This is a genomic window from Pseudomonas sp. MIL9, from assembly GCF_016887925.1.
Taxonomy (GTDB): Bacteria; Pseudomonadota; Gammaproteobacteria; order Pseudomonadales; family Pseudomonadaceae; genus Aquipseudomonas; species Aquipseudomonas mohnii.
In genome coordinates this window covers 228,648-311,677 of record NZ_JAFEHE010000011.1, presented here as the reverse complement: position 1 = coordinate 311,677, position 83,030 = coordinate 228,648, and the positions used below count along the sequence as shown (strand labels likewise).

At 60.0% G+C, this 83,030-nt stretch carries 61 protein-coding genes, 1 tRNA gene and 5 pseudogenes (1 of these 67 only partly in view); 33 read left to right on the top strand and 34 right to left on the bottom strand.

Annotated features, from left to right (window positions below; genetic code table 11):
* Positions 1 to 72 precede the first annotated feature (72 nt).
* From JQF37_RS14940 to JQF37_RS14920, 5 genes are all read right to left on the bottom strand, one after another.
* Complete coding sequence (locus JQF37_RS14940) at positions 73 to 1,239, bottom strand: putative zinc-binding metallopeptidase (protein WP_130203615.1); 1,167 nt, start codon at positions 1,237 to 1,239, stop codon at positions 73 to 75.
* Positions 1,240 to 1,394: 155 nt separating this feature from the next.
* Entirely contained in the window at positions 1,395 to 3,752 is a 2,358-nt protein-coding gene (ligA, locus tag JQF37_RS14935; RefSeq protein ID WP_130203616.1) for an NAD-dependent DNA ligase LigA, read from the bottom strand.
* Positions 3,753 to 3,898: 146 nt separating this feature from the next.
* Entirely contained in the window at positions 3,899 to 4,753 is an 855-nt protein-coding gene (gene zipA / locus JQF37_RS14930; RefSeq protein ID WP_047531450.1) for a cell division protein ZipA, read from the bottom strand.
* 238 nt (positions 4,754 to 4,991) lie between these two features.
* Positions 4,992 to 8,480, bottom strand: coding sequence for a chromosome segregation protein SMC (gene smc / locus JQF37_RS14925; protein ID WP_130203617.1), 3,489 nt, complete (start codon positions 8,478 to 8,480; stop codon positions 4,992 to 4,994).
* A gap of 2 nt (positions 8,481 to 8,482) precedes the next feature.
* Entirely contained in the window at positions 8,483 to 9,142 is a 660-nt protein-coding gene (locus JQF37_RS14920) for a GntR family transcriptional regulator (RefSeq protein ID WP_130203835.1), read from the bottom strand.
* Positions 9,143 to 9,410: 268 nt separating this feature from the next.
* Between JQF37_RS14920 and xdhA the strand changes: the two genes are divergently transcribed.
* The 4 genes from xdhA to guaD all read left to right on the top strand — a co-directional run bounded on the left by xdhA (position 9,411) and on the right by guaD (position 15,567).
* Positions 9,411 to 10,865 (top strand): xanthine dehydrogenase small subunit, encoded by a 1,455-nt coding sequence (gene xdhA / locus JQF37_RS14915; protein WP_130203618.1) that lies wholly within the window; start codon positions 9,411 to 9,413, stop codon positions 10,863 to 10,865.
* Entirely contained in the window at positions 10,858 to 13,257 is a 2,400-nt protein-coding gene (xdhB, locus tag JQF37_RS14910) for a xanthine dehydrogenase molybdopterin binding subunit (protein WP_130203619.1), read from the top strand. Before xdhA ends, xdhB begins: the two co-directional genes overlap by 8 nt.
* A gap of 139 nt (positions 13,258 to 13,396) precedes the next feature.
* Entirely contained in the window at positions 13,397 to 14,260 is an 864-nt protein-coding gene (gene xdhC / locus JQF37_RS14905; protein WP_130203620.1) for a xanthine dehydrogenase accessory protein XdhC, read from the top strand.
* Between the two features lie 2 nt (positions 14,261 to 14,262).
* Positions 14,263 to 15,567 (top strand): guanine deaminase, encoded by a 1,305-nt coding sequence (guaD, locus tag JQF37_RS14900; protein WP_130203621.1) that lies wholly within the window; start codon positions 14,263 to 14,265, stop codon positions 15,565 to 15,567.
* A gap of 180 nt (positions 15,568 to 15,747) precedes the next feature.
* Here guaD and JQF37_RS14895 read toward each other — a convergent pair whose 3' ends face one another.
* Entirely contained in the window at positions 15,748 to 16,512 is a 765-nt protein-coding gene (locus JQF37_RS14895; protein ID WP_047531465.1) for a GntR family transcriptional regulator, read from the bottom strand.
* A gap of 397 nt (positions 16,513 to 16,909) precedes the next feature.
* Between JQF37_RS14895 and JQF37_RS14890 the strand changes: the two genes are divergently transcribed.
* Positions 16,910 to 18,103, top strand: coding sequence for a benzoate/H(+) symporter BenE family transporter (locus JQF37_RS14890; protein ID WP_130203622.1), 1,194 nt, complete (start codon positions 16,910 to 16,912; stop codon positions 18,101 to 18,103).
* 125 nt (positions 18,104 to 18,228) lie between these two features.
* Here JQF37_RS14890 and JQF37_RS14885 read toward each other — a convergent pair whose 3' ends face one another.
* Positions 18,229 to 18,573, bottom strand: coding sequence for a YggL family protein (locus tag JQF37_RS14885; RefSeq protein ID WP_007896965.1), 345 nt, complete (start codon positions 18,571 to 18,573; stop codon positions 18,229 to 18,231).
* A 233-nt stretch (positions 18,574 to 18,806) separates the two neighbouring features.
* On the opposite strand from JQF37_RS14885, the gene dacB reads away from it, so the two are divergent.
* Positions 18,807 to 20,267 carry a D-alanyl-D-alanine carboxypeptidase/D-alanyl-D-alanine-endopeptidase gene (dacB, locus tag JQF37_RS14880; protein WP_130203623.1) on the top strand — a complete coding sequence of 487 codons (1,461 nt, stop codon included), beginning with the start codon at positions 18,807 to 18,809 and terminating at the stop codon, positions 20,265 to 20,267.
* Between the two features lie 175 nt (positions 20,268 to 20,442).
* Here dacB and JQF37_RS14875 read toward each other — a convergent pair whose 3' ends face one another.
* The gene (locus JQF37_RS14875) at positions 20,443 to 22,854 is read right to left on the bottom strand and encodes a diguanylate cyclase (protein WP_130203624.1); all 2,412 of its coding nucleotides are present in this window, start codon (positions 22,852 to 22,854) and stop codon (positions 20,443 to 20,445) included.
* A 140-nt stretch (positions 22,855 to 22,994) separates the two neighbouring features.
* Positions 22,995 to 25,265: a bifunctional 23S rRNA (guanine(2069)-N(7))-methyltransferase RlmK/23S rRNA (guanine(2445)-N(2))-methyltransferase RlmL gene (gene rlmKL, locus JQF37_RS14870; protein WP_130203625.1), complete on the bottom strand. Its 2,271-nt coding sequence runs from the start codon at positions 25,263 to 25,265 to the stop codon at positions 22,995 to 22,997.
* 530 nt (positions 25,266 to 25,795) lie between these two features.
* On the opposite strand from rlmKL, the gene JQF37_RS14865 reads away from it, so the two are divergent.
* Complete coding sequence (locus JQF37_RS14865) at positions 25,796 to 26,011, top strand: ribosome modulation factor (protein WP_003223300.1); 216 nt, start codon at positions 25,796 to 25,798, stop codon at positions 26,009 to 26,011.
* Between the two features lie 147 nt (positions 26,012 to 26,158).
* Here the strand turns inward: JQF37_RS14865 and JQF37_RS14860 are convergent, their stop codons facing one another.
* Complete coding sequence (locus JQF37_RS14860; protein WP_130203626.1) at positions 26,159 to 27,178, bottom strand: quinone-dependent dihydroorotate dehydrogenase; 1,020 nt, start codon at positions 27,176 to 27,178, stop codon at positions 26,159 to 26,161.
* A 229-nt stretch (positions 27,179 to 27,407) separates the two neighbouring features.
* On the opposite strand from JQF37_RS14860, the gene JQF37_RS14855 reads away from it, so the two are divergent.
* From JQF37_RS14855 to cobA, 7 genes and pseudogenes are all read left to right on the top strand, one after another.
* Positions 27,408 to 28,619 (top strand): CmpA/NrtA family ABC transporter substrate-binding protein, encoded by a 1,212-nt coding sequence (locus tag JQF37_RS14855; protein ID WP_130203627.1) that lies wholly within the window; start codon positions 27,408 to 27,410, stop codon positions 28,617 to 28,619.
* A gap of 15 nt (positions 28,620 to 28,634) precedes the next feature.
* Complete coding sequence (locus JQF37_RS14850) at positions 28,635 to 29,210, top strand: ANTAR domain-containing protein (protein ID WP_047531484.1); 576 nt, start codon at positions 28,635 to 28,637, stop codon at positions 29,208 to 29,210.
* 313 nt (positions 29,211 to 29,523) lie between these two features.
* On the top strand, positions 29,524 to 30,735 hold the full coding sequence (locus JQF37_RS14845; protein WP_103402625.1) for a nitrate/nitrite transporter: 1,212 nt from the start codon (positions 29,524 to 29,526) through the stop codon (positions 30,733 to 30,735).
* A 7-nt stretch (positions 30,736 to 30,742) separates the two neighbouring features.
* Positions 30,743 to 32,410, top strand: coding sequence for a bifunctional protein-serine/threonine kinase/phosphatase (locus JQF37_RS14840; RefSeq protein WP_130203628.1), 1,668 nt, complete (start codon positions 30,743 to 30,745; stop codon positions 32,408 to 32,410).
* A gap of 290 nt (positions 32,411 to 32,700) precedes the next feature.
* Positions 32,701 to 33,897 (top strand): annotated as a pseudogene (locus JQF37_RS14835) (FAD-dependent oxidoreductase); the annotation flags it as partial.
* A gap of 59 nt (positions 33,898 to 33,956) precedes the next feature.
* A complete protein-coding gene (locus JQF37_RS14830; protein WP_130203629.1) occupies positions 33,957 to 36,674 on the top strand; it encodes a nitrate reductase in 2,718 nt (905 codons plus the stop codon).
* 10 nt (positions 36,675 to 36,684) lie between these two features.
* Positions 36,685 to 37,449 (top strand): uroporphyrinogen-III C-methyltransferase, encoded by a 765-nt coding sequence (gene cobA / locus JQF37_RS14825; RefSeq protein ID WP_130203630.1) that lies wholly within the window; start codon positions 36,685 to 36,687, stop codon positions 37,447 to 37,449.
* 85 nt (positions 37,450 to 37,534) lie between these two features.
* On the opposite strand, the gene JQF37_RS14820 is transcribed toward cobA, so the two are convergent.
* From JQF37_RS14820 to ppsA, 8 genes are all read right to left on the bottom strand, one after another.
* Positions 37,535 to 38,584 (bottom strand): OmpA family protein, encoded by a 1,050-nt coding sequence (locus tag JQF37_RS14820; protein WP_130203631.1) that lies wholly within the window; start codon positions 38,582 to 38,584, stop codon positions 37,535 to 37,537.
* Positions 38,585 to 38,691: 107 nt separating this feature from the next.
* Positions 38,692 to 39,282 (bottom strand): RNA polymerase sigma factor SigX, encoded by a 591-nt coding sequence (gene sigX / locus JQF37_RS14815; RefSeq protein ID WP_017337463.1) that lies wholly within the window; start codon positions 39,280 to 39,282, stop codon positions 38,692 to 38,694.
* Between the two features lie 90 nt (positions 39,283 to 39,372).
* Complete coding sequence (locus JQF37_RS14810; protein ID WP_008048604.1) at positions 39,373 to 40,197, bottom strand: mechanosensitive ion channel domain-containing protein; 825 nt, start codon at positions 40,195 to 40,197, stop codon at positions 39,373 to 39,375.
* Positions 40,198 to 40,199: 2 nt separating this feature from the next.
* Positions 40,200 to 40,448 (bottom strand): CrfX protein, encoded by a 249-nt coding sequence (locus tag JQF37_RS14805; RefSeq protein WP_130203632.1) that lies wholly within the window; start codon positions 40,446 to 40,448, stop codon positions 40,200 to 40,202.
* A 63-nt stretch (positions 40,449 to 40,511) separates the two neighbouring features.
* Entirely contained in the window at positions 40,512 to 41,507 is a 996-nt protein-coding gene (locus JQF37_RS14800) for a zinc transporter ZntB (protein WP_130203633.1), read from the bottom strand.
* Positions 41,508 to 41,542: 35 nt separating this feature from the next.
* On the bottom strand, positions 41,543 to 42,034 hold the full coding sequence (rraA, locus tag JQF37_RS14795; RefSeq protein ID WP_130203634.1) for a ribonuclease E activity regulator RraA: 492 nt from the start codon (positions 42,032 to 42,034) through the stop codon (positions 41,543 to 41,545).
* 137 nt (positions 42,035 to 42,171) lie between these two features.
* Entirely contained in the window at positions 42,172 to 43,161 is a 990-nt protein-coding gene (locus JQF37_RS14790) for an alpha/beta fold hydrolase (protein WP_130203635.1), read from the bottom strand.
* A gap of 193 nt (positions 43,162 to 43,354) precedes the next feature.
* The gene (gene ppsA, locus JQF37_RS14785) at positions 43,355 to 45,730 is read right to left on the bottom strand and encodes a phosphoenolpyruvate synthase (protein ID WP_047531510.1); all 2,376 of its coding nucleotides are present in this window, start codon (positions 45,728 to 45,730) and stop codon (positions 43,355 to 43,357) included.
* Between the two features lie 175 nt (positions 45,731 to 45,905).
* Between ppsA and JQF37_RS14780 the strand changes: the two genes are divergently transcribed.
* Positions 45,906 to 46,724 (top strand): pyruvate, water dikinase regulatory protein, encoded by an 819-nt coding sequence (locus JQF37_RS14780; protein ID WP_130203636.1) that lies wholly within the window; start codon positions 45,906 to 45,908, stop codon positions 46,722 to 46,724.
* A 135-nt stretch (positions 46,725 to 46,859) separates the two neighbouring features.
* Here the strand turns inward: JQF37_RS14780 and prpD are convergent, their stop codons facing one another.
* From prpD to JQF37_RS14750, 6 genes are all read right to left on the bottom strand, one after another.
* Positions 46,860 to 48,344 (bottom strand): 2-methylcitrate dehydratase, encoded by a 1,485-nt coding sequence (gene prpD, locus JQF37_RS14775; RefSeq protein WP_130203637.1) that lies wholly within the window; start codon positions 48,342 to 48,344, stop codon positions 46,860 to 46,862.
* Positions 48,345 to 48,486: 142 nt separating this feature from the next.
* Positions 48,487 to 49,677: a 2-methylaconitate cis-trans isomerase PrpF gene (prpF, locus tag JQF37_RS14770; protein WP_130203638.1), complete on the bottom strand. Its 1,191-nt coding sequence runs from the start codon at positions 49,675 to 49,677 to the stop codon at positions 48,487 to 48,489.
* Positions 49,678 to 49,743: 66 nt separating this feature from the next.
* Positions 49,744 to 52,338 (bottom strand): Fe/S-dependent 2-methylisocitrate dehydratase AcnD, encoded by a 2,595-nt coding sequence (gene acnD / locus JQF37_RS14765; protein WP_204149691.1) that lies wholly within the window; start codon positions 52,336 to 52,338, stop codon positions 49,744 to 49,746.
* Between the two features lie 196 nt (positions 52,339 to 52,534).
* Complete coding sequence (prpC, locus tag JQF37_RS14760; protein ID WP_130203640.1) at positions 52,535 to 53,662, bottom strand: 2-methylcitrate synthase; 1,128 nt, start codon at positions 53,660 to 53,662, stop codon at positions 52,535 to 52,537.
* Between the two features lie 237 nt (positions 53,663 to 53,899).
* The gene (gene prpB / locus JQF37_RS14755) at positions 53,900 to 54,790 is read right to left on the bottom strand and encodes a methylisocitrate lyase (RefSeq protein ID WP_090323977.1); all 891 of its coding nucleotides are present in this window, start codon (positions 54,788 to 54,790) and stop codon (positions 53,900 to 53,902) included.
* A complete protein-coding gene (locus JQF37_RS14750; protein WP_189340169.1) occupies positions 54,787 to 55,503 on the bottom strand; it encodes a GntR family transcriptional regulator in 717 nt (238 codons plus the stop codon). Before JQF37_RS14750 ends, prpB begins: the two co-directional genes overlap by 4 nt.
* A gap of 303 nt (positions 55,504 to 55,806) precedes the next feature.
* On the opposite strand from JQF37_RS14750, the gene JQF37_RS14745 reads away from it, so the two are divergent.
* From JQF37_RS14745 to pabB, 4 genes are all read left to right on the top strand, one after another.
* A complete protein-coding gene (locus JQF37_RS14745) occupies positions 55,807 to 56,343 on the top strand; it encodes an ATP-dependent zinc protease (protein WP_047531528.1) in 537 nt (178 codons plus the stop codon).
* 5 nt (positions 56,344 to 56,348) lie between these two features.
* Positions 56,349 to 57,884: an inactive transglutaminase family protein gene (locus tag JQF37_RS14740; RefSeq protein WP_047531531.1), complete on the top strand. Its 1,536-nt coding sequence runs from the start codon at positions 56,349 to 56,351 to the stop codon at positions 57,882 to 57,884.
* A complete protein-coding gene (locus JQF37_RS14735) occupies positions 57,884 to 58,870 on the top strand; it encodes an alpha-L-glutamate ligase-like protein (RefSeq protein WP_130203642.1) in 987 nt (328 codons plus the stop codon). The genes JQF37_RS14740 and JQF37_RS14735 overlap by 1 nt, the downstream gene beginning before the upstream one ends.
* A gap of 199 nt (positions 58,871 to 59,069) precedes the next feature.
* Positions 59,070 to 60,413, top strand: a complete 1,344-nt coding sequence (gene pabB / locus JQF37_RS14730; RefSeq protein ID WP_130203643.1) for an aminodeoxychorismate synthase component I — start codon at positions 59,070 to 59,072, stop codon at positions 60,411 to 60,413.
* Positions 60,414 to 60,537: 124 nt separating this feature from the next.
* Here pabB and thrH read toward each other — a convergent pair whose 3' ends face one another.
* Entirely contained in the window at positions 60,538 to 61,155 is a 618-nt protein-coding gene (gene thrH / locus JQF37_RS14725) for a bifunctional phosphoserine phosphatase/homoserine phosphotransferase ThrH (RefSeq protein WP_130203644.1), read from the bottom strand.
* A gap of 162 nt (positions 61,156 to 61,317) precedes the next feature.
* On the opposite strand from thrH, the gene JQF37_RS14720 reads away from it, so the two are divergent.
* The 3 genes from JQF37_RS14720 (at position 61,318) to JQF37_RS14710 (ending at position 64,951) form a co-directional block, all read left to right on the top strand.
* A complete protein-coding gene (locus tag JQF37_RS14720; protein WP_103402608.1) occupies positions 61,318 to 62,058 on the top strand; it encodes a phosphoadenylyl-sulfate reductase in 741 nt (246 codons plus the stop codon).
* Between the two features lie 565 nt (positions 62,059 to 62,623).
* A complete protein-coding gene (locus JQF37_RS14715) occupies positions 62,624 to 64,165 on the top strand; it encodes an NCS1 family nucleobase:cation symporter-1 (RefSeq protein ID WP_130203645.1) in 1,542 nt (513 codons plus the stop codon).
* Positions 64,166 to 64,222: 57 nt separating this feature from the next.
* Positions 64,223 to 64,951: an aspartate/glutamate racemase family protein gene (locus JQF37_RS14710; protein WP_130203646.1), complete on the top strand. Its 729-nt coding sequence runs from the start codon at positions 64,223 to 64,225 to the stop codon at positions 64,949 to 64,951.
* Between the two features lie 279 nt (positions 64,952 to 65,230).
* Here the strand turns inward: JQF37_RS14710 and JQF37_RS14705 are convergent, their stop codons facing one another.
* Positions 65,231 to 67,393 carry a methyl-accepting chemotaxis protein gene (locus JQF37_RS14705; protein ID WP_130203647.1) on the bottom strand — a complete coding sequence of 721 codons (2,163 nt, stop codon included), beginning with the start codon at positions 67,391 to 67,393 and terminating at the stop codon, positions 65,231 to 65,233.
* Positions 67,394 to 67,757: 364 nt separating this feature from the next.
* Here JQF37_RS14705 and JQF37_RS31395 point away from each other — a divergent pair.
* From JQF37_RS31395 to JQF37_RS14680, 6 genes and pseudogenes are all read left to right on the top strand, one after another.
* Positions 67,758 to 67,871 (top strand): annotated as a pseudogene (locus JQF37_RS31395) (hypothetical protein); the annotation flags it as partial.
* 301 nt (positions 67,872 to 68,172) lie between these two features.
* Positions 68,173 to 68,775, top strand: coding sequence for an OmpW family outer membrane protein (locus JQF37_RS14695; protein ID WP_223272602.1), 603 nt, complete (start codon positions 68,173 to 68,175; stop codon positions 68,773 to 68,775).
* Positions 68,776 to 68,786: 11 nt separating this feature from the next.
* A complete protein-coding gene (locus JQF37_RS14690; RefSeq protein WP_130203649.1) occupies positions 68,787 to 70,034 on the top strand; it encodes an SfnB family sulfur acquisition oxidoreductase in 1,248 nt (415 codons plus the stop codon).
* A gap of 234 nt (positions 70,035 to 70,268) precedes the next feature.
* Positions 70,269 to 70,379: pseudogene (locus tag JQF37_RS31835) on the top strand (helix-turn-helix domain-containing protein); the annotation flags it as partial.
* Between the two features lie 179 nt (positions 70,380 to 70,558).
* Positions 70,559 to 71,836: an O-acetylhomoserine aminocarboxypropyltransferase/cysteine synthase family protein gene (locus JQF37_RS14685; protein WP_130203651.1), complete on the top strand. Its 1,278-nt coding sequence runs from the start codon at positions 70,559 to 70,561 to the stop codon at positions 71,834 to 71,836.
* A gap of 552 nt (positions 71,837 to 72,388) precedes the next feature.
* Complete coding sequence (locus tag JQF37_RS14680) at positions 72,389 to 73,135, top strand: 3-oxoacyl-ACP reductase family protein (RefSeq protein WP_090463902.1); 747 nt, start codon at positions 72,389 to 72,391, stop codon at positions 73,133 to 73,135.
* Between the two features lie 50 nt (positions 73,136 to 73,185).
* On the opposite strand, the gene JQF37_RS14675 is transcribed toward JQF37_RS14680, so the two are convergent.
* From JQF37_RS14675 to JQF37_RS14650, 6 genes and pseudogenes are all read right to left on the bottom strand, one after another.
* Positions 73,186 to 73,881, bottom strand: coding sequence for an HAD-IA family hydrolase (locus tag JQF37_RS14675; RefSeq protein WP_130203652.1), 696 nt, complete (start codon positions 73,879 to 73,881; stop codon positions 73,186 to 73,188).
* Between the two features lie 320 nt (positions 73,882 to 74,201).
* Entirely contained in the window at positions 74,202 to 74,654 is a 453-nt protein-coding gene (locus tag JQF37_RS14670) for a glycine zipper domain-containing protein (RefSeq protein WP_223272605.1), read from the bottom strand.
* A gap of 120 nt (positions 74,655 to 74,774) precedes the next feature.
* Positions 74,775 to 75,143 (bottom strand): bacteriocin, encoded by a 369-nt coding sequence (locus JQF37_RS14665; protein ID WP_130203653.1) that lies wholly within the window; start codon positions 75,141 to 75,143, stop codon positions 74,775 to 74,777.
* 311 nt (positions 75,144 to 75,454) lie between these two features.
* Complete coding sequence (locus JQF37_RS14660; RefSeq protein WP_130203654.1) at positions 75,455 to 75,643, bottom strand: hypothetical protein; 189 nt, start codon at positions 75,641 to 75,643, stop codon at positions 75,455 to 75,457.
* A gap of 140 nt (positions 75,644 to 75,783) precedes the next feature.
* A pseudogene (locus JQF37_RS14655) lies at positions 75,784 to 76,002 on the bottom strand (heavy metal-binding domain-containing protein); the annotation flags it as partial.
* Positions 76,003 to 76,017: 15 nt separating this feature from the next.
* Positions 76,018 to 77,268: a benzoate/H(+) symporter BenE family transporter gene (locus tag JQF37_RS14650; protein ID WP_130203655.1), complete on the bottom strand. Its 1,251-nt coding sequence runs from the start codon at positions 77,266 to 77,268 to the stop codon at positions 76,018 to 76,020.
* Between the two features lie 232 nt (positions 77,269 to 77,500).
* Between JQF37_RS14650 and JQF37_RS14645 the strand changes: the two genes are divergently transcribed.
* Together JQF37_RS14645 and JQF37_RS14640 are read left to right on the top strand one after the other, a co-directional pair.
* On the top strand, positions 77,501 to 79,000 hold the full coding sequence (locus JQF37_RS14645; RefSeq protein WP_130203656.1) for a PLP-dependent aminotransferase family protein: 1,500 nt from the start codon (positions 77,501 to 77,503) through the stop codon (positions 78,998 to 79,000).
* Between the two features lie 66 nt (positions 79,001 to 79,066).
* A pseudogene (locus JQF37_RS14640) lies at positions 79,067 to 79,396 on the top strand (tyrosine-type recombinase/integrase); the annotation flags it as partial.
* Positions 79,397 to 79,463: 67 nt separating this feature from the next.
* Here the strand turns inward: JQF37_RS14640 and JQF37_RS14635 are convergent.
* Together JQF37_RS14635 and JQF37_RS14630 are read right to left on the bottom strand one after the other, a co-directional pair.
* Positions 79,464 to 79,673 carry a hypothetical protein gene (locus JQF37_RS14635; protein ID WP_130203657.1) on the bottom strand — a complete coding sequence of 70 codons (210 nt, stop codon included), beginning with the start codon at positions 79,671 to 79,673 and terminating at the stop codon, positions 79,464 to 79,466.
* A gap of 502 nt (positions 79,674 to 80,175) precedes the next feature.
* Positions 80,176 to 80,265, bottom strand: a tRNA-Ser gene (locus JQF37_RS14630).
* Positions 80,266 to 80,573: 308 nt separating this feature from the next.
* Here JQF37_RS14630 and JQF37_RS14625 point away from each other — a divergent pair.
* The 3 genes from JQF37_RS14625 to JQF37_RS14615 form a co-directional block, all read left to right on the top strand.
* Complete coding sequence (locus JQF37_RS14625) at positions 80,574 to 81,263, top strand: crotonase/enoyl-CoA hydratase family protein (protein ID WP_090463920.1); 690 nt, start codon at positions 80,574 to 80,576, stop codon at positions 81,261 to 81,263.
* A 212-nt stretch (positions 81,264 to 81,475) separates the two neighbouring features.
* Positions 81,476 to 82,198 (top strand): 1-acylglycerol-3-phosphate O-acyltransferase, encoded by a 723-nt coding sequence (locus JQF37_RS14620; protein ID WP_130203658.1) that lies wholly within the window; start codon positions 81,476 to 81,478, stop codon positions 82,196 to 82,198.
* A 160-nt stretch (positions 82,199 to 82,358) separates the two neighbouring features.
* Positions 82,359 to 83,030 carry the 5' portion of a magnesium and cobalt transport protein CorA gene (locus tag JQF37_RS14615; RefSeq protein WP_130203659.1) on the top strand. It continues 300 nt past the right edge of the window, so only the first 672 of its 972 coding nucleotides appear in the window; it begins with the start codon at positions 82,359 to 82,361; its stop codon lies off the right edge, out of view.

Sequence of the window (83,030 nt, the reverse complement as noted above, 5' to 3'; positions counted from 1 at the left end):
CTCGCTGTCGTTGGCTTCTATAAGAATGCCACCGTGGCGCACAGACGCCTCGGCTTGGGCGAGTCCATTCAATTACAGGTCCTGTAGCACCTCGTCCGCCCTGCCGCCCTCCCGCTGGATGACCAGGTGAATGAAGTGCAGCTTGGTAATCACCGCCGACGGCAATACAAAAGGGTAAAAATCCGGCTGACCCATGCTGCGCGACAGCTCATTGAGCATGCCGGCCAGTTCGATCCATGCGTTGACGAAGGACAGGAACGCCTCGGCACCGGGATGCTGAGGGTCATAAAGGGTGCCGGGAGGGAACGGCTTATAGTCGAAATCCATTTCCCGGGCACTCATGCCAAACCCCAGCGCCGTGTCCACCGCGTCCATCATGTGCAAGTAGTGAGCCCAGGTTTCCGCCCAGTCTTCCCAGGGGTGCATGGTGGCGTAGGCGCTGACGTAATGCTGCTGCCAGTCGAGCGATGCACCCTGCTGATAATGCCGCTCCAGGGCTTCGGCATAGCTGGCGCGCTCGTCACCGAACAGACCGCGAAAGGCTTCGAGCCAATCGCTGCCGGCGATCAACCGGTCCCAGTAGTAATGCCCGACTTCGTGACGAAAATGCCCGAGCAAGGTGCGATAGGGTTCGTGCATTTGTACGCGCACCCGTTCGCGATGGGCGTCGTCGGCCTCATTGATATCCAGCGTGATCAAGCCGTTGGCATGACCAGTGGTCGGTGGCTTGCCCTCGAGGTCCACGCCGATAAAGTCAAAGGCCAGGCCAGTGTCCTCGTCGACGGTTTTCGGGATGACCTGCAACCCGAGGCTGACCAACTGCGCGATCAGACGGCGCTTGGCCGTTTCGACTTTGCACCAGAGCTCATGGTTTTCGGCCAATGACAGATCAGGGATGGTGCGATTCAGGCTACAGGCCATGCACAAGGCATCGTGATCATTGGCGGGCAGCAGCCAATTACAGGCCGCCGGGGAGTCGAGATTGGCACACCGGCGAAACACGCCGGAGGCAGGGTCGGCGTCCAGCAACCAGGTGTCGGTTTGCGCGCCCGGCTGCAATGACGAGACACGACTGAGCTCCGGGTGATAACCCAATGCTGCCGAACAGGCCAGGCACTGGCTGTTGCGAAAGAACAATGACTGCCCGCAACGGCACGGCCAGACCTTGCTATTGCGTGAGCTTTCGCCGATGACAGGCGCAGCGATGCGCGAGCTGAGCTGGTCGAAGTAGCGGTACATGGCGATCTCTCCCTGGGGCTTGCCAAGACTAGATCATGATTGGCCGTCGATCGTTCCCGCGACTTTCAAAGGGGCTGATACCAATTGCGCTGGCAAGCCGGCTCCTGCAGTGAGTTGCGTCACCCTTGCAGGCACTGGCTGGCCAGCGAATGACGTCAGACCGAAATACCGTGCCCGCTCAGAAACCCGACAAACGCCTCTTCATCCAGCACCTTCAGCCCCAGCTCATTGGCCTTGGTCAATTTCGACCCGGCGCCCGGCCCGGCAACCACGCAATGGGTCTTGGCCGACACTGAACCCGCCACCTTGGCGCCAAGGCTCTCGAGCTTGTCCTTGGCCACGTCGCGACTCATCAGCTCCAGCGCCCCCGTCAATACCCAGGTCTGACCGGCCAGCGGCAAGCCTTCGACGACTTTTTTCTCGCTGTGCCAGTGCATGCCGAACTCAGCCAGCTGTTTTTCGGCAGCCTCGGCCAATTGACGATGTTCCTCGATCGCAAAAAACTCGCGGACCGAGCTGGCCTGTTTCTCCGGCAACGCCTGACGCATGTCCAGCCAGTCGGCGCTGATGACCGCTTGCAGCGAACCGAACTTGTCAGCGAGTTTCTGTGCCCCGCCCGGCCCGACCGAAGGAATGTTCAGCTTGTCGAGAAAACCGCCCAATGTCGTGCTGGCGGCAAATTCGGCGCCCAACTCACCCTGATCCTGAATCTGCAAACCGTGCTTGAGCAGATTGGCGATCACCTGCCGGTTATGCGCATCTTCGAAGAAGCTGTGGATCTCGTGGGCGACTTCCAGCCCGACATCCGGCAAGTACGTCAGCACTTGCGGCAGGGCCTGCTGTACCCGCTCCAGTGAGCCCAGGGAGCGCGCCAGGACCTTGGCTGTCTCCTCGCCGACATCGGGAATCCCCAGGGCATAAATGAAACGTGCCAGCCCCGGCTTCTTGCTGTCCTCGATGGCGCCGAGCAGATTCCGGCTCGATAGCTCGGCAAAGCCTTCCAGATCCACGATCTGCTCGAACGTCAGGGCGTACAGATCGGCCGGCGAACTCACCAGGCCTTCATCCACCAGTTGCTCGACACTCTTCTCGCCCAGACCTTCGATATCCATCGCGCGACGGGAAACGAAGTGAATGATCGCTTGTTTGAGTTGCGCGCCGCAGGCCAGTCGACCGACACAGCGATACACCGCACCTTCGCTGACAGTCTCGCGGCCCTTGCTGCGCTTGATCAGTTGCGTGCGCTCGACGTGGGAGCCGCAGACCGGGCATTGCTGGGGGATATGCACCGGCCGCGCATCGTCCGGACGACGCTCGAGCACGACCTGAACCACTTGCGGAATCACGTCGCCAGCACGGCGGATGATCACCGTGTCGCCGATCATCAATCCCAGGCGCGCCACTTCGTCCATGTTGTGCAACGTCGCGTTGGCCACGGTGACACCCGCCACCTTGACCGGCCTCAGGCGGGCCACGGGCGTGACGGCGCCGGTGCGCCCGACCTGGAATTCGACGTCGAGCAGCTCGGTCAACTCTTCCATGGCCGGGAACTTGTGGGCGATGGCCCAACGCGGTTCGCGAGCGCGGAAACCCAGTTCGCGCTGGGAGGCAATGCTGTTAACCTTGAACACCACGCCGTCGATTTCGTAAGGCAGCGCGCTGCGCCTTTCACCGATGTCACGGTAGTAATCCAGGCACTCGGCGATGCCGTTCGCCAGCTTGAGCTCGTGGCTGATCGGCAGGCCCCAGGTCTTGAGCTGTTGCAGGTTGCCGAAGTGCGTATCGGCGATATCGGCGGACACCTGGCCGATGCCGTAGCAGCAGAATTCCAGCGGCCGATTGGCAGTGATCTTCGAATCCAGCTGACGCAAGCTGCCCGCCGCGGCGTTGCGCGGGTTGGCGAAGGTCTTGCCGCCGACCTCCAGTTGCGTGGCATTGAGCCGCTCGAAACCGGCCTTGGACATGAACACTTCGCCGCGCACTTCCAGGGTGGCCGGCCAGCCGGTGCCGTGCAACTTGAGCGGAATGTTGCGCACGGTGCGCACGTTGACGCTGATGTCTTCGCCGGTGGTGCCGTCGCCGCGCGTTGCACCGCGCACCAGCATGCCGTCCTGATACAGCAAACTGACCGCCAGGCCATCGAGCTTTGGTTCGCAACTGTACTCGACCGTCGCACCGCCACCGAACAGATCACCGGCCGGCAGATCCAGCCCTTCGGTCACCCGGCGGTCGAACTCATGCATGTCGGTTTCTTCGAAGGCGTTGCCGAGGCTAAGCATCGGCACTTCGTGGCGCACCTGAGTGAACGCCGACAGGGCCGCGCTGCCGACTCGCTGGGTTGGCGAGTCACTGGTGATCAGTTCCGGGTTGGCAGCTTCGAGCGCCTTGAGCTCGTTGAACAACCGGTCGTATTCGGCGTCCGGAATGCTCGGCTCGTCCAGCACGTGATAGCGATAGTTGTGCTGATCCAGCTCGGCGCGCAGCTCTAGAATGCGGTTTTGGACGGCAGTCATGGGTGTTCTCTCATAAAGCAAAAGAGCAGCCGAGGCTGCTCAATTTTCTGAATACAGTAGCTCAAGGCTATGGACAGCGTGGCGAGGGAGCTTGCTCACTTGCCACGGCAAGCCCCTGTGCCACAGAAGCCTGCCCAGCCATTGGATTAGCGCTTCTGGGTCAGGGCGCGACGTTCGAACTCGACGATACGCTGACGGTAGTGCTCGATGGTCTGGGCCGTCAGCACGCTGCGCTGGTCATCCTTCAGTTCGCCGTTCAGCTCCTGGGACAGTTTGCGCGCCGCCGCCACCATCACGTCGAAGGCTTGCTTCGGATGGCGCGGGCCAGGCAGGCCCAGGAAGAAACTCACCGCCGGCGTGCTGAAGTGGTCGATGTCATCCAGATCGAAGACACCCGGCTTCACCGCGTTGGCCATGGAGAACAGGACTTCGCCATTGCCCGCCATGCTTTCGTGACGGTGGAAGATGTCCATTTCGCCAAAACGCAGACCGCTTTCCAGAATGTTCTGCAACAGGGCCGGGCCCTTGAAGCCAGCGGCGTCGCGGCAGATCACGCTGATCACCAGCACTTCTTCGGCTTGCGGATGATCCTTGTCGCTGACCGCAGGGGCTGCCTTGATGTCTTCGGCGAAATCGTCGTCGCGAGTGCTGAAGCTCGGGCCACCGTCCAGATCCAGGCTGAGGTTCATGTCGCCTTGCGAAGGTTCGCCATGACCGCGCTTGCCGCGCTTGGAGCCCGACTCACGCGGTTCGCGGGCCGGCATGCTCACCGACGGCAGATCGTGCTCGTCCAGTTGCGGTTCCTTGTGAGTGTCCAATACACGAGGCGGGCCCAACAGTTCGGCACTGGTGTCTTCATCCGGCAGATTGGACAGACTTCGATCAAGACGGAATTTCAGTTTTCCCTTGCCGCCGCGCATACGGCGCCAGCCATCAAAAAGAATACCGGCAATGACAATAATGCCGATGACGATCAGCCACTCGCGCAGACCGATTTCCATGTAATCCCGTGCCTCTATAAAAAATGCTGAAAAATAAGGGGTTTACAACCTGTAAACCGCTTTAAAACGTGGCGCCAACTCTATGTTCTGACAGGCGTTTTGCCCACGTACACGAAAAATTGACATTAAACTAGCACGACCAAAGGCAACTTTATAGGGCCGCGCAATCACAAGCATCAAGCTTCAAGCTGCAAGCCGCCTCGCTTGCAGCTTGAAACCTGCAACTTGCAGCCGGCCCTCAGGCATCGACCATCGCCATCGCCTCCTCGACATCGACAGCCACCAGACGCGAGCAACCAGGCTCGTGCATCGTCACCCCCATCAGTTGATCGGCCATTTCCATGGCGATCTTGTTGTGGGTGATATAGATGAACTGCACGGTCTGCGACATCTCTTTGACCAGCCGTGCGTAGCGTCCAACGTTAGCGTCATCCAGTGGTGCGTCAACTTCATCGAGCATGCAGAACGGTGCCGGGTTCAACTTGAAGATCGCAAAAACCAGGGCCAGTGCGGTCAGGGCCTTTTCGCCACCAGAGAGCAAATGGATGGTGCTGTTCTTCTTTCCTGGCGGCTGCGCCATGATCGTCACCCCTGTATCGAGTAGATCTTCGCCCGTCAGTTCCAAATACGCGCGGCCTCCACCGAAAACTTTCGGGAAAAGTGCCTGTAAACCGCCATTGATCTGATCAAAGGTATCTTTAAAGCGATTACGGGTTTCCTTGTCGATCTTGCGAATCACGTTCTCCAGCGTGTCGAGCGCTTCGACCAGATCGTCGTTCTGCGCATCCAGATAACGTTTACGCTCCGATTGTTGCTGGTATTCGTCGATGGCCGCGAGGTTGATCGCACCCAGGCGTTGAATCCGCGCGGCTATGCGTTCGAGTTCTTCCTCCGCGTTCTTCTCACTGGCGTCGGGCGTCAGCGTGGCGAGTACGCCGTGCAAGTCATAACCGTCTTCCAGCAACTGGTCTTGCAAGGCCTTGCGGCGCACGGTCAGGGCTTGCCATTCCATACGCTGGGTCTCGAGCTGACTGCGAATCAGCTGGGACTGTTGTTCGGCCTGGGTACGGCGCTTCTCGGCTTCGCGCAGTTCACGGTCGGCATCTTCCAGGGCGATCTGCGCGGTCTTGAGTTCTTCGTCGACGGTCATGCGCTTGTCGAGCAGCTCTTCAAGCTTCAGGCGCAGCTCTTCCAGCGGCGCCTCGCCCTCCTCCAGATTGAGGCTCAACTGCTCGCGTTTTTCCGTCAGGCGCTCGGACTGCATTTCCAGACGCTCCAGCGCCTGACGCGTCGAATCGTGCTGGGCCTTGAGCGAACCCAATCTCACCGCCAGTTGATGGGCGTGATCCTTGTGCTGGCGCGCTTCCTGCCGCACCCGGTCAAGGCGTTCACGCAAGCTGTCGCGCTGGGCCAGCAGCAACTCGCGCTGCTCGGTGTCCAGCGCCATGGCGTCGAGAGCTTCCTGCAATTGCAGGCGCGCTTCGCCGATGCTTTCGTGCTCCAGAGCCCGTTGTTCACCCAACTCCTCGATTTCTTCATCAAGACGTGTGCGGCGCAAGGTCAACTGCTCGGCCTTGGCTTTTCCGGCCGACAACTGGGCTTTCAATTCGCCTTGTTGACGGGCTTCGTCTTGCAGCAAACGGCGCAAGTGTTCGCGTCCGTTCTCCTGCTGACGCTGTTGCGCCCGCAGGTTTTGCAATTCGGTTTCCAGGGTCTCGACCGCCGCTTCGCGCTCTTCGCGCTCCAGGCCCAGTTTCTGGATTTCCTGACCTCGGGCCAGCATGCCGCTTTCCGCTTCGCTGGCGCGGCGCACCCGCAAAAAGTGCCGGCCGACCCAGTATCCGTCGCGGCTGATCAGGCTCTGGCCGACCGCCAACTGGCCACGCAAGGCCAGCGCCTGCTCCAGACTGTCGACCGGTTTGACCTGTCCCAGCCACGGCGACAGATCGATCTGCGCCTCGACCTTGTCGAGCAGACTGCCCGGCACCCGCACGCCATCGGTCGCGGGGCTGAGCAAACGCAGATCCCCCTGAGCAAACCCGGACAAATCGAAATCGTTGAAATCATCCACCAGCACGGCTTGCAGGTCGGCCCCGAGCACGGTTTCCACCGCCAGTTCCCAACCCGCTTCAACCTTCAAGCCTTCGGCCAGACGCGGGCGATCGGCCAGATGTTGATCACGCAACCATTCAGCGGTGCCGGTGCCCGGATCCAGGGCGGCTTGCTGCAAGGCTTCCAGGGAAGCCAATCGACCATTGAGGCGCTGCAAATCGCCCTGGGCCTGCTGCTGCGCCGTCAGCGCTTGCTGCAATTGTTGACGCAGTTGCTCGAGCTTTTCGACCTGGGCTTCTTCGCTGGTCTGCAAATCCTCAAGGGTCGCCTCGGATTCAGCGAGCTGTTCGCTGAGCTCCATGATCGCCGCGTCTTCCGGGTCCGCCGACAGCAAGGCGCGCTCTTCGCCAAGACGCTTCTGGCGATCGGCCAGACGCTCCAGGCTGGTTTCCAGCTGCTGGATTCGCGACTGCTGGACTTCAGCCTGACGTCGCGGTTCGGCGGCGGTGAGGTTGAACGTGTCCCACTGCTCTTGCCAGCCGTGCATGGTGGTTTCGGATTCTTCCAGCGCGGCGGCGGCTTCTTCGGCGGCGGCGCTGGTGACTTCCTGCTCGGGGGTGAGCATGTCCAGCTCTTCGCCGAGGGTCAGCAGCAAGGTGCGGTCGTGGCCCAGGTGAGATTCGGTCTCCAGGCGCGCGCGCTCGGCTTCTTTGAGATCGTCCTGCAGTTGGCGCAGACGCTGCTGACCGTGCTGGATGCTCTGCTCGACCCGGGCGATGTCGCCGCCGACCGAATAGAAACGCCCCTGCACCAGATTGAAGCGCTCAGAGAGGTCATGATGCCCGTCACGCAGGCGCTCGATGCTCGCGTCGGCATTGCGCTGCTCAGCGACCAAGGCCTCAAAGGAAATTTCCTGGGTGCCGATGATCGCTTCGCGCTGGCCGACCTGGTCGTTCAGATCCTGCCAACGCAAGGCTGACAGTTGAGCCTTGAGCTGCCGCTCTTCGCCTTTGAACTCCTGATACTTCTTGGCGGCCTCGGCCTGACGGTGCAAGCGTTCGAGCTGGCGTTCAAGTTCTTCGCGCAGGTCGGTCAGGCGCGCAAGGTTTTCGTGGGTGCGACGGATACGGTTTTCGGTCTCGCGCCGGCGCTCCTTGTACTTGGAAATGCCCGCCGCTTCTTCGATGAAGTTGCGCAGGTCCTCGGGCTTGGACTCGATCAGCTTGGAGATCATCCCCTGCTCGATGATCGAATAGCTGCGCGGGCCCAGGCCGGTACCAAGGAATATGTCGGTGATGTCGCGACGTCGGCATTTGGTGCCGTTGAGGTAATAGGTGGTCTGGCTGTCGCGGGTGACTTTGCGGCGAATGGAGATTTCCGCATACGCGGCGTATTCACCGAGCAGCGTGCCGTCGGAGTTGTCGAACACCAGTTCGATGCTCGCCTGACTCACCGGTTTGCGGCTGGTCGATCCGTTGAAGATGACGTCGGTCATCGACTCGCCGCGCAGGTTCTTGGCCGAGCTCTCGCCCATCACCCAGCGTACGGCGTCGATAATGTTCGACTTGCCGCAGCCATTGGGCCCGACGACCGCCGCCATGTTACTGGGGAAGTTCACCGTGGTCGGATCGACGAAGGACTTGAACCCCGCCAGCTTGATGCACTTGAGCCGCAAAATCAGGCGTCCGTCAGGGCGGAGATCACCAGATCGCAGCTGCGCTGGGCGTAAGCCGTCAGCACCAGGCGAATCTGCGCAAAGTCACGGGCGATCACGGCGGCAAGCAGGCGTTCGAACAGTTCCAGAAACTCGCTCATCGACGCTTTGCGCTGATCCAGGGCGAGGAAATAGGCACGGCTCATCGCCGGTTGCAGATTCTCGACGGTTTCCTGCAAGTACGGGTTGTTGGCAAACGGATACGCGGCGCGCATCACGCTGAAACTGTCATCGACGAAGCTGCGAATGTCCTGGCGCTCGAAATCGCTGCTCAGGCGCTGCTGGATCTGCACGAACGGCGCCAGGTCGGCCTGGACTTGCCAGCCATTGGCCACCGCATTGCCCAGCAGGATGTACATCTCGCTCATCAGCGTGCACAGGCTCTTCACATTGTGCGCGGTGAGTTCGGTGACATGGGCGCCACGTCGCGGCAGGATCGCGATCAGGTGCCGGCGTTCAAGGATCAGCAAGGCCTCGCGAACCGAGCCGCGACTGACATTGAGCGCCAGCGTGACCTTCTGTTCCTGGATGCGCTCTCCGGGCTTCATTTCGCCGCGAATGATCCGTTCGGCGAGGTGGTGAGCGATTTGCTCGGCGAGGCTGTCCGGCGCCTTGAACGTCATGGTTGTCCCTTCAAACTCTTCGATCTGTACAGGCGGCGCAGTGTAGCGCAATTGATACGACATGGCGCAGGGCCTGCCCGGTGGTTTTTGGCACGATTCGCGCAAAAAAGCAGGCGATCCCACAAGGGTCAATAATGAAGAAACCGGTTGTCGATCGACAAAATGCCTTTTCCTGACCTTTAAGTCAGAAAATCATTGACCGAAAAGTCAGACCTGCTAAATTCGGTTCAAGTCGGTTAACAACAATAATGAGTCTGCGAGGCCTTCCGTGATCCAGTTTTTACTAAACCAGGAACTCCGTAGCGAGCACGCCCTGGACCCGAACCTGACCGTGCTCAACTATCTGCGCGACCATGTGGGCAAACCCGGCACCAAAGAAGGCTGCGCCAGCGGCGATTGCGGCGCCTGCACCGTGGTGGTCGGCGAGTTGCAAACGGATGACGAGGGCCGCGAACACATTCGCTATCGCAGCCTTAATTCGTGCCTGACCTTCGTGTCGTCCCTGCACGGCAAGCAACTGATCAGCGTCGAAGACCTCAAGCACAAAGGCGAGCTGCACAGCGTGCAGAACGCCATGGTCGAGTGCCACGGCTCGCAGTGCGGTTTTTGCACGCCTGGCTTCGTCATGTCGCTGTTCGCCCTGCAAAAGAACAGCACCGAACCCGACGCCCATAAAGCCCACGAAGCCCTGGCTGGCAACCTCTGCCGCTGCACCGGCTATCGCCCGATCCTGGAAGCGGCCCAACAGTCCTGCTGCGCAAAACAGCCCGACCAGTTCGATGCCCGTGAAGCCGAGACCATTGCCCGCCTCAAAGCCATTGCCCCGACCGATATCGGCGAACTCAACAGTGGCGACAAACGTTGCCTGGTGCCGCTGACGGTGGCCGACCTGGCCGACCTCTACGACGCTTATCCACAGGCCCGCCTGCTGGCCGGTGGCACGGACCTGGCGCTGGAAGTCACCCAGTTCCATCGCACGCTGCCGGTGATGATTTACGTTGGCAACGTCGCCGAAATGAAACGCATCGAACGCTTCGAGGATCGCCTGGAAATCGGTGCCGCCACGGCCCTCTCCGACTGCTACGACGCCTTGAAAACCGAGTACCCGGACTTCGGCGAATTGCTGCAGCGCTTTGCCTCCTTGCAGATCCGTAACCAGGGCACCCTCGGCGGCAACATCGGCAACGCCTCGCCCATCGGCGACTCGCCACCGCTGCTGATCGCCCTCGGCGCACAAATCGTCCTGTGCAAAGGCGAAACCCGCCGCACCCTGGCGCTGGAGGATTACTTCATCGATTACCGCGTCACTGCCCGTCAGGAAAGCGAGTTCATCGAGAAGATCATCGTGCCGCGCGCCAGCGCCGAAAAACTGTTCCGCGCCTACAAAGTCTCCAAGCGCCTGGACGATGACATTTCGGCCGTGTGTGCCGCCTTCAACATTCGCCTGGAAAACGGCATGGTCGCCGAGGCCCGCGTGGCATTCGGCGGCATGGCAGCCATTCCGAAACGTGCCGCCGCCTGTGAAGCCGCGCTGCTTGGCGCGCCTTTCAACAACGCCACGGTCGAACGCGCCTGCGCAGCCCTGGCCGAAGATTTCACACCGCTCTCGGACTTCCGCGCCAGCAAGGAATATCGCCTGCTCAGCGCGCAGAACCTGCTGCGCAAATACTTCATCGAACTGCAAACACCGCACATCGAGACTCGGGTGACCGCTTATGTCTAATCATCACGCCGTAGAGAAGACCCAGGCCGAACTGGCTGAACTGTTCGCCAAGGACCTGACCACCGGTGTCGGCCGCAGCGTCAAGCATGACAGCGCCGCCAAGCATGTGTCCGGTGAAGCGCAGTACATTGATGATCGCCTGGAATTTCCGAACCAGTTGCACGTGTACGCCCGCCTGTCGGACCGTGCCCACGCGAAAATCATCAGCATCGACACTGCGCCCTGCTACGCCTTCGAAGGCGTGCGCATCGCCATCACCCATGAAGACGTACCGGGCCTGAAAGACATCGGCCCGCTGTTGCCGGGCGACCCGCTGCTGGCGATCGACACGGTGCAGTTCGTCGGTCAGCCGGTGGTCGCGGTTGCCGCCAAAGACCTGGAAACCGCGCGCAAGGCCGCGATGGCCGCGATCATTGAATACGAAGATCTCGAGCCGGTGCTGGATGTGGTCGAAGCCCTGCGCAAGCGCCACTTCGTACTCGACAGCCACACCCACCAACGCGGCGATTCAGCCAGTGCCCTGGCCACCGCTGAACATCGCATCCAGGGCACGCTGCACATTGGCGGCCAGGAGCATTTCTATCTGGAAACCCAGATCTCTTCGGTGATGCCGACCGAAGACGGCGGCATGATCGTCTACTGCTCGACCCAGAACCCCACCGAAGTGCAGAAACTGGTGGCCGAAGTGCTGGATGTGTCGATGAACAAAATCGTCGTCGACATGCGCCGCATGGGTGGCGGGTTCGGCGGCAAGGAAACCCAGGCGGCGAGCCCGGCGTGCCTGTGCGCGGTGATCGCGCACCTGACCGGCCAGCCCACCAAGATGCGCCTGCCACGTGTCGAAGACATGCTGATGACCGGCAAGCGTCATCCGTTCTATGTCGAGTACGACGTCGGTTTCGACAGCACCGGCCGCCTGCACGGCATCGCCCTGGAACTGGCCGGCAACTGCGGATGCTCGCCGGACCTGTCGGCCTCGATTGTCGACCGCGCGATGTTTCACTCGGACAACTCGTATTACCTGGGCGACGCGACCATCAACGGTCACCGCTGCAAGACCAACACCGCCTCGAACACCGCCTACCGGGGATTCGGCGGCCCGCAAGGCATGGTCGCCATCGAAGAAGTCATGGACGCCATCGCCCGTCATCTGGCCCTCGATCCGCTGGCCGTGCGCAAGGCCAACTACTACGGCAAGACCGAGCGCAACGTCACTCACTACTACCAGACCGTCGAGCACAACATGCTCGAGGAAATGACCGCCGAACTGGAAGAAAGCAGCCAGTACGCCGAGCGCCGCGAAGCGATCCGTCGCTACAACGCCAACAGCCCGATCCTGAAAAAGGGCCTGGCGCTGACCCCGGTGAAATTCGGCATTTCCTTCACCGCCAGCTTCCTCAACCAGGCAGGGGCCTTGGTGCACGTCTACACCGACGGCAGCATCCACCTCAACCATGGCGGCACCGAAATGGGCCAGGGCCTGAACACCAAAGTCGCGCAGGTCGTGGCCGAAGTGTTCCAGGTGGAAATGGACCGCGTGCAGATCACCGCGACCAACACCGACAAAGTGCCGAACACCTCGCCAACCGCCGCCTCCAGTGGCGCCGACCTGAACGGCAAGGCTGCGCAGAACGCCGCCGAAACCATCAAGCAGCGCCTGGTGGAATTCGCCGCGCGGCAATACAAGGTCAGCGAAGAAGACGTGGAATTCCACAACGGCCACGTGCGGGTTCGCGATCACATCCTGACCTTCGAGGCACTGATCCAACAGGCGTATTTCGCCCAGGTGTCGCTGTCGAGCACCGGGTTCTACAAGACCCCGAAAATCTACTACGACCGCAGCCAGGCCCGTGGTCGTCCGTTCTACTACTTCGCCTTCGGCGCGGCGTGCTGCGAAGTGCTGGTCGACACCCTGACCGGCGAATACAAGATGCTGCGCACCGACATCCTGCACGACGTCGGCGCCTCGCTGAACCCGGCGATCGACATCGGCCAGGTCGAGGGCGGCTTCATCCAGGGCATGGGCTGGCTGACCATGGAAGAGCTGGTCTGGAACAACAAAGGCAAGCTGATGACCAACGGCCCGGCCAGCTACAAGATCCCGGCCGTGGCGGACATGCCGCTGGACCTGCGGGTGAAGCTGGTGGAAAACCGCAAGAACCCGGAAGACACGGTGTTCCATTCCAAGGCCGTGGGCGAACCGCCCTTCATGCTCGGTATCGCCGCGTGGTGTGCGATCAAGGACGCGGTGGCCAGCCTGGGCGACTACAAGCATCAACCGAAAATCGACGCACCGGCGACCCCGGAGCGCGTGCTGTGGGGCTGTGAGCAGATGCGCCAGCTGAAGGTGGCGAAGTCTGTCGAGGCTGAAACCGAGTTGGCCTCGCTCTAGGACCGAGGCGCTGCCATCGCTGGCAAGCCAGCTCCCACAGACAGGCGCTGAATCGCGTTTATGCGATCGACGCAAACCCTGTGGGAGCTGGCTCGCCAGCGAAGAGGCCCGAACAGACAACGAAGATGTCGAGGTGAACATGTACAACTGGATCGACGCCCTCGCCGACCTGCAAAACCAAGGTGAGCCCTGCGTGTTGGTGACCATCATCGAAGAGCTCGGCTCGACGCCGCGCAATGCCGGCTCGAAAATGGTCATCAGTGCCAGCCAGACGTTCGACACCATCGGTGGCGGGCACCTGGAATACAAGGCCATGCAGATCGCCCGCGAGATGCTCGCCAGCGGCAAGCAAGACACCCATCTGGAGCGCTTCAGCCTCGGCGCCAGCCTCGGCCAGTGCTGCGGCGGCGCCACCGTATTGCTGTTCGAACCGATGGGCCAGGTCCAGGCGCAGATCGCCGTGTTCGGTGCCGGCCATGTCGGCCGCGCACTGGTGCCGCTGCTCGCCAGCCTGCCCTGCCGGGTGCGCTGGATCGACTCGCGGGAGGATGAGTTCCCGCAACAGATTCCCCACGGCGTGCGCAAGATCGTCAGTGAAGAACCGGTGGATGAAATCGATGACCTGCCCGCCGGCAGTTATTGCATCGTCATGACCCACAACCACCAGCTCGACCTGGAACTCACCGCGGCGATCCTCAAGCGCAACGATTTCGCTTACTTCGGCCTGATCGGCTCGAGGACCAAACGGGTGAAGTTCGAACATCGTCTGCGTGAGCGCGGGTTCGACAGCAGCGTCGTGCAACGCATGCGCTGCCCGATGGGCATCGGCGAAGTCAAAGGCAAGCTGCCTGTGGAAATCGCCATCTCCATCGCCGGCGAAATCATCGCCACCTATAACGCCAATTTCGGCCAGCAGACCGCCAGCGCCGAACCGATTGCCAAACTGCTGCCCGTGTCGCGCCGCAGTCAAGCCACCCACTTGAAAGCCTCAAACCGAGAATGACCATGCCTTTGACTCGCAAAGCCTACCGCGCCGCCATTCTGCACAGTATCGCCGACCCCGCTGAAGTGGGGATCGAAGCCTCCTACGAGTATTTCGAGGATGGCCTGCTGGTGGTGGATAACGGCCAGATCAGCGCCCTCGGCCACGCCAGTGAATTGCTGCCGACCCTGCCAGCGGACATCGAGATCACTCACTACCAGGATGCCCTGATCACCCCGGGCTTCATCGATACCCACATCCACCTGCCGCAAACCGGCATGGTCGGCGCCTACGGCGAGCAACTGCTGGATTGGCTCAACACCTACACCTTCCCGTGCGAGCGCCAGTTCGCCGACAAGGCCCACGCCGACGAAGTCGCGGACATCTTCATCAAGGAATTGCTGCGCAATGGCACCACCACGGCATTGGTGTTCGGCAGCGTGCATCCGCAATCGGTGAACTCGTTCTTCGAAGCCGCCGAACAGCTGGACCTGCGGATGATCGCCGGCAAGGTCATGATGGACCGCAACGCCCCGGATTATCTGACCGACACCGCCGAGTCCAGCTACGTCGAAAGCAAGGCGCTGATCGAGCGCTGGCACGGCAAGGGCCGCCTGCACTACGCGGTGACCCCGCGCTTCGCCCCGACCAGCACCCCGGAACAACTGACCCTCGCTGGCCAGTTACTGACCGAATACCCCGATCTGTACATGCAGACCCACATCAGCGAGAACCTCAAGGAAATCGAGTGGGTCAAGGAACTGTTCCCGGAGCGTAAAGGCTACCTGGACGTCTACGATCACTACCAGTTGCTGGGCGAGCGCTCGGTGTTTGCCCACGGCGTGCACCTGTGCGATGACGAGTGCGCGCGCCTGGCAGAAACCGGCTCGGCCATCTCGTTCTGTCCGACCTCGAACTTCTTCCTCGGCAGCGGCCTGTTCAACCTGCCGATGGCCGAGAAGCACAAGCTCAATGTCGGCATCGGTACCGATGTCGGTGGCGGCACCAGTTTCTCGCTGCTGCAAACCCTGAACGAAGCGTACAAGGTCATGCAACTGCAAGGTGCGCGCCTGAGCCCGTTCAAGTCGCTGTACCTGGCGACCCTCGGCGGCGCCCGCGCCCTGCGCCTGGAAGACAAGATCGGCAACCTGCAGCCAGGCACGGACGCAGACTTCCTGGTGCTGGACTACAACGCCACGCCGTTGCTGGACTATCGCCTGAAACAGGCCAACAACATTGCCGAGACGTTGTTCGTGCTGATGACCCTGGGGGATGACCGGACGGTGCAGCAGACGTATGCGGCGGGGAATCTGGTGCATCAGCGCTGAGTTTTCTTCGGGCATAAAAAATCCCCCGCCGCTTTTCAGCCCGGGGGATTTTTATTGCCTGTCAGTCCGTCATCGCTGGCAAGCCAGCTCCCACAGGGGCCGAGGTGAATTGCAAGTTTTTGTAAACACCGAAGATCATTGTGGGAGCTGGCTTGCCAGCGATAGAGGCGACGCGGTCCGTCAGATTTTCGCCGGCGACCGCCCCGGCTTCTTGGTCTGCAACAAATGCGAAAACACCGCATGCAAATCATCCGACGCACTTTCTTCGTCAAGGTTGAGCTTGCTGTCGATGTGATCCATGTGATGCATCATCAGGTCCACCGCCAGTTCACCGTTGCGCGCCTCGATGGCATCGATCAACTGGGTGTGCTCGTCGTAGGAACAGTGGGAACGGTTGCCGCTTTCGTATTGGGCAATGATCAGCGAAGTCTGGGACACCAGGCTGCGCTGGAAGCTGATCAACGGGGCGTTTTTCGCCGCTTCGGCCAGTTTCAGGTGGAATTCGCCCGACAGGCGGATGCCCGCACCGCGATCGCCACGGGAGAAGCTGTCGCGCTCGTCGTTGACCATCTGCCGCAATTCGGCAATCTGTTCGGCGGTGGCATGCTGCACCGCCAGTTCGGTGATTGCGCGCTCTACCAGACGCCGGGCCATGAACACCTGACGCGCCTCTTCGACACTCGGGCTGGCCACCACCGCGCCGCGATTCGGACGCAGCAGCACCACCCCTTCATGAGCCAGGCGCGACAGCGCACGGCGAATGATGGTGCGGCTGACCCCGAAAATTTCCCCCAGCGCTTCTTCGCTCAACTTGGTGCCGGGCGCCAGACGCTGTTCGAGGATGGCCTCGAAGATATGCGCATAGACAATATCGTCCTGGGTACCGCTGCGGCCGGCTTTGCCTGCTCGCGGTTGTTTCTTGAGGGGCTGCAACTGTTCGTTCATGGGCACTCGAGTCGGGAGAACTGCGGCGAATTGACCGTGACTGTAATACGGCACAGTGGGTCGCTGGCAAGTATCGCGTAAAAAACACTGTGATTGTACACAATGGATGGTGGCAACACGACTGTATGGCTGTTTGTTGCTTCCGCTGTACTGCAACGGTTGGTTACGTTTGAGTTTAGGCTTAATCCGCAAATTGGGTGCGTCGTCCCCGCACAAGCGCTTTTGTGGCGAGGGGGGCTTGCCCGCATTAAGCTGCCAAGCGGCCCCAGGCCTGCCAGTTGGCCGCCAACATTGAACACGGGTCCACAGAACGTGCGACGGCTGCGCCGCCGAACGGGGGCAAGCCCCCTCGCCACAAGACCCTTTAAAGCTTCCTCAGTACAAGGAACCCACCGTCATGAACGACGCCACGCACACGCAACTGCGCCCATGGGCCGATACATCACCTTCGGCCATCGTCGCCGGTTTCATCGCCATGATGACCGGCTATACCAGCTCCCTGGTGCTGATGTTCCAGGCCGGGCAAGCGGCCGGCCTGACCAGCGGGCAGATTTCGTCGTGGATCTGGGCGATTTCCATCGGTATGGCGGTGTGTTCCATCGGTCTGTCCCTGCGCTATCGCACGCCGATTACCATCGCCTGGTCGACCCCCGGTGCGGCGTTGCTGATCACCAGCCTTGGCGGCGTGAGCTATGGCGAAGCCATTGGTGCCTACATAACCTGCGCGGTACTGGTGACGATTTGCGGGCTGACCGGCAGCTTCGAACGCCTGGTGAAAAAGATCCCGGCGTCATTGGCCGCCGCGTTACTGGCCGGGATTCTGTTCAAGATCGGCAGCGAGATTTTCATCGCCGCGCAGCATCGCACGGCGCTGGTGCTGGGTATGTTTTTTACCTACCTGGTGGTCAAGCGCCTGTCGCCCCGCTACGCCGTACTAGGGGCATTGCTGATCGGAACAGCGTTGTCGGGGTTCATGGGCCTGCTGGACTTCAGCGGCTTTCACCTGGAAGTGGCCACGCCGGTCTGGACCACGCCGCACTTCTCCCTGGCGGCGACCATCAGCATCGGCATTCCCCTGTTCGTCGTGGCGATGACCTCGCAAAACATGCCCGGCGTCGCAGTGTTACGCGCCGATGGCTACACCGTGCCGGCCTCGCCGCTGATCACCACCACCGGCATCGCTTCGCTGCTGTTGGCGCCGTTCGGCTCCCACGGGATCAACCTGGCCGCCATCAGCGCAGCGATCTGCACCGGGCCGCATGCCCATGAGGATCGCAACAAGCGCTACACGGCAGCGGTGTGGTGCGGGATTTTCTACGGGATCGCCGGCGTTTTCGGCGCAACGCTGGCGGCCTTGTTCGCGGCGTTGCCCAAGGAGCTGGTGCTGTCGATTGCCGCACTGGCGTTGTTTGGCTCGATCATCAATGGTCTGAGCATCGCCATGAGCGAGGTGAAGGAACGGGAAGCGGCGCTGATCACCTTCATGGTCACGGCATCGGGGCTGACGCTGTTTTCCATTGGCTCGGCGTTTTGGGGGATTGTCGCGGGGGTGGTGACGCTGATGATTCTGAACTGGCGCAAGGCCCTGTAGGAGCGAGCTTGCTCGCGATGGTCGTCAACGATAACGCTGGAAGCAAGACACCCCGCGGCGCTTTCAGGTTCATCGCGACTCTTACAAAAAAAACGGCGACCCTCAGGTCGCCGTTTTTTTGAACATCATGCTACCGGATTGATCGGCTTTTCCGGGTACCAGACGTCGATCAGCGGGCTGACAGTCGCTTCGGTCAGTTCACTGCGGCCCTTGAGCCAGGCTTCAACAGCAGCACGCTGCTCTTCGGACACCGAGCCACGCTTCTGCAGGCAAACCAGACCGAAGTCGTCGCCGCCAACATAGCCCAGACCGTTGGCTTCCATGGCTTCTTTGAGGAACGCGTCGAGGAAAGCATCAATGGCTTCATCAGCCAAATCTTCTTTGAAATCCAGGTTCAGTTCGAAACCCAGCTCTTGAAATTCATCGACGCACAGTTTTTTGCGCAGACGCTGGGAACGGTTAGTCGCCATTGGAACAATCCTCATAAGTAATAACGGGCGGCACTTTAGCAGTTTAAGCTGCCGATTACTCGCCTCTGAACGGCGCCAGCCCTACCGCCCGGTAAAAAAATAGCGGATTAGAAGGGTAAGGCACGGCACAAGCCACGACACCTTGGGGCATAATGCCGACACTTTCATGACCACTGAGGGAATTTATCTTCATGCCCTCGTCTTTTCCCCTCGGCTGTAGGGTTTTATTTCAAATGATCAAATCGTTGCGTCCATTACTGCTGGCCGGCCTTCTCCTTCCCCTGGCCCTCCCTGTTTCCGCTGATCCCATCAATACCGCGTTATCGCCCAACGTTGAAAAAGCCCTGAAGGCCAGCAAACTGCAGGACAACGCCCTGTCGCTGGTGATGATTCCACTGACCGGCCCGGGCACCCCGACCGTTTTCAACGCCGACGTATCGGTCAACCCGGCCTCGACCATGAAGCTGGTCACCACCTACGCGGCTCTGGAAATGCTCGGCCCGAACCATCAGTGGAAAACCGAGTTCTACACTGACGGCACCCTCAGCGGCGGCATCCTCAATGGCAACCTCTACCTCAAGGGTGGCGGTGATCCGAAGCTGAACATGGAAAAACTCTGGCTGCTGATGCGCGACCTGCGCGCCAATGGCGTCACCCAGGTCACCGGCGACCTGGTGCTGGACAAGAACTTTTTCGTGCAACCGCAACTGCCAGAGTTCAACGACGACGGCAATGACGAAAACAAGCCGTTCCTGGTCAAACCCGATGCCCTGCTGGTCAACCTCAAGGCCCTGCGATTCGTCGCGCGCAACGACTCCGGCAAAGTGCTGGTTTCGGTGGAACCGCCGATTGCCAGCATCCGCATCGACAATCAGGTCAAGGCCATCAATTCCAAGCAATGCACCGGCGGCGTGCGCTACAACCCGGTGCCCCAGGCCGATGGCAGCGTGACCGTGACCGTGGGTGGCCAACTGGGCGAAGGCTGCAGCTCGCAGACGTATCTGTCGCTGCTCGATCACGCGACCTACACCGCTGGCGCCGTGCGGGCGATCTGGAAAGAACTGGGTGGCAGCATTCAGGGCAGGGATGTCCTGGCACCAACGCCCAAGGATGCCAAGGTGCTGGCACGGGCATTCTCGCCGGACCTGGCGGAGATCATCCGCGACATCAATAAATACAGTAACAACACCATGGCTCAGCAGCTGTTCCTGAGCCTGGGCCAGAAATTCCGCACCGACGCCGATGCCGACGATGCCAAGGCTGCCCAGCGCGTGGTACGTCAGTGGCTGGCGAGGAAAGGCATCACCGCGCCGCACCTGGTGATGGAGAACGGCTCCGGCCTGTCCCGTGCCGAGCGGGTCAGCGCCCGGGAAATGGCGTCGATGCTGCAAGCCGCGTGGCACAGCCCTTACTCCGCCGAGTACATCAGTTCGATGCCGATTGCCGGCACCGACGGCACCATGCGCAAACGCCTGAAAACCACCGCGATGCGCGGTGAAGCCCACGTCAAGACCGGCACCCTGAACACGGTGCGCGCGATCGCCGGCTTCAGCCGCGATATCAATGGCAATACCTGGGCGGTGGTGGCGATCCTCAACGACAAGGCTCCGTTCGGTGCCTCGTCGGTGCTCGATCAGGTGCTGCTGGATCTGTACCGCCAGCCGAAACTGGCGCAGACCGCTTCGGTTCTGTAAGACACTGCAAAAACAGTGTAGGAGCGAGCTTGCTCGCGAAGGTGTTTCAGTTGACAACTCTGTGGCTGATTTACCATCGCGAGCGGGCTTGCCCCTACAGGGATGGTGTTACATACCCCCCTGTAGGAGCCAGCCTGCTGGCGAGGGTCGTTAACGATAACGCGGATGACCTGGGTCAGTCCGCCTCGCCCTGAACCCGATCCCGACCCTCAAGCTTCGCCACATAGACCCCCGAGTCCGCCCGCAGCAACAGCGCATCCGCGCCCTCACCCACCCGCCAACTGGCAATCCCGAAACTCGCCGTGACGACGCCCACTTGGTCGATCGGTGCACTGCGCAGGCTTTGCCACAACTCCACCGCCAGCAAATAGGCCTGCGCGCTGCCAATATCCGGGCAAAGCACCATGAACTCCTCGCCACCCAGTCGACAGAACACATCCGTGCGACGCAGCCGCTGGCCGATGCGCTCGCACACGGCCTGCAATACCCGGTCGCCCACCGCGTGGCCATATTGGTCATTGATGCGCTTGAAGTGGTCGATGTCGAGCATGATCACCGAAAGTTCTCCACTGCCGCGCTCGACCCGGGCCATCTCGCCGGTCAGGCGTTCCTGGAAATAGCGGCGGTTGTGGATACCGGTCAGGGAGTCGGTGACCGACAGCGCCCGCAGCTCCTCTTCCACCCGTTTCAAATCGGAAATGTCCGAGATATAGCCATGCCAGAGCACGCCACCGCCGGGCAGTTCCTCCGGGGTCGCCTCGCCGCGCACCCAGCGCAGGCCACGCTGGGGAAGCTGCACCCGGTACTCTTCACGCCAGGGGCTGAGGGTGTCGGCAGAGGCGCGGATCGAAGCACGAACCCGAGTGGTGTCCTGGGGGTGAATCCGCATGAAGATCGCTTCGGCGTTGAGCAACAGAACGTCCGGATCGAGCTCGTAGATCTCGCGGATACCGTCGCTGGCGTAAATCACACTGAAGCGTCCGTCGAACTCCATCTTGAACTGGTAGATCCCGCCGGGGACATGGGCGCTGAGTTTCTTCAACAGCAAGTCGCGAGCGGCCAGCGCCTCATGCACGCGTTTGCGCTCGGTGATGTCGATGCAAATGGCCAGGTGCCCGACCCACAACCCCTGCTCGTCGAGCACCGGGGTCGCCAGCATGTTGACCATCAAATAGCTGCCATCGCCACGCACCAGTGTCCATTCCCGCCCTTCATGACCGCCCTCCACACTGCCTTCCACACCACCCTCGACCAGCATCGCCTGGCAGGTCGGCACCGGTTTGCCATAACGTGCGCTCAACTCTGCCGAACGTGCAGCGAGCTCGCGGGGCAGGTGCAGGTTTTCCAGGGTCATGTGACCCACCACTTCGGCGGCGCGGTAGCCGAGCATCTGTTCGGCGCCGGCATTGAAGGTGCTGATGACCCCACGCAAGTCCGTGGCGATGATCGCGACCTGGGTCGCGGCGTTCAACACGCCGCGCAGCTGGCCGTGGGTGCCGCGTAACTCCTGCTCGCGAGCGCGCAGTTCCACGGTCCGCTGATCGACCAGCTTCAACGCGCGCTGACGTTGACTGACCAACACATAAAGCAAGGCACTGAGCAACACACTGAGCAAACCGCCGAGCACCACCAACGAGGTCACCGACGAATGGTTGGCCTGCAGGAAGGCCTCGCTGGGCTGGATATCGACCTGATAATCATGATCAGCCAGGCGCACCAGGCGAGTCGACGACAATTCACTGAAGGCCGGTGCATTGGGTGACTCAAACAGCACTTCGTGCTGGTCGTCTGTGGATAAGTCGAGAATGCGTACCGAGAGATAGTCACGCCCGGCCTCTGGCAACCCATCGGCCAGCAACTGACGCATGCTGATCACCGCCATGACATAACCAAAGGGTTTGCTCTTCGCTGCATCGGGGTCATCGCGCGACATGACAGGCGCGACCAGCAGCACGCCCCGCGCATAAGCCGGCTCGATGCTGACCAGATGCATCGGTTGCGACACCGCCATGCCCCGATGCTGGTCGGCCCGCTCCAGGGTCGCGCGCCGCAGGGGCTGGGCCAGCAAGTCATAGCCAAGCGGCGCCCCAAGTTTGCTTTGTGTCTGGCTGTACAGCACCGGCACGTACTCATCACGCTCGCCGGCCAGTTGCAGTTGGCCGTCGGCGGTGAGCTCGCGCACTGTGAAATTCGTCAGGCCCTCATCCCGCACCCGGCGCTCGAACGCCGCCCGCTGGTCGCCACTGATGCGTTCGGCGAACGAATAGGCTTGGGTACGGCGTAACAGAGGCTGTGTATAGCCGTTGAATTCTTCACGGGAGATTGCATCGGAATTGGCAAAGAACCGGCGCAGGCCATCGAGGCGCTGTTCCTGGTCTTCAAAACGCTCTTCGATACGGCTGTAACGCTCACTGGCCAGCAGTTGGAAACGTTGCCGCAGTTGATGGTGAAACAGGTTCAGGGTCGACCAGGCGAGCAACCCGGTGAGGACCCCGCCGACGAGCAATACCAGCAGCGCGACCAGCCAGGCCGACACGTCTTCGCTGATAAAACCCAGGATCTTTGGGCGCACGGCGTGCAACGACATAAACGCAACTCAAAACGCCAGGTGCAGGAAAGCCCTTTGGCCCTGAGAGGAGTTATAGCTATTAGCCACTAATTTGACCAGTGCGGAAGGAATCCAAGAGCCTTTAAAAATCAAGGCTCTGTGGATCCAATCTTCCGGTGTCAGCGGGCCGTGATTTTCCAGGCACGATGGATCTTGCCGTTACGGGCGAAATCCGGATCGATGGTCTGGGCGGTGATTTCCTCGACCGCATAACGCTCGCTGAGGTTGGGTTCCAGTTCGAACTTGCGGAAGTTGTTGGAGAAGTACAACACCCCGCCTGCCGCCAGACGTGCCATGGCCAGGTCAATCAACTGCACCTGGTCACGTTGTACGTCGAAGATCCCTTCCATGCGCTTGGAGTTGGAGAAGGTCGGCGGGTCGATAAAGATCAGGTCGTACTCTTCGCGAGCATTTTCCAGCCAGGCCATCACATCGCCCTGCTCCAGGCGGTTCTTGTCGGAAAAACCGTTCAGCGACAGGTTGCGGCGCGCCCAGTCCAGGTAGGTTTTCGACAGATCGACACTGGTGGTGCTGCGCGCGCCGCCCTTGGCCGCATGAACGCTGGCGGTCGCGGTGTAGCAGAACAGGTTGAGGAAACGCTTGCCGGCGGCCTCTTTCTGAATGCGCATGCGCATCGGCCGGTGATCGAGGAACAGGCCGGTGTCGAGGTAATCGGTGAGGTTCACCAGCAGCTTAACGCCGCCTTCATTGACCTCGACGAACTTGCCCTGCGCAGCCTGACGTTCGTACTGTTTGGTGCCGCTCTGACGCTCGCGGCGCTTGACCACCACGCGACTCTTGTCGATGTTCAAGGCCTGCGGAATCGCCGCCAGGGCATCGAACATGCGCGCCGACGCCTTTTCCGGGTCGATGGATTTCGGCGCGGCGTATTCCTGAACGTGGACCCAATCGTGATACAGGTCGATGGCCATGGAGTATTCCGGCATGTCGGCATCGTAGACGCGGTAGCAATCGATGCCCTCACGCTTGACCCACTTGCCCAGCGCCTTGAGATTTTTTTGCAGGCGGTTGGCAAACATCTGCCCGCCTTCACTCAGGCGTGGCTGCTCGATCACCGGCGCAGGTGCCGGCGCCGGTTTGATCGGATTGCCGTTTTTGTTGTACTTGCGTTCTTGCGGCTCGGTCGGTGCCTGATCGTAGACCGCTTGCTCACGTTCGGCCTGACGCTGTTCCGGGGTACGACGCTCGCCGGTGACGAACTGGTCCGGCAGCACCTTGATCAGCAGCAGTTTGCACGGCAAGGCGCCGTTCCAGAACGAATACTGCTTGTGGCTGCGGATGCCCATGCGCTTGCCCAGGTCCGGCGCGCCGGTGAACACGGCCGCTTCCCAGTTCAGGCAGGCCTGGCGCAGGCGTTCGCCAAGGTTCTGGTAGAGGTAGAGCAGGCTCGCCTCGTCGCCCAGACGCTCGCCGTACGGTGGGTTGCAGATCACCAGGCCTTTCTGGTTCTGGTCCGGGCGCGGCTCGAAGGTCGCGACTTCGCCCTGGTAGATCTTGATCCACTCGCTCAGGCCGGCACGCTCGACGTTATTGCGGCCCGGCTGAATCAGGCGCGGGTCGGCTTCGTAGCCGCGAATCCACAGCGGTGGCTTGGCCAGACCGGCCGCCGCACGCTCGACGGCTTCTTCATGCAGCTTTTTCCACAGCGCCGGCACGTGGCCGAGCCACGCGGTGAAGCCCCACTGCTCGCGGCGCAGGTTCGGTGCCATGTCGGCGGCGATCATCGCAGCTTCGACGAGGAACGTACCGACACCGCACATCGGGTCCGCCAGTGCGCCGCCTTCGGCCGCAATGCGTGGCCAGCCGGAACGGATCAGGATGGCGGCCGCGAGGTTTTCCTTCAGCGGCGCCGCGCCCTGCTGCAGGCGGTAGCCGCGCTGGTGCAGGCTGTGGCCGGACAGGTCGAGGGACAGGATCGCTTCGCCACGGTCCAGGCGCAGGTGGATGCGCAGGTCCGGGTTGAGCTTGTCGATGGACGGGCGATCGCCCTGCGGAGTGCGCAGTTTGTCGACGATGGCGTCCTTGACCTTCAAGGCACCGAAGTGAGTGTTGTCGATGCCCGAGCCGTGACCGCTGAACTCGACGGCCAGGGTGCCGTCGTTGAGCATGTGGTCTTGCCACTCGATATCGAGCACGCCGTGATAGAGGTCTTCGGCGTCCTTCATCGGGAAGCGCTTGAGCACCAGCAGCACGCGGTTCGCCAGGCGCGACCACAGGCACAGGCGATAAGCGGTTTCCATGGTGGCCATGCCGCGCACGGCAGAGGTGTGCTCACGTGCTTCCTCAAGGCCAAGCCCGACGGCTTCCTCGATGAGCAGGCCTTCGAGGCCTTTGGGGCAAGTGAGGAAGAGTTCGAAACGATCGGACATGGGAGTTCCAGAGCCTTTAGCTGAGTGAGCCGGCAACGCATTGCCGGCCCGGTTTTCAATCAGGCGCTTTTCTCGAAGAGCGCCCGCGTGGCACGAAGGTGTGCCGTTCCACCCCTGCTGCTCGGGTTAAATGAGCTTAGATGCAAGGACAGATAAAAAAGTTGATGCAACAAAATGTCATAAGTCGACCCTTCGTCGAATAATCCCGCACTGCAACGCGAGACATTCTCACCAAATGACTAACCCCGGCATCCTGCGGGGGGCCGATCATACAGGGCTTTGATCAATAAATACGGGGCAATCATCGTGTTACTTATGGCCATAGCATCTTTATCGTTACGTCCTTATGACAAAACGATCATTCCCTCGATGTGACGCATTGGTTAGAACTCAACTCAGGTTGGCGCCGCAACGACGCCAACACCTTGGCTCGCCACGCCGGCAGCGAGCCCCCAACGGCAGAGTTTTTCTGCCTGACCTCGATTGAGGTCGACGCGATGAAAACAGTCAACAAGTGAGGGCTACACCCTATGAGAAGACTTAAGCGTGATCCGTTGGAAAGAGCGTTTTTGCGCGGATATCAATATGGCGTTGGTGGCAAATCCCGTGAGCTTTGCCCATTTACTCTACCGTCGGTACGCCAAGCCTGGATCAACGGCTGGCGAGAAGGACGCGGCGACAACTGGGACGGTATGACCGGCACTGCGGGAATCCACAGACTCAACGAACTTCACGCCGTCGGCTAATACAGGGCACACACTCCGACACGACAATCTGATTACGTAACGAATTAACCACGCACGTCCCATCCGGACGGCGGGCTCCGGCCCAGGGGCTCCTTAGAGGAGCCCTTTTTTATGCCTGTTCAAAACTCATCGGCATAGCCACAGGGATCAACGCAGCGCTGCGATGGCGTCTACCGACTCACGAATCAGCGCCGGGCCTTTATAGATGAAGCCGGAGTAGATCTGCACCAGGCTCGCCCCCGCGGTGATTTTTTCCGCCGCGTGCTTGCCTTCGGTGATGCCGCCCGCCGCGATGATCGGCAAGCGACCCGCCAGTTCCGCCGCCAGTACTTTCACGGTGTGGGTGCTCTTGTCGCGAACCGGTGCACCGGACAAACCACCCGCCTCGTCACCATGCTCCATGCCTTCGACGCCTACGCGGCTCAAGGTGGTGTTGGTGGCGATGACCGCGTCCATTCCGGTTTCGATCAACGCCTGCGCGACCTGTGCGGTTTCTTCGTCGCTCATGTCCGGAGCGATCTTGATCGCCAGGGGCACGTGTTTGCCATGGCGCAGCGCCAGTTCCGCCCGGCGCGTGGCCAGGTCGGCCAGCAGTTGCTTGAGCGAGTCACCGAACTGCAGGCTACGCAGCCCCGGCGTGTTCGGCGAGCTGACGTTGACCGTCACATAGCTGGCATGGGCGTAAACCTTGTCCAGGCAAATCAGGTAATCGTCGACCGCGCGCTCGACCGGAGTATCGAAGTTCTTGCCGATGTTGATGCCCAGCACACCTTTGTACTTGGACGCAGCGACGCGGGCCAGCAGGTGATCGACGCCAAGGTTGTTGAAGCCCATGCGATTGATGATCGCCTCGGCTTCCGGCAGGCGGAACAGGCGTGGCTTCGGGTTACCCGGTTGTGGACGCGGGGTGACGGTGCCGATTTCGACAAAGCCAAAACCCAGCTGCGCAAAACCGTCGATGGCCGCGCCGTTCTTGTCCAGACCGGCCGCCAGGCCCACCGGGTTCGGAAAGTCCAGGCCCATGACCGTCACCGGCACCTTCGCCGGGGCCTTGCACAACAAGCCGTTGAGCCCCAGACGCCCGCCCGCGCCGATCAGGTCCAGGGACAGATCGTGGGAGGTTTCCGGGGAAAGTTTGAACAACAGCTGACGGGCCAGGGTGTACATGGGCGGGTTTGACTCTGGGCTATGAAAAGTGGCAGCGATTATAGCCGGGCAAGCGGCCCGCAGGCGAGGCGCGCGATTCAATCAACGGACGATGGCATATGCCTTGCACCGATCCTGACATCAGCACTCATGCCAACGGCGGGATGAGTGCCAGGACAATGGCGTCGTCATCCGGCCTTGCGCGTGCAAGGACGCGGGACGGCGCTTTTTTTTGCAAGGTGAAGACGCAATGAACGAACCATCAGCCGGCCCGCTGGCCTGGGTCAATGGCAGCGATGCCCCGGAAAAGTCCGAAATCAACCTCGGCTTCATGGCCCTGAGCGACTGCGCCTCGGTCGTGGTCGCCGCCACCCAGGGCTTCGCCCAGCCTTACGGCCTGACCTTGAACCTCAAGCGCCAGTCATCCTGGGCCAACCTGCGGGACAAACTGGTCAGTGGTGAACTCGACGCCGCCCACAGCCTCTATGGCCTGATCTACGCCGTGCACCTGGGCATCGGCGGTGTAGCGCCAACGGACATGGCCGTGCTGATGGGGCTGAACCAGAACGGCCAGAGCATCAACCTCTCCCACGGCTTGCAAGCGCTGGGCGTGACCAGTCCTGAAGCACTGAACCGGCACGTGCACCAAAGTCGCCCAAAACTCACCTTCGCCCAGACCTTCCCCACCGGCACCCACGCCATGTGGCTGTATTACTGGCTCGCCAGTCAGGGCATTCACCCGTTGCAGGACGTCGAGAGCGTAGTGGTGCCGCCGCCGCAAATGGTCGCGCACCTGCAAGCGGGGCGCATCGACGGTTTCTGCGTGGGCGAGCCCTGGTCGGCCAGTGCGGTGCAACAGAACCTCGGATTCACGATGGCGACCACCCAGGCCATCTGGCCCGATCACCCGGAAAAAGTCCTGGGCTGCACCCGCGCGTTCGTCGAGCAATACCCGAACACCGCCCGCGCATTGGTGATGGCGATTCTGCAGGCGAGTCGTTTTATCGAAGAAAGCACTGAAAATCGTCGCAGCACCGCGCAATTGCTCAGTGCCGCGCAATACCTCGATGCGCCGCTGGAATGCATCGAACCGCGCCTGCTGGGCGACTACGACGACGGTCTCGGCAATCGCTGGCAGGATCCGCACGCCCTGCGCTTCCACGGTGAGGGTGAGGTCAATCTGCCGTACCTGTCCGATGGCATGTGGTTCATGACCCAGTTCCGTCGCTGGGGACTCTTGCGCGACGATCCGGACTACCTTGCGGTGGCCCGTCAGGTGCAACAACTAGACTTGTATCGTGAGGCCGCCAGCGCCGTCGGCGTCGCCGCACTGGGCAAAGAGATGCGCAGCAGCCAGTTGATCGACGGCAAGGTCTGGGACGGCTCGGACCCTGCCGGTTATGCCCGCAGTTTTAAACTGCACGCCATGAGCGACAGCTCGCACCGCTTGGCCAGCCGCTGACAGGAGATTGCGAACATGCTGCGTATTCTGCTGATCAACGACACCGCAAAAAAAGTCGGGCGCCTGAAGGCGGCACTGACCGAGGCCGGCTTCGAGGTGATCGACGAATCAGGATTGACCATCGACCTGCCCGGGCGCGTCGAAACGGTGCGTCCGGATGTGATTCTGATCGATACCGAGTCACCGGGCCGCGATGTGATGGAGCAAGTGGTGCTGGTCAGTCGCGACCAACCGCGACCGATCGTGATGTTCACCGACGAACACGACCCGGACGTGATGCGCCAGGCGATCAAGTCCGGGGTCAGTGCCTACATCGTCGAAGGCATTCACGCTCAGCGCTTGCAGCCGATTCTCGACGTGGCCATGGCGCGCTTTGAAAGCGACCAGGCCCTGCGCGCGCAACTGCACGCCCGCGACCAGCAGCTCGCCGAGCGCAAGCGCATCGAGCTGGCCAAAGGGCTGCTGATGAAAATGAAGGACTGCAACGAAGAAGAGGCCTACACCTTGATGCGCCGCCAGGCCATGAGCCGCCAACAGAAACTGATTCAGGTGGCGGAGCAGATCATCGCCATGAGTGAACTGCTCGGCTGAAGCCCTGCTGCATCGCGAGCAAGCTCCCCACAGTTGTAACGTTGTGCAGCTCTTTTGTGGGAGCGAGCCTGCTCGCGATGGCCTTCACTCGGTTTCACGGTATTGGCACAGATCTCGCTAAGTAATCTCCACAGGTAACCAACGGCGGTTGCCCCACCTACGACAAAGACGTCGCTCACCTCATTTGCCCCAAGGCGAATCAGGTGGCGGCGTTTTTTTGTTTTGGCCCCATTGCCCGGGGCTGGTGGTGCAGCCCTCAAGGCGCCCCACCTGCATGACTCCCGTTCGAGACTCCTATCAGCTGAGGTGCGCGATGAATTCAAGCTTCTGGAAATCCGGCCATACCCCGACCCTGTTCGCAGCCTTCCTCTATTTCGATCTGAGCTTCATGGTCTGGTACCTGCTTGGCCCACTGGCCGTGCAAATCGCCGCCGACCTGCACCTGACCACACAACAGCGAGGGCTGGTGGTGGCCACGCCTATTCTGGCCGGTGCGGTACTGCGCTTCATCATGGGCATGCTGGCTGATCGCCTGTCGCCGAAAACCGCTGGCCTGATTGGCCAGGTGATCGTCATCTGCGCCCTGTTCGGTGCCTGGAAACTGGGCATCCACAGCTACGAGCAGGCCCTGGTTCTGGGGCTGTTCCTCGGTATGGCCGGTGCGTCGTTCGCCGTGGCCCTGCCGCTGGCGTCGCAATGGTATCCGCCGCAACATCAAGGCAAGGCCATGGGGATCGCTGGCGCCGGTAACTCGGGCACGGTGTTCGCCGCGTTGATTGCACCGGTTCTGGCGGCTGCATATGGCTGGAGCAACGTGTTCGGCTTTGCCCTCATTCCACTGATCCTGTCGTTGATCGTTTTCGCCTGGCTGGCCAAAAACGCGCCTGAACGGCCGAAAGCCAAGTCGATGGCCGACTACTTCAAGGCCCTGGGCGACCGCGACAGCTGGTGGTTCATGTTTTTCTACAGCGTGACCTTCGGTGGCTTCATTGGCCTGGCCAGCGCCCTGCCCGGCTATTTCAACGATCAATACGGCCTGAGCCCGGTGACGGCCGGCTACTACACCGCCGCCTGCGTGTTCGGCGGCAGCCTGATGCGCCCCTTGGGCGGTGCCCTGGCTGACCGTTTCGGCGGCATCCGCACCCTGCTGGCGATGTACACCGTGGCCGCGATCTGCATTGCTGCCGTCGGATTCAACCTGCCGAGTTCCTACGCTGCGCTGGCACTCTTCGTTTGCACCATGCTCGGCCTTGGTGCGGGCAATGGCGCCGTGTTCCAGTTGGTGCCACAGCGCTTTCGTCGGGAAATCGGCGTGATGACCGGCCTGATCGGCATGGCCGGCGGCATCGGCGGTTTTGCCCTGGCGGCCGGCATGGGCGCAATCAAGCAAAGCACCGGCAGCTACCAAATGGCACTGTGGTTGTTCGCCAGCCTCGGCGTCCTCGCCTGGTTCGGCCTGCACGGGGTGAAACGTCGCTGGAGAACCACCTGGGGTTCGGCTGCCGTGACCGCTGCACGGGTCTGAGCCGGCGATGAGCCTGCAACTGAGTTTCGCCGAAGCCAGCGCCATCGGCCCGCGCGAAGAAAACCAGGACGCGTTGCGGCTGGTCACACCGGCCCCGGCACTGGCGGCGAGCAAGGGTTACCTGTTCGCCATCGCCGACGGTGTCAGCCAGTGCGCCGACGGTGGGCTGGCCGCTCGTTCCACCTTGCAGGCACTGGCACTGGATTATTACGCCACCCCGGAAACCTGGGGCGTCGCCCAGGCGCTGGATCGCCTGCTGCTGGCGCAGAACCGCTGGCTGCAGGCCAACGGCGGTGGACAACCGCTGCTGACCACGGTCAGCGCATTGGTCATGCGCGGTCGGCGCTTCACCCTGGCCCATGTGGGCGACTGCCGAGTGTATCGCTGGCATGCCGATCAGTTGCAGCGCATCAGCGAGGATCACGTCTGGGACCAGCCGGGCATGCAGCATGTGCTCAAACGAGCGATGGGGCTCGATCAGCACCTGGTGCTGGACTTCCTCGACGGCGAATTGCGCCGCGATGAAAGCTTTGTGTTGCTCAGCGACGGGGTCTGGGCAGTCCTGGGCGACACGGCCATTGCCGCGATTCTGCGAGACCAACCGGATCTGCACAGCGCTGCGCAAACCCTGGTCAATGCCGCGCACCTGGCCGGCAGCCAGGACAATGCCAGCGCCTTGCTGGTGCGGGTCGATGCCCTGGGTGAAACCAGCATCGGCGATGCGTTGATTCAACTGCAGCAATGGCCACTGCCGCCCGCACTGAAACCGGGCCAGGATTTCGAGGGCTGGCAGGTCGAAGGGATCGTCGGCCAGAGCCAGCAATCCCTGCTTTATCGCGTGCGTGACAGTCAGCGACAGCCCTGGCTGCTGAAAACCCTGCCCACTCACCTGCGCGACGATCATTCGGCCGGGCAAGCGTTGTTGTCGGAAGAATGGTTTCTCAAGCGTGTAGCCGGGCGTCATTTCCCCGAAGTGCATGCCGCCAGTCAGCGTCAGCATTTGTACTACGTGATGCGCGAATATTCAGGATCGACCCTGGCCCAGTTGCATGAGCAAATCGGGCCGCTGCCGCTGGCCCAATGGCAAGACCTGGCCGAACGCCTGTTGCGAGCGGTGGGCATGCTGCATCGGCGGCAGATACTGCACCGCGATATCAAACCGGAGAACCTGCTGCTGGGGGACGACGGCGAGTTACGGCTGCTCGATTTCGGGCTCGCCTATTGCCCTGGCTTGTCCCTCGATGAGCCCTCTGCCCTGCCCGGAACCCCCAGCTACATTGCGCCGGAAGCGTTTCGCGGCGACCCGCCGAGCACGCAACAGGATTTGTACTCGGTCGGCGTGACCCTGTATGTCCTGCTCACCGGGCATTTTCCCTACGGCGAAATCGAAGCGTTCCAACGCCCACGGTTTGGCGTTCCGGTGAATGCCAGCCGCTATCGCCCCGACCTCCCGGAATGGCTGATGCAAACCCTGGAACGTGCGGTAGCGGCGGATCCGGCTCAACGCTTTGAAACAGCGGAAGAGTGGTTATTGCTGATGGAACAGGGGGAGCGACGCAGTTTGAGCGTGCGTCCCAAACCGTTGCTGGAGCGCGAGCCGTTGAAGGTGTGGCGGACCCTGGCGCTGATGTCGCTGGTGGCGAATCTGGTGCTGCTGGTGGTGGCGCTCCATTAATGGGCGCCGCGCGTTGATTCGGTGCAATAAAATGCCACTTGCCAATGGACGGTGCGTGCAGACACCGCGAACCACGGACTTGACCGACTTGGCACAACCACTGCATTAGCCTTCCCATCACACATAACGTGCAGGCTTCAACGACGAAGACTGCGCTTCCCGAGAGAACGGGACCGGACAAAGGCGTCCCCGTCAGGCAACTGGCGGGACGCCTTTTTTTGTTTGCGCGAAATTGTCGAGCACGACCTTGAAAGCCTGATGAGGCGGGTCGTTGTTCCCCGGAGGACCTGATGAAAAAGCTCAAACTGGTGATGATCGGCAATGGCATGGCCGGCGTTCGTACCCTCGAAGAACTGCTGAAACTGAGCAACGAGCTGTACGACATCACGGTCTTCGGCGCCGAACCCCATACCAACTACAACCGCATCCTGCTGTCGCCGGTGCTGGCTGGCGAACAGAGCTTCGAAGAGATCGAACTCAACGACCTGGACTGGTACCTGGAAAACGACATCAAGTTGCTGCTCAACCGCAGGGTCGTGGAAATCGACCGGGTCAGGCGCCGGGTCATTGCCGAAGACGGCACCGTGGCCGAATACGATCGCCTGTTGATCGCCACCGGCTCCAGCCCGTTCATCCTGCCGATTCCCGGCAACACGCTGCAGGGCGTAATCGGCTACCGCGACATTGCCGACACCCAGGTCATGATCGACACCGCCAAAACCCATAAACACGCCGTGGTCATCGGTGGCGGGCTGCTGGGGCTGGAGGCTGCCAACGGGCTGATGCTGCGCGGCATGCACGTCACCGTCGTGCACCTCGGCAAATGGTTGCTGGATCGGCAACTGGACAAGACCAGCGGCCAGTTGCTGCAAAATGCCCTGGAGGCCCGCGGCCTGCACTTTCGTCTCTGCGAGCAAACCCAGGCGTTGCACGATGCCGGCAATGGCCGGGTCGGCTCGGTCGAGTTCAAGAACGGCGACATCATCCCCGCCGATCTGGTGGTCATGGCCGCCGGCATCCGCCCCAACATCGAACTCGCAGAACAATCCGGCCTCCCTTGCGGCCGCGGGATTCTGGTCAACGATACCCTGCAAACCTACGACCCAAGGATCTACGCCATTGGCGAATGCGCCAGCCATCGCGGCATCGCCTATGGCCTGGTAGCACCGCTGTTCGACCAGGCCAAGGTCTGCGCCAATCACCTCGCACAACTGGGATTCGCCACCTACAAGGGCTCGGTGACCTCGACCAAACTGAAAGTCACCGGCATCAACCTGTTTTCCGCCGGTGACTACATGGGCGGCGAAGGCACCGAAACCATCACCCTCACCGACCCCATCAGTGGCGTCTACAAAAAACTGGTGATCAAGGACGACGTACTGGTCGGGGCCTGCCTGTACGGCGATACGGCCGACGGCGGCTGGTACTTTCGGCAAATCCTCGAGCACCAGGTCATCGGCGAAATCCGCGATCAACTGATGTTCGGCCATTCCTTTACCCTGGAACAGGCCTTGGATAACGCCGGACCAACGCGGGAAGTCGCCTGATGAACCGCCAGATCACTGCGTCCACCTGTTGTTACTGCGGGGTCGGCTGCGGCGTGCTGATCGAGCACGACGGCGAGCGCATCCTCGGCGTCAGCGGCGATCCAGCCCATCCGGCCAACTTCGGCAAACTGTGCAGCAAGGGTTCGACCCTGCATTTGACCGGTGACCTGAGCGCGCGAGCGCTGTATCCCGCATTGCGCCTGGGCAAAAGCCTGGCCCGCAGCCGCACCGATTGGGACACCGCCCTCGATCACGCCGCCAGCGTGTTTGCCCGCACCATCACCGAACATGGCCCGGACAGTGTCGCGTTCTACATTTCCGGGCAATTGCTGACCGAGGACTACTACGCCTTCAACAAATTGGCGCGAGCGTTGGTGGGCACCAACAACATCGATAGCAACTCACGGCTGTGCATGTCTTCAGCGGTGGTGGGCTACAAACGCAGCCTCGGCGCCGACGCACCGCCCTGCAGCTACGAAGACCTGGAATCCAGCGATTGCGTAATGATCGTCGGCAGCAATATGGCCTACGCCCATCCGGTGCTGTTTCGTCGCCTGGAGGAGGCCAAATCCCGCCGCCCGCAGATGAAAGTCATCGTCATCGACCCGCGCCGCACCGATACCTGTGATTTGGCTGACCTGCATCTGGCGATTCTGCCGGGAACCGATGTCGCTTTGTTCCATGGGATTTTGCACTTGCTGCTGTGGGAAAACCGGGTCGACCACGACTTCATCGAGGCGCACACCCAAGGTCTGACGGAACTCAAGCATCTGGTGCACGATTACACGCCGTCCATGGTTGCGCAGCTGTGCGGGATCAGCGTCGAACATCTGCGGCAGTGCGCCGAATGGGTAGGCACCGCCCCAAGCTTTCTGTCCCTGTGGTGCATGGGGTTGAATCAGTCGACCGCTGGCAGCGCCAAAAACAGCGCATTGATCAATCTGCATCTGGCCACCGGGCAAATTGGCCGCCCCGGCGCAGGACCTTTCTCCCTGACCGGTCAGCCCAATGCCATGGGCGGTCGGGAAACCGGTAGTCTGTCGAACCTGCTGCCCGGGCATCGTGAAGCGGCCAATGCCGACCACCGCGCTGAAGTGGCCGCTTACTGGGGGGTAGAACAGCTCCCGACCAGTACAGGGCTGAGCGCCATCGAACTGTTCGAGCAGGTGCGCAGCGGCAAGATCAAGGCGCTGTGGATCGCCTGCACCAACCCGGCGCAATCGATGCCTGACCAGAACGCCGTGCGTGCTGCATTGCAAACCTGTCCGTTCGTGGTGTTGCAGGAAGCGTTTCGCACCACCGAAACAGCCGCATTCGCCGACCTGTTGCTACCCGCCGCCAGTTGGGGCGAAAAAGACGGCCTGGTGACCAATTCCGAACGACGCATTTCCCACGTCCGCCAGGCCATCGTCGCACCCGGTGAAGCGCGGCCCGATTGGGCGATCACCGTAGATTTCGCACGGCGCCTGGAAAAATATCTACGCCCCGGACAACCCAGCCTGTTTGCCTTTGAAACGCCGGCGCAGCTCTTCGATGAATACAAGCAACTGACCCACGGTCGAGATCTGGATTTGTCCGGCATCAGCCATGGCCTGATCGACCGGATCGGCCCGCAACAATGGCCCTTCCCCGCGAATGCCAGCGAAGGCACCGCTCGCCTGTACGGCGACGGCGTATTCCCGACCGCCAACGGTCGCGCACAATTCATCGCCGATCCTTTCCGCGCCGCCAAGGAGCAACGCGATGCACACTTCCCGCTGACCCTGATCACGGGTCGCTTGCGTGATCAATGGCATGGCATGAGTCGCACCGGCACCGCTGCGCAACTGTTCGGCCACGTGGGCGAAGCGGTCTTGAGCCTGCATCCGCAAGAGCTGCACCAACATGACCTGAAACCAGGCGACCTGGTCAGCCTGAAAAGCCGGCGCGGCGAAGTGATTGTGCCGGTCAGCAGCGACGACAACGTGCGACCCGGCCAGGCGTTCTTGCCCATGCATTGGGGCGATCGCTTTCTCAAGGGCGGCGTGAACAGCCTCACCCTTCCCGCCTTTGATCCGCTGTCGAAGCAACCCGAACTCAAGCACAGTGGCGTGCGCCTGGAACCGGTTCAGTTGCCCTGGAGACTGTTCGCACTGATTGAGGGCGATGTACAACAGCATTTTGAGACGCTACGCCCCCTCTGTGAGGCGTTTTCCTACGCAAGCCTCAGCCTGACAGGCCGTGAACGCCCAGCGTTGCTTATACGCGCTGCCAGCGCCACAGCACCGGACCCGCAATGGCTCCGGGATATCGACCAATACCTGGGACTGCATGAAGGCCCGGTGTTGGCCTACGACGACCCGCGGCGTTCCATCGGCAAGCGGGTACGTATCGACAACGGCCGAATTACCGCCATTCGCCTGGCTGGGGAAACCCTCGCCCAACACTGGCTGCTGAATCTTTGGCGGGAAGGTCGTGCCGATGAACAACTTCGGCGCTGGTTACTGGCGCCGCTCAGCACGCCACCAGGTCAGACCGGTGCATCGGCGGCCGGAGACAAAACCCTGTGCAATTGCAAGAACGTCAGCCAAAGCGCGGTTTGCGCCGGTATCGCCCGGGGATTGGACTTGCAGGGTCTGAAACAAGAATTGGGCTGCGGTACGCAATGCGGCTCGTGCGTCCCGGAAATCAAGCGTTTGCTGGTCGCCACGGCGCGACCGGTCGCGGTCACCTCGTGAGGAAAACACTATGAACGCAAAAGTCTGGCTGGTAGGCGCGGGACCTGGCGACCCGGAATTGCTGACCCTCAAGGCCGTTCGGGCATTGAGAGAGGCCGATGTCGTGCTGATCGATGACCTGGTGAATGACGCAGTGCTGGAGCATTGCGTCGGCGCGCGCATCATCCCCGTGGGCAAACGCGGCGGATGTCGCTCTACCCCGCAGGCGTTCATTCATCGACTGATGCTGCGTTACGCGCGCCAAGGCAAATGCGTGGTGCGGCTCAAGGGCGGCGATCCCTGCATTTTCGGGCGCGGCGGCGAAGAGGCGGCGTGGTTGCGTGAACGTGGGGTCGAGGTCGAATTGGTCAATGGCATCACGGCCGGACTCGCGGGCGCGACACAATGCGCTATTCCGTTGACCCTGCGCGGCGTTGCGCGCGGCGTGACGCTGGTCACTGCCCATACCCAGGACGGTAGTCGTCTGAACTGGCAGGCGCTGGCCCAAAGCGGAACAACCCTGGTGATCTACATGGGGGTGGCCAAGCTCAGCGAAATCCGCGAACAGTTGCTTGCCGGTGGAATGGCGACGGATACGCCAGTGGCGATGATTGAAAACGCGTCCCTGCCCCACCAACGGGAATGTCGGAGTGACCTGTCGGCGATGGAGGACGATGCCGGCGCCTTCCAGCTCAAGAGCCCGGCCATTCTGGTCATCGGCACAGTGGCGGCCTGTGCAACCTCTTCTCAGTGGGAGCGCGGCTTGCCCGCGATGGTGGCCGATCAAACCGCCTGATCTGCCTGATTGCACGTTGTTTCATCAAATCGCAGACAAAGAAAAGCCCGGCCTAAGCCGGGCTTTTCTCAGAGCTGCGGGCTAATTACTTAGCTTGAGCTTCAACCTGCGCTTCTACGCGACGGTTAACTGCACGGCCAGCGTCAGTTTTGTTGTCAGCAACTGGGCGGGATTCGCCGTAGCCAACAGACTGAACGCGGGACGATTCAACACCGTACTGGTTGGTCAGAACTTGCTTGACGGCGTTTGCACGACGCTCGGACAGTTTCTGGTTGTAAGCGTCAGGACCGACGTTGTCAGTGTGACCTTCAACAGTAGTGGTGGTGGATGGGTACTGCTTCATGAAGTCAGCCAGGTTTTTGATGTCGCCGTAGCTGTTAGGCTTGACTACCGACTTGTCGAAGTCGAATTTCACGTCCAGCTCAACACGAACAACTTCAGCAACTGCTGGGCAGCCATCAGCGTCAACGGTTACGTTGGCTGGGGTGTCCGGGCACTTGTCAACGTTGTCGCATACGCCATCGTTGTCGCTGTCGGAGCAGACTTCAGCTGGTGCTGGAACTGGAGCAGCGGCAGGCTTGGAGCCGCCACCGAAGTTCACACCCAGACCTACGGACGGGATGTAGTCCCACTTGCCGTTGTCCAGCTTGTAGTCAGCTTCTACGCCAGCACGAGCGTAAACGTTCTCGAGGAAGTAGTACTTAACACCACCGCCAGCGGTCAGGAAAGTCGACTGGTCACGACCGGTGTGGCCATCAGCGGCTACGTTGGTCATGCTGCCGTGCTTAACACCACCTTGAACGTAAGGACGCAGAGCGTCGCCAGCGTTGTTGAAGTGGTACTGAGCGTTCAGACCGAACTGGTCGCCTTCGATTTTCTGATGGCCAGTGCCGTTGTTCGAACGGGTGTGGTCATCGTTGTTGTAGGTCGCGTTCAACGACACGTCGTCGGTCAAGAAGTAACCGATGGAAGCGCCAGGAGTGTAGCCATCTTCAACGTTCTTAACGCTGTCGTTGTACTTTTTCCCGTAGTTGAGCTCGCCTTCAACTGCGCCTTGGCCTTGTGCCAGAGCGCCGAACGAAGTGGCGGCAATAAGAGTACCAATGGCCAAGCCCAAGGTGTTTTTCAGTTTCATCCGTTAAATCCCCATCTGGTGATTGTGAAGCAGTCCCGCAAACCGGGGGACAACTCGGCGGCAAGTCTATCAGAACTTGCCTACACGTAAGAGATATTTGCGCCGAACTAAGTTTCAGCAATGCCTGCAAATTTCTCACGCAATTTATCTAGAGCGCGTTTGTACCGCATTTTTGTTGCACTCAAACCCATGTGCATGATGTCTGCGATCTCCTGAAACTCCAGCTCTGCGACAAATCGTAGCACCAGAATTTCGCGGTCAATCGGGTTCACATACACCAGCCAGCGATCGAGTCCACCCTTTTCCTCCGGTTTCGGCGCCTTTTCTTCAGACGCTTCTTCGAGGGGGTCGAGACTCAAGGCGTCCATCAAGCGACGCTTTCGCCGTTCTTTCCGATACTGAGTGATGCATTCGTTGTAAGTGATGCTGTATAGCCATGTCTTGAACTTCGATTTGCCCTCGAAATTCTTCAAGCCATACAACACCTTCAACATCACTTCCTGACAGACATCGTCTGCGTCGCGATCGTTCCCGAGATATCGTGCACAGACGTTAAATAATGTTCGTTGGTAACGCCGCATCAGTTCTTCATAGGCGCGCGTTACGTGAAACAGCTCGGTGTGCGAGCGCGCGACCAACTCCTCATCAGAGAGCTCGCGGGGGTCGTAGCGCGTGGATAGCGATTGGGCTTTATTCAAAACAAGTCGGGCCGACAGTCAGGTCAATGTCCGCCGCAGCCAGCATCAGTGGGCATTTTGCGGCGGCATACATTAGCAGGGTTTGCCGGGTTAGCGGCTACTCACATGCTGCTCGAGAAGGATCCGATTGGAAAGAGAGACTAGCTCACCCTCATCGGTCAGCAATGTGGTTTTAACCGTGCCGATCTCTTCGATCTGGCCTTCGACCTCGCCAACACGTACTTGTTGCCCAACCTGGTACAACTCACGCACATAGATTCCCGCAAGAATCTGGCCGGCAATTTCCCGGCTTCCCAACCCCATGGCCAGCGCAACCGCCAGACCAACGGTAATCAATACAATCACAATCACATGGTTGAGCAGGTCAGTCTTGACCTCCAACTGGCTGATCGCGACCGAAATACTGATGATGATGACCAGTCCCTGGGCAATTCGCCCAAGGCCAGAAGCGTAGTCCAAGCCCACGCCTTCCGCCGCGCCGCGCACCAACCCGTTGGCCAGTTGCGCCAGCAAGACGCCCACCAGCAACACCAGCGCTGCGCCAAAGACCTTCGGCAAATACAACGCGAGCATGTCCAGCGTAGCCGAAACTCGCTCAAGTCCAAGGGATTCTGCGGCAGAAACCAGAAAAATCAGCAAAACGAACCAATAGACGATCTTGCCGATCAGCGTCGAAATCGGTACTTGAAGGCCTGCGCGAGACAGTAACTTGGTCAGACCGGTGCCGCCCATCAGGCGATCGAGGCCCAGTTTGGCCAGCAATTTGGAGAGCAGCGTGTCCAGCAATTTGGCCACGACAAAACCCAACAGCAGCACAACCAGTGCGCCGAACAGGTTCGGAATGAAGTTGGCAACCTTGGTCCACAACGCGGTCATGGCAGTGACGAGGCTCTGAGTCCAGAGATCAAGTTCCATATTCAATCAGCCTTATCAGCAGTGTGGGCAGCAGGTTTACGAAGACGGGACACCGGCGCGACATGGGCCGATCCATTGTTCACGGCGATCATCAGGGCGGGCAGCCAGCGGCCCAGCAGACTGAACAAATCACCGGCACCGACCTGGCGGTTGGCGGTTTTCAGTACACGACCAAGGCACGCATCGTCGTCCCGGGTGGACGGTGATGCCTTGAGCATGTCACGCAAAGACTGTTCAAACGGATCGTGCATACGCACCTCTCGTGATGTCTGTGAAAGACGCGATCAAATTTGCCTGGGTCACATGGGCCACTTTCAAACCCAGCGCAAACGTCGGAATAACCACCACTGCCCCAATGCCACCGAGACCATCATCAGGCAGGCAATCAGGAAGCCATAAGGGCTGGCAGAGAATGGAATTCCACCGACGTTGATCCCCAACAGACCGGTCAAAAAACTCATCGGCAAAAAAATCCCGGTGATGATTCCGAAGCGGTACATCGTGCGGTTCATGCGCACGCTCAATCGTCGATCTTCGGTCTCAAGGACCAGCCCTACCCGCTCCCGGGTCAGCTCCAGCTCTTCAAGATAGCGGGTCAGACTGTTGTTCAATTCGTTCCAGTAATCGCCATCGTCGTCGACGAACCAGGGCAGTTTGATCCGCGTCAGCTGACCAAAAATATCCCGCTGCGGCGCGAGAAACCGCTTCAACGCCGCCGCCCGGCGACGGATCTGCAAAACAGCGCCGTGTTCCGGTGTATACCGTTCGTCGGTATCCAGCTTTTCTTCTTCCTCATCGACCACTTCCGAGAGGTCGCTGACCAGATCCTGCAACTTGTTGGTCAGGTACTGCGCCATGCACAGGATGAGTTCGGAGGCTGTTTTCGGCCCCTTGCCCTCCACCAGTTGCTCCAGCAGTTCCTCCGTGGCGCGCAACGGGCGCAAACGCAGGGAGATGACACGCTGGGCTGAACCGAAGATTCGCACCGAGACCATGTCTTCAGGCTCGGCCCCCGGATTCAGATTGACCCCGCGCAAAAATAGCAGCAGTTCGCTGTCCGAAAGCTGTAAAAGACGCGGTCGGGTGTTTTCTTCCAGCAACAGGTCACAGCTGAATTCGCTCAGGCCACTGGATTTGCGCAGCCAGGTCTGGGTTTGCGGATGACTGCGATCCCAGTGCAGCCACAGGCTTTCATGGGCCTGCAGCTGCAATTCATCGAGTTCAGTCCGGGCTATCGAACGCGCGCCGCCTTTACCGTCCAGCACCAGGGCATGTACCAACCCCCATTGCGCGTTTTCTTCCTCGAACATCCGCATTCCATTCTTCAAAAAAAATCGACCAAAACTTACTCGGGCATTGCAAGCGGGCTTGGCGAGACGATCACGCCGTTATTGTCCGCATAGATGTAATGGCCCGGATGGAAGGTCACGCCCGCAAAGGTTACGGCCACGTTCAGATCACCGATACCGCGCTTGTCGGTCTTCATCGGGTGGCTGGCCAGGGCCTGAACACCCAGATCGGTTTGCGCGATGACGTCAACGTCACGAATGCAACCGTAGATCACCAGCCCTTCCCAGCCGTTTTTCGCAGCTTTCTCGGCGATCATGTCGCCCAGCAGCGCGCGGCGCAGGGAGCCGCCACCATCGACCACCAGTACCTTGCCATTTCCCTTGAGCTCGGCTTGCTCCTTGACCAGCGAGTTGTCTTCGAAGCATTTGATGGTCACGATTTCGCCGCCAAAGGAATCACGGCCGCCAAAATTGCTGAACATCGGTTCCAGCACCTGCACCAGCTCCGGATAGGCGTCGCACAGGTCAGGCGTTAGGTAATGGTTCATCGAGAAACTCCTGTGAAGAGGAAGAAAGCACGAACATCAGTGATGACTCAGTCATCGAAAATGACCAGAACAGCTCAATGCGTCATATCTTAGCCGCTAGCCGATCGGAGCGAAATGCCCTTGATAGAGCGTCGGGCTCAAATCGCCGTGACCAAATTCGCTGATTCACCCAGTAGAGGGGTTTGCTGATCCGCCAGCCAGCGGGCCACCAGTGGCCAGACTTCAGCCTGTGCGGCTTTGCTGACCAACATGTCCACGTGACCGAAATTATCGGCAAAGCCCTGCTCGCGACCCAGGTTGATAAATTGCTTGTGCTCGGACCCCAACTGATCGAACAGCTTGCGACAAGCCCAGGCCGGATCCTGATGGTCACCGGCGGCACTCACCGCCAGCACCGGCAATCTGACCTCGGCCAAACCCGCCCACCAGTCCTTGTCGGCATCGCCAAAGCGCCCGAACAGGCCGTGCCAACGCATGCTTTCCAGGGCCAGGCCAATCGGCTCGTCCTCCGGGCCGCGTTTGAGCCGTGAACCCGACAGCTGGGCAAAACGCTTGAGAATGAAACGACCGCTCCACTCCACCGGCGGGATTTTCAACGGCCAGTACGTGCGACTGACCTGCGCGCCAAAGAACGCCGCAGACGCCACCACGGGCTCACCGATGTATTGACCGCCCAATGCGGCTGCCAGGGTAATGCCGCCCAGCGAGTGGCCGATCCAGTGTGGGACCTGGCCGCTTTGCTCTCGCACGAACGCGCCAATGGCCGGCAGATCGTAACGAGCGTAGTCGGCGACACGGTTCTTGCGGTAGTTCTGGTTGCGCTGTGAGAGGCCGTGACCGCGCATTTCCGGAATCCATACGTCGAAGCCCAGGCGCGTCAGATAGGCGCCGAGCCCCAGCCCTTTCGGGGAAAACCAGAAACGTCGATTGGAAAAACTGCCGTGCAACAGGATCACCGGCACGCCACGCACCGCTGGCTCATCGGCCATGCCGAGGCGAGTCACCGCAATTTCGACGGTACCGTCGGGGCTGTTGCCGGGTTTTAAACGGTAAACATCTTCGCTCAGATCGCCGCGCCGCTCGGCGCTGATCAGGGCGACAGGAAATAGGTTGCTGCTGCTTTGCATAAGTTCTTGCACAAAAAAGGGCGGCATCCGGAGGAGCCCGCCCTACTTGAATCTTAAAGGCACCGCCCATCTGGGAGCGAGCCTGCTCGCGATGGACTCCAGAACAACGCGTTTATTCAGTAAACGCGCATGATCGTTCACGACCATCGCGAGCAAGCTCGCTCCTACAAGAGAGCGGCCCGTTCACACCGGATCAAGCCTGCGCTTGACCCTCAGCCAGGAAGAACCAGGTTTCCAGTACGGAATCGGGGTTCAACGACACGCTTTCGATGCCTTGTTCCATCAGCCATTTGGCCAGGTCCGGGTGGTCCGAAGGGCCCTGACCGCAAATGCCGATGTACTTGCCGGCCTTGTTGCACGCGGCAATGGCGTTGGCCAGCAGCTTCTTGACCGCAGGGTTACGCTCGTCGAACAGGTGCGCGATGATCCCGGAGTCACGGTCCAGGCCCAGAGTCAGCTGGGTCAGGTCGTTGGAACCGATGGAGAAGCCGTCGAAGAACTCAAGGAACTCTTCAGCCAGGATGGCGTTGGACGGCAGTTCGCACATCATGATGACGCGCAGACCGTTGTCGCCACGGGCCAGACCGTTTTCCGCCAGCAGGTCCACGACCTGGCTCGCTTCGCCCAGGGTGCGGACGAACGGCACCATGATTTCGACGTTGGTCAGGCCCATCTCGTTGCGCACGCGCTTGAGGGCACGGCATTCGAGTTCGAAGCAGTCACGGAACGATTCGCTGATGTAACGCGAGGCGCCACGGAAACCCAGCATCGGGTTTTCTTCTTCCGGCTCGTAGAGCTTACCGCCGATCAGGTTGGCGTATTCGTTGGACTTGAAGTCCGACAGACGCACGATGACCTTCTTCGGCCAGAACGCTGCCGCCAGGGTGCTGATGCCTTCAACCAGCTTCTCGACATAGAAACCGACCGGATCGTCGTAACCGGCGATACGCTTGTTGACGCTTTCCTTGATGTCCGACGGCAGACCGTCGTAGTTCAGCAGCGCCTTCGGGTGCACGCCGATCATGCGGTTGATGATGAACTCCAGACGGGCCAGACCCACACCGGCGTTCGGCAGCTGTGCGAAGTCGAAGGCACGGTCCGGGTTGCCGACGTTCATCATGATCTTGAACGGCAGCTCCGGCATGGCATCCACGGAGTTTTTCTTGATGTCGAAGCCCAGTTCGCCTTCGAAGATGAAACCGGTGTCGCCTTCTGCGCAGGAAACGGTCACGCCCTGGCCGTCTTTCAACAGCTGGGTGGCGTTACCGCAACCGACCACGGCCGGGATCCCCAGTTCACGGGCGATGATCGCCGCGTGGCAGGTACGGCCGCCACGGTTGGTGACGATGGCACTGGCACGCTTCATGACCGGTTCCCAGTCCGGGTCGGTCATGTCGGAAACCAGTACGTCGCCTGGCTGGACCTTGTCCATCTCGGACACGTCCTTGATGATGCGGACCTTGCCGGCGCCGATGCGCTGGCCGATGGCACGGCCTTCCACCAGCACGGTGCCGGTTTCTTTCAACAGGTAACGTTCCATGACGTTGGCCTGGGTGCGGCTCTTCACGGTTTCCGGACGGGCCTGCACGATGTACAGCTTGCCGTCGTCACCGTCCTTGGCCCATTCGATGTCCATCGGGCACTTGTAGTGCTTCTCGATGATCATCGCCTGCTTGGCCAGTTCGCTGACTTCGGCGTCGGTCAGGCAGAAACGCGCGCGATCGGCCTTGTCGACATCGACGGTCTTGACCGAACGACCGGCCTTGGCCTCGTCGCCGTAGATCATCTTGATGGCCTTGCTGCCCAGGTTGCGGCGCAGGATCGCCGGACGACCGGCGGCCAGCGTGCCTTTATGCACGTAGAACTCATCCGGGTTCACCGCGCCTTGTACGACGGTTTCACCCAGGCCGTAGGCGCCGGTGATGAACACCACGTCACGGAAACCCGATTCGGTATCGAGGGTGAACATCACGCCGGCCGTGCCGGTTTCGGAACGGACCATGCGCTGCACGCCGGCCGACAGGGCAACCAGCTTGTGGTCGAAGCCCTGGTGGACACGGTAGGAAATCGCGCGGTCGTTGAACAACGAGGCGAACACCTCTTTGGCAGCACGAATGACGTTTTCGACACCACGGATGTTCAGGAACGTTTCCTGCTGGCCAGCGAAAGAAGCGTCCGGCAGGTCTTCGGCGGTAGCGGAAGAACGCACGGCCACGGCCATGTCAGGGTTGCCGGCGGACAGCGTGGCGAACGCCGTGCGGATTTCGGTGTTCAGTTTTTCAGGGAACTCGGCTTCCATGATCCATTGACGGATCTGGGCGCCGGTCTTGGCCAGGGCGTTCACGTCGTCGACGTCCAGTGCATCAAGGGCGTCGTGAATCTGCTGGTTCAGGCCGCTCAGTTCCAGGAAATCACGATATGCCTGAGCGGTCGTGGCGAAGCCACCAGGCACCGATACACCGGCACCTGCAAGGTTGCTGATCATCTCGCCCAGGGATGCGTTCTTGCCCCCCACATGCTCCACATCATGGACGCCGAGCTTATCGAGGGAAACTACGTACTCTACCAAGGTGATCTCTCCACTAACTGTGTTGGAAAAGCTCAGAAGCCGGCTTGCTCGGAAGAGCGTTTGCCAGCTGTATGGCCTGGACCTGGAAAATAAGTGAGAATGCGGGCCATTGGCGGCCGACAAATCGCGCCTATCATATCCAAGATTCGTTACTAGCTTAAGGCCCAAGGTGCAAATGAAACGATCTGCTTTCTTTATCTCCGATGGCACCGGCATTACCGCCGAAACCCTGGGTCAAAGCCTCCTGGCGCAGTTCGAGAACATTACCTTCAGCAAATTCACCCGGCCGTACATCGACAACGCGGATAAAGCGCGGGCCATGGTACAACAAATCAACAGAGCCGCCGAAACCGACGGCTTCCGTCCGATTATCTTCGACACCATCGTCAATCAGGACATTCGTGAGATCCTCGCGACTTCCAATGGTTTCATGATCGACATTTTCTCGACCTTCCTGGCGCCACTCGAACAGGAACTGACCGAGCATTCCTCCTACACCGTCGGCAAATCCCACTCCATCGGTGCCAACACCAATTACATGGAGCGGATCGAGGCGGTGAACTTCGCCCTCGACAACGACGACGGCGCCCGCACGCACTACTACGACAAAGCCGACCTGATCCTGGTGGGCGTGTCGCGTTGCGGCAAGACCCCCACCTGCCTGTACATGGCCATGCAGTTCGGTATCCGCGCCGCCAACTACCCGCTGACCGAAGACGACATGGAGCGCCTGCAACTGCCAAGCGCCCTGCGCCCCCACCAGCACAAACTGTTTGGCCTGACCATCGACCCGGATCGCCTCACCGCGATCCGCAACGAGCGCAAGCCCAACAGCCGCTATTCGAGCTACGCCCAGTGCGAGTTCGAAGTGCGCGAAGTGGAAAACCTGTTCCGCCGCGAGAACATCCCGCACATCAACTCCACGCATTTTTCCGTTGAAGAGATCTCGGCGAAGATCCTCGTGGAAAAAGGCGTCGAGCGGCGCTTCAAATAAATCATGCGGCGTCTGATCTGACGCCTTCGCGGGCAAGCCCGCTCCCACAGGGATATCTGGTGTATGCAGATTTTGCATTCACAACAAAACCCTGTGGGAGCGTGGCTTGCCCGCGATGAACGATAACGCGGTCTCCTAGATAACAAACAAATCCACAAACCGATTCACAGGCGTTGCCTCAAGCCTCGCCTGATCCTTGCACAACTCAAAAATCTCCCCACTGCGTTGCCCGGTGAATCGTGTCAGCAGGTTCGCCTTGAATTTGTCTTCCAACAGCGGAATACCCTCGGCACGGCGCCGCCGATGCCCGATCGGGTACTCCACCACCACGTTCTCGGTGCTGGTACCGTCCTTGAAAAACACCTGAACGGCATTGGCGATGGAACGCTTGTCGGCCTCCAGGTACTCACGGGTGTAGACCGGGTTTTCGACGATGACCATTTTCTCGCGCAACACATCGATGATCGGATGTGCCTTGTGGAAATCATCTTCGTAGTGTTCGGCCACCAGATTGCCGAATGCCAGTGGCACGGCGGTCATGTACTGGAGGCAGTGATCGCGGTCGGCGGCATTGGCCAAAGGGCCGACCTTGGAAATGATGCGTATCGCCGATTCGTGGGTGGTGATAACGATCCTGTCGATGTCGTGCAAGCGGTTGCGCACTTGCGGATGCAGGGTCACTGCGGCTTCACAGGCCGTTTGTGCGTGAAACTCGGCGGGAAAACTGATCTTGAACAGCACGTTTTCCATCACATAACTGCCGTACGGCCGGGAAAAACTGAACGCCCGTTTGCCTTCGGGTTTTAGCGCCAGATCGTTGTTGGTGTGGCTAAACAACACGTCATAAAAACCCCATTGTTTGGCACTCAACACACCGGGAATGCCCATCTCGCCACGCATGGCGATGTCCGCCAGACGAACACCACGACTGGACGCATCCCCCGCCGCCCAGGATTTTCTCGAGCCGGCATTCGGTGCATGGCGATAGGAACGCAGCGCCTGGCCGTCGGCGAAGGCGTGAGACAGCGCCGAGAGCAACTGCTCGCGATTGGCCCCCATCAGCTTGGCGGTGACCGCCGTCGAGGCGACTTTCACCAGAATGACGTGATCAAGGCCTACACGATTGAACGAATTTTCCAGCGCGATCACGCCTTGAATCTCATGGGCCATGACCATCGCTTCCAGCACCGTGCGAACCGTCAACGGCGCCTCACCATTGGCCAGACGCTTTTGCGACAAGTGATCGGCCACCGCGAGAATGCCGCCGAGATTATCCGACGGGTGGCCCCACTCGGCCGCGAGCCAGGTGTCGTTGTAGTCGAGCCAGCGCACGATGCAGCCAATGTCCCAGGCGGCCTTGACCGGATCGAGGCGGTAGTTGGTGCCGGGCACGCGAGCGCCGAACGGCACGACGGTGCCTTCGACGATGGGCCCCAGGTGCTTGGTGCATTCGGGAAAACGCAGGGCGAGCAATCCGCAGCCAAGGGTGTCCATCAGGCAGTTGCGAGCGGTGTCGAGGGCTTCCTCGGACTCGATTGTGCAGGTCAGTACGTAATCGGCGATGTCCTGCAGCACCTGGTCGTAGTCCGGGCGATTGTTGAGGTCAACGTTGGCGCTCATGTTCGATTCCCTCTTGCAGGAGCGAGCTTGCTCCGGGCGGCGTTCCGACGATGGTCATCGACGATAACGCTGGGTGCCTGACACCCAGCGGTGCTCTCAGGTGCATCGCGAGCAGGCTCGCTCCTACTGGGTTATGCGTCAATCAGAACGAATCACCCGGCACGCGAACGTAACCTTCCATCAACACCCGCGCACTGCGGCTCATGATGGCCTTGTTCACAGTCCACTCACCATTCACCTGACTGGCTTCAGCGCCGACGCGCAAGGTGCCGGACGGGTGACCGAAGCGCACCGCGTTGCGCTCGACTCCGCCGGCCGCAAGGTTGACCAGGGTGCCGGAAATCGCCGCCGCAGTGCCGATGGCGACAGCCGCCGTGCCCATCATCGCGTGGTGCAACTTGCCCATCGACAACGCACGCACCAGCAGGTCGACATCACCCGCTGCAACCAATTTGCCGCTGGACGAGACATACTCGGCCGGTTTGGCCACGAACGCCACTTTCGGCGTGTGCTGGCGCTTGGCCGCTTCGTCGATGTTGGCAATCAGGCCCATGCGCAGCGCGCCATAAGCGCGGATGGTTTCGAACATCTGCAGCGCTTTCGGGTCGCCGTTGATCGCCCCCTGCAACTCGGTTCCCTTATAGCCGATGTCCTCGGCATTGACGAAAATCGTCGGGATGCCGGCGTTGATCATGGTCGCCTTGAGGGTGCCGACGCCGGGCACTTCCAGATCATCGATCAGGTTGCCGGTCGGGAACATCGACCCGCCACCGCCCTCTTCTTCCGCCGCCGGGTCCATGAATTCGACCTGCACTTCAGCGGCCGGGAAGGTCACGCCGTCGAGTTCGAAATCGCCGGTTTCCTGCACTTCGCCGTTGGTGATCGGCACATGGGCGATGATGGTCTTGCCGATGTTGGCCTGCCATACGCGCACCACGGCCACGCCGTTGTGCGGAATGCGGCTGGCGTCCACCAGACCGTTGCTGATGGCGAACGAACCGACCGCCGCGGACAAGTTGCCGCAGTTGCCGCTCCAGTCCACGAAAGGCTTGTCGATGGAGACCTGACCGAACAGGTAATCGACGTCGTGATCGGCCTTGATGCTTTTCGACAGGATCACGGTTTTGCTGGTGCTCGACGTCGCGCCGCCCATGCCGTCGATTTGTTTTTCGTACGGGTCGGGGCTGCCGATTACGCGCAGCAGCAAGGCGTCGCGGGCCGGGCCTGGAACCTGGGCCGCTTCAGGCAAGTCTCGCAGGCTGAAGAACACGCCTTTGCTGGTGCCGCCGCGCATGTAGGTGGCGGGAATCTTGATTTGCGGTGCATGAGCCATGGTGCTCGTTACTCCTGATCTGGAAAAAGACACGGGACTCAAGGTCCCGTGTCTGTGCTGCGCGTGTTAAACGGCAACCGCCGATTCTTCGAGGAAGTCCTGGGCGAAGCGTTGCAGCACGCCGCCAGCCTCGTAGATCGACACTTCTTCGGCGGTGTCGAGACGGCAGGTCACCGGCACTTCGACGCGCTCGCCGTTCTTGCGATGGATCACCAGCGTCAGCTCGGCGCGCGGGGTGCGATCGCCCACCACGTCATAGGTTTCACTGCCGTCGATGGCCAGGGTGTGACGATTGGTGCCCGGCTTGAATTCCAGCGGCAACACGCCCATGCCCACCAGGTTGGTGCGGTGAATGCGCTCGAAACCTTCAGCGGCAATCGCCTCCACGCCAGCCAGGCGCACGCCCTTCGCCGCCCAGTCACGGGACGAGCCCTGACCGTAGTCGGCACCGGCGATGATGATTAGCGGCTGCTTGCGGTCCATGTAGGTTTCAATGGCTTCCCACATGCGCATGACTTTGCCTTCCGGCTCCACACGAGCCAGCGAGCCCTGCTTGACCTTGCCGTTTTCCTGAACCATTTCGTTGAACAGTTTCGGGTTGGCGAAGGTGGCGCGCTGCGCGGTGAGGTGGTCACCACGGTGAGTCGCGTAAGAGTTGAAGTCCTCTTCCGGCAAGCCCATTTTCGCCAGGTATTCACCGGCGGCGCTGTCGAGCATGATCGCGTTGGATGGCGACAGGTGGTCGGTGGTGATGTTGTCCGGCAGCACTGCCAGCGGGCGCATGCCCTTGAGCGGACGGGCGCCGGCCAGCGCGCCTTCCCAGTACGGCGGACGGCGGATATAGGTGCTCATCTCGCGCCACTCATACAGCGGCGCAACTTTCGGGCCGGTGTCTTCGTGGATGGCGAACATCGGGATGTACACCTGACGGAACTGCTCCGGCTTCACCGAGGCTTTGACTACCGCGTTGATTTCTTCGTCGCTTGGCCAGATGTCCTTGAGGCGAATTTCCTTGCCGTCAACCACACCCAACACATCCTTCTCGATGTCGAAGCGGATGGTGCCGGCAATGGCGTACGCGACCACCAGTGGCGGCGACGCGAGGAACGCTTGCTTGGCGTACGGGTGGATCCGTCCGTCGAAGTTGCGGTTACCGGACAGCACTGCGGTGGCGTACAGGTCGCGGTCGATGATCTCTTGCTGGATCACCGGATCCAGCGCGCCGGACATGCCGTTGCACGTGGTGCAGGCAAAGGCGACGACGCCGAAACCGAGTTGTTCCAGCTCGGTGGTCAGGCCGGCTTCATCCAGGTACAGCGCCACGGTTTTCGAACCAGGCGCCAGGGACGACTTGACCCATGGCTTGCGGGTCAGGCCCAGCTTGTTGGCGTTGCGCGCCAGCAGGCCGGCGGCGATCACGTTGCGCGGGTTGCTGGTATTGGTGCAACTGGTGATGGCAGCGATGATCACCGCGCCGTCGGGCATTTGCCCCGGCACATCTTCCCACTTGCCGGAGATGCCTTTGGCCGCCAGATCCGACACCGCGACACGGGCGTGCGGGTTGCTCGGGCCGGCCATGTTGCGCACCACCGTGGACAGGTCGAACGTCAGGCCGCGCTCGTATTGCGCGTCCTTCAGGCTGTCAGCCCAGAGACCTGTGGTCTTGGCGTAGTTCTCCACCAACTGCACCTGCTCGTCTTCACGACCGGTGAGCTTGAGGTAGTCGATGGTCTGCTGGTCGATGTAGAACATCGCCGCCGTGGCGCCGTATTCCGGGGCCATGTTGGAGATGGTCGCGCGGTCGCCGAGGGTCAGCGCGGCAGCGCCTTCGCCGAAGAACTCCAGCCAGGCGCCGACGACTTTTTGCTTGCGCAGGAACTCGGTCAGCGCCAGCACCATGTCGGTGGCAGTGATGCCCGGCTGCAGCTTGCCAGTCAGTTCAACCCCGACGCTTTCCGGCAGACGCATCCAGGATGCGCGACCGAGCATCACGCTTTCCGCTTCCAGGCCACCAACGCCGATGGCGATCACACCCAGCGCATCGACGTGCGGGGTGTGGCTGTCGGTGCCGACGCAGGTATCGGGGAACGCCACGCCGTCACGGACCTGGATCACCGGAGACATTTTCTCCAGGTTGATCTGGTGCATGATGCCGTTGCCCGGCGGGATCACGTCGACGTTCTTGAACGCCTTCTTGGTCCAGTTGATGAAGTGGAAACGGTCTTCGTTACGACGGTCTTCGATGGCGCGGTTCTTTTCGAACGCTTGCGGATCGAAGCCACCACGCTCGACGGCCAGGGAGTGGTCGACGATCAATTGGGTCGGCACCACCGGGTTCACTTGCGCCGGGTCGCCACCTTGCAGGGCGATGGCGTCACGCAGGCCGGCGAGGTCGACCAGCGCGGTCTGGCCGAGGATGTCGTGGCACACCACGCGGGCCGGGAACCACGGGAAGTCGAGGTCGCGCTTGCGCTCGATGAACTGCTTCAGGGATTCGGTAAGCGTGGCCGGGTCGCAGCGACGCACAAGGTTTTCCGCCAGCACGCGAGAGGTGTACGGCAGGGTGTCGTAGGCGCCTGGCTGAATGGCTTCGACAGCCGCACGGACATCGAAGTAATCCAGGTGGCTGCCAGGCAGCGATTTGCGAAATTTTGTGTTCATCGTCAGGACTCGGTCACGGTAATTACAAAGGGTGGGGCTGGCACCGGGCATGAAGTCAACACTTTCCACTGTGGGAGTGAGCCTGCTCGCGATGGTGTGTCAGTCGACACCAATGTGTATGACATTCCATCGCGAGCAGGCTCGCTCCTACAGGGATCTGCGTTGAATTCAGATCCCGGTGCAGGCCCCTCCCCGGTCAGCGTTGTTCGATTGGCACGAACTTGCGCTGCTCGACGCCGATGTACTCGGCGCTCGGGCGGATGATGCGGTTGTTGGCGCGTTGTTCGTACACGTGGGCGGCCCAGCCGGTCAGGCGCGAGCAGACGAAGATCGGCGTGAACAACTTGGTCGGGATGCCCATGAAGTGGTACGCCGAGGCATGGTAGAAGTCGGCGTTCGGGAACAGTTTCTTCTGCTCCCACATGGTGGCGTCGATGGCTTCGGAAACCTGGAACAACACCTTGTCGCCCACTTCGTCGGCGAGTTTTTTCGACCAGCCCTTGATCACCTCGTTGCGCGGATCGTTGTCCTTATAGATCGCGTGGCCGAAGCCCATGATCTTGTCCTTGCGCGCCAGCATGCCGAGGGTGCCCTCGACCGCCTCTTCAGGCGACGAGAAACGCTCGATCATTTCCATCGCCGCTTCGTTGGCGCCGCCGTGCAGCGGACCGCGCAGCGAACCGATAGCCGCGGTGATGCAGGAATACAGGTCGGACAGGGTCGATGCGCAAACCCGTGCGGTGAAGGTCGAAGCGTTGAACTCGTGCTCTGCGTAGAGAACCAGCGACACGTTCATCACTTTGACATGCAACTCGCTCGGCTTCTTGCCGTGCAGCAGGTGCAGGAAATGACCACCGATGGACGGCTCGTCGGTCACACAGTCGATGCGCTTGCCATCATGGCTGAAGCGATACCAGTAGGTCATGATCGCCGGGAACGCGGCCAGCAGGCGGTCGGTCTTGTCGTGTTGCTCGGAGAAGTCCAGCTCCGGTTCCAGGTTGCCCAGGAACGAGCAACCGGTGCGCATCACGTCCATCGGGTGGGCGTCGGCAGGGATGCGTTCCAGCACTTCTTTCAGCGCTTGCGGCAGGTCGCGCAGTTTGCTCAGCTTGGCGATGTATGCCGCCAGTTGGGCCTTGCTCGGCAATTCGCCGTACAGCAGCAGGTAGGCGACTTCTTCGAATTGTGCGTCAGCCGCCAGTTCGCGAACGTCGTAGCCGCGATAGGTCAGGCCTGCGCCCGACTGGCCCACGGTGGACAGTGCGGTTTGCCCGGCAACCTGGCCACGGAGTCCGGCGCCACTGAGTACTTTTGCTTCGGCCATTACTGTCTCCAGTCTTCTTGAATTTGTCAGAGATTCTTTGTCTGTCTACCTGGTTGCCGGACTGTCTGATCGCGTGATCGCTGGATTCCCTGTAGGAGCTAGCTTGCTAGCGATGATGGACGCTGCACCGCGGGGCATCAGGCTCCCCGCGTTATCGTTGACGTCCATCGCGAGCAAGCTCGCTCCTACAGGTACCGTTGCAGTCGCGGCTGCAGGTTTACAGGTACAGGGTGTTCATTACTTCTTCGCCGCAAACAACGCGTCGAGCTTCTGTTCGAAGGTGTGGTAGTCGATGCGATCGTAAAGCTCCATGCGAGTCTGCATGGTGTCGATGACGTTCTGTTGCGTGCCGTCGCGGCGAATCGCGGTGTAGACGTTCTCGGCAGCCTTGTTCATGGCGCGGAAAGCCGACAGCGGGTACAGCACCAGCGATACGTCGGCACCGGCCAGTTGCTCGGTGGTGTACAGCGGTGTCGCGCCGAATTCGGTGATGTTGGCCAGGATCGGCGCTTTCACGCGGCTGGCGAACAGCTTGTACATTTCCAGTTCGGTGATGGCTTCCGGGAACACCATGTCAGCGCCGGCCTCGATGCACGCGGCGGCGCGATCCAGGGCAGATTCCAGACCTTCCACTGCCAGGGCGTCGGTACGGGCCATGATCACGAAGCTGTCATCGGTACGGGCATCGACGGCGGCCTTGATGCGGTCGACCATTTCCTGCTGCGACACGATTTCCTTGTTGGGACGGTGGCCGCAACGCTTGGCGCCGACCTGGTCTTCGATGTGGATCGCCGCCGCGCCGAACTTGATCATCGACTTGACGGTACGGGCGACGTTGAACGCCGAGGAGCCGAAACCGGTGTCCACGTCCACCAGCAGCGGCAGGTCGCAGACGTCGGTGATGCGGCGCACGTCGGTCAGCACGTCATCCAGGCCGGTGATGCCCAGGTCAGGTACGCCAAGGGAACCGGCAGCCACCCCGCCACCCGACAGGTAGATCGCCTTGAAACCGGCGCGCTTGGCCAGCAGCGCGTGGTTGGCGTTGATCGCGCCGACCACTTGCAATGGATGCTCGCTGGCGACCGCATCGCGGAAACGCTGGCCTGGAGTGCTCTTGTTCAAACTCATGACTCACCTCGTTTGGCTGTCGGGTTGGCGCCGTCCTGATAATGACGGGCGATATTGCGTTTGGAAGCGCCGATGTGGCGGCGCATCAACAACTCGGCCAGTTCACCGTCACGGTCGGCGATGGCATCGAGAATTCGGTGGTGCTCGGCGAAGGCCTGGTGCGGGCGATTGGGCGTCGTGGAAAACTGAATGCGGTACATGCGCACCAACTGATACAGCTCGCCGCAGAGCATTTGCGTCAGGGTACGGTTGCCGCTGCCCTGGATGATTCGGTAATGGAAGTCGAAATCGCCTTCCTGCTGGTAATAGCCACGGCCGGCCTGAAACGCCTCATCGCGTTCATGGGTTTCGAGAACCTGGCGCAGTTCGTCGATTTCTTCGAGGGTCATGCGCTCGGCGGCCAGGCGACAGGCCATGCCTTCGAGGGACTCACGGATTTCGTAAAGTTCCAGCAATTCGGCATGGTTCAGCGACACCACCCGAGCACCGACGTGGGGAACACGCACCAGCAGGCGCTGGCCTTCGAGGCGGTGGATGGCTTCGCGCAGCGGACCACGGCTGATGCCATAGGTGCGCGCCAGCTCTGGCTCGGAGATTTTGCTGCCCGGGGCGATCTCACCCTTGACGATGGCCGCCTGAATGCGCCGGAAGACGTTTTCGGAAAGTGTTTCCGAATCATCTTGGGTTACCAGCGGGGGATCGAGTTGATCCAGCATATTGTCGACACCTTGAAAGCTAATGCCGCAAAAACTAGCGAATCAAGGCGTCTTAGTCAAAGGATAATTAGATATTGTCGACAATCGTCTAATAACCGTCTGCACCATCACCACACATGAACCGCTGTTTATAGCCGCCGGTCAGCGCTGGCGCCACAAAACCACCGTGCTAGAATGCCGCCCGCATTTGTTTGCCGCATCTGCACTGTCTGTCATAAAACCCTGATAGGCATACGAGGGAACTTGTGCAGCGATGCCAGGGCCTTGAATCGAAGTACGGACCGCTGCGCACCAGGATTTATGAGACTCAAGCCCTTCCCCACATTCCTTTATTTTCTTTGCCTGCCCGGCTTCGCGGCGGCAGGGGAAAAGACCGTATACGGCCTCAATGAATACGCGTCCCTGGGCGGTATCGACCTCGAAGTGGCCGCCAAGCTTGATACCGGAGCGAAAACCGCTTCCCTGAGCGCCCGCGACATCAAGCGATTCAAACGCAATGGCGAATCGTGGGTGCGTTTCTATCTGGCCATCGACGCCGCCCATTCGCACCCGATCGAACGACCGCTGGCCCGGGTCAGCAAGATCAAGCGTCGAGCCGGCGACTACGACCCGGAAGAAGGCAAGAAATACACGGCCCGCCCGGTGATCGAGCTGGATATCTGCATGGGCTCGGCCCTGCGCAGCATCGAAGTGAACCTGACCGACCGCAGCGCTTTCCAATACCCGCTCCTGATTGGCTCCGAAGCGCTCAAACGCTTCGACGCGCTGGTCGACCCCAGCCTTAAATATGCTGCCGGCAAACCCGCCTGCACCACCGACGCTCATACCGCAGAGTAATTTAAATGCGCTCTCTTACCCTCCATCTGAAACTGCTGATCGCCATCCTGGTGATCCTGGGCATTTCAGTCACGGCCTATCAGATCTTCGTGCTCGGGATCCCGGTCACCGAAGACGCCACCGACGACTTGTGGAACATCGACGCCAAGGTCGAGTTCGTCGCCAGCGCCAAGGACCCGGTCAAGATCCAGATGTTCGTGCCGCCCCTGAGCCGCGACTTCGTCAGCCTCAACGAGAGCTTCATCTCCAATAACTATGGTGTCGCCGTGAACCGGGTCGACGGCAATCGCAAGGTCACCTGGTCGGCACGCCGGGCCAAGGGCAACCAGACGCTGTATTACCGCCTGGTGCTGACCAAGCGGTACTCCGGCGAAAAGTCCAAGGTCAAGGGCCCGACTTTCCGCGACAGCATCGCCGTGGAAGGTCCGGAAAAAATCGCTGCCGAAGCCCTGCTCGCACCGATTCGCCAACACTCGGCCGACGTCGAGACGTTCATCGGCGAAGCCATCAAGCGTGTCAACAATCTCAACGACGACAACGTGAAGCTGCTGCTGGCCGGTGACCCTTCGACCGTGCACAAGGCCCGCATCGTCGAACTGCTGCTGTCCATCGCCCACGTGCCCATCGAGAAAGTCCACACCATTCGCCTGGTGGCCGACCAGCCGCAAACCCCGGAACTCTGGCTGCGCAGCTTCAACGGCACCGACTGGTTGTACTTCAACCCGGAAACCGGTGAACAGGGGCTGCCGACCGACCGCCTGCTGTGGTGGACCGGTGACGAAAACCTGATCACCGTCGATGGCGGCAAAAAGGCCAACGTGACCTTCAGCCTGAACAACAGTGAAATGAACGCCATTCGCCTGGCGAAGCTGACCGACGAAAACACTGACGCCAACTTCCTCGAATACTCGTTGTACGGCCTGCCGCTGCAAACCCAGCAGACCTTCATGATCATGGTGATGATCCCGATCGGCGTACTGGTGATCCTGATCCTGCGCAACCTGGTCGGCCTGCAGACACTGGGCACCTTTACCCCGGTGCTGATCGCCCTGGCCTTCCGCGAGACCCAGCTCGGTTTCGGCATCGTGCTGTTTACCATCATCACTGCGCTGGGGCTGTCGCTGCGTTCCTACCTCGAACACCTGAAGCTGCAGATGCTGCCGAGGCTGTCCGTGGTGCTGACGTTCGTGGTGGTACTGATTGCGGCCATCAGCCTGTTCAGCCACAAGCTTGGCCTGGAGCGCGGGTTGTCCGTGGCGCTGTTCCCGATGGTGATCCTGACCATGACCATCGAACGCCTGTCGATCACCTGGGAAGAACGCGGCGCCAGCCACGCCATGAAAGTGGCGATCGGCACGCTCTTCGCCGCCTCCCTGGCGCACCTGATCATGACCGTGCCGGAGCTGGTGTACTTCGTCTTCACCTTCCCGGCGATCCTGCTGATCATGGTGGGCTTCATGCTGGCGATGGGTCGCTATCGCGGTTATCGCCTGACCGAACTGGTGCGGTTCAAGGCCTTCCTGAAGAAGGCTGACAGCTGATGCTCGGCTTCTGGAAGACCTGGAAGGCCCTGGAAGCGCGGGGCATCATGGGGATCAACCGACGCAACGCGGACTATGTGCTCAAGTACAACAAGCGCAGCCTGTACCCGATCGTCGACGACAAGATCCTCACCAAGGAGCGTGCCATCGCCGCCGGTATTCATGTGCCGGAACTGTATGGCGTGATTTCCACCGAGAAGGAAATCGACAAGCTCGGCGAGATCATCGGCGAACGCAACGACTTCGTGATCAAACCGGCCCAGGGCGCCGGCGGTGACGGCATCATTGTGGTTGCCGACCGCTTCGAGGGCCGCTTTCGCACGGTATCGGGCAAGATCATCAGTCACGAGGAGATCGAGCACCATATCTCCAGCATCCTGACTGGCCTGTACTCCCTCGGCGGGCATCGCGACCGGGCATTGATCGAATACCGGGTGATCCCGGACCAGATCTTCAAGAGCATCAGTTATGAAGGCGTGCCGGACATCCGCATCATCGTGCTGATGGGTTACCCGGTGATGGCCATGCTGCGCCTGCCGACCCGCCAGTCCAGCGGCAAGGCCAACCTGCACCAGGGCGCCATCGGCGTCGGTGTCGACCTGGCCACCGGCCTGACCTTGCGCGGCACCTGGCTGAACAACATCATCAACAAACACCCGGACACCACCAACGCGGTTGACGGCGTGCAACTGCCCTACTGGGACGGCTTCATGAAACTCGCCGCCGGGTGCTACGAGCTGTGTGGCCTGGGCTACATCGGTGTCGACATGGTGCTGGACCAGGAAAAAGGTCCGTTGATCCTGGAGCTCAACGCCCGGCCGGGCTTGAACATCCAGATTGCCAACGACTGCGGCCTGACCCTGCGCACCCATGCGGTCGAAGCGCGACTCGAAGACCTGAAGGCTCGCGGCGTGACCGAAACCGTAGAAGAGCGCGTAGCCTTTGTGCAGGAGATGTTCGGGCATATCCCTGCGGTTGAGGGATAATTAGGGACCGAGGTGCCCCATTCGCGAGCAGGCTCGCTCCCACAGAAGTACTCATTGCATTGTGGGAGCGAGCCTGCTCGCGATGACTGAATCACTCAAGCCTGCCTCCAATCTGCCAATCCCCGACGTCCCCTCTAGGAGCAATTCCCCGAGGGGACTACAATCGCCACCCCGCCTCAACGGCCGATCGCCCTCACTCATGTTGACCTGTTCCGTACACCCGCTTCCCTATCGCGCCAACCCTGCCGAGTACTTCGCGGCCATCCGCCATGCCCCCGGTGCCGTGCTGCTCGACAGCGGCCGGCCGAGTGCCGAACGCGGGCGCTATGACCTGCTCAGCGCCTGGCCGCTGGAACAACTGACGGTATTGCCTGACGAAAGCGGCGCTGATTTCCTGCAACGCCTGCGGGAAAACCTGACGCGGCTCGGCGAAGCGTCCCTGCCTTCGGCCTGTGAACTGCCGTTCGCTGGCGGCTTGATCGGCTACTTGAGCTACGACTTCGGCCGCCATCTGGAACACCTGCCAAGCCAGGCCCTGGACGACCTGCAACTGCCGGATGCGCACTTTGGCCTGTACGACTGGGCGTTGATCAGCGATCACCAACGGCAGACCAGTCAGTTGGTGTTTCATCCGGCGCTGCCGGACAGCGAGCGCGAGCGTTTGATTCAGCTGTTCGAGCAGCCTGCGATTGAACCGGTCGAGGCTTTCAAACTGCAAGGGCCGATGAGTGCCGACCTGAGCGCCGATCAATATCGCCACGCCATCGAGCGCATTCAGCAATACATCCAGGCGGGTGACTGCTATCAGGTCAACTTCGCCCAGCGCTTCCGCGCCCCCTGCCAGGGTGATCCATGGGCCGCGTACTGCGCGTTGCGGGCGGCGTGCCCGACACCGTTTTCCGGCTTCCAGAGCCTGCCCGACGGCGCCGCCGTGCTGAGCCTGTCGCCGGAGCGTTTCGTCAAAGTCAGTGAGCGACGGGTTGAAACCCGGCCGATCAAAGGCACTCGCCCTCGCGGCGTCACACCCGCCGAAGATGCGGCGAATGCCGCCGAACTGCTGGCCAGCGCCAAGGATCGCGCGGAAAACCTGATGATCGTCGACCTGCTGCGCAACGATCTCGGTCGGACCTGCAGAACGGGCTCGGTACGGGTACCGGAATTGTTCAGCCTGGAAAGCTACCCCAACGTGCATCACCTGGTGAGCAGCGTGACCGGCCAATTGGCCGATGATCGCGACGCGCTGGACTTGATCGCCGGCAGCTTCCCCGGCGGCTCGATTACCGGGGCACCGAAAATTCGTGCGATGCAGATCATCGACGAGCTCGAACCGACCCGGCGCGGATTGTATTGCGGCTCGCTGCTGTATCTGGACGTGCGTGGCGAGATGGACAGCTCCATCGCCATTCGCAGCTTGCTGATGAAAGATGGGCAGGTGTGTTGCTGGGGCGGCGGCGGGATTGTCGCCGATTCCGAGTGGCAAGCCGAATATCAGGAATCGATCACCAAGGTGAAGGTGTTGCTCGATACCCTGCAAAGCCTCTAACTCACACCATTCCCTGTAGGAGCGAGCTTGCTCGCGATGAACCTGAAGACCCCGCTCGCGTTCAGACCAGACGCGTGATCGTTGACGCTCATCGCGAGCAGGCTCGCTCCTGCAGGGGGGCGTGTTACAGGCTCAGGGCGCGGTTGGAAGCCTTGATGAATTCCTGTTTCAGGTCTTCAAAGGTGTGCACCGCCGGGAACTGCGGGAACTCGCGGATTACGTTTTCCGGTGCATGGAACAGAATGCCGGCATCGGCCTCGCCCAGCATCGTGGTGTCGTTGTAGGAATCGCCGGCAGCAATCACCCGGTAATACAGGCTCTTGAAGGACAACACCGACTGGCGCTTCGGATCTTTCTGACGCAACTGATAGCTGGTCACCCGGCCGGCATCGTCGGTGATCAGACGATGGCACAGCAAGGTCGGGAAGCCCAGTTGACGCATCAACGGCTGGGAAAACTCGTAGAAGGTGTCCGACAGAATCACCACCTGGAAGCGCTCACGCAGCCAGTTGACGAATTCGATGGCGCCGTCCAGCGGCTTGAGCGTGGCGATCACTTCCTGGATATCAGCGAGCTTCAGGCCGTGTTCGTCGAGAATCCGCAGGCGCTGCTTCATCAACACGTCGTAGTCGGGAATGTCCCGGGTGGTGGCCCTGAGGGATTCGATCCCGGTTTTTTCGGCGAAGGCGATCCAGATTTCCGGGACCAGCACACCTTCAAGGTCCAGACAGGCAATTTCCACAAGACACTCCCATTTGTATTGTTTATTGAGTCGAGCGAGCCCGAACTCTAGCGATTACTCCCCCACCGCGCAACGCAGAGGACACCCCGACCGGCGCAGCTTTTTGTTACCATCGGCCCATATAGAGCGCCCAGCGCCAATGACCTGTAGGAAGCCGCCCTGATGAGCCCAACGTTCGACGTCGTGGAACTCGCCACGACCTATGCCAGTAAATCCGCCCAGGACATCCTGAAACTCGCCTTCGCCGAGTTTGGCGATGACCTGTGGATATCTTTCAGCGGCGCCGAGGATGTGGTGCTGGTGGACATGGCCTGGAAGCTGAACAAGAACGTCAAGGTGTTCAGCCTCGACACCGGTCGCTTGCACCCCGAGACCTACCGTTTCATCGATCAAGTGCGCGAGCACTACAAGATCGACATCGAACTGGTGTCGCCGGACTACACCAAACTTGAACCGTTCGTGAAGGAAAAGGGCCTGTTCAGCTTCTACAAGGACGGCCATGGCGAATGCTGCGGCATCCGCAAGATCGAGCCGCTGCGTCGCAAGCTGTCCGGCGTGAAAGCCTGGGCCACCGGCCAGCGCCGCGATCAGAGCCCCGGCACTCGCAGCGCAGTCGCCGTGATGGAAATCGACGGCGCGTTTTCCACCCCGGAGCGCACCCTGTACAAATTCAACCCGCTGGCACAAATGACCAGCGAAGAGATCTGGGGCTACATCCGCATGCTGGAGCTGCCGTACAACAGCCTGCATGAGCGCGGGTTCATCAGCATCGGCTGCGAACCCTGCACCCGTCCGGTGCTGCCGAACCAGCACGAACGCGAAGGCCGCTGGTGGTGGGAAGAAGCCACGCAGAAGGAATGCGGGCTGCATGCCGGGAACATCATCAGCAAGTCCAAAGCGTAAACCCACAGTAGGAGCGAGCCTGCTCGCGATGAACCCGAGAACGCCGCGGGGCGTCAGGTTTCCAGCGCTATCGTTAACGACCATCGCGAGCAGGCTCGCTCCTGCAGGGGGCGTGCCCCACCCAAAAATGTGTACACAGGAATGTCACCATCAGTGCCATTTATGTGTGCACTTTTAGTTTCCGCGCCCGAAAAAGTTACATCCTGCCTTTCCGACCTTCTGCGTCGACCTTTCCCACAAAGCCTGTCGAAAAATAAATACCTGTTCGAACGGTCAATTTATATCGCCTTTTTTTCAGTTACTTAGCGCCAACTCATAACAAAACGAAATGAGCAGGCGAATTTATAGATTCCTGGCTGGCATAGATCTGGCAAAGGTGCATACATGTTTTGTATACAATCAATTCAAAACATACACACACCAGATCCGCAAGCCTGAAGTGCCCTATCCCGTACAGGCTGCAGATGCCCCGTAACCCATGGTATTCGCCACCCGCGACGAAGATTTGTCGAGCCTTGCGCTCATGCACAGTCATCGCGGCGTCGAGCATCAGGAGCCTGCCGGAATGCGTACAAGTCTCTCCAACAACAATATCGCGCTGGATCTACCCTCCTCCCACGTCACGCACACGCCTGGTGACCCAACCCTGCAATCCCCCGTGGCACTCAGCCCGCGCCTGCACAACAAAGACCTGGCGCCGACCAAGGCCGAAGGCCGGCGCTGGGGTCGCTACAGCATCTTTGCCCTGTGGACCAACGACGTTCACAACATCGCCAACTATTCGTTCGCCATCGGTCTCTATGCCCTGGGCCTGGGCGGCTGGCAGATTCTGCTGTCCCTGGGGATCGGCGCGGCACTGGTGTATTGCTTCATGAACCTCTCCGGCTACATGGGCCAGAAGACCGGGGTGCCGTTCCCGGTCATCAGCCGCATCAGCTTCGGTATCCACGGCGCGCAGATTCCCGCGTTGATCCGCGCCGTTATCGCCATCGCCTGGTTCGGCATTCAGACGTACCTGGCCTCGGTGGTGTTCCGCGTATTACTGACCGCCGTCCACCCCGGTTTCGCCGATTACGACCACAACTCGATCCTCGGTTTGTCGACCCTGGGCTGGGTGTGCTTCGTGGCGATCTGGTTCGTGCAACTGGCGATCCTCGCCTATGGCATGGAGATGGTTCGACGCTACGAGGCCTTTGCCGGGCCGGTGATCCTGCTGACCGTCGCGGCACTCGCCGCGTGGATGTACACCCAGGCCAATGCAACCATCGCCTGGTCGATCCGCGAACCACTGACCGGTGGCGAGATGTGGCGCAACATCTTTGCCGGCGGCGCGCTGTGGCTGGCGATCTACGGCACGCTGATCCTGAACTTCTGCGACTTCGCCCGCTCTTCGCCGTGCCGCAAGACCATCAAGGTCGGCAACTTCTGGGGCCTGCCGGTCAACATTCTGGTGTTTGCCGCGATCACCGTGCTGCTGTGCGGCGCGCAATTCCAGATCAATGGCCACATTATTGAAAGTCCTACAGAAATTATCGCCTCGATCCCCAACACCTTCTTCCTGGTGCTCGGTTGCCTGGCGTTCCTGATCGTCACAGTCGCCGTCAACATCATGGCCAACTTCGTCGCCCCGGCCTTCGTGCTCAGCAACCTGGCGCCGAAATACCTGACATTCCGCCGGGCCGGGCTGATCAGCGCGACCATCGCCGTGTTGATCCTGCCGTGGAACCTCTACAACAGCCCGCTGGTGATCGTGTACTTCCTGTCTGGCCTCGGCGCCCTGCTCGGGCCGTTGTATGGCGTGATCATGGTCGATTACTGGCTGGTGCGAAAAGGTCAGGTCAACGTGCCACAACTCTACAGCGAAGACCCGAACGGCGCCTATTACTACAGCCGCGGGGTCAACTTGCGCGCCGTGGCGGCGTTCATTCCCGCCGCCCTGATCGCCATCGTCCTGGCGCTGGTGCCGGGCTTCCACCTCGTTTCGCCGTTCTCCTGGCTGATCGGCGCCGGGATTGCCGGAATGCTCTACCTGATCATCGCCAAACGCCAACCGCACTACGCCGATGTCAGCGGCGAAGCCATTGCGGTCGACAACGTCAGTCATTAATCACCTGGAGGCCCGGTATGCCCGGGCCGCAGAACCACTGCACTATAAGGACTCCCCATGCGAATTCTCGTGGTCAACGTCAACACCACCGAATCCATCACCCAGGCCATCGCCCGCTCGGCCCAGGCCGTTGCAGCCCCCGGCACGGAAATCGTCGGCCTGACCCCTCACTTCGGTGCCGACTCCATCGAAGGCAACTTCGAAAGTTATCTGGCGGCCATTGCCGTGATGGATCGGGTGATGTCCTACGACCAGCCCTTCGACGCCGTGATTCAGGCCGGCTACGGCGAGCACGGCCGCGAAGGCTTGCAGGAACTGCTTAACGTGCCGGTGGTGGACATCACCGATGCGGCGGCGAGCACCGCGATGTTTCTCGGCCATGCCTATTCGGTGGTCACCACCCTCGACCGCACGGTGCCGCTGATCGAGGATCGCCTCAAACTGTCCGGGCTCTGGGATCGTTGCGCGTCGGTGCGGGCCAGCGGTCTGGCGGTACTTGAACTGGAGCACGAACCGCAACGCGCACTGGAGGCTATCGTGCATCAGGCCGAACTGGCGGTGGCCCAGGACAAGGCCGAAGTGATTTGCCTCGGCTGTGGCGGCATGGCCGGGCTGGATGAACAGATTCGCCAACGCACGGGAGTGCCGGTGGTGGACGGCGTAACGGCGGCGGTGACCATTGCCGAATCCCTGGTGCGGCTCGGGTTGTCGACGTCGAAGGTACGGACTTATGCGACGCCTCGGCCGAAAACCATCATTGGCTGGCCGGGGCGGTTTGGCAGGTAGACCGCGTTATCGTTAATCATCGGAACACCGCCTGAGGCAACCCTCGCTCCCATAGTCAGGTGTCGTATGCATCATTGTGGAACGACACAAAAACTGTGGGAGCCGGAAACACTGCTGAAGGTTTCCATAGCGACCACTATCAACTTTTGGTTTACACAGGGTTACCTGCTCAATGAAGGTAACCATGCGCCTGGGTTAGGGAGGACAAATGCTCAACGGCATCGAAAAATAAAAGGCCTTGGGGTCTGTTTGCGGCAATGGGAAGTACGCGGCAAAGCTTCAAGCAGCATTTTGCCGGGAGTTGTTGCTCACCTCGAACAGCCCCACCAGTTTTTGCAACTTGTTGGCGTCAAGCCTTACCGTTTCCGCACTGGTCTGCAGCACGATCACCGTCTGGCGCATCTCTGCGGATGACTGATCGACCTGTTTGATTGTTTTTCCATAATCAAGGCTGCGCTCATTAAGCTGCTGAATAATGCTGAACATGCTTTCCACTGCCTGATGCAGTTGCACATTTTCCGAGGATGCCTCTTCGGCCAGGCGCAAGCTGTTGTCAACATCCTTGACTCCGTTCTCCATGAATCCCACGGCTATTTGCGTTTCGTTTTGCAGGCCTTCGACCATCTGCCGGATGTCGTCGGCGGCGCGGGATGTTCGTGTGGCCAAGGTTCTGACTTCATCGGCAACCACCGCAAAACCACGACCATGTTCGCCGGCGCGGGCGGCCTCAATGGCGGCGTTCAGCGCCAGCAGATTGGTCTGATTGGTGATGTCGCTGATCAGGCCGGTGATATTGCCGATTTGTGCCATCCGGCTGTCAAGCAACTGCACACTCGAAGAGGACCGCTCCACGACGTCGCGAATTGATTGGGTCCCCACCTGTACCGCGAGAAATTGCTCGCGCGCTCGGCTGACCACTTCATCCATCGCTTGCTTCATTTGTTCGGCACTGGCCGAGGCTTGCTGGATCTCGCCCAACTGCTCTTCGACAATGATCATCATGTGATGCACCGCCTCTGCGACTTCGCTGGAGGTGAGACTGGCATCCTGGCTGCGACCGAGCATCAATTGGTTGGTCTTGCCGACGCTATGGCTGGCCTTGATCACCTGCCCGACAACTGCATCCAGATGGTCGATAAAACTGTTGATCCAACGGCCCATATCTCCGGTTTCATCGTTGGCCATACGCGTGGTATCAAGTCGCTGACGCAGATTGCCCTCGCCTTCAGCGATAGTCCTGATCACACCGGTCATTTCGTTCAGGCGCGCAGCCAACCGCTTCGGGCCAAAAGTGCTGAACAGGACCGCAGCCGCCAGCATGCTCAAAATCTCGCCAGCATCGATCAGGTTCTGCTCCAGACCGCTGTAGTGCTGGACCAGGAAATTGCAGGCGAACAGGCCCACCATGGTTGCCAGGTAAGGTTTCATCAACCCGTAACTCAGCGAACGCCGTCGATAGACTTCCTCCAGATCCGCTTCGCACATCATGCCCCAGCGGTCAGGCGAACCGGGCAGTTGGAAAGTAACGCCCTTGCCGACCACCGGAATGTGCCGGTAGTCCGAGTAACCTGGATAGGTGACGAACAGATTGGAACCGGTTCGAATGGTTTCCCGCACACCTGGGTGCAGTTGCTGGGTCGCCGGGTCGGTGAAGCGCAGTTCCAGTTCTGTGTGGCGCTGCACCTGCACGGTCTTCCAGGGAGTCCGTACGCCCGTTTTGAGGTTCTCGCCGTGGGTGAACGTGCCGTCCTCGAAGCGTGAGCGGGACAGTGCGACACCAGGTTGGATCACCGGATCGAATCGAGACTGAACCATGAACAGGTAGTTATCCCCCGACTCGGCAAAAATATGCCCGGCTTCGCGTTGGATCAGGTCGCCCAAGACATCATTTGGCACGCGGCCGCAGAGACAGCCAAGTACTTTGCCGTCAGCCTTCAAGGGCAGGTAGAACATCAGCGTGACCTCATCGTGAAAGCGCGAGGATGAGGGGCCAATCTGCAAGGTCAGGGGATCACTGTAGGGGCCGTGGAGAAACGGAGCCTTCAAACCTTCGGCCAGTGCTTTGGCGTTGCAGAGGCTGCTTTTGCTATGACCACTCCAAGTCGAGACGATGACTGCGCCTTCTGTATCGACGACAAAGAGTTCGGAAAAATCCTCGGCCTGACCAAGCTTGTCCAGCAGCGAATGATTGTCGAGATGGGAAAAGTCGCGGCTAAGGGTCGTAGCCAGTTCGGACAAGTGCTCCCAGTGCTCCCGAGTCCAATTGTGCAGCAATTTGACTCGGGTTTCGGCGATAGCCTCGAATGTCTGCTCCATCACCGGGTAGACAGGCCGATTGAGTCGGCAGGACCAGCCCATCGCCAGTTTTCCGGTCTTGCCAAACCAGGGTAACCAGCGCTTTTCGGCGGAGGATAACTGCATAGAGTTGCTTGATAGCGACATTCACTTCCCCAAGGGCGACATGCAAGTACCAAACTTGCAGGCAATTACCACGCCAATTCGAAAGCTTGCTATCCATCGCTGACGCTCAAGAGCTCATGACTCAGTGTTGGATTACGCGGGATCCTCCAAGTTGAAGGATGCCCGCGCTTGGTAGCAGCAAAGAGGGGTAGAAGGTCGTTGAGCTCGCTATCCGAATGGAACATTCGTGAATCAAAAAAGTGCACGATGCAATACGTGCTCACTAACAGGGCGGCATACGACTACCCGCATCAGCCGTCAGGGCGAGCAATGGGGCGCCAACGGCACCCCGTACGACAGCCCCGGCAGCGGTACTTCTGTGTTTGAAAACGCAGTGGCCGGCAAGGCCTCGCATAACCCGTTGATCTACAAAGAGCGGATCATCGGCGACCGGGAGATCTACGGCACCGAACCACCTTCTGTCTGGCAGATCGGAAGTGGCAGCCAGCAGACCGCCTGAAAAATCTGATGTCCCCCTACGAAGGCCAGCGCTCGTGCTGGCCTTCGTCTATTGCGCACCACAGTAAACCGACTGTCGGCCCAGCAACAGAACTTCATCAACACTGTCACTCGACAGACACTTTCGCCTAACCATTCCGATTGAAATTCCTTTAAAAACAATAAGTTATAAGATGGCATAAAGCCTGCACCCAGGCCTTGTGCTGCCCTGCATACCGGATGTACGGACGTGGTGGAGCAAACCCTATCTATCGGCGTTGGTAAAACGCAGTCCGTTATATTTGGAATCAAGGAAGTGCTTTATGCAGTATCGATGGCTAAGACGAACAACCCTTGGGGCCCTGCTATGTGTCGCGGCGCCACTGGTCTACGCAGAAAGTCCGTGGCAAGTGCGCGTAGGCATCAGTGACATTGTGCCGACCTCCGACCCTGGCAACATCTCCCCCGGGACGATCGACATCAATAGTTCTGTCGGGCCAACCTTCAATATCGCCTACTTCCTCACCCCCAATTGGGCCATCGACCTACTGGGCGGCCTACCGTTCAAGCACGACATCAAGCTCAACGGAGACAAGGTTGGCAGCACCCGCCACTTGCCGCCGATTGTTTCTCTTCAGTACCACTTCTTGCCCGGCGCCAAAGTGCAGCCCTTCGTAGGCGTAGGCATCAACTACACCCACTTCTTCGACGAGCACCTGGACAACGGCACCAAACTTGAGCTCTCCGACTCGTGGGGCGCAGCCTTTCAGGCCGGAGTGGATTTCGCCATCGACGAACACTGGAGTCTGGGCACCGATGTGCGTTACGCGAAGATCAACAGCGACGTAAAAATCGCTGGCACCAAGGTCGGCAGTGTCGATGTCGACCCCACCATCTACACCCTTAATCTCGGCTACCGCTTCTAAAGGAAATAATCATGAGCTCATTACCTAAAGTCGATACCGCCAGCCTGAGCGATCCGTACCTGCAGATCCAGTCAAAAACACCCGCCACTCGCCTGGAAAGCGAGGCCCAGGCCATTGATGCCGCCAAGCGCCTGGCCAACCAGTTCGCCCAAGAGACGATCCAGCGCGACCGTGAACGCCGACTGCCATTCGCCGAACTGGACTCCTATTCACAAAGCGGCCTGTGGAGCATCATCGTGCCCAAGTCGTTCGGCGGTTTAGGGGCCAGCTACCGCACAGTGGCCGAAGTATTCAAGCTGATCGCGGCCGCCGATGCTTCGCTGGGGCAATTGCCTCAGAACCATTTTGTCATTCTCGCCCACATTGCTCTGGACGGCACCGAGGAGCAGAAGCGCTTTTTCTTCGACCTCGCGCTGTCCGGCACTCGCTTTGGCAACGCCTTCTCCGAACGTGGCGGGCGCAACGTTGCAGAGTTCCAGACAAAAATCAGCGCAGAGGGCGACGACTTCATCGTCGAAGGGCAGAAGTTTTTCTCCACCGGGGCCTTACTGGCGCACTGGATTCCAATCGTCGCGGTCAATGATGAAGGCTTGCCGCATCTGGCCATCGTCCCGCGCGATACCTCAGGGCTCAAGGTAGTCAACGACTGGTCCAGCTTCGGCCTGCGCACCACCGCAAGCGGCACAGTGCTGATCGACAAGGTCCGCGTACCAGCCAGTCATGTCATCCCGATCTGGCGCGCATTTGCCAACCCTACCGCTGCAGGGCCGATCTCCCAGTTCCTCCAGGCCGCCATCGACGCAGGCCTTGCCCGCAGTGCCCTGGAAGACGCCCTGAAATACGTGCGCAGCTTCACTCGGCCCTGGATTGACTCAGGCCTGGAAGCCGCCACGCAAGATCCTTATATCCTGCAGCAAGTGGGCGATGTCCAAGTTCGGTTACGCGCCGCGGAAGCGGTGCTCGACCTTGCTGCCGACGCCATTGATCACGCCTTGCTTGAGCCGAGTGAAGACAGTGTTGCACAGGCATCCATCCTGACTGCCGAAGCCAAGATTCTCACCACTGAGGTCGCTATTCTTGCCAGCAACAAGTTGTTTGAACTGGCAGGTACTCGCGCGACATTAGAGGAATATGGCCTTGATCGTCATTGGCGTAACGCTCGAACCCATACCCTCCACGATCCTGTGCGTTGGAAGTTCCATGCGATAGGTAACTACGTGCTAAACAATATAAAGCCCCCTCGTCACCCATGGCTTTAATCCCAGGTTTCGTTAGAGCCTGAAAAAGACCGTAAATCAGGCCTGATGAAAACCAAGCCGCCATAACGATGCCCGTATCGCAATAGACGGGCATTTTTCACCGCCCTCTTCGGTAGAGAATGAGTGAGCCTGCAAATGGCTTGGAACTGTCAGTGTTGCCGCTGACCGAAAACTGACCTGGGTGCTCAACTATTTCCGTTCACTTTTCGAGCAGGAGGACACAGGGTGATCGGCATGGAAATGTTGGGAAAAATCCAGCGGAAATATTTCCGCGACAAGCGCTCGCGCAACCAGATAGCCAAGCGTACTGGGCGGTCAAGAAACACCATCCGAAAATGGGTCAGATGGCACTGGCGTCCTGTTGAGCGAGCGGCGCTTGTACCAGGGCGCTTTCGTCTGACCGAGCAAGGGTGCTGAACAACATCAGCAAAAAGTGGACAATACCGACTCGGAACTGGGTATCGGTTTAATCGAAGTTCTGTTGACACAACATCCGGGACGCTTAAAGGAGATCGATAAAAATCATGAAAGACGCAACCATCGCGCTGCACCACGGCTTCAAGTCGGACCCGACCACCAAGGCCGTCGCCGTGCCGATCTATCAGAACGTCGCCTTCGAATTCGATAACGCCCAGCACGGCGCCGACCTGTTCAACCTGGACGTGCCCGGCAATATCTACACGCGGATCATGAACCCCACCAACGATGTGCTGGAGCAACGCATTGCCGCCCTCGAAGGTGGTATCGCGGCCCTGGCCGTCTCGGCTGGCAGTGCCGCAATTCACTATGCGATCCAGACCCTGACCCGCGCCGGTGACAATATCGTCACCACCCCGCAACTCTATGGTGGTACGTACACCCTGTTCGCTCACCTTCTGCCGAGCTTCGGCGTGGATGTTCGTTTTGCCCGAAACGACTCCGCCGAGGCCATCGCAGAACTGATCGATGACAACACCAAGTTGGTGTACTGCGAAAGCATCGGCAACCCGGCGGGCAATATCATCGACCTGGAAGCTCTAGCCGATGTCGCTCACGCCCGTGGTGTGCCACTGATGGTTGACAACACCGTGGCTACGCCGATCCTGTGCAAGCCGATCCAGTTCGGTGCCGACATTGTCGTGCACTCGGTGACCAAATATGTCGGCGGCCACGGCAATTCCCTGGGGGGTGTGATCGTCGACAGCGGCACCTTCCCCTGGAGCCAATACCCGGAAAAATTTCCCGGTCTCAACCAGCCCGAACCGGCGTATCACGGCGTGGTGTACACCGAGAAATTCGGCCCCGCCGCCTTCATCGCGCGCGCCCGCACTGTGCCACTGCGCAACACTGGAGCGGCGCTGGCACCGATGAACGCGTTCCTGCTACTGCAAGGCCTGGAAACCCTGGCACTGCGCATGGAACGACACACCGAAAACGCCATGAAGGTTGCGCAATTCCTGCAAGGTCACGCTGAGGTTGAATGGGTCAGTTACGCCGGCCTGCCGGACCATCCACACCACGCACTGGCGCAGAAGTACATGCAGGGCAAACCATCGGCGATCCTGTCGTTTGGCTTGAAGGGCGGCTATGAAGCAGGTGTCCGTTTCTACGACGCTCTGCAAATTTTCAAACGCCTGGTGAACATCGGTGACGCGAAGTCTCTGGCCTGCCATCCGGCCTCTACTACCCATCGGCAGATGAACGAACAGGAACAAGCGAAGGCCGGGGTGAAGCCAGAAATGATTCGTCTTTCGGTAGGCATTGAGGCGATTGAAGACCTGATAGACGACTTGCAGCAAGCGCTGGATTCAACTCATCTCTGAGGGCGAGCAGCATGCATGCTGCAGGGATGTCGGCTTGGATTTGCCCAGACAAAAAGGATGATGGACTCACCCTGGAGAACTGGGTGCCTTGATGCATGTCAGAAAACTCCACGCCAACTGGGGGCGTGGAGTTGGAGGGTAACAGGACTTCATTGCTTGGCGTTTTTCATCTGCGCTTCTGGCATCGCCGAGGAAGAGTGATTGATAATCTTCCTCTGACCGCCGACCTTCAATCGACTATAAAAAGTCGCCTCTCCTTAAACTTTTCAATACACCCCCTAACCAACCAAACATTGCTAACTCATCGTTTTTTCAATCATTTTTTGGCGGCACCACAGACGTCTTGAATCTATCTTAATATGGCTTCGTCTTAGTAATTTCGATAATTAATGCAGTTCCGCTACATCTTCTGAAGACCTGTTTATTCCAAGATCTTGATTAGCTCAGACTTGATTTTGTTTTTTATTGAGCACTGAAGACAGCGTGCAATCCCGAATCGATACTAGGCTCCCTCAACCAAGGCAATCTCGCCTCGGGACTTTGGAGATCGATATGACTACTCAGAACCTCAGCGGCAAAGTGGCTTTGATTCAAGGCGGTTCCCGTGGCATTGGCGCAGCCATCGTCAAGCGACTGGCCGCTGAAGGCGCAACCGTCGCCTTTACCTATGTCAGCTCCACGGCCAAGGCCGAAGCGTTGCAGAACAGCATCATCGCTGACGGCGGCAAAGCCCTGGCCATCAAGGCTGACAGCGCCGACGCCGACGCCATTCGTGGCGCCGTGACCGCCACGGTAGACGCCTTCGGACAGCTGGATATCCTGGTCAACAACGCTGGCGTGCTGGCCGTTGCGCCACTGGAGGATTTCAAACTCGAAGACTTCGACCAGACCCTGGCTATCAACGTGCGCAGCGTGTTCATCGCCACCCAGGCCGCCGCCCGGCACATGACCGCTGGCGGTCGGATCATCAACATCGGCAGCACCAATGCCGATCGCATGCCCTTTGCCGGTGGTGGCCCATACGCCATGAGCAAGTCGGCACTGGTCGGCCTGACCAAGGGCCTGGCCCGCGATCTTGGCCCGAAAGGCATCACCATCAACAACGTGCAACCGGGACCGGTCGACACGGACATGAACCCGGCCGACGGTGACTTCGCCGACAGCCTGATTCCATTGATGGCCGTCGGCCGTTATGGCAAAGCCGAAGAGATTGCCAGTTTCGTCGCCTACCTCGCCGGCCCCGAGGCGGGCTACATCACCGGTGCGAGCCTGACCATCGATGGTGGTTTCGGCGCCTGATGCATTAGACGTCAATCAAATGTGGGAGCTTGCTCCCACATTGTCCATTATCAGGCCCACTCGAGCGCCGGCAAACCACAAGCACTTGGCTTGAATGCTTTCAACGTACGAAGAATGCCATCGGCGTGTGCGTATTTTTCGTCAGCCATTGCCGCATCGGGAATGGCAATCGCCGTCATCCCCGCCGCTTTCGCCGCCGTGACACCGAAGGGTGAATCTTCGAACACCAGGCAATCCTGCGGGGCGACACCCAGGCGCCGGGCTGCGGTGAGAAAAATATCCGGCGCCGGTTTGGCTGCACCGACTTCCGGGTCATCGGCCGTGACGATGGTGTCGAACAGCGCGAACCAGTCGCGGTGCAAGGTGGTTTTCTGACCGAACGACTGGCTCGAAGAGCTGGTGCCCACCGCAATGGGGACATTGTTGGCCTTCAGATGCCGTACCAGTTCCTGTGCGCCAGGCATGGCCAGCGCGGTAGGAAAACGCTCGCGCATCAGGGGTTCGCGCATCACCAGAAACTCTTCGGCAGTCATGGGCAGATCCAGCGCCTCGACCACATAGCGCGCCAGATCGTCCGCGCCACGACCGATGATGTTCTGCTTGACGCGCCAGTCGAAAGTCCGCCCATAGCGCCCGGCAATGATAGACGTGACCTCGGTGTAGATGCCCTCGGTGTCCAGCAACAAGCCGTCCATATCGAATATCACAGCCTTGATCGGGCCGAATTCATCCAGCGGTGCATTCATCGCATCTGATCCGTTTTCAACGACATCCCAGGCGGCTCGGTGACGGCCGGCTCGATGACTGATTAAAGGTTTCAGCAGCATAGCGAGCGCAGTTGGCTCAGGGCAACGGGCAAAATTCGAAGGGCGGCTGTCGTTCGCGTTCGCACCCGTGCCGTGGAGATCGTCGGCGGGAGGATCGACCGCCAGTCAACTCGGCTCGCCGCAAGCTCTTGGGGATGTATGACGTTCGAGACGACCTTCAGTCAAACATTCCTGCGCCCTGCTGACGGAAACGAAAAACCCGGCGCCTGGCCGGGTTCTGGGGGGAGTGCGATGTCCCATCAGTGATGTTTGTTTCTGTGTTTATTCTTGTGTTTATGACCCCCACCGGAATGGGAACTGCCGTTGTCGCTCCCCAGATTGTTGCCGACCGCACCACCCGCTGCCCCGCCCAGGCCTGCGCCGATGGTCGATCCGGTGGAGCCGCCGAGGCTGTTGCCGATCACCGAGCCACCTGCGGAACCCAATCCACCGCCAATCGCGGCTTCCGTACGACTGCCCTTGGGCGCGCCGACCGCGCTGCCTGCCGCACCACCTACACCGGCACCGATAGCGGCCCCCGTGCTGCCACCCATTTGCCCACCGACCACGTTACCCAGCGCACCACCAAGACCACCGCCGACCGCCGCCGTACCGTCACCGGCCGCCATCGCCAGTGGTGTGAGCAACAGGCCTAAAACCAGCGCTGGCAACCTCAAACGGCCGGACATCTTCACTTCCTTGCCTTCAGTCATAGCTGTCATGGTGAACCTCGCATTCAATGGGCTTAACACTTGGAGGCAACGTAGAGAAAATCGTTCATAAACGAAAAAGCCCGGCATCGAGCCCGGGCTTTTTCAGTCAGCCGATCAGGATCAGTGACGCTTGTGACCATTGGCCAGATTGCTGCCGACGCCGCCGCCCAATGCACCACCCAGACCTGCACCGATAGTCGAACCGGTCTTGCCGCCCAGGCTGTTACCGATCACCGAACCACCGGCCGCGCCAACGCCACCGCCGATGGCAGCGCTGGTGCGATGGCCTTTCTTGGCTGCAACAGCACTGCCCGCCGCGCCAGCTACGCCAGCACCGATCGCTGCGCCGGTGCTGCCACCCATGCTCTGGCCCACGACGCTACCCAACGCGCCGCCCAAACCGCCACCAACGGCAGCAGTGCCGTCGCCAGCCATTGCACCTTGAGCAACCAGAAGACCCAGAACCAAAGCAGGCAGAGTGAAACGCATGACAAAAACCTCAAAAAAGGGTGTAAATCGAAAGGGGCGAGATTGAATGCTTTAGCGACAAAAAAGTCCAGACAGGCGTGCGCTCAACCTCGTTATTGGCGACGGTTGGACAGCATTTATCGAAAAGGTTTTATGCCAGGCAAAAAAAAGCCCGCTGGGGAACGGGCAGGGTGTTGCTTTCTAACGGATGAGTTGAGCCTACGTAAGGCGTTGTGAAAACTTTGTGAAAGATAATTCGCAGAAACAAACAGTTAAACAATCCGCCAGACATAAAAAAACCCCGTTCGATGACGGGGTCTGCTGGCGGTTCATCACTTCCTGACCGGTGCCGCTATCCTGGGTAAAAATTTGGCTTTCAACAGTCGGCGCGCCCTGGATTTGATCTTGTCGACCTCGGTCTGATCTTCACCGAAACTCGCAACATAGGCCGTCTGCCCACACTGCACGCAATTGTTGATCGGAAACTCTGCCCCGTCGTCTTCAATGTACGGATCAGCCATCTCTTCACCCCTCTCAAATGCGTGATCGATACCGGCAAGCCGTTTGCCTGAAAAATACCGATCACGAAGCCTTTGAGACTAGCCGGTCATTACTGGACTTGTTATTCAGCTTGCCGGGTGCCCGACGAATGGCCCACGCGTCACCTGAGCTTCACCGCCGTACCGGTGACAAACACCACGACCATTCCCCCCTTCCCGGCCGGCATGGCGATCTCATAATTGAGCCCCACCACAGCATCCGCTTGAAGCGCCTGGGCCCGATCCTTGATTTCGTCAGTGGCGCGGATTCGTGCTTCCTGCAGCGCACGCTCCAATGTCCGGGAGCGACCACCGAAGAAGTCGCGCATTCCGGCGAAGATCCAGTTGAGCGACCATCAGTGATTGGCGCCTTTGGTGGTTACTACGGTGTCGGCCGCCGGAATGACCCGCGCCTCGCGACGCGGCAAGCGGCCATTGAGCAAGACGTAGGCCGCCAGACCGATCAGCAACCCCCAGAACGCCCCACCGATCCCCAGCAAGGTGATGTTCGCGGCGGACGCCAGAAAAGTGATCAGCGAGGCTTCGCGGGATTTGACCTCAGCCATGGCGCTGGCCAGGCTGGCGCCGATAGTGCCAAGCAGGGCCAGCCCGGCCAGCGTCGTAATGAAGGTGGCCGGGAGTGCCATGAACACGGCGGCGAGGGTCACCCCGAAAATCCCGACGAGAACGTAGAACACGCCTGCGGCAACCCCGGCGATCCAGCGCCTGGACGGATCCTCCGAGGCTTCCTTGCCGGTGCAGATGGCCGCCGTGATGGCCGCGACGTTGAAGGCGTGAGAACCGAAGGGCGCCATCAGCAATGAGCCCAACCCTGTGACCGTCAGGACAGGATTGGCGCTGGTGCTGAAACCATCGTTGCGCAGCACCAGCATGCCCGGCATGTACTGGCCGGTGAGTGTGATCAGAAACAGCGGCAGCGCCACGCTGAGCAACGCATTGATCGAGAACTCAGGCCGAGTGAATACCGGTGCCGCGAATTGCAGCTCCAGCCCGGAAAGATCCACACGCCCCTGCGTCAGGAGAAACGCCAGCCCCAGCAGCAGAATGCCCACCACTGCGTAGCGTGCGGTAAAGCGCTTGAGCACAACGTAAGCGGCAATCAGTAACGCGACCAACGCGGGGTCAATACTCATGCCACCAAACGCGCCGATACCGAACTGCAGCAGGATACCGGCCAGCAGCCCCGCCGCCACGCCCGGCGGAATCAAGCGGATGATTTTTTCGAAACAGCCGGACAAACCCAGCAGTACGAAGGCGGCGGCCGAAATGATGTATGCACCCACAGCCTCGGCGTAGGGCGTGGTGGACAGTGCGACGACCAGAAAGGCCGCAGCGGGTGTCGACCAGGCCGTAATGATCGGCTCACGGCTTGTCCAACTGAGAAACAGCCCGGTAATACCCACGCCAATCGACACCGACCACACCCACGACGCCGTCAGCTCGGGGCTGAGCCCGGCGACCTTGGCGGCCTGAAAGACCAGGATGAACGTGCCGCCATAGTTGACGATGACTGAAATCAGCCCGGCGACAATCGGATGCACAAGGTCGCGTAGACGCAGGGTGGATGAGGATGGTGAAGAAGACATGATGGCTTTGCTCCTTGCGAAACGAAGTGTTCGGCCTCGAGTGAGGATGATTTACGGCAACGCCGTCGGACCTGCGTCGTAGTCGTGTGACCTGGCCATGGCTGAGTCACCGCTGTTCAAAATCGCTCGCAACGTTCGTGCTTGCCCCGCACAAAGGCCGTGGCGAGGGGTGAATTCTACGGATAGACTGGCCTGCCGTTGCAGGCCAATTTATTGAAACAAGGCAGACCGCATGGCGAAAACGTTCGAACTGGAAACGCTGAAAATGCGCCTCAACGACGCTGAGTTTCAGTTGCTGGATCTGCACCAGCGGATTCAGCGCGCGCTGCGTGAGCTGATCCTCGACGGCGCCCTTGACCCTGGTTTGAAGCTGCCCGCGACTCGGGTGTTGGCCAAGTCACTCGGGATTGCCCGCGACACCGTGGAGAATGCCTACGTGCAACTGCACCGGGACGGTTTTATCGTGCGGCGCGAGGGGGCCGGCAGTTATGTCAGCGACACGGTGGGCACTGAATTGCGAGGCGTGACACGTCGCCGCATCAAGGCCCAAGCAGTCAAAAGCAGCCAGGCGGCACCGGGGGCGGGCTTGAGCCAGCGCGGGCGGATGATCCTCGACAGTGGCGGTGTGAACGATCAGCAGGTGATCAGGGCATTTGCGACCGGCCTGCCGGAAACCCGCACCTTCCCCACCGATGTCTGGGAGCGCCTGCAACGCCGGGTCATGAAGGAGTATCGCGCCAATGTGCTGTTGCATGGCGACCCGCAAGGAGCCGAGCCGTTGCGCAAGGCGATTGCTACCTACTTGAACCTTGAGCGCGGGGCCAAATGCACCCCCGACCAAATCATGGTGTTGAGCAGCACTCGCCAGGCCCTTTTTCTGTGTGCGCAGTTGTTGGTGGATGTCGGCAAACCGATCCTGCTGGAAAACCCGGGTTACTACGGCGCCAGGAAGGCCTTTGAAACCGCCGAGACCAGGGTTCTGCCCATTGATGTCGATGAACGGGGCATACGCACCGACCTGCTGTACGCCGACCGCAGCGGCGCCCATTGCGTCTATGTCACGCCGTCTCATCAATACCCCACCGGCGCGACCCTGCCGCTGGAGCGTCGTCTTGAGTTGATCAACTGGGCGGCGCAGCAGGGCAAATGGGTCATCGAAGATGACTACGACAGCGAGTTTCACTACGACGGACAGCCGACCGCCTGCGTACAAGGCCTGGACAAGTACCAGCGCACGCTCTACATCGGCACCTTCAGCAAGACCCTCTACCCAGGGTTGCGAATGGGCTACATGGTACTGCCCCACGCGTTGATCAAAGCCTTCACCTATGCGCGCAGCATGATGGACGGTCACACACCGCAAATCCTGCAACTGACCCTGGCGCGCTTTATGGAAGATGGCCATTACAACGCCCATATCCGGGCCATGCGCAAGCTGTATGCCGGGCGCCGCACCAGCCTGCTCGATGCGATCGGCAAGCATTTGGACGGCATCGTGACCGCCTTGCGCCCTCCCGGCGGACTGCAAATCCCCTGCCTGCTGCGCGATGGCTGGTCTGAGGAAAAAACCATCCGCCAAGCGGCCAGCGCGGGCATACAGCTTTCCGGCCTGAGCCGTTTGTACGCCGGCGAGAAGAAGAAACAAGGCTGGCTATTGGGTTACTCGTCCTTGACCGCTTATGAAATCGAAGCGGCCATGCAGCGCCTGGCCCATGCACTGAAAACCCGGTAGGGCAATGTCCGGCATTGGCACGCCTCGCTTCGACACTGGGGTAACCGGCGCAGTAGCGGCGCTCCGGATACGGACAACAAGACAGTCCGCAAGCACAAGCTGCACTTTGTATTCCTCAACACCAAGAGCGGTCTGCCGCATGTCAGCGACTTCGTTGTTCGGGATCGGTTTTTCAAGGCTCACTTGCATGCGGCTGGAGTTCGTTATCGTGGGCCTGGTCAATGCCGGCATACCTATGCCAGTCAGTTGCTGACCACGGGGGTGGCTTCGATTGATTGGATTGCCGAGCAGATGGGACATACCAACGGGAACATGATCCGTCAGCATTATGGAACGTGGATTAATGAGGATGGGCCGGATGTTGTGGGGATGTTGCAATTGGCGCTGAAACTATAGAAATGAAAAGACCCCGCACCTAAATCAAAGTGTGGGCCTTTTTTACGTCAGTGGCGTTATGGGTAACTCACTCGGGCCACTGCTCTGGCTGATCATAGAGCCCGCACACCTCCACCACCGTGGCTTGTAGCGGCTGTTTCGTCACACTATCGACCAATTCGAGTCCACCGTTGAGCTTCATCGCTATAGCCTTCGCCACCACACCGGGAACATCCCAGTTGGCCAGTTCAGTGGTCCCGTTTCCTGCGTCAATCTCTAGCGCTATGTGCACGATCATTGAAGGAACCTCCTTCGATTGCTGATCGATTTAGCATAGGTCACCGGATTGGCGTTGGATTCCTCTCGCTATTCATTCACCGCAGCTGTATCCCGTTCCAATGGCTAAAGTCCAAGGCACCTGGCGGCACCTCCTGCACATCGGCCAGTTCGTATGTTCCATCGGGTCGAGGTACCCACACCCGCTTACTTTCAGTTGCTACAGACGAAGTGTCATTGAGCAACAGCGGTGTCGAATCGATTTGGTCTGGTAATGCCATATGAAGGCCCTCCAAGGGCTGCATTTGAATGAGCAGCCAGCCTAACTTAGTTTTTTCAGGCCATTCGAAAGGGGTTTGCTAGGTGTTCAGTAACCAGCTAGTGGGTAAAAAGCAGGCTTCCGCTTCAAGCGCAAAAACCAGCCTCCGGTCCCAGATTGGTCCCATATCACCCTTTTTCAGACGCCAAAAACCACAAACCCCCGACTTTCTCCAGGAAAGTCAGGGGTTTGTGTTTACTGAATGTGGCGGTGAAGGAGAGATTCGAACTCTCGATACAGTTTCCTGTATACACACTTTCCAGGCGTGCTCCTTAAGCCACTCGGACACTTCACCGTATCTCTTCAAACATGTTCTGTCTGTCGAGGCGCGCTAATGTAGTCGAAAGCTTTTCTGTTGGCAAACATTTTTTTGAGAATTTTCATGCGCTTAACTCGATCAAGGGTTTTGAACCGATGACGGCAATGGCAAACCGGCCATTCTCCGGCTCCGACCGCCCCTCTATATAGAGGGCAACGCCTGGCTGGCGTAGCGGAGCACGCATGCCGGGCACGCGAAGCGTGACTGGCGGGTCAGTCACGGCGCTTTACCTGGCCTGTGACGGTGGGTAACGTCTGCCCAACTTTAATAAAAGGAATAGCGTCATGAGTGAGTTGATTTCCTACCATCTCGAAGACGGTATCGCGACCCTGACCTTGAGCAATGGCAAGGTGAATGCCATCTCTCCGGACGTGATTGCTGCGTTTAACGCTGCGCTGGATCAGGCAGTGTCTGATCGTGCGGTGGTGATCATTACCGGTACGCCCGGGATTCTCTCGGGCGGTTACGATCTGAAAGTGATGACGTCCGGCCCCAAGGAAGCGGTCGCGCTGGTGACTGCCGGCTCGACACTGGCCCGTCGCCTGTTGTCCCACCCCTTCCCGGTGATCGTGGCGTGCCCCGGCCATGCGGTGGCCAAGGGTGCCTTCCTGCTGTTGTCGGCGGACTACCGCATTGGTACGGACGGCCCGTTCAGTATCGGCCTCAACGAAGTGCAGATCGGCATGACCATGCATCACGCAGGTATCGAGATCGCCCGTGATCGCTTGAGCAAATCGGCATTCCCGCGTTCGGTCATCAACGGTGAGATGTTCAACCCGAAGAGCGCCGTGGATGCCGGCTTCCTTGACGTCGTGGTGTCGGCCGAGGAACTGCAAGGCGCGGCGCTGGCTGCGGCTCGTCAGTTGAAGAAGATCAACATGACGGCGCACAAGAACACCAAACTGAAAGTGCGCAAAGAGTTCTTGGAGGCCCTGGATAACGCGATCATCCTGGATCAGGAACATCTGGGCTAATCCGGGCCGGCAATAACGAAAAGCCCGACCGTCGTGTCGGGCTTTTTCCTATGCAGTCTGTTGAAAAGCCCACAACTGCTCTAGCACGGGTCTGACCCATCAGTCGGAAACATGCGCTTAAACATCGGCTATCTCCTACCTATATAACGGCAATTGCCGAAAACAGTGCACATCCGTACACTGCGCCAACTTTTGTCCCGATGGGCCTGCAAATGCTGTTCGCTTTACGTATGTCATTGATGGGCCTGCACTTTATTCTGGCGGGTGTGTTGGGTGTGCTACTCGGCCTGAGTCGCCCGTTCAACCCGGACAACAGCCGTTTGTGCGCGCGCCTTTATGCGTGGCCGGCGATGCGTATTTTGCGCCTGCGGGTAAAAGCCGAGGTCGGCCCCTTGATGGACAAACCTGACAGCTGCGTGATCATCGCCAACCACCAGTCCAATTATGATCTGTTCGTGTTTGGCAACGTGGTGCCCCGCCGTACCGTGTGCATCGGCAAAAAGAGCCTGAAATGGGTGCCTTTGTTTGGTCAGTTGTTCTGGCTGGCCGGCAATGTGTTGATCGATCGCGGCAATGCGCATAAGGCACGCCAGTCGATGCTGACCACCACCCACACCCTGCAAAACGAAGACACCTCGATTTGGGTCTTCCCGGAAGGCACACGCAATCTGGGCGAAGAGCTGTTGCCGTTCAAGAAAGGCGCCTTCCAAATGGCGATCGCTGCCGGGGTGCCGATCGTGCCGGTGTGTGTCAGCAGTTACGTCAAGCACATGCGATTGAACCGCTGGCGCAGTGGGAAAATTCTGATTCGCTCGCTACCGGCGATTCCTACGGCAGGCTTGAGCCTGGATGACATGCCGAGGTTGATGGCCCAGTGCCGTGAGCAGATGCGCGAATGCATCGACTCGATGGACCGGCAACTGCAAGCCGCTTGAAAGAAACCCGCCGCGTGCGGGTTTTCTTTTGCCTGCGAATTTTTGCCTGCGAACTCAGCAGATTTCACTGACTCTCAAGCAGTGGTCAGGGTTAAGCTGAACACTGTCTGCCATGGCCATTTGCCAATAGATTGCTGCCAATTAGAAGTGAACCAACATCATGGGTAGAGTTGTTGCTGCTGCGGTTTACAGCGCCGGAAAAAAAGTCACCAATATCACCCTCGACGAAGGCGCGGCCTGGGCTGAAAAGCCGGGTCACTTCGTCTGGATTGGCCTCGAAGAGCCGAACGAAGAGGAACTGTACAACCTGCAACGCCAGTTCAATCTGCATGAACTGGCGATCGAAGATGCCCTGGAGAAACACAGCCGGCCGAAACTGGAAACCTTCGGCGATGCCCTGTTCATCGTCATCTACTCCCCCATCATGGAGGACGGCAAACTCCAGTTCATCGAGACCCATATCTTTGCCGGCAGGGGCTACATCATCACTGCGCGCAACGGTCACTCGGCATCCTATGCCCATGTCCGGCAACGGTGTGAGGCGCGTCCGCTGTTGCTGGAACACGGGGAAGATTTCGTGCTCTATGCCCTCCTCGATTTCGTGATTGAAAACTACCAGCCGATGGGCGAAGCCATTCATGCGCAAATCGATGAACTGGAACGCAACGTCATGTGCGGCTCACTGAATGAGCGCGACATCCAGAACCTGCACAGTCTGCGCCGGGACGTCGTGCGGCTGCGCCGTTACGCGGCGCCGATGGTGGAGATTGGCGAGGAACTGCAAAAGCTGAATTTTCCGTTCATCGACAAGAACATGCGCCCGTACTTCCGC

Excerpts from the sequence above, each read along its gene's own strand:
- JQF37_RS14940 (WP_130203615.1), bottom strand. The coding sequence starts at position 1,239 with ATGTACCGCTACTTCGACCAGCTCAGCTCGCGCATCGCTGCGCCTGTC.
- ligA (WP_130203616.1), bottom strand. The coding sequence starts at position 3,752 with ATGACTGCCGTCCAAAACCGCATTCTAGAGCTGCGCGCCGAGCTGGAT.
- zipA (WP_047531450.1), bottom strand. The coding sequence starts at position 4,753 with ATGGAAATCGGTCTGCGCGAGTGGCTGATCGTCATCGGCATTATTGTC.
- JQF37_RS14920 (WP_130203835.1), bottom strand. The coding sequence starts at position 9,142 with ATGACGTTCAAGGCGCCGGACAGCCTCGCCGAGCAAATCGCTCACCAC.
- xdhB (WP_130203619.1), top strand. The coding sequence starts at position 10,858 with ATGTCTAATCATCACGCCGTAGAGAAGACCCAGGCCGAACTGGCTGAA.
- xdhC (WP_130203620.1), top strand. The coding sequence starts at position 13,397 with ATGTACAACTGGATCGACGCCCTCGCCGACCTGCAAAACCAAGGTGAG.
- guaD (WP_130203621.1), top strand. The coding sequence starts at position 14,263 with ATGCCTTTGACTCGCAAAGCCTACCGCGCCGCCATTCTGCACAGTATC.
- JQF37_RS14895 (WP_047531465.1), bottom strand. The coding sequence starts at position 16,512 with ATGAACGAACAGTTGCAGCCCCTCAAGAAACAACCGCGAGCAGGCAAA.
- JQF37_RS14890 (WP_130203622.1), top strand. The coding sequence starts at position 16,910 with ATGAACGACGCCACGCACACGCAACTGCGCCCATGGGCCGATACATCA.
- JQF37_RS14885 (WP_007896965.1), bottom strand. The coding sequence starts at position 18,573 with ATGGCGACTAACCGTTCCCAGCGTCTGCGCAAAAAACTGTGCGTCGAT.
- dacB (WP_130203623.1), top strand. The coding sequence starts at position 18,807 with ATGATCAAATCGTTGCGTCCATTACTGCTGGCCGGCCTTCTCCTTCCC.
- JQF37_RS14875 (WP_130203624.1), bottom strand. The coding sequence starts at position 22,854 with ATGTCGTTGCACGCCGTGCGCCCAAAGATCCTGGGTTTTATCAGCGAA.
- rlmKL (WP_130203625.1), bottom strand. The coding sequence starts at position 25,265 with ATGTCCGATCGTTTCGAACTCTTCCTCACTTGCCCCAAAGGCCTCGAA.
- JQF37_RS14865 (WP_003223300.1), top strand. The coding sequence starts at position 25,796 with ATGAGAAGACTTAAGCGTGATCCGTTGGAAAGAGCGTTTTTGCGCGGA.
- JQF37_RS14860 (WP_130203626.1), bottom strand. The coding sequence starts at position 27,178 with ATGTACACCCTGGCCCGTCAGCTGTTGTTCAAACTTTCCCCGGAAACC.
- JQF37_RS14855 (WP_130203627.1), top strand. The coding sequence starts at position 27,408 with ATGAACGAACCATCAGCCGGCCCGCTGGCCTGGGTCAATGGCAGCGAT.
- JQF37_RS14850 (WP_047531484.1), top strand. The coding sequence starts at position 28,635 with ATGCTGCGTATTCTGCTGATCAACGACACCGCAAAAAAAGTCGGGCGC.
- JQF37_RS14845 (WP_103402625.1), top strand. The coding sequence starts at position 29,524 with ATGAATTCAAGCTTCTGGAAATCCGGCCATACCCCGACCCTGTTCGCA.
- JQF37_RS14840 (WP_130203628.1), top strand. The coding sequence starts at position 30,743 with ATGAGCCTGCAACTGAGTTTCGCCGAAGCCAGCGCCATCGGCCCGCGC.
- JQF37_RS14830 (WP_130203629.1), top strand. The coding sequence starts at position 33,957 with ATGAACCGCCAGATCACTGCGTCCACCTGTTGTTACTGCGGGGTCGGC.
- cobA (WP_130203630.1), top strand. The coding sequence starts at position 36,685 with ATGAACGCAAAAGTCTGGCTGGTAGGCGCGGGACCTGGCGACCCGGAA.
- JQF37_RS14820 (WP_130203631.1), bottom strand. The coding sequence starts at position 38,584 with ATGAAACTGAAAAACACCTTGGGCTTGGCCATTGGTACTCTTATTGCC.
- JQF37_RS14810 (WP_008048604.1), bottom strand. The coding sequence starts at position 40,197 with ATGGAACTTGATCTCTGGACTCAGAGCCTCGTCACTGCCATGACCGCG.
- JQF37_RS14805 (WP_130203632.1), bottom strand. The coding sequence starts at position 40,448 with ATGCACGATCCGTTTGAACAGTCTTTGCGTGACATGCTCAAGGCATCA.
- JQF37_RS14800 (WP_130203633.1), bottom strand. The coding sequence starts at position 41,507 with ATGTTCGAGGAAGAAAACGCGCAATGGGGGTTGGTACATGCCCTGGTG.
- rraA (WP_130203634.1), bottom strand. The coding sequence starts at position 42,034 with ATGAACCATTACCTAACGCCTGACCTGTGCGACGCCTATCCGGAGCTG.
- JQF37_RS14790 (WP_130203635.1), bottom strand. The coding sequence starts at position 43,161 with ATGCAAAGCAGCAGCAACCTATTTCCTGTCGCCCTGATCAGCGCCGAG.
- JQF37_RS14780 (WP_130203636.1), top strand. The coding sequence starts at position 45,906 with ATGAAACGATCTGCTTTCTTTATCTCCGATGGCACCGGCATTACCGCC.
- prpD (WP_130203637.1), bottom strand. The coding sequence starts at position 48,344 with ATGAGCGCCAACGTTGACCTCAACAATCGCCCGGACTACGACCAGGTG.
- prpF (WP_130203638.1), bottom strand. The coding sequence starts at position 49,677 with ATGGCTCATGCACCGCAAATCAAGATTCCCGCCACCTACATGCGCGGC.
- acnD (WP_204149691.1), bottom strand. The coding sequence starts at position 52,338 with ATGAACACAAAATTTCGCAAATCGCTGCCTGGCAGCCACCTGGATTAC.
- prpC (WP_130203640.1), bottom strand. The coding sequence starts at position 53,662 with ATGGCCGAAGCAAAAGTACTCAGTGGCGCCGGACTCCGTGGCCAGGTT.
- prpB (WP_090323977.1), bottom strand. The coding sequence starts at position 54,790 with ATGAGTTTGAACAAGAGCACTCCAGGCCAGCGTTTCCGCGATGCGGTC.
- JQF37_RS14745 (WP_047531528.1), top strand. The coding sequence starts at position 55,807 with ATGAGACTCAAGCCCTTCCCCACATTCCTTTATTTTCTTTGCCTGCCC.
- JQF37_RS14740 (WP_047531531.1), top strand. The coding sequence starts at position 56,349 with ATGCGCTCTCTTACCCTCCATCTGAAACTGCTGATCGCCATCCTGGTG.
- JQF37_RS14735 (WP_130203642.1), top strand. The coding sequence starts at position 57,884 with ATGCTCGGCTTCTGGAAGACCTGGAAGGCCCTGGAAGCGCGGGGCATC.
- pabB (WP_130203643.1), top strand. The coding sequence starts at position 59,070 with ATGTTGACCTGTTCCGTACACCCGCTTCCCTATCGCGCCAACCCTGCC.
- JQF37_RS14720 (WP_103402608.1), top strand. The coding sequence starts at position 61,318 with ATGAGCCCAACGTTCGACGTCGTGGAACTCGCCACGACCTATGCCAGT.
- JQF37_RS14715 (WP_130203645.1), top strand. The coding sequence starts at position 62,624 with ATGCGTACAAGTCTCTCCAACAACAATATCGCGCTGGATCTACCCTCC.
- JQF37_RS14710 (WP_130203646.1), top strand. The coding sequence starts at position 64,223 with ATGCGAATTCTCGTGGTCAACGTCAACACCACCGAATCCATCACCCAG.
- JQF37_RS14705 (WP_130203647.1), bottom strand. The coding sequence starts at position 67,393 with ATGTCGCTATCAAGCAACTCTATGCAGTTATCCTCCGCCGAAAAGCGC.
- JQF37_RS14695 (WP_223272602.1), top strand. The coding sequence starts at position 68,173 with ATGCAGTATCGATGGCTAAGACGAACAACCCTTGGGGCCCTGCTATGT.
- JQF37_RS14690 (WP_130203649.1), top strand. The coding sequence starts at position 68,787 with ATGAGCTCATTACCTAAAGTCGATACCGCCAGCCTGAGCGATCCGTAC.
- JQF37_RS14685 (WP_130203651.1), top strand. The coding sequence starts at position 70,559 with ATGAAAGACGCAACCATCGCGCTGCACCACGGCTTCAAGTCGGACCCG.
- JQF37_RS14680 (WP_090463902.1), top strand. The coding sequence starts at position 72,389 with ATGACTACTCAGAACCTCAGCGGCAAAGTGGCTTTGATTCAAGGCGGT.
- JQF37_RS14675 (WP_130203652.1), bottom strand. The coding sequence starts at position 73,881 with ATGAATGCACCGCTGGATGAATTCGGCCCGATCAAGGCTGTGATATTC.
- JQF37_RS14670 (WP_223272605.1), bottom strand. The coding sequence starts at position 74,654 with ATGACTGAAGGCAAGGAAGTGAAGATGTCCGGCCGTTTGAGGTTGCCA.
- JQF37_RS14665 (WP_130203653.1), bottom strand. The coding sequence starts at position 75,143 with ATGCGTTTCACTCTGCCTGCTTTGGTTCTGGGTCTTCTGGTTGCTCAA.
- JQF37_RS14660 (WP_130203654.1), bottom strand. The coding sequence starts at position 75,643 with ATGGCTGATCCGTACATTGAAGACGACGGGGCAGAGTTTCCGATCAAC.
- JQF37_RS14650 (WP_130203655.1), bottom strand. The coding sequence starts at position 77,268 with ATGTCTTCTTCACCATCCTCATCCACCCTGCGTCTACGCGACCTTGTG.
- JQF37_RS14645 (WP_130203656.1), top strand. The coding sequence starts at position 77,501 with ATGGCGAAAACGTTCGAACTGGAAACGCTGAAAATGCGCCTCAACGAC.
- JQF37_RS14635 (WP_130203657.1), bottom strand. The coding sequence starts at position 79,673 with ATGATCGTGCACATAGCGCTAGAGATTGACGCAGGAAACGGGACCACT.
- JQF37_RS14625 (WP_090463920.1), top strand. The coding sequence starts at position 80,574 with ATGAGTGAGTTGATTTCCTACCATCTCGAAGACGGTATCGCGACCCTG.
- JQF37_RS14620 (WP_130203658.1), top strand. The coding sequence starts at position 81,476 with ATGCTGTTCGCTTTACGTATGTCATTGATGGGCCTGCACTTTATTCTG.